This is a genomic window from Pseudoalteromonas sp. SG41-1 (assembly GCF_014164575.1).
Taxonomy (GTDB): Bacteria; Pseudomonadota; Gammaproteobacteria; order Enterobacterales; family Alteromonadaceae; genus Pseudoalteromonas; species Pseudoalteromonas rhizosphaerae.
In genome coordinates, this window is record NZ_JACJFL010000016.1 from 1 (window position 1) to 88,645 (window position 88,645).

Genomic DNA, 88,645 nt, shown 5'->3' on the forward strand with positions numbered 1-88,645 from the left:
GGTTCTAGGTTCTAGGTTCTAGGTTCTAGGTTCTAGGTTCTTCAAAAATTTATAAACAACTATCTGTGTGTCAACTATTCTTAGAACCTAGGGCCTATTTCTTCCTAGTACCTTGTCACTTTTGTATGTGACTTAGGCTAAATAAACTCATTAACGCAGCTAAAGCGAACTACACGCAGCAGATTACATTTGCTCCATGACTTCGATGCCTAGTAGATCTAAGCCTGTGCGCAGCGTATCCGCTACCAAATTACACAGCACTAAACGGCTATCGCGTACACTTGGCTCTACGCCTTCTTTAAGTACTGGGCAAGCTTCGTAGAAGGTCATGTATAGGCTGGCAAGCTCGTATAGGTAACTACATAATACGTGCGGTGTTGCCTCACTGATCATTTGATCAAGTACTTCTTCTAATTGCAGTAGTTTAAGCGCAAGGGTTTTTTCTTGCGGCTCAACAATAGCGACATCTGCGTTTAAACTTGCTGCGTCTACGCCTGATTTACGGAAAATACTGCGTACACGAGTATAAGCATATTGTAAGTAAGGTGCTGTTGCCCCCTCAAAGCTAAGCATACTGTCCCAGTTGAAAATGTAATCACTGGTTCGGTGCTTAGAAAGGTCTGCATATTTAACTGCGCCAATACCTACTTTACGGGCAATTTCACTGCGCTCTTCATCAGTTAAGTCAGACTCACGCTCAGCAAGCTTAGCAGCAGCTCGAGTGATTGACTCTTCAAGTAAATCAGCAAGTTTTACCGTGCCACCTGTACGCGTTTTAAATGGTTTGCCGTCTTCACCCATCATGGTGCCAAATGGGCAAAATTCGTAGCTAGTTTCATCGCGTAGTAAACCGGCTTTACGTGCAGTAAGCTCTACTTGATTGAAGTGTAGGCTTTGACGCGCATCAACAAAAATTAAAATGCGGGCTGCGCCTAACTTGTTTGAACGGTAATCACAGGCGGCTAAATCGGTGGTTGCGTATAAGAAACCGCCACCTGATTTTTGCACGATAAACACTGATGGCTCACCATCTTTATTTGCCAGCTCATCTAAAAACACCACCTGTGCGCCTTGTGACTCAACGGCAATATTCTTATCTTGTAATAACTTAATGATATTGTTCAGTTCACTGTTATAAGCACTTTCAGCCATGATGTCGTCTGGTGTAAGCGTTACATTTAAACGTTTGTATACTTCTTCAGAATGCTTTACCGAGGTTGCGATAAACAACTTCCATAGTTTTTCACAATGCGCGTCGCCACCTTGTAGTTTTACTACGTAATCACGCGCTTTATCTGCAAAACCTTCTTCATCATCAAAACGCTTTTTAGCGTCGCGGTAGAAGGTTTCTAGATCAGCAAGTGCCACAGAATCTAAATCAACACCTTGGCTGATTTGATCTTCCAGATGCGCAATCAGCATACCAAATTGCGTTCCCCAATCGCCCATGTGGTTTTGACGAATAACCGTGTCGCCACGAAACTCCAGTGCGCGTACTACTGCATCGCCAATGATCGTTGAACGTAAATGCCCAACGTGCATTTCTTTAGCAAGATTAGGTGATGAGTAATCAACCACTACTTTTTGCGGTTGTGCATGCTCAGCAACAGCCAGCTTTGCATCTTGGTTTGCCGCTTTTAAGCTTTGCGCTAAAAACTCAGGTTTTAGGTGAATATTGATAAAACCAGGGCCGGCAATTTCTGTTTTATCTGCGATATCACTTACATCTAAGTGATCAATAATTTGTTGTGCAAGCTCTCGCGGGTTGCTTTTCATTTTTTTAGCAGCGCCCATTGCACCATTAATTTGGTAGTCACCAAATTGTGGGCGGGTACTCTGTGTTACCGCAGGGTTAGTATCTGCTGGTAAGCCAGCGCCAGTCATGGCTGCGATGGCTCTTTCAATTAGTAGGGTACGAATATTCATGTAATTTATTACCTTTACCAGCCCGCGTTAGCGGGCTTTAAATTAAAATTTGAGTCTAATTTTCACGCGTGTGGTTAAATGTCACTTCTGGATAGCGCTCAATTGATAAGTTAAGATTTACACGACTCGGCGCTATGTAAGTTAAGTTATCGCCACCATCAAGCGCTAAGTTGCTTTCGCACTTACGTTTAAAATCTTCAAACTTTTTAACGTCAGTCGAACTTACCCAACGTGCGGTATTTACATTTACGCTTTCGTATAAAGCATCTACGTTATATTCTGCTTTCAAACGCGCTACAACCACATCAAACTGCAATATACCAACCGCGCCTACAATTAAGTCGTTATTAATAAGCGGTCTAAATACTTGTACTGCCCCTTCTTCAGATAGCTGCACCAAGCCTTTTAATAATTGCTTTTGCTTAAGTGGATCACGCAGACGAATGCGGCGGAATAATTCCGGCGCAAAGTTTGGAATACCAGTAAATTTAAGCTTTTCACCTTGTGTGAAGGTATCACCTATCTGGATCGTACCGTGGTTATGTAAACCAATAATATCACCTGCAAAAGCATCACCTGCACGCTCACGATCACCCGCCATAAAGGTTACCGCATCAGAAATACTGACTTGCTTACCTATACGCACATGGTTCATTTTCATGCCTTGGCTGTATTTACCCGACACAATACGCATAAACGCAATACGGTCACGGTGCTTAGGGTCCATATTCGCTTGAATTTTAAATACGAAGCCAGTGAAGTTCTCTTCTGTTGCAACAACAGTACGGTTTTCTGTTTCACGCGGTAATGGCGTTGGTGCCCACTCAGTTAGGCCATCAAGCACATGATCAACACCAAAGTTACCAAGCGCAGTACCAAAGTACACTGGTGATAACTCACCCGCTAAAAATAGCTCTAAATCAAATTCGTGCGATGCACCAATAACAAGTTCTAACTCTTCACGCAGTTGCCCAGCAAGCTCATCGCCGATCGCTGCATCAAGCTCAGGATTATCAAGCCCTTTAATGCTGCGTACTTCTTGAATAGTATGACCTTGGCCGGTTTTGTATAACAAGGTCTCCCCGCGGTGAATATGATAAACACCTTTAAACTCTTTACCACAGCCAATTGGCCATGTGATCGGTGCACAAGCTATATTTAGCTCTGTTTCAACTTCGTCTAACAACTCCATCGGATCACGAATATCGCGGTCACATTTATTCATAAATGTGACAATTGGCGTGGTACGTAAGCGCGTTACTTCCATTAATTTACGAGTACGATCTTCAACACCTTTAGCCGCATCGATCACCATCAAACATGAATCGACCGCAGTTAAGGTACGATAAGTATCTTCAGAGAAATCTTCATGTCCTGGGGTATCAAGTAAGTTTACTAGCGCTTTATTGTATGGGAATTGCATAACAGAGGTCGTGACCGAAATACCACGCTCTTTTTCCATTTCCATCCAGTCAGACTTGGCATGTTGGTTAGAGCCACGGCCTTTAACGGTACCCGCTTTTTGAATAGCTTGTCCGAATAACAGTACTTTTTCGGTGATGGTAGTTTTACCAGCATCCGGATGCGAGATGATCGCGAACGTGCGTCGCGTATTGATTTCGTTTAATAAATTAGACATGTAAGCCGCTTTAAGTCATAACAAGGCGCAACCAAAAACAAACCTAAGCACAGGTCTTCGCTACGCACTGTAAATATAAAATAGAATTAGTCACATTATACCTTGTTTGTCTTAGCCAAAAAAGCAACGATTGCAAGTAATTAGCCGATAACTTGGTTTAAAATCAGCTCAACCCGTTTGCTGCAGCGAACGCACTAAACTTGTGTAATTTTACGCTAACGCATACTATTGATAGATTACATGGAGGATATTTTGTTTGGGTATGAGAACAAGTAAGTTAAGTATAAGATTATTATGGTATATCACGCCTTTGGTGATTTTACCGTTATTGTTTTTAGGTGGCTTTACTCTCACCAACGTTACCAGCTCCACACAAAAACAAGCCGAGCTCATTGTTAGCCGTTTTGTTGAACAGCAACAACAAAAAATGTTCAATTACATCGATTCATTTCACTCTACTACAAAGTTACTCTCGGCCTCCCCTGTACTAAGTGACTTTTTAGCAGATGACTTACGCGATAACGGCAATTACACCCGTCGCCTAGGCGCACTAATGGATGTATTTGCAAGCTATTCAGAAGCTTACCCCGATATTGTTAGCGTAAATTTAGTCTCTCCGGATGGTCAAAGCGACGCCTATTACTCCAGTAATTTAAATACCGCTCCAACCAGCTATCCATTTTTCTCACAAGTTTTACAAAGTAACTTACGCCAACAACAGTTTATGGTGCAAAAACAAGATGGCACTACCAGCTTATATTTTATTCAACGTATTTACAGTGCTGATTACTACCTTAAACGCCCGCAACAACTAGGGTTTATTGTGTTGCATGTTGAGCCATCGATTTTAAATACCAGCATTTTAGAAGCGCCCTATAACAATACCTTAAATTTATTACTGACCAGCAATGGCAAAATATTATTTAGCTCAGACTACAATAAGCGCGGTCAATATATTAGCGAATATGAGCTGCAACAAATTCACGACTTAGCCGATCTAGGTAAGCTCTCAACCATAGAGTTATCGAGTATTGATAAAGTTGAACGGATGATTTACGCCATCCAAATGAGCGGCGGTTATTATTATGTCTCGACCATCCCCAAAGCCTTACTGTATCAATCCGGCAAAGCGATCAGTTTGATCACCGCCTTGATTGTGATTATTTCAGTGATCACCCTGCCGATGCTGATTTTTATTGTGGTACGTAATTTACTACTTAACCCAATTGAGTTACTTGGGGCAGCCAGCCATCGAGTAGGAGACGGCGATTTGTCGGTATATTTGCCTGCCCATAATAATGATGAGGTGGGGGTATTATTTAATGATTTTAATCACATGGTGAACCAAATTCGTCATTATCAAGACGAACTTGAAGAATATAAACATCACTTAGAAGATAAAGTCGAAAGCCGTACCAAAGCACTTGAAACCATGAATAGTCAACTCGAGGTGGCCATTGCCCAAGCGGAACAAGCGAACCAATTAAAAAGCCGCTTTTTAGCCAATATGAGTCATGAGATACGTACACCACTAACCGCTATCATGGGCTTTACTGAGCAGCTATTACACAGCCAAAATACAACCGGCGACGCTTGGCACCTAAATACTATATTACGTAACTCTAAACACTTACTTGAACTCATCAATAATATTTTAGACTTGTCGAAAATCGAAGCCGAAAAATTAGCAGTTGAAAAAGAACCGCTAGATATTGTGCAGTTAGTTCATGATATTGATTCGATTATTCGTCCTTTATCACAAGAGAAAAAACTTAACTGCAATATCAATTTTCACTTACCATTACCGCGCATAATTAATAGTGATAGCACTCGTTTAAAGCAAATTCTCATTAATATTGCCAGCAATGCAGTGAAGTTTACCGAGCAAGGTTTAATTGAATTAGATATTACCTATAACAGTGATTTACAACTCATAGAATTTGCCATTAAAGATAGCGGTATTGGCATGTCAGAGCGAGAAGTTGAGCGGGTATTCAAGCCTTTTGAACAAGCTGATACAACAACAACACGACGCTTTGGCGGCACTGGCTTAGGCTTATGTATTTCTAAAAATTTAGCACAATTGCTCGGTGGTGATGTTTATGTAACAAGCACGCCAGGCCAAGGAAGCTGTTTCTGCGTGCAAATTGCCTGTAACTTACCTGCTGATAAACAACAAACAGTGCCAATGCTGACTGAGTTAAGCCAATTAACTCCCGCTAAGGACTTACAGCTTTCATTCGCAGAAAATAGCTTTGATGCCAATATATTAGTCGCCGAGGATAACCCTGACAACCAAGTACTAATCAAGTTATTACTGCAAACATGGGGGCTTGAGCCTGATATAGCCAACAATGGTGCAGAAGCTGTTGAAATGGCGCTGGTGAATGACTATCAATTAATCATTATGGACATGCAAATGCCGGTAATGGGCGGCTTAGAAGCCACACAAATGCTCCGCCATGCAGCCTACGATGGGCCGATCATTGCACTTACCGCGAATGTAATGAAAGATGACGTAAACACCTATTTGCAAGCCGGTTGCGACGAAGCACTGGCTAAGCCTATCGATAAAGATGCCTTAGAAAGTGTGCTTGTTAGCTATTTAAATATTGAAAAAGACAGCCAAAATAAATGGGATAGCTTGCTAAACAGCGATAAATTTCAACAGATCAACGACAACTATCGCTTAAAACTGCCAGGTTATTTAACCGACGTTACGCAGCTATACAATAATGGTGAGTGGGAGCAGCTCAGAGCACTGGCCCATAGTTTAAAAGGCAGTGCTGGTTGTTTTGGTTTTAGTAATATTCACCATGCGGCGGCCACACTTGAAGATAATTTACGTGGCCGTGATCACAACCGCCGTGATTATTTGGCACTGAGCTTAATTGAAGCGATAAAATATACCTTGCAACAAGAACAGTCATTAACCAAAAAGTAATGTCATTCCCATTAAGATAGCATCTTCATGGCCATTTTTTGATGGGTCACTACTTGGGTAGTAATTTTTACGTACCGACATTTCACTAAAGCCTGCCTGCTCATATAAGGCGATGGCACGAGTATTGGTTTCACGTACTTCTAAAAATAAGTTTTCAGCGTGATGCTTTTCGCCGTATTCAATAAACGCTGCAAGCAATTGTTTGGCAATCCCCTGCCCCTGAAAATCAGGTGCCACGCAGATATCCATTAAAGTAAAGTCAGGCCCTGCTTTTTCACCGATATAAAAACCAATAATTTGCTGCTCATTAAACGCAGCTAAATTAAAGTAACGCCCAGCGAGACATGATTGCATAGTGTTTACTGTCCACGGATGAGTGTGACACGCGTTCTCAACACGCATCAGCGCATCAATGGATAATTCAGTAACAGATTCAAAGGTTATCAAGGTGTGTGCTCATCAGCGCCCATAGCGCGCGTTTATTATCAGCATTAAGCTGCTGGGTTGGTAAGCTCAATTGACCATCATGCCATGCAAGCTTATCGCTTTGCACTACTTGGCTAATTTTTAATGGCGCAATAGCGCGATTTAAATCAGCCAATAGCGTTGTACTTAGCTCTATATTTACCTGCGGCGCTGCACTTGGTGCATCAGAACGTTGTTCAGCGACTGGCTGTAATCGGAAATGCTGATTTAGTTCGAGGTTTTCTATACCAAAAATAGCTGCGTATCGTGGATGCATAAAAACTCAGTAGATTTAAACACTGGAACAATATAAGAAGTAATCAAGGCTATGTAAAGAAGAAGTGGCAGGGGCGGAGAGACTCGAACTCCCAACCATCGGTTTTGGAGACCGCTGTTCTACCAATTGGAACTACGCCCCTGCAATGACGACGAATTATAGAGAAGTTTCGCTAAAGGTAAAGAAAAAAATCACTCTTTTAGTTTAACTGCTTTTTAAATAAACAAAACGGCGAATTAGCCAACTAATTCGCCGTTTTTATAATTACTTACCTAAACTAGGATAAGCCTTCATATATATCCATGCTCAGCATTTTTTACTTTTTGCTACTCGTCGACGCTTTAGTTCAGCTTTGGCCCAGACTGAGGATTCGGCCATATCACAACGAAGCCCATGCTTCTTTTCAGTAGTAAGCGCGGTTAAGTTCAATTCTATTCACTTTTTATACTCAACTTGTTGTCCACTTTTAAAGCGTATCAAAACATGAGCGACCAGCTACATATCAAGTCATAGTAAGTGGTGCAGACTCTTGTTGTTAAAACACATAACTCGCTTTTGCCCCAAAGTTATTTAACGCTCGTCGATATAAAAATATCCTTACTATTTTGTTCTTATTGTTTTTTAAACGAAACTTTGTTGTTTATGCATGTACATAAAACCTTTCAGGTTGCTTAATAGCATCGGCAGTACGATCAATGCGAAGGCAATGTTAGATAAAGGGACGGCTAACCAAACACCATCGATACCTAGGTATTTCGGCAAGATGAATAGGAAAGGAAACTGTATCAACATATTGCCGACGGAAACAAACAGGGCTTGTCCGCTTTTACCAACGGCGACGAAGTAGATGGACGCCATGAATAAGAAGCCATCTAAAAACAATGCCATTAAGTGTAAACGAATACCGTTTTTGCTTGCTTCAAGTAATGCATCATTGCCTGTGGTAAAGATGCTGATAAAGATTTCTGGAAAAATGTTAAACAGTATTACCAAAGCTATACCGGACCCAACGGTAACAGAAAAGCCAGTTTTACGGTTTCGCTAATGCGTTTGTATTGCTTGGCGCCTAAGTAGTAACTCACTGGTGGCTGCAAGCCGCTGACTAAGCCTTCAGCGAAGAAGTAATAACAGCTCGCTAAGTAGCCAACAATCGCGAATGCGGCTAACTGCGTGGTGTCTCCGTAGGCCATAAATTGCATGTTATGGAACGCCATGACGAAGCTGAAGTAGATAAACATCACTAAGTTTGACGACCCTAATTGCACGATACGAGTGGCGATGGTCTTATCAAGTTGTTTAACCGATAGCTTGGTTTTAGCTTTTGACGACGTAAAGTAACGTATATCGGTAAAAAGCACCCTCTCGCTAAAGAAGATGTGTTGACTCTTTCGCAACTACAACAATATCGTCAGTTCGTACTATGTAACCGCTCAGGAGAAAACCGCGAAAATGCCCTAAGCCCAGATCATTTTGATTTAGACAGTTATTATTTGATTTGTGAATTGGTAACGCAGAATCAAGGCTGGGCCATATTTTGACTTATAGAACAAAGTGTCAGAGCATTTTTTCAGTGATATTCCGAACAAAAAAAGTCCGCAATTACGCGGACTTAATTAAGATTTAATGCCTGTTAGTGCCAGACGTTTCAGGCCTAAAAATTATTCCCACTCAATAGTCGCAGGTGGTTTTCCTGAAATATCGTAAACAACGCGTGAGATACCGTCGATTTCATTAATGATGCGGTTTGAAACCAGACCTAAGAACTCATACGGTAAATGTGACCAACGTGCAGTCATAAAGTCGATAGTTTCTACACAACGAAGTGAAACAACCCAATCGTACTTACGTGCATCACCCATAACCCCTACCGACTTAACCGGTAAGAATACCGTGAATGCTTGGCTTACTTTATGGTAAAGCTCTGCTTTGTGAAGCTCTTCAATGAAGATAGCGTCAGCACGGCGTAATAAGTCACAGTACTCTTTTTTGATTTCGCCAAGTACACGCACACCTAGACCAGGCCCAGGGAACGGGTGACGGTAAAGCATGTCATACGGTAAACCTAGCTCTAAACCAATTTTACGTACTTCATCTTTAAATAATTCACGCAGTGGCTCAACTAAGCCCATTTCCATGTCATCTGGTAAGCCGCCCACATTATGGTGAGACTTGATCACATGCGCTTTACCAGTTGCAGACGCTGCTGACTCGATAACATCTGGATAGATAGTACCTTGACCTAACCATTTTGCATTTTTAAGCTTTTTAGATTCGCTATCAAATACCTTAATAAATGTATGGCCAATCGCTTTACGCTTGTCTTCTGGGTCTGATTTACCAGCAAGATCCGCTAAGAATAATTCTTCGGCATCCACTTTGATAATGTTTAGGCCAAACTTATTGCCAAACATATCCATTACTTGCTGACCTTCGTTTAAACGCAGTAAACCGTTATCAACAAATACACAGGTTAAACGGTCGCCAATCGCGCGGTGAATAAGCATAGCCACCACTGATGAATCAACACCACCAGATAAACCTAAGATTACTTCGTCATCACCCACAGTATCTTTAATGCGCTCTATGGCGTCATCAATGATTTTTGCTGCAGTCCACAGTTTTTCACAACCACAAATATCAATCGCAAAGCGTTCTAGTAAACGTTGGCCTTGATGGGTGTGGGTTACTTCTGGGTGGAATTGTACGCCGTAAAAACGCTTTTCTTCGTTAGACATTGCCGCATGTGGGCAAGTAGATGTTTTAGCAGTAGTTTTGAAAGTATCTGGAATTTCCATTACTTTATCACCATGGCTCATCCACACGTCTAAAATGCCTTCACCGCCATCGGTAATGCTGTCTTCAATGGCATCAAATAATGCACAGTTACCGACTTTTTCAACTTGCGCGTAACCAAACTCTTTCTTATCAGAGCTATGAACGCTACCGCCAAGCTGAGTAGCCATTGTTTGCATGCCGTAACAAATACCAAGTACAGGTACGCCTGCATTGAATACATACTCAGGGGCACGCGGGCTGTTTTCTAAGGTTGTTGACTCAGGGCCACCAGATAGAATGATACCTTGTGGATTGAACTCACGGATCTGCTCTTCCGTTACGTCCCATGCCCACAGTTCACAGTAAACACCAATTTCTCGCACACGGCGGGCGATCAATTGCGTGTATTGCGAACCAAAGTCTAAAATAAGAATTCGTGAATCGTGAATGTCTTTGCTCATTGAGGGTCTCGTTAGTCAAGAACTAGCACTCAGGTTACCTGAATGACTATAATAAATAAGGGCTAGCGAAGCTAGCCCAGTAATTTTAATAGATTTGAAGCTATTAACCTAAGCGGTAGTTAGGTGCTTCTTTGGTGATTTGCACATCATGAACATGTGACTCACCCATACCTGCTGAAGTAACACGTACAAACTGAGGTTTAGTGTTTAATTCTTCAATCGTGGCACAACCGGTTAAACCCATTGCGCTGCGCAGGCCGCCAACTTGTTGGTGAATGATTGTCGCGATTGGACCTTTATAAGCCACACGACCTTCAATCCCTTCTGGCACAAGCTTGTCTGCTTGATTTGATTTTTGGAAATAGCGATCTGATGAACCTTCTTTTTGGTTCATCGCACCAAGCGAGCCCATACCACGGTATGACTTGTAGTAACGGCCTTGGTAAAGCTCGACTTCACCAGGCGCTTCTTCAGTACCCGCTAGCATTGAGCCAACCATCACACATGATGCACCAGCAACAAGTGCTTTTACAATATCACCTGAGAAACGAATACCACCATCAGCAATCACTGGAATGTCACGACCTTTTAGGCCATCAACAGCATCAGAGATAGCTGTGATTTGTGGTACACCACAACCAGTAACAATACGCGTAGTACAGATTGAACCTGGGCCAATTCCTACTTTAACTGCATCAACACCGGCGTCGGCAAGCGCAATCGCACCTTCAGCTGTTGCCACATTGCCAGCTACAATTTGTAGTTCAGGGTAAGTTTGACGAGTTTGTGCAACACGGTCGATAACACCTTGAGAATGACCATGTGAGGTATCAATTAGTAATACATCAACGCCCGCTTCGACTAATGCAGCAATACGCTCATCAGTACCTGGACCTACACTAACGGCAGCACCTACACGTAAACGACCTTGTTCATCTTTACATGCATGTGGTTTGTCTTGTGCTTTTTGATAATCTTTTACTGTGATCATGCCTTTTAATTTAAACGCATCATCAACAACAAGGATTTTTTCGATACGGTGTTCGTGCATTAATCCTAAGATTTCATCACGCGCTGCACCTTCTTTTACAGTGACTAACTTTTCTTTTTTAGTCATCACTGTTGAAACCGGTTGCTCAAGCTTGGTTTCGAAACGCATATCGCGGCTGGTAACAATACCAACAAGGCCGTTTTCAGCGTCCGTTACCGGAAAACCTGAAAAGCCTTTTTCTTCAGCAAGTACAATTGCATCTGCAATGGTTAAATCCGCTGTCACAGTAACAGGGAAAGAAACAATACCCGCTTCATACGTTTTAACTTTACGTACGTTTTTGGCTTGTTCTTCAATTGTCATGTTTTTGTGGATAAAACCTAAACCGCCCTCTTGCGCTAGCGCAATCGCTAAGCGTGCTTCGGTAACAGTATCCATAGATGCTGAAACTAGCGGCAAGTTAAGTTTGATACCACGCGTTAAGCGAGTTGAAATGTTTGCCGTGTGTGGCAAAACAGTAGAATGACCGGGTACTAAAAGTACGTCATCAAAGGTAAGAGCTTCTTTAGCAATTCTAAGCATTTTGGCAACTTCTCACATGTGGATCTTGTTTAAGGAATTGCGGCCAAATTTTATCAGCGTTGTGGGCACGAGTAAATAAGATTTCACAATTATTTATGATAAAATACCCCCATCATCGCTTTTTAGAGTCGCTTTATGGCCGTAACATCCCAGCAGCAAACGATTTATACCGTTTCTAGGTTAAATAGAGAAATAAGAACCGTACTCGAACAAGGATTCGCATCGTTAAATTTAACCGGCGAAATATCAAATTTCATTACACCAGCCTCTGGTCATTGGTATTTCACGCTCAAAGATGATCGCGCTCAAGTAAAAGCGGCGATGTGGCGAGGCAACAATCGAGGCCAACGCTATCGCCCTGAAAATGGCGCACAAGTGACAGTTCGAGCCCGAGTATCGCTGTATGAACCGCGTGGTGACTATCAGCTGATTGTTGAACACATGGAAGCTGCTGGCGAAGGGCAACTAAAGCAACAGTTTGATGAATTAAAAATGCGCTTAGCCGCCGAAGGTTTATTTAGCTCCGCCCATAAACAACCATTGCCTGGGGTTGTGCATCGTGTTGGTGTTATTACATCAGCCACAGGGGCGGCTATCAAAGATATTTTAACGGTACTTAAGCGTCGAGCGCCACAACTTGAAGTCGTGATCTACCCTGCTATGGTGCAAGGTAAAGACGCGCACCTACAATTAATTGATAAAATCAATATTGCTAATGCCCGCAATGAAGTTGATGTAATTATTTTAGGCCGCGGTGGTGGATCACTAGAAGATTTATGGTGCTTTAACCATGAGCTACTGGCACGCGCTATTTTTGCCAGTAACCTACCAATTATCAGTGCTGTCGGTCATGAAATTGATACCACCATTAGCGATTATGTTGCCGATGTGCGCGCCGCAACGCCAAGCGCGGCTGCAGAGCTTGTTAGCCCCAATAGCAGCGAACTTTATAATCAAATCCAACAACAATTAAATCGCTTAGCCAATGCGTTTAAACATCAGTTATCTGCAAAGCAAAGCGTTGCAACAGCACTTGAGCACCGTTTAACATTATGTCATCCGCGTAATCAGTTAAATCAACAAGCGCAACGTTTAGATGAATTGACAGTAGCATTACAGCAGGCGATACAAAATCGGCTCTATCAATATGAGCGCCGCTTAAATAATCTAACGCCGCGACTAATGCAGCGCTCACCAGATCGCAAAATTACTCAGGCAAGTCATCAATTACAGCAACTGCAAGGGCGTTTAACACAAACCATGCAGCAACAATTACACAGTGCCCAAAATACCCTCGCAATGCAGGCTAGCCGATTAGAATCTGTAAGTCCGCTCAATGTACTCGCTCGTGGTTATAGCATCACTAAAAATGAGCAAGGGCAAGTGATTAAGTCTATTAAGCAAGTAACTCAAGGTGATTTAATTGTAACCGAGCTTGTTGATGGCGTGATTCAAGCTCGTGTCAGCTGAGGCTCGTTATTCTGACTCAGTACTTAATAATAATGAAAAATCGCGATCGCTTGATTTTGAAGTACTGACTTTAAATTGCTGCCAAAAGTCTTGTTGTACCAACTTATCGTTGAGTTCGCGCCATTGGGTATGATCAAAATCATCTACATCCTTTGGCGCTGCAAGTTCAAATTTACATACCGAACTTTTACACTGCGCACTAACTAATTCAGGGGTTATGCCAAGATCAGCAATCTGTAAAAAGTCTTTCATAGCAGTCTCGGTACGATAAGCCCACTCTTCATTGCGACTTTGCTCAGTAAACTTGTCTAGCAAAGCTTGTTCAAAATCGGACGGTGCTTGTAATTGTTGTTCGTAAGCTTTTACTAATTTTTGCTGTTGCAGTAACTCACGCTTGAGCTGTTGCACTTGTTGCTCAAGCGTTTGTTCATCCGTTGTTTGCGCTGATGTATCTTGGGCAGACGAGGTAATATCAGTCACTTGTTGAGACTGGGATACTGTATCTAGCTCTGCAGCTACGGTACTGGCAGGCATTATTTTGACTTCTTGTTCAAGTACCTGTGTTTGTGTTGTAGTCACAGGAGCTGCTTCGTCAGAGCTCAACGCAAAATAACTCCACGTTAGAACAACACCTGTGATAAATGCTAACAACAGCGAAAATGGATCATTTTTACTCATACTTAATTCCTTTTAAGTTTTTTACTTAGAGCATTGCACTGGTGTGTGATTCGTTTTGCGGCTCATCAACCTCTAAAAAATTCTGATTCATACTTTTCGCTGGACAGGGGCAATTTGGTTTACCAACAATTTTAGCTGGTACGCCTACAACCGTGGTGTGTGGTGGTACGGCGCTCAGTACCACTGAGCCTGCGCCAATTCGGGCGCCCTCGCCGACCTCAATATTGCCGAGCACTTTAGCCCCAGCACCAATTAAAACACCGGCGCGAATTTTCGGATGACGATCGCCTTTTTCATTACCAGTACCACCTAGAGTAACTGATTGTAAAATAGAGACGTTATCTTCAATAACAGCTGTTTCACCAATCACTATACCAGTTGCATGGTCAAACATAATACCATGGCCGACTTTACAAGCAGGATGGATATCAACGCCAAATACTTCTGAGGTACGGCTTTGAATAAAGCGAGCGAGCTCTTTACGGTTTTGTAACCATAAGCAATGGGCGAGTCGATGTGCTTGAATTGCATGGAAACCTTTTAAATTTAATATCACAGTTAAATATGTATCGGCAGCGGGATCACGATCTTTAACGGCTTTTATATCATGGGCAACATGAGTAAGCATTCGATCACATTCAACAAAAGCCTGATCAAATAACTCCCGGATAGTAAATGCAGATACCACAGCATCAGATAACTTATTGGCAACGATAAAACTCAACGCAGACCCTAAACACTCATGATTTAAAATGCATGAATACACATGACTTGCTAATAGAGGTTCACGGGTAACGACTTCTTTTGCTTCGGTGCGGAGCTGTTGCCAAATTTCATGACGCATAGGACGGCCTTAGATTAATACGAAGATAAGCTTTTATGCAGTTTAACGGATTTCAAGTCAGATGTGTTAACGCTGCGGTTATTTGTTCTAGTTATTAGATATAACTAAATTTCAAAATCATTCTTTAATAATCTCATTATAGTTTTACATAATGAGTTACGACAGTAGATAAAATTAACGTGTAGCCATAAAAAATATAAAACTTTAAAATTCAATAACTAAACATCAATGACAGTTATACTGTCATATGACAAAATAACAACTGGCGTAAAGCTGACGGCGTAAAAAATAATAATAAACGCTAAATTAGCATCATCAACTTAATAAGGAATACGATGATGAACAATGACATACTCAATACAAAGAAACTAGGCTATAAATTTTACTTTCAAGATGGCGACGATCAAATAGCCTGCTTTGGCAGTTACTTCACCGGTAAGGAAGAAGTCTATATTAATGATGAGCTAGTTAGTGAAAAGCGAAGTATTAATGTCACAAGTAAACACCAATTTGAACTATCAGGTAATACTTTTAATGTTAAGTTTGAAATGCACAATATTTTAACTGGTAGGCTTGAGTGCTCACTGTTTAAAAATAAAAAGTTAGTTAAAAGCTTAGAGCAAACAACTTTATTTAGTAACCCTAAAAAATCAGCTCTTTTTATTGCTGGATGTTTTGTTGTTGGTTTTACTGTTGGGTATATTATTTCAACATTAGCTTTGGGGAAATAATCATGCAATTAAACCCCAAAACTATAAAAGCATTAAGGCAAAAGCTTGATTGGACTCAACAACAGCTTGCAGATGCCTGTGACGTAAGTTTACGAACTATTCAACGGGTAGAAAAAGAAGGCGCAGCGTCTAAAGAAACCACCATGGCCTTGTGTGCAGTGTTAGAAGTACGTCAAGGTGAGTTAATAAAACTTGAGGAAAATACAGTTTCAGTTGCTCAGACACATACTTTAAATACGCAAAGTATCACAACAATTTTAGCGCTGTCGTCCATTGCCAGCTTTGCGCTTGGCATGATCACCGTGTTTTTAATTATGAAATAAGGAGATTTAAACTATGTCAAAGGAATCGCGAGGACACATCACCTTAGTGCTTATCGTCAGTGCAATTATACTTTTTGGATTAGGTGTAAAAATTGGCGCAATGTTATAAAAATGCCCCAAATTTGGGGCATCTAAATTAAGCTTCTTAGTTATTTAAATGCTCGTTATTCAAACACCTTATCTACAGCAAGTACTTCAATATTTTTCGCTGGTATTGCCAGTTTGTAATTAGCGATTACTTTATCCTCAGCAACTAATTCAGCTGGTTTCTCTGCATTATATACCATAGGGGATGTTTGCTCTGACGCTAGGCGCTTTTGCATATCTTTTCCGTCGCCGGTGATAAACACATACTGAATATCATCCGTTTGTAAGTTCTCTTTTATGACACGATTTACATCAGCTACTGTCAGTTTTTCAAGCTTGCTCGTTACATATTTTACGAAAGTATCGGTGTTGTAAAACTCACTATCTAGCGCATACCCTAATTGACGGTTTTGGCTTGCTACCATTTGCGGCACAAAGTTAATTAAGAAGTTACGCGTTGCGTCAAAGTCTTTTTCTGTCATGCCATTTTTGATTAGCTTATCAAGTTCAAATAAAGCGGTACGCGTTGCAAAATGAGCGTCATTGTTCGAGCGCAGCGGGCGAAGCCATACTTGAAATATTTGCTCAGAGCGGCCTAAGTTTGCATCAGGCTTAGTCTGGAACATACCTCGTGGGAAATACTCAATATATGCGTAATCGCCGTAGTTCATACCGCGGGTTTGACGAATGCGCTCATAAAGATATGAGTTTGAACTGCGGTGCTCGCCAAAGTATGAGCGAACTAACCACAGTGCCGTCCAGTCTTCACTACTACGAATGGTATCAATTGGGAAGCCAAACGATACCGCAGTCGATTGCGCTGATTTTTCTACAATTGTAGCGTGATGACCTTTTAGCGCTGGTGCATCAGGAATCGATAAACGACTTTGCTGACCTTTAGGCAAAGCACTTAAATCGCTAAACATGGTTGCTTTAAGTGATTCAGGTACTGCGCCAATTAAACCGACAGTCAGTTTAGCTTGAGTAAATTCTTTCGCATAAAACGCTTTCACGTCATCAAGTGTTAATGCTTCTAAATCAGATAGATCACCGTAGTTATAGCTCTCATATGGGTGACCTTGATACAGCTTATGATAAAGCACTTCTTTACCTAGCTCTTCGTCATTTGAGGCTTTTAGGCCAGATTTTATACCGTCGATGAGCTCTTTCTTAAGGCGTTTAAAGTCATCTTCTCTAAAGCCAGGATTTAGTAACTGCTCACTAACCAGTGCATACCATTGTGCAGCGTTATCTTTATGGACACGCCCTTGTAGCGAAATCATTTCTTTATCTATCTGATAACCAAAGCTACCTGCCAATGGATAAAGTGCCTGTTTAATGTCGTTGTAGCTCTTCGCCTGTGAACCACCTTGAGCAAGCATGGCCGCAGTGAGTGCAGCTACGCCTTTTTGACCTTTAGGATCAGCCGCAGCACCGGTATGGAATAACCAGTTAATATCAATCAATGGCGAACTATTGGTTTTATCTAGCACTTTAAAATGACGCTGTTGCACAGTTTGCTTGCTAGCAACGAGAGTGTTTAAGTCCACTTCTTGTTCAAAGCCAGCCACTTTATCCAGTGCAGACATAGTCACAGTAGTACGACCGCTGTCTACAAAATACTTATTAGCAATGTCTTTAATATCTTGCGCGGTGATGCTATCTGCCGTTGCATATAACTGATTGACGACTTCTGGATCGCGCTCAAAATGCATATAACTGGCAAGGGTTGAACCTATAGCTTGTGATGAGTCTAGGCCGTTAATAAAGCTGTATTTAAGATTGGATTTTAAATCAGCTAGCTTTTGGCTATCAACCAACTCAGTGCGAGCTTTTGCGTAGGTGCTATTAATTGCATCACGAGCAACCGCTAAATCAGCCTCATTTTCAACTTTCACAAAAACATGTAATAAGCCGGGATCTTTGGTATCAGGGTTATAGCTAAACATTTGGCTAGCAATTTGTTTATCAACCACTAACTCTTGGTAAAGCTCTGAGTTGGTTGAAAAATAAAGCTGTGACAGTAAATCAAGCGCGGCTCTGTCTTTTTGTTTTGGCTGCCAGGCTGTGCCTTTATAAGATACTAATAACCAATGCCCTGGTAAGCCTTCGTTTTGCTCATGTATATATTTCGCCGCTTGCTGTTTTGGTTCGGTTGGAATATCAGCAACGAAATCGCCTTTTTGCCATTGGCCCCAGTGTTTTTTAACCATAGCCATAGTTTCAGCTGGATCAACATCGCCTACAATCACTAATGACACATATTCAGGTTTATAAAACTTAGCAAAAAACTCTTTACCGTATGCCATTTGATCCGGCATGGCTTCAATATCTTCAAAAAAGCCCATGGTGGTATGTTTATAAGTATGTTTTTCGAATGCTTCATTACGTACTGCAGAAAGTAACTTACGAACCGGGCTGGCATTATTTTTAAGGTATTCGCCTTTAACTGTTAATGCTTCGGTACGAAATTGCTCTTCTGAATAAGTCAGGTTTTGAAAAATATCCGCTTCAATTTCAAGTACTTTATCAAGATGTTGCTTTGAAAAGTTTAAGTGATAGTTAGTGTAATCATTGGTTGTATAAGCGCGATTATCAACCCCAGAATTTTTTAGAATATCAGAATACACATCTTGCGGATATTTTTCAGAGCCTTTAAACATCATGTGTTCAAAAAAGTGTGCAAAACCGGTTTTACCTGCTTCGACTTCATTACGAGAACCGACAGACACTGGAATTTGTAGTGATACCACATCAGGGTAATCAGTTTTAACCACCATAACGCGTAAACCGTTATCAAGCTCTTCTAATAAATAATCTTGTGAGAACACCCGATCATTACTACTGGCAACCGTTGACTGTTCAATCTCAACCTCTTTGACCATGTTTGAGCCGCTGTTATTTGCACAGCCGCTCAGTGCAAGCGTTACCGCAAGGCTCGTTGCTAATAATTTAAATTTCATTGCTATCCCTTGTTAGTTGAATAAATTTCTTGTTTTTAGTCATCCGATTATGCAACAAAGCAAGTCAATATAAGACCCCTGAGGTAATAAATTATGTAAACAGTTGTGTATCAGAGAACTCTTCATTCAGAGCAACATGAATAAAACTCACCTTCGTTGAAAAAGTTTCACTAAAAAAAATCTATCTAGACGTCTAAATGGCTGCTATATTATTTGCCATAGACACTAACTTAGCTGGAATGAGGATTATGGCTTTATCACTACAAGAGAAAATTGAAGACACCAATCAGGGTGTGTACTTAATTGGTACCACCCCACCACGTATTGGTACTGATAAAGCGCAGCTTGAAATTATCGCCCAAAAGCTCTTAGCTCGTTTGCATGAAATTGAATACGATGGCGTGATTATTTATGACATTCAAGATGAAAGTAGTCGCACTGAGATGCCTCGCCCTTTTCCGTTCAAGCAAACAGTAGATCCTCGAGAATACAGTAACTTACTACGTAATTTATCGCATCAAGAAGTGATCACTTATAAAAGTGTTGCACAGCGCGGTGTGGCCGAATTTAAACAGTGGTTAAGCGAAACTAAAAACCAGTTTAATTTAAAAAACCTAGTATTAGTCGGTAGTCCATCATCTGACGGGGATATTAAATTAAGCCTGCCTGATGCTTATAAAGTCTTAAGCGAACAGCCTCAAGACTTCTTTTTAGGAGGCGTTACCATTGCCGAGCGCCACGCAAGTAAACGTAATGAACATGAACGCTTACTTGAAAAAACCACGCAAGGCTGTAAATTTTTTATCTCACAAGCTGTGTATAACGCGCAAGCAACCGTGGATTTGATCACCAGTTATGCGCGCAGCTGTAAAGCTCAAGGTATCGAACCTAAACGTATTATTCTAACCTTTACACCCTGCGGCAGTGAAAAAACCTTAGAGTTTATGCAATGGTTAGGAATTTCCGTACCTGATGCAACTAAATGGCGGATGCTTGATTCGCAAAACCCACTGAGTGAATCTGTACGTATTTGCCGTGAAAACTTAGATTTAATACTAAGAAGTTGCGCGCATTTAGACGTGCCACTGGGGTTAAATATTGAAAGTTTAACCAACCGTAAAGAAGAAATTGATGCATCTATTAATCTTTACCGCTTATTAAAAGCGACGATGGAATTAAACTTAGCTGAAAAACAAATTGCGTAAGTATCCGTTTTTATAATTTATCACTCAAAGTAAGCATATCCGTTTGCTTATTTTGAGCTTGATAATAAATACTATACTATGCAATGAATTAATAAGTCACGACTGAGAACGATTATTTGCGTCTTCTGTTTGGTGTTTTTTGCCCTGTAATACGTTTTTTGTCGCGCTCTTTACGTGATTTATTGGTGTTTTTACGGTTGTCTTTTGGCTTTTTATTTGGATCAGGTTCATAGCCAGCTAACCACTGCGGCGTTAGACGAGTATCAAGCAACACTTCAATTTCTTCAAGTAACCACTGCTCGTCAAGGCTGACTAATGACATCGCTAAGCCTTGCTCGCCAGCGCGCCCTGTGCGGCCAATACGGTGGACATAATCTTCAGCTATATAAGGTAATTCAAAATTAATCACATACTTTAACGAGACTATGTCTAGACCTCGAGCTGCAACATCGGTTGCCACTAGCACACGAGTGGTACCTTCTTTAAAATCTTGCAGTGCTCTATCACGTGCACCTTGAGATTTATCACCATGAATTGACTGTGTTTTTAAGCCATCTTTACACATTTCTTTGGCGAGTTGATCGGCCATTTGCTTTGTGCGAGTAAAGATCAGTACTTGGCGCCAGTTTTTCATGCCAATCATGTGCGAGACAAGCTCACGTTTACGGTCTTCATCAACCGCGTAAATGATTTGCTCAACTTCTACAGCCGCAGAATTACGTTTATCGACTTCAACAAGTTTTGGATCTTTTAATAACTTTTTACTGAGCTCAAATACACTATCGTCAAAGGTCGCTGAAAATAGTAAGGTCTGACGATCACTGGGAACATGGCGCAATATACGTTTAATTTCGTCAATAAAGCCCATATCAAGCATGCGATCGGCTTCATCAAACACCAGTGAATCAACACTTGATAGCTTAATGCTGCCTTTGATTATATGATCAAGTAATCGCCCTGGCGTTGCCACTACAACTTGTGCATCTTTCATGGCTTTAATTTGCGGGCCAATACTGGCACCACCATAAGCGAGTGCACCTTTAATATCAGTACCTTGTGCGTATTTTTCAAAGCTAGCGAAGACTTGCTGAGCAAGCTCTCGAGTTGGTGTCAAAATAAGTACTCTAGCAGTACCCGGCTCATCTTTACTTGGTGTATTAAGTAATTTATGTAACAGAGGTAATACAAAAGCAGCTGTTTTACCTGTTCCTGTTTGTGCACTCCCCATAACATCATGACCAGCTAAAATCAGCGGAATAGTTTTTAGCTGTATCGCCGTAGGGGTATGATATTCATTTTGTTCAAGTGCATTAAGCAGTACAGGATCGAGTTTTAACTCAGAGAAAGTAGTCGCAGACATAAGTTTAGCTTTGTGTAACAAATAATGGCGCTATTGTACGCCCAAAGCGAATAACAAAAAAGGCGCTTTGCGGCGCCTTTTTAAGCTTGCTAAATGTTCAAGCTGGTTTGAGGGTTTCTTTACGTTGGTTATAGAACGTAATTAGATCATCCACCGTATCTTGGCAATACTGTTGAATACCTGATACCAACATGTGCTTTTCACCACAGCCGACTTTTACGCCATTTTCTAACAAGTTAAAACGCAAAGTGATTTTTCCACGCTTGCCTGTATATTCAAAACTCGGCTCTGCGTATTCTAACGTAGGTGCATGGATCTCTAATGTATCGAGATTAATCAACATTGACTCATAGATAACCATAGGGCGAGCAGGGTTGATCATGACATCTTGCTTGCCCATAAGTGGAATAATAACATGCGGAAAGGTTGTACCTGAAAACTCAACGTAATTTTTTATTAGACTATCTGTGAGTGTTTGGCACTGGCTAGTTTTACCTTCGCGCTTAACCTTCAGCATGACTTTATCGCCACTGGTAATATCAAACTCATCTGCCCCCTCAGGGAAGTTGAGTTTGGTATTCTCATCAACCATGCCGGCAAAGGTAAATTCCATTTTTTCACTGATGCCATAACGACTTAATACCAATGAAAATAATAAATCTCCAGGCACACAAAAACGTTTTGCATCTTTATCATGAAGTGGATTGTAATCATCAGCAACGCACTTTGCGAAACGACACCCTTGTTCACGAGAAATAGAGACATAGTCAGCATGTTGCTGATAAAAAGGACTTAACATAGTTGTTCACTGCTTAAACTGCTTATAACCTGCCTATTCTACCAGATAAAATTACAATAGAGGTCGAATCTGTTAAACTTTTGTTTCAGATACAAAAAAGCCGCGATATCGCGGCTTTTTTAATAATTTATTATAACTTATAAACCAGCACGTTCTTTAATAGCTGGTATTAATGCAGAACCGCCATGACCATTTGCTTCGGCCCATGCTATGTCAGCTCCATCTTCTAAAGAGCTTTTAGATAAGTTTTTCACAATGTATTCACCAGTATCAACTGCATTACTGGCAACCGCATGGCGTAGCAAGTTAAGACCATTACATTGTACTGCATCATAAATATTACGAATTTTCACACGTGAGCTTTTTAATTTATCACGTAGACGGTTTTTATCATCCGCAGCTATGTATTCACAGATTGAAACAGCTAACTGATCATCCGCTTTAACTGGCGCGCTAAAAGCAACAGAACCAGAAATAACAGCTGCAGCAATAACGAGTGTTGATAATTTAATCATTTTATACCCTTGTGTAATACTTTATAACTACCTTAGTTGTTTAATATTGTATCAACCTATAAGCTTAACCGCAATAATGTTACTTAACTTTATCCAATGTGACGAATTTATAACCATAAATGTTTTTATCGTCAGGTTGATTATACAGCTCTTCTACAACTTGCCAGTTTGCTGATTGTTCATAATCAGGGAACTGAGTATCCCCTGCAACATCAAGGTCAATAAACGTTAAATAAAGTGTATCGGCACTTTTTAAAAATTGTTGATATACATTCCCGCCACCAATCACCATTACTTCATCAGACTCACACAGCAATGAAATTGCGGCTTCAGGAGATGTTACTACATCAACCCCAACTGCAGTATAGTCTGTATTTCGGCTAATAACGATGTTGCGTCGACCAGGTAAAGGGCGACCAATTGACTCAAATGTTTTACGTCCCATGATCACGGGCTTATTCATTGTAACCGCTTTAAAATGCTGTAAATCAGCAGGTAAATGCCATGGCATATCATTATCTTGGCCAATCACTCTATTTTTAGCCATAGCTGCAATCATTGAAATTTTCACATTAAAACCCAATACTTTTTTATTATAAAAAGAAAAAGGAGCACCAGCTCCTTTTAAAATATTTTACTTTAGTCTAACGCTCATAGACAACTTCAACGTCATAATCGTCATCATCCCAACTATCCCAGTCGTCGTCATCATTCTTCTTAGTGGCATCTTTATGATAAGTATCCCATTTGAATTCAACTTCTTCATCTTCAACTGGTACAAACTTTTCTTTTGGCATGCTATCAAGTAGCGTCATGATGTTATGAATTAATGGCTGAGTATTTAGCTTATTAATTGCAGAAATATGATAAATATTTTCAGTCTCGCCTAACTCTTCAGCGATTTGCTCACATAGCTCCTGAGCTTCATCTTCAGGCAATAAGTCTATTTTATTAAAGACTAACCAACGTGGTTTTTCAGCCAGCTTCGGGCTGTACTGATGCAACTCATTAATGATCGCAAATGCATTATCTACTGGGTTTGAACCATCGGCAGGCATAACATCGATAATATGCAGTAATACACGGCAACGCTCTAAATGTTTCAAGAAGCGAATACCCAAGCCAGCGCCATCAGAGGCACCTTCAATTAACCCTGGGATATCTGCAATAACAAATGATTTATTTGCTTCTGGACGTACCACACCTAAATTTGGAATCAGCGTAGTAAATGGGTAATCAGCTACTTTTGGTTTCGCTGCCGATACACTACGAATAAAAGTAGACTTACCTGCATTTGGCAAACCTAATAAACCAACATCAGCTAATAATAATAGCTCTAGTTTAAGGTTACGTACTTCACCCGGTGTGCCTAATGTTTTTTGACGAGGCGCTCGGTTAGTACTTGATTTAAAACGCGCATTCCCCAAGCCGTGGAAACCGCCTTTTGCAACCAAAATTCTTTGACCATGTTGAGTTAAATCACCAAGACCTTCTTGGGTATCAACATCCATGATCCGAGTACCTACAGGCACCATCACATATAAGTCATCAGCCTTTTTACCGGTACAGTTACGACTGCGGCCATTAGTACCACGTTCAGCTCTATGAAAACGCTCAAACTGATAATCGATTAGGGTATTTAAGTTTTCATCAGCTTGTAGATAAACACTACCACCATCTCCACCGTCACCGCCGTCTGGTCCACCATCTGGGACATATTTTTCACGACGGAAAGATACGATGCCGCTGCCACCGTCTCCAGCTTCTGCGCGAATTTCTACTTCATCTACAAACTTCATGATTACTCACTTTAGGGATTGGCTTGTTAATTTCACTATTATATACCTAAGCCAAGCTGATTGCAGGCTTGGCTTAGGTATATATTTATTTTCAAAACAAAAAACCCCGCAAAGGCGGGGTTTTTTAAGAACCGATTCTGATTACTCAGATACGATGCTTACGTATTTACGGTTTAAAGGACCTTTTTGTTCAAACTGAACTTTACCATCTGCTTTTGCGAAGATAGTGTGGTCTTTACCGATACCTACGTTTGTGCCAGCATGGAATTTAGTTCCACGTTGACGAACAATGATGCTACCCGCTAGAACTGATTCGCCACCAAAACGCTTAACACCAAGGCGTTTGCTTTCTGAATCGCGACCGTTACGAGTACTACCAGCTGCTTTTTTATGTGCCATTTCTAAGTACCTCTAATTAAGCGCTAATGCCAGTGATTTTAACTTCTGTGAACCATTGACGATGGCCCATTTGCTTACGAGAATGCTTACGGCGTCTAAATTTAACAACCTTAATCTTCTCACCGCGACCATGTGAAACAACCTCAGCTGTTATTTTACCACCGTTTACGAACGGTACACCGATCTCGATTTTCTCACCATCAGCAACTAAAAGTACTGAATCAAATTCAACTGCTGCACCAGTCTCAACGTCTAATTTCTCAAGACGAATTGTTTGACCTTCAGTCACACGGTGCTGTTTACCACCACTTTGGAAAACCGCGTACATAATTAACTCCGTCTGTGCGCCCTCAAATCGACGCAACTAAAATATTATTCAATAGGGCGCGAAGTTTACGCTAATGTGCAAAAACTAGCAAGCCTGTTTTATTAATTAAATGAATAAAAAATAGCTGCATTGAAGGCGATTCAATATTTTCACCTATTTTATATTAAATTGGCATTATGCCAAGCCTTTTTAGCGTTTCATGACAAATAAATTACACCACGAACAAACACGCACTAAGAATAAAAAACAACCATGTTGAATTAACGTAAATTTTCTCAAATAAAAAAGTTATCTTTCCAAATTAAGGCTAAATTAAGCTGCTTAACCGTGTTTTTTCAGCGAATCGTCACAAACTGTCGAGCAAAGCTGTTTTTTGTTGTACAATCAGCCCCGTATACCCATTAAAATTGGCTCGGAGATCAATGGATATAAAAGCTATCCAGGCGTTAATCGAAAACGATATGAATGACGTCAATCAACTAATTTACGCGCAAATGCGCTCTGATGTAGCATTAGTCAATCAACTAGGCTTATATATAGTAAACAGCGGCGGCAAGCGTGTTCGCCCTATGTTGGCTATTTTAGCGGCTAAAGCACTTGGCTATGAAGGCAAAGATCATGTTACTTTAGCAACTATTGTTGAATTTATTCACACAGCTACATTACTGCATGATGATGTCGTTGATGAATCAAATTTACGCAGAGGAACACCGACAGCAAATGCTGAGTTTGGTAATGCAGCCAGCGTACTTGTTGGTGACTTTATCTACACCCGCTCATTTCAGCTGATGGTTGGTATTGGTAAAATGCAAGTTATGCAAATACTCGCTGATGCAACCAACGTGATTGCGGAAGGTGAAGTGCTGCAATTAATGAACTGTAACGACCCTGATACCACCGAAGATAGCTACATGCAGGTAATTTATTCTAAAACAGCTAAATTATTTGAAGCTGCAACAGGCCTTGCTGCGATTATTACCGAAAAAGACGACTCTACGCTGCAAGCGCTTAATCTTTATGGTATGCATTTAGGAACCGCTTTTCAATTGGTGGATGACGTACTTGATTACAATGCTGATGCTGAGCAGTTAGGTAAAAACATCGGTGATGATCTGGCCGAAGGCAAACCTACCCTGCCACTACTTTATGCTATGCGCCACGGTAATGCTGAGCAAGTACAGTTGATCCGTGATGCCATTGAGCACAGTAATGGTATGGACCACTTAGAAGCTATTCTAAGTGCCCTCAATGAAACCAAAGCACTTGAGTTTACGATGAATAAAGCCAACGAAGAAGCTGATAAAGCGATTGCGTGTTTATCTGTATTAGATGAATCACCGTATAAAGAAGCACTCGTTAGCTTGGCTCGTATTGCCGTTGATCGTAATCACTAATAAACACCTAATGTATAAAAATCCTTCGAGCATAAAAAAGCCTGCAAATGCAGGCTTTTTTGTATCAATCGACTTAGCAATTAAGCGTTGATGAAATCAACACCTTCTTGGATGTCTTTTTTCAGCGTATCAAGCATGTCGTTTTTAGCTTGCTCTTCAAATGCGCTTAGTTCACCGTAAGAAAGAATTTCTTCTACGCCGTTTTTACCTAAACGTACTGGGTGTGCAAAGTATGCAGCATCGCCATTTTCAACAGCAACGTAAGCGTAATCTACAACGTCTTCACCTTGTAAGCCTTTAACTAAAGACATACAAAAACGTGCAGCAGCAGCGCCCATTGATAATGTTGCAGAACCACCGCCCGCTTTTGCATTTACTACTTCAGTACCTGCATTTTGGATACGTGGAGTAAGTGCAGCAACTTCTTCATCAGTGAAAGTAACGCCTTCAACTTGAGATAGTAACGGAAGGATTGTTGTGCCTGAGTGACCACCAATTACTGGTACTTTCACAGTTGCAACGTCAACACCTTTAAGCTCAGCTACAAATGCTTCTGAACGGATCACATCAAGAGTGGTAATACCGAAAACACGTTTCGCGTCGTAAGTACCTGCTTTTTTGAATACTTCCGCAACAATTGGCACAGTGCCATTTACTGGGTTAGTGATAATACCCACTAATGCTTTTGGACAGTTAACAACAATACCTTCTGCTAATGTTTTGATAATACCAGCATTAACATTAAATAAATCAGCGCGGTCCATACCAGGCTTACGTGGCATACCAGCAGGGATAAGAACGATATCACAACCAGTTAACGCTTGATCTAGTGCATCAACACCAAAGCCTGCAACTTTAACGTCAGTTGGGATATGAGAAAGATCAACAGCAACACCAGGAACAACTGGAGCAACATCATAAAGTGATAATTCAGAACCAGCTGGTAAGCCTGTTTTTAATAATAAAGACAACGCTTGGCCGATACCGCCAGCAGCACCTAATACAGCAACTTTCATTGGAATTCTCCGTAATTTGAGGTAGGAAATATTTGTGGCTCTAAAGATAATGAAATTAACGACTAAAGACAAATTTATCCTGCTTATTTCACATATAATTTAGACCATAGTTGTAAACTTGCTGGTTTACAGCACTAAAATCCATCGCAAAAGCAAACAACTACTGCATAAGTATGCAACATTGTGTACAATTAGCGCATCACTTATGAATAAGAACCTATAATATGCAACCACAAGATAAACAAGAAGCATTAGTAAAGGCCTTTAAGGCACTTTTAAAAGAAGAAAACTTTGGTTCACAAGGTGAGATTGTTGACGCCCTAAAAGAGCAAGGCTTTGATAATATTAGTCAAAGTAAGGTGTCGCGGATGTTAAGCAAGTTTGGCGCGGTACGCACTCGTAATGCCAAACAAGAAATGGTCTATTGTTTGCCTGCTGAAATGGGCGTACCTACAGCGAAAAGCCCATTACGTCAGTTAGTGATTGATATAATGCATAACGAAATGATGATCATTATTCGAACCAGCCCAGGAGCTGCACAATTAATTGCTCGACTATTAGATTCATTAGGTAAAGCAGATGGCGTACTAGGTACCATTGCTGGTGACGATACTATTTTTATCGCTCCAGCTAAAGTATCTGAAATTGATGTAACTCTTGAACGTGTGCGTATTTTATTTGATACGGTATAAATCTACCGATTCAAACTTTTTACAGCTGCTTTAAAAAGTTAATTGATGGGGCAAAAAATGCAGAACCCATATCGGCTTGAGTAAAATCAAGCCAATGATCGTAGCAATCGGCATCACCTAATCGACTTCGTAATACTTGCTCAAATGCATTTCCCTGTGCTGCATAACTAATCGCTAATATACCCTGTTCGTAAACGTCACCATAAGGCATGTTTTGATTTAATTGCAGTGGTTGCCCTTGCTCATCTTTTAACTCAGTGCGTACAGCATGACTATTCTCAGTCGCAGGCATAATCAAGGTATTATCTAAGCGAGTGCGTCCCATTATTTGCTCTTGCTCACTCAGAGGTAAATTTTGCCACACACTTAAGTCATGCTTATAGCGCTGTATATGTACGTAACTGCCTTGATCTTCAAAATGGTTGGGTTTATTGATTAACGCTGTGATGCGCTTTTGGCGACCATGAGGAGTGTCACCACCGAGTATAAAACCATTAAAATCGCGACCATCTAAAAATCGAAAGTTTCGCACTTGCTCAACTAATTCAACATCGGGGGCAAATAACTTAAGAATTTGCAAAGCAAATAAATGGTTTACATCTTCCCTATCGGAACGAATTTGGACAAATAAATCAAAAGGCTGAGCCCCCATAATATGATCATTATGAGGAATATTAGGAAAGCTCTGTAATTCACTAGGCAGAAATTCAGGCAGAATGTGCGGCCAATACTGTGCCCCCACTGCAACTAGGCTGGAGAGCATCGATTCAGAAAACTGATCTGAAAACTCATCTTGGATAGCGCTAACGTATTTTAACTTTTTGCGTAATGACTCATCGTGGCCATCAAATACATTAAAAAACAAATGTAAACCGTGCAAGTTTGCCTCAGCACAAATTCCAGATTGCGCTTGCGCCATGGTATTTCCTTAACTCAAAATCTCATACACGGCGTTTTTAATGAAATTAAAAATACTAAAGCACTTAATCTGCGAAAAAGTTAACCGTGTGTGGTGTTATTTTTATTGTCACCTGTTCATTTGCTAAAAATGAGTGGCCCAACTGAGCAGCAACTTCAATTTCTTGTCCATCAACCATAACCTTATACACAAAATGCGAACCAACAAAACGACTGTTTAAAATAGTCACCGTATTTGCACTACAGCCTTGTGATTGAAAAGGTATTAACTCAAGATGGTGTGGGCGAACATAAAGTTTCCCAACTTGCTTAACATGACGATGCGTAACTAATGACTCAACACATCCGAAAGCAGTATGATATTCAGTTGCTGTTAATACTTCTGCGTCTAAGTATATGCCCTGACCAAGAAATTCTGCAACTACCTTTGAGCTTGGAGCACTAAATAGCTGCTCAGACGTACCTTGTTGAGCAATTTTCCCACAGTGCATTACCGCTAATGTATCAGCAAACGCAAATGCCTCTTCTTTTGAATGAGTAACAAATACAGCTGATACTTGCTGGGTTTTAATAATACGACGAATATCTGCAATTAACTCAAACCGTACTTGCGTATCAATATTGGAAAACGGTTCATCTAATAACAATAAACTAGGTTTATAAGCCAGTGCCCTAGCAATTGCCACTCGCTGCTGCTGACCCCCAGATAACTGATGCGGGAAACGTTCTGCACAATTAATTAAATGCACTAACTCAAGCATTTCAGCAACGCGCTTTAACTTATCCGCTTTTGTCATATTGGTTAAGCCAAAGGCAATATTATCAGCCACAGTTAAATGTGGAAATAGCGCATAATCTTGAAACATCATGCCAATATTTCGATACTCTGGCGCTAAAAAAGTATGCTCATCACTGACTAACTTACTATCAATAAATACTTTTCCTTGCTTTGCTTCAATCAGCCCAGCAATAGCTTTTAATGTGGTGGTTTTTCCACAGCCACTAGCACCGAGTAAACACACTATTTCATCTTGTGCGACAGTTAAATCTAAGTGCTCAATCACGGATGTGCCGTTGTATTGATACGATAAATTTTCTAATACTAAACTGCTCATTAACTGCGTTGCTCCATCGAGCGATTAATAAAGTATAAAGGAATTAACCCCACCAAAACAATTGCTAACGCTGAAATAGACGCCAGCTCTAACTGCTCATCACTGACATACTGAAACACATGAGTCGCTAAGGTTTCAAAATTAAATGGCCTTAATAACAATGCGGTAGGTAATTCTTTCATGCATTCAATGAATACCAACAATCCTGCGGTTAAAATACCACGACGTAATAACGGGATATGTACTTTGCGTAGAGTTTGGCCTTGGCTTTTCCCCATTGATTGACTCGCCATATCAAGCGATGGGCTTATCCGCATAAAACTAGCTTCAATTGCACCATGAGCTATAGCGTAAAAGCGCACCACATATGCAAATATAATTGCAAACAAAGTACCGCTCAATAATAGCCCCGGTGTAATACCTATTGGCTCTAACCAAGTATTTAATTTATCGTCTAACAAGGTCAATGGTAACAACACTGCAATAGCGAGTACTGTTCCAGGTAACGCATAACCTGTACTGGCTAATCGCCCAGGTACAAGTGGATATTGCTGCTTAGCAATGCGCTGATAAAATACCACTAACAGACTCAAAATAATGGTGATAATGCTCACGATGGCCGCGACTTTAAAGCTTTGCCATGCATAGAGAAAAAATACGCTTTTCCATGCTTGTCCGAAATATGAAATGGCATAACCCATTAACACAGCGACAGGTAATATAAAGGCAAAAAATAACACTGCAATACAAAAGATAGTTGCCAGCCATGCACTTTTGCCCGTTAAGTTATATAGCGCATCACTGTTGACGCTTGGTTGGCGCTCAAATACAGCTTGATTACGACGACTAAAACGCTCCATCGTTAACGCTAAAAACAATATAAGTAACATAATACCTGAAATTTTAGCCGCAGCTGTTAACGAATAATACCCTAACCAAGTATCATAAACCGCTGTGGTTAAAGTACTTACCGCAAAATAATTAACGGTTGCAAAGTCAGCCATTGCTTCCATACTGATCAGCGTCAGTCCAGCCACAATCGCCCCTCGAGCAAGTGGTAAACTAACTTTGAAAAAGCTCTGCTTAGGTGATAATCCCATCAACTGACTCGCCTGCACCAATTTAAATGACTGTTCGCGTAATGCAGTTTTAAAAATCAAATACAAATAAGGATAAAGCACTAAGGCAATCATAATAATCGCACCAGATAAAGTACGAATATCAAAAAACCAATAATCATTAGGTGATTGCCAACCAAACCATTCGCGTAACCCTATTTGCACCGGACCGGCATAATCAAACAGATCAGTGTAAACGTAAGCAATAATATAGGTCGGCATCGCAAGGGGCAGCATAAGCGCCCACTCAAACTGTTTACGGCCGGGAAAATCACAATAAGCGGTTAACCAGCCAAGCGGAAGGGCAATAATACAACTGACAACGCCAACACCCAAAATAAGTAACAGTGTATTGCGGGTATAATCCCATAGCACGGTATCCCAGAGGTGGCTAAATACGTCAGAATCGCCTTGTAGTGATTCGAACAATAAAAAACACAATGGGGTTATCAACACTATGCCAATAACCCACGCGAATAACTGCCATCGCGACAGTGAAAATTTTAAACTCATTAAAGGTCGAACTTCACCTCATCAATTAGCTTAAGTGCTAAAGGACGATATTTGCTAATTTCATCAAGCGCTAAGCTATCTTCCTTAAAGCTACCCCATGATGCTACTAAGCTTGATAATTCAACGCCCAGCCTTACTGGATATTCCATATTGACCGAAGCGTACATATTTTGCGCCTTATTGTCGGTCATAAACTCGATTAGTTTCAAGGCATTTTCAGGATTTTTAGCGTACTTGGTCATAACTACACCAGATACGTTAATATGTGAGCCTCTGTTATCTTGATTCGGAAAGTTAATATGTACGGCATCAGCCCATGGTTTTTGCTCGGGATCTTCCATCATCTTACCAAAGTAATAACTATTACCGATCGCTAAATCACATAAGCCTTCTTTTACTGCCTTTACTTGCCCGCGGTCATTACCTTGAGGTTTACGAACTAAATTTGCTTTCACACCTTCAAGCCATTTTTTAGTTTCTGCTTCACCATGGTGTGCAATCATTGAAGCGACCAAGCCTAAATTATATGGGTGCTTACCCGAACGGGTGCAAATTTTGCCTTTGTATTTAGGATCGGCTAATTCTTCATAGCTTAAATGCGCTAATGCACCTATGCGCTCTTTTGATGAATAAACGTTACGCACCCGCTTAGTTAATGCAACCCATTGTCCTTCAACATCACGAAACTTAGCCGGTACATTACTATTAACGGTTTCACTATTAATTGTTTGGGTTAAATCTAATTCATCTAGCTGCACTAAATCACTAAAATTAGAGGTTAAGACTAAATCAGCTTGGCTATGCTTTCCTTCACGCTTAACACGCTCTATTAATCCTTTTTTAGCAAACACCACATTTGTTTTAATGCCTGTTTGCTTAGTAAAATCATCTAATATTGGCTGAATTAAAAACGGTTGTCGAAAAGAGTAAATATTTACTGCTTCATCTGCAAACACAGGGGTTGTTAACACTAAGCCAACTAAAGCTGCTAATGTCTTTTTCATAAATCGCTTCCAACTAAATAATAACTATTATCATGTAATGATAACTTGCTCCTTGAAAAAGTGCACTTATTAAATCTTAATCAATGATGACCATGCCCATAATGGAAATCACTTGTGCGATATATCTCACGGTTATGACAGCTATTGAGTATAAAACATCATAAAAAAAGTCTAAAAACAAACTAACCACATGAAATATAATAACTATTATAAAATTTCAAAATAATGACTGTATTTTCGTTACTGTTTTTAGCCTATTTTGTTTGCAGATACTCTCTATACTTACTTCATCGGTTAAGCAGTGACGCTTAAATGAGTAAACGGACAAGGAATGATTACTCATAAACCTCGAATTAAAGGTTACGTTAGGAAAAAATGGATTCACGGACAGGCTCAGGATGAGTAGCACTAAGGATAGAAAATACACGGACAGCGTCAAGATGATGCGAAAAGGAATAACAACAGGGCTCGCAAGAGAGTTGTTAGACAGGATGTTATAAAAGCGGACAGATGGACAGGCCCTAAAGGGTATCACAATGGAACTGTTAACTAAGGGATAGCATCAGGACGATGCGTAAAGGACCGGTAATAGAGATTACCAAAAAGGATCAAAAGGAAGCACATAGGACAGAGGCACGGATAGCCTATATCACGCAGAACGAATAAGTAACAGTGTGATCACATGGATTAGTAAAGTTTAGGAGTTGATTAAGTTCAATTGCAGGATGCAGAAAATTAGAAGATTCCGCAAGCGCGACTAGCAATAGTTCGCGCTTTTCTTTTGCCCAAAAATACCCTCTGCTTAACGACTACTTGTCAATTAACTCGCTCATTAATACTCTCGCGTCTAATCTAATACTTTATTGATTGTGTATAAGCGATGACTTCTCTAAAATAGCGCGCTCATAAATCATTGAGGTCGGCCGTGTTAATTAACTACAATCCTCCATTAGATCCGTATTTAACCATTTTATTTCAAGATGATGATTTACTGATCGTCAACAAGCCCAGTGAACTTTTGACTGTGCCGGGAAAAGATCCTAAACACGCCGATTGTTTGATAGCTCGCGTTAACCGTGTTTTTCCTACGGCAAAAGTAGTTCACCGCTTAGATATGGCAACCTCTGGAATTATTTGTTTAGCAATGCATAAAGCGGCTCATCGTCATTTAAGTATGCAGTTTCAAGAACGCCAAACTGCAAAGCGCTATATTGCACGAGTGTACGGTAAATTAGAGCCATTAACGGGATCAGTCAATTTGCCACTGATCTGTGATTGGCCAAACCGCCCTAAGCAAATGGTTGATCATGACAAGGGGAAGCCCTCTTTAACTCATTACACTGTACTGGAGCATGAGTTGCACGCCACTCGTGTGGAACTTACCCCTATTACCGGACGCTCACATCAATTACGTGTGCATATGTTGTCATTGGGGCACCCTATTTTAGGCGATAGGCTCTATGCTCACCCTGATGCCCTGGCTGCTGCCCCCCGCTTGCAATTGCACGCACAAATGCTACAGCTCACTCACCCGGGAACAGCACAAATTATGACTTTTGAAGCTGAGCCAGAGTTTTAATTACGAGCTTAAAATCACACTAAACTTTTTGCTGTACACGCCGATAACAACTTATTGATTCATCGTGGTGGTTTATATGGCTATCGGCAAACAGTTTAAAGTATGGCAATTAATTAGTTTGGTTTACGCGACTTTCTTGGCCATGCAAGCCCAAGCAGCCGACTTTATTGCACCCACACCATGGTCAACAATCAGCAGTAATGATTTATCACGCCTAATGCCGCAAGATGAACTAAAACCGCTACTTGCTGGTGATACTGAGTTTTTAAGTTTATATCGCCAACACATGAGTGCCCAGCAGCGCGGTGTGGTGTTGATTATCCCTGATTGGCAACACTTACCTACCAATAACAACGGGCTCAACTTTTTACGTACGCAACTTAACGATTTAGGCTATGCCACAATTGCTATGACGGTACCCGATATTGATTGGCAAGCAGCGCCACCTGCGGATGCAAGTGAAACAACTGAACCTGCAGCGGCTAAGCAAACTACAAGTTCAGACAATGGCGAACCATCAGCTGACACAGCCACTCCTATTGTACATGTTGATGCTATCGCTCATATAAGCAATGCAATAATAGATAATTATAAACTCAACTTAATTGCACGCTTTAATGCGTTGTATCAAAGTGCATTGGATGAAGATGGGAAAATTGTTGTTATTGCACAAGGTGCCTCTGCTGGAGTATTGCTCGAACACTATGGCGAATATCCAAATACCAACATAGATGCATTTGTCAGCCTTAGCAGTTATTTACCAAACAGTAAACGTAACCAACAACTTAACGCGATTATATCGACTATTAGCCCGCCGTTATTGGATATTTACTACAACATAGATAACCCAGACTTACTGCTGAGTGTGGCGGATAGAAAACGCTGGGTTAAACGTCACAGTAAATATGATTACCGCCAACGTGAGCTGTTTGGTTTGCGCTCTGAGCCTGAGCAACATGAGCGCTTGACCAAAGAAGTAGACGGGTTTTTACGCCGCCTTTTTTAAATATTCGTAAGCGGCTTGAATATCTTGGCTTTTCTTGACTGCCAGTTCCATCATATGTTTAGGTAAACCTTGAGAAACTAATTTATCAGGATGGTGCTGCGCCATTAATTTACGGTACGCTACTTTTACTTCTCGTTCACTCGCCTCATTATTTAACCCCAGCAAAGCCAGAGCTTGAGTACGGCTCATGCCACTATTTGGCGGTACATGATGCCCTGAGCCTTCACGATAACTACTGCTTTGCCCTTGTTGACGTTGTTGCTGCTGTTGATAGCGTTGTTGTTGCTGACGAAATGAAAATTCAGCTTGGTAACGTTTAAGTACAAATGCAAAGTGAGTTTTAGAGATCCCTAATAACTTACTTACCTCTTGGAGTAGCTCCTTTTCTTGCGCAGCTAACACCCCATCAGAAAACGCCATTTGGATTTGAATTTCTAAAAACAGTTGTAATAAATCATGGCGACGAGCAAAACGCTCTTTAAAATCGAAAACAGTTTCTTTTAATGAAAAATCAGCGTCTTTTCCCGCTTTAAATGCATCTTGTGCCTCTTTGCGATCATCACCAGTGAGTCCCATTTCATCCATAAATAAACTGGCAGCACGGATGTGGGTTTCGCTTACGCGGCCATTTGACTTAGCAATGTGCCCCATTACTCCAAAACAGCTGGTAAAAAATAACGCTTGGCGCTGATTAATATCATCATCGCCTTTAAATAAGCTTGAAAAGCCGCCGGCTTTATCAAAGTTCTGCTTTAAACTCTTGTCAAACATATGGCCCAGGTATAAGCCTATAAATAAGCCTATAATACGCCCAAACATAAAGCCAAAGCAGGCACCTAAAATTTTACCCCACATGAGGCGCTCCTATTATATGTGAATTACTTAATGAGTTTTTTGTTGCTCTATCAACAACTCATTCAATTGAGCTAATCGTTCTGGAGTTCCGATATCGTCCCAGTTACCTATGTACAGCTCCGTAGAGACAACATGCTCAGCCAATTTACTTTTTAATAATGGCCCTAAGCGATGAGTACCCGCTGTAATTCCTGCAAAAAATTGCTGATGAAAGCGACTAATACCAGAAAATGTATACTTGGGGCTATCTGCGCTTAGATGACGCAACGTAAAGTCACCATTTGGGTTGTGGGCTGGATTTTCAACCAACACAATATGTGCCTCGCCCGCATCTAAGTGAATATGCAGTAATGAACTAACATCATAGTCGGTAAATATATCGCCATTAATAACAATAAATTGCTCACCAAGCAAAGGTAAGGCTTGAATAATACCACCTGCAGTTTCTAATCCCTGCTCAGGCTCTTGGCTATACTCAATATGTACACCAAGCCGGCTACCATCGCCAAAGTAAGCACGGATCTTATCTCCTTGCCAAGCAAGGTTAATAATAAAATCAGTGATCCCTGCTGTTTTTAGTCGCTCAATATGATGCTCGATTAATGGTTTTCCTTGCACCTTTAACATAGGTTTAGGTAATTCTGCGGTAAGTGGCATCATTCGCTGACCGCGACCCGCGGCTAAAATCATCGCTTTCATTATTTAGTTGGCACTTTATTAAGTGCGACTAAGGTAGCAGGAATAATCTTACTGCTGATCCATTTACCCAGCTCCACCAACGATGAATGATCTTGCGCCACATCACTAATGTAGCGCAGTGTCGGTAATACATTATCCATATAACCGAGTTTACCATCGCGTAAATTTAACCGGCAAAAAATACCCGCCGCTTTTAAATGGCGTTGAATACCGGTTAAATCAAACCATTGTTTAAAGGTTGCAAAGCTGATGTTACTGAGCAAGCCCTGTTGCTCAAACTCAGCAAATGCATGCTCAAGTAAGTATTCAAGTTCATCGTGAGGAAGTTTAAAATAACAATCACGCAGTAACGATACCAGGTCATAGCATACCGGGCCTTGCACGGCATCTTGATAGTCAATAATTGCCCATTGCTGTTCACTGTGCATAATATTACGGCTATGAAAATCACGGTGTACGGTGACGCTAGGTTGCGCGAGTATATTTTCAATTAATAACTCACAGCTCGTTTGCCATAAAGTACGTTCTGCAGCAGTAACTTCTAGCTCTAAAAATCCCTCTACCAACCATTCTAAAAAAATACTTAGTTCTAATTCTAAAAATGCCCGATCAAAATCTTTCATGTGCTCAACAGGCGGCATTTTTGCCCATTGTGCACTAAGTTTTATAAGGTGTTTATAGTGATTAATACGTTCTTTATCATCTAGCATATCAGCAAGATGTGTGTTGCCTAAATCGCTTAATAAGAAGAACCCTTGCTTTTCATCAGCATGTAATATTTTTGGTAGTTTGAAACCATGCTCAGAAAAAACTTTGTTGAGTTCTATATAAGGAGTGTTATCGAGCTTAGCTGGATCTGAGTCCATAACTATATAGCTATCTTGACCGCGATTTAGACGGAAATAACGACGAAAGCTGGCGTCTCCGGTGATCGCAGCTAGCTGGTATACTTCATCTTCGAAGTGCGGATTTAAAAACTGCTGTAAACTTTTATAACGATTCATTTTACAAGATATCTATTTTTCACTAAGTCAATTACTGTATTTGCCATTGTTTTCCTTTATTATGTCATTCTTACATCCAACGACAGCATATTAAGGTTAATAAATGAGCAAAACCTGGGGCATGATGATGCTAAGTGTGATCAGCGCACCATCGTTCGCCGAAACTGAACTGACACACAACTTTTGTGGCAATTCAATGCAAACCAGAGCTTGGCAACCGCTTGCTGGCCTTGACTTAGGCATGATCGATATCCGTTCAGATGATATTGAACTGCTTGGCACCCAAAGCGCAGAATTTACCGGTAATGTTGATATTAACACCCTTACTATGAGTTTGTCCGCACAAAGTGCGCTAATTGACAAACAGCGTGGGTTACTTAATGCAACTGGCCCTATTACTTACCGTGACACTATCAGTGAAGTAAATAGCTCAGGTCTTAATGCTGATTTAAATAGTTCTGAAATCAGCCTACTTGGTGCCGATTATAAGCTGACGGATCAACAAGCACACGGCGGAGCGGAAAAGCTCACTATTAATAAGTCTGGCTTAGATCTGCTGAACGCAAGCTTTACTACCTGTCCAAGCGATACGCCCGTGTGGGCAATTCAAGCTGAACAAATTTTATTATCCAGTGATGAAGGCTGGGGCGAAACCCATGATATGGTATTGCGTATTATGGATACGCCTGTACTTTATTTACCCTATTTCACTTTCCCAATTGATAATCGCAGAAAGTCGGGCTTATTAACACCCAATATTTCCAGTTCAGATCGCTACGGCGTAGAAACAGTTACTCCATATTATTGGAATATTGCACCAAACTTTGATGCCACGATTACACCACGCTATATGTCTAAAAAAGGCTTGCAGCTGCAAACCGAATTTCGTTATTTGAGTGATAGCAATGAAGGTCTCGTAGCACTTGAATACCTTGACAAAGACGACTCCGAACCAGAACTCAAAGAGCGCTTTCTATTTCACTGGCAACAACAAAGTTATTTTGCCGAAAATTGGCGTGCTAATGTTGATATAACCAACGTCAGCGATGATAACTATCTCACTGATTTGGGTTCTAATTACGCAACACGTACTGACACCCAACTGTACCGTACTGGCTCGTTATCACACTTAGGTGATACTTGGCGTACAGATATAAAAGTACAAAACTTTGAAGTGCTCGGTGATCATGTTGAATCGTATGCGGCGTGGCCACAAATTAGCTTTTCGCAAACAGCACCATTTAGTTTTCAGGATATTGAACTTACCCTAGACGGTGAACTGAGCCACTTTACAAATGACACTCAAGTTATTGAAAAGGCAACTCGTTTACACATCGAACCAAAAGCAAGCTACGGCTACCAAGAGCATGCATGGTCGTTTTTATCTGAATTTAGCGTATTGCACACTAACTATAAGCAAGAAGGTGATTTGGCAAATACTGATTATGCTAAATCAGTATCGCGTACTTTGCCTAAAGTGCGTTTATACAGCCAATTAAACTTTGAGCGTGAAACCACGATCTTCGCTGATGATGGTATTCAAACCTTAGAGCCACAACTGCAGTATTTGTATACACCGAATAAAGATCAATCCAATATAGGTTTATACGATACAACAAAATTACAAGATGATTTTTTTGGTTTATTCCGTGATAGTCGTTTTTCAAGTGTGGATCGTATAGCCGCAGCAAATCAATTTACATTAGGTGCAACCACGCGTTTATTTAATAATAAAAGTGAAGAGTTGTTTAATTTTAGTGCTGGTCAAATATTTTATTTAAGTGACTCAGCCAAGCCAACATCGCAAGGGTTAAACTCAGATACCAACTATAATGCCTTGTTTGCCGCACAAACCATGTTACATTGGCACCGCCGCTGGTATTTATCAGGCGGAATTCAATATGACACCGATGGTAAACAGATTATCCAGTCAAATGTGACCTTAGATTATAAAGGTGACGATAATCAACTCGTTCAATTGAACCATCGCTATGCAAATGATGTCTCAGGCAATACAATCGAACAAGTTGGCTTTTTTACTAGCATTCCGCTCAGTGATCAATGGCAGTTTGTAAGTAGCTATCACCGTGATTTAGAAAACGGTCGTAGTGTCGAGGTGTTCAGCGGATTGCAATATGAATCATGCTGTTGGGCCTTTCAAGTTACCGCCCGTCGCCAAATCGCAACTGATTTAAATCAAGCGATAGGCCAAGAACAAGCCACTTTTGATTCAAGTATTGGATTTAATATTGTCTTAAAAGGGTTAGGTAGTAAAAGCCGTTATGATGCACAAAAATTATTACAACAAGGTATTTTTGGCTATCGTAGACCGTATTTTCTTAATAACTAGTATCACCGTACTATTAGCAAGAGTATTAGAAAAAGTATGAATTTAAAAAAATTATTAGCATCAGCATTTTTGACGCTTGGTTTATGCCAAAGCGCTTTCGCAGCCCCTGTTGAAATAGATAAGGTGGTTGGTATTGTAAACCAAGGGGTTATTTTACAAAGTGAAGTAAACACTATTGTTAACCGCGTAAAAACCCAAGCCAAAGAGCAAGGACAAGAATTACCTTCGGATGATACGCTACGTATTCAAGCAATGGAGCGTTTAGTAAATCAAGCGTTGATGATGCAATTAGCTGAGCGTATGGGGTTAGAAATCTCTGATAGCCAACTGGACCAAACTTTGGTTGGTATGGCGAAAGAGCAAGGCGGAACAATCGCAGACCTACGCCGTACTATTGAATCATCAGGCGAGAGTTTCCAATCTTATCGTGAAGAAATTCGTAAAGAGATCACAACTCAACAAGTAATGCGCGCAAACGTAGACCGTCGTATTTATATTAGCCCACAAGAAGTTGATAATCTCTTAAAAATAATGGAAAGCCAAGGTCAAAATACGGAAGAGTATGACATTGGCCATATCCTCGTTGATATTCCAAATAATGCCACTGCGGATGAAATTGCTAGCGCAAAAACTCGCGCAGATAAAGTTATTGAGTTTTTACAAGACGGGAAAGAATTTAAACGTATCGCCATTTCATCATCAAGTGGTTCAAAAGCACTTGAAGGTGGTCAATTAGGCTGGATGAGCATTAATGAAATGCCATCACTCTTTGCTGAAGCAGTTAAGGGCACCAAAAAAGATGCCATTATAGGCCCGCTTCGTTCAGGCGCTGGTTTTCATATTATTAAAGTTCAAGACATTCGTGGTCGCCAGGTTGTTGAAACAACCGAAGTGCGCTCTCGCCATATCTTAATCAAGCCGTCAATCATCTTAAGCGAAGAAAAAGCCCGCAATATGCTTAATGGCTTTGCTAAAGATTTACGTGCTGGGACTGCTGACTTTGGTGAACTTGCTAAAGAGTATTCAGAAGATCCAGGCTCTGCACTTAAAGGTGGAGAGTACGATTGGACAGATCCTACGACCTATGCGCCACAGTTTAGAGATGCCCTACTATCACTTGATAAAAATGAGATCAGTGACCCGTTTAGAACCACATTTGGTTGGCATATAGTGCAGCTATTAGACAAACGTATAGCTGATAAAACCGAACTAGCTAAACGTAACCGTGCTCACGGCATGCTCTTTAATCGTAAATTTAAAGAAGAAAGCTTTAACTGGCAGCAAGAAATGCGTGAGCAAGCCCATGTTGAAATTTTCCCAATTGATGAATAACCAATGATCCTACGTATTGCAATTACTCCCGGCGAACCTGCCGGGATCGGCCCAGATTTACTGTTGCAACTTGCACAGCATGATTGGCCTGCGCAGCTGGTTGTGATTGCTGATAAGCAATTATTACAACAGCGAGCCAAACAGCTTGGTTTAACAATCAATTTAATTCCATTTGATGAAAATGCACCAGCTGTAATCGCCCCAGCAGGGAGTGTCTATCTGCACCAAGTTGATTTAGGTGCCGACGTTGAGATGGGTGTGTTAAATGATGCCAACGGTCAATACGTACTCGATACCTTGCGTATCGCGTGCGAAAAGAATATGAATGGTACGTTTGCAGCCGTTGTAACTGGTCCTGTTAATAAAGGTATTATCAATAAAGCTGGCATTTCATTTAGTGGCCATACCGAATACTTTGCCCAGCAATCAAACACCCCTGATGTGGTGATGTTATTAGCTACTGAAGGCTTAAGAGTTGCACTAGTGACCACGCACATCCCACTGGCTTATGTATCACGTGCTATTACAAGTGAGCGTTTAAGTAAAGTTGCAGGTATTTTAAACCATGATTTACAAACTAAATTTGGTATCGAAAAACCACGTATTTTAGTCTGTGGGCTTAACCCTCATGCGGGTGAAGATGGCCATTTAGGGCGTGAAGAGATTGACACCATCACCCCAACCATTGAACAGCTTAATAGTGAAGGTATGAATTTAATCGGGCCATTGCCTGCTGACACCTTGTTCCAAGACAAATATCTATCACAAGCTGATGCAGTGCTGGCAATGTATCACGATCAAGGTTTACCTGTGCTAAAATACAAAGGTTTTGGCAAATCAGTTAATATCACCCTTGGTTTGCCGTTTATACGCACCTCAGTTGATCACGGTACGGCGCTCGATTTAGCAGGTACTGGTGATGCTGATGTAGGTAGTTTTGAATTAGCGATCCGCGAAGCAATTAAGCTCGCCCATGAAAAAGCACAAAATCAATGACAGATAAAGTACATTTAGGACACCGCGCCCGCAAACGTTTTGGGCAAAACTTTTTATGTGATGAGATGATCATCGATAAAATCGTCACCGCGATTGATCCTAAACCTGAAGATAATTTAGTTGAAATCGGTCCTGGTCTAGGTGCTATCACTGAACCGGTAAGTGAGCTAAGTGGCCACTTAACGGTTGTTGAACTAGATAAAGATTTAGCCCAGCGCTTAACTGAGCACCCATTTTTAGGGCCTAAGCTTACTGTGCATCAAGGTGATGCGATGAAATTTGATTTTTCAAGTTTGATCAAAGCTGACCGCAACAAACTAAAAGTGTTTGGTAATTTACCATACAATATTTCAACACCATTGCTGTTCCATTTATTTGAGTTTGCCGACAACATTGAGCATATGCACTTTATGCTACAAAAAGAAGTGGTGAAACGCATGGTAGCAGGACCTGGTAGTAAAACATTTGGTCGCTTGAGCGTAATGACACAGTATTACTGTAATGCAATGCCTGTCATCGAAGTACCACCAGAGTGTTTTAAACCAGCACCGAAAGTTGATTCTGCCGTTATTCGTTTAATACCGAAAAAGCCAGAGCAACGTACAGCAAAAAGTACTAAAATTCTTAACACTGTGTGTTTAGAGGCCTTTAATCAGCGCCGCAAAACACTGCGCAACAGCTTAGCTAATTTACTCACCGCAGATGAATTAACTAGCATTGGTATAGATATCACGTTGCGTGCTGAAAGCCTTTCGTTACAACAATTTATTGATATAGCTAATTGGATTTATGACAACAAGCAGTAATTTGGGCTCACCCATCAAAGTATCGGTAGAAACATTTTATGTTGAGGGTCAATCACAACCTGAACTTGATAAATATGTATTTGCTTATTCCGTTACCATTAAAAATCACAGTCTATGCAGCGCAAAGTTAATTAGCCGCTATTGGTTGATCACTGATGCAAATGGTAAAGAAATCGAAGTACAAGGTGATGGCGTCGTCGGTGAAAAACCAACTATTGGTCCTGGTGAAAGCTATAAATATACCAGTGGTGCAGTGCTAGATACTCCCGTAGGAACGATGCAAGGTTATTACACCTTGAAGAATGAGTTCGGTACAGAGTTTGATGCACCTATTAATGTTTTTCGTTTATCACTGCCTAATATTTTACATTAAATAACCTGAAATCGGGTTAAGATATTTATTAACGCATTGATTTAATGATATAACTAGCCTTTAAGCTGTCCTGTCGGAGATTTTCAGAGATAACAAGGCGAATTTACGCGTCAATAGCTGGCCTATTGCAAGTAGATTCAACGCAGTTAGCGTTGAAAATAGCCACAGGAGATAGATTTATTCTCCCGAATTTAGGTTAAATAATGGCAAATTATGCGATAGGTGATCTACAAGGTTGTTATAAAGAATTTCAAGCTTTGTTGCTGCAAGTTGACTTCAACCCAAGTAAAGATCACCTTTATTTAGTGGGCGACATTGTCGCCCGCGGCCCCGACTCTCTTGCCTGCCTAGATTATTTATATACACATCAAGATAGTATCACCGTTACCTTAGGTAATCATGACTTACATCTGATTGCCAATTATATGTTAGATAAACCCGCTAATCCAAAAGACAAGCTCACCGCCCTGCTTGGTTCAGCAAAACTACCTGCTTATATAGCCATGCTAAAGCAGCAACCATTGGCTCTATGGCTTGAAACAGAACAGGTATTTATTAGCCACGCCGGCCTCAACCCCGCATGGTCCATTGAGCAGGCTCTGCAACATGCTCAATTTGCTGAATCCTGCTATCAAGGTGAGAATGCGCGCGATTTTTTCAAACATATGTATGAGCAGCACCCAGGCCTTTGGAGTGAGCAACTCAATGAGTTTGAGCGATTTCGTTATATTGTTAACTACTTTACCAGAATGCGATTTTTAACCCTTGATGAACAATTAGAGTTAAGCTATAAAGGTAGTATTACTAACGCTACTGCAATGATGCCTTGGTTTGAGCACCCAAAATTTACAACTTTTAAACAGCATATTGTATTTGGACATTGGGCTGCTCTTGAGGGCGTAACTAATCATGCAAATATCCATGCTTTGGATACAGGCTGTGTATGGGGTGGGAAGCTGAGCTTGATGGAGTTAAAAAATAAGCAATACTTTAGCGCTAATTCTACTGATTTCATCTAATTTAACTGAAAAATTAATCATCTTCTGTTAGATTTATAGTAACGAATGTTAAAAGTAATTGAATTTAATTACTTAACTTATCCGCAATAAAGCCGATAAAGTCTAATTGCTACTCTCTTTATGGAATTTTTATATGAACTTAACTGTCAGCCAACGTATTTGGGGTGGTTTTATTTGTATCACCTTATTACTTCTTTTAATTGGGGGTAATTCACTGTTCAGAATCGCAAATATTAATAATTCAGCACAGCAAGTAAATCAATTATCATTGCCGGCATTAGAACAAAGCTCAGAACTACAGGTTGAGTTTATCCTGATGAGTAAAGCCGCCCAAGCTAGTTTTTATACCTCTTCAGCAGCAGAGCTTGCGCCAATTGAAAAGTTGGTGTTCGAACAAAAACAACGCTTTGATAAAGCTTATTCACAGTTAAAACTCGTTGTACGTGACAACGATCAACTAAATCAAAATAGTCAAAACGTTGAGCGAACTTACAAAAGCTTTATTAAATTAGTAGAAGATTTATTAAAAGATAAAAAAAACCAATTAGAACTCAATAAATCATTACGAGCACAATTAGAAACGATAGAGCTTGCAGCGGAAGATGCTAATTCTGTGGTTTTGGATATTATCGATATTGATGGTTTAGAAAGCAGTGATAGCAGAGCCTATCAAGCGGCTAATAAATTAGAAAATAACTTTTTGTCTTTAGTCACCAACAGCACTGACATGCTGACAGTTAAAACCCAAAATACCTTAGATATCGTCAAAAATGAGCAGCTTTATTATTTAGAGGAGATTGAGCGTAGCTTAAAGCTACTAAAACCGGTTGTTGAAGCAGCAGAGCCTGGTTTATATAACGATCTAAACAATTACTTCGTCTCTCTTCGCGATAACATTCTCGGCAACAATAGTATTTCAGCTAACAAAAAGCGTTTAATTGATGTAATCGCAATGACTGAAAAGGAACTTACAGAGGCAGAGCAAGCTACGGCAACTGCAATAAAACAACTTAATGAATTAGTTTCTCAAGCTAGTAATGTTGCTTTTGAATTGCAAAAAGAAGTTAGGACCGACGTAGATTCAGCTAATTTATGGACCTGGGTTGGTATGATCAGCGCAACTTTGTTAGCCATAATCGTAGCTTATATAACGGTTAACCGCATTATTAAACCGCTTGCAGAAGTAAACCGCATTCTTGATATTGTTGCTAGTGGCGACATGACACAACGTCTAGACGATACAGCTAAAGATGAATTTGGTGAACTATCGCGTAGCTGTAATACACTTATAGCCAGCTTACGCAGCTTGATCCAAGGTATTATATCTCGTTCCACACAACTTGCTGCGGCCTCAGAAGAAACGTCTGCTATCACCGGTGAATCAAGTCAAGCAATTCGTAATCAACAAGCACAGGTAGAACAAGCTGCAACAGCGACAACGGAAATGAGCAGTACCTCACAAACAGTAAGCAATAGCGCACAACAGGCACTTAAAGAAATCAAAAATGCCGATAAAGAAGCTGAGCGTGTTAAGGGTATTTCTAGCCAGAATAAATCGACCATTGAGCAGCTAGCTCGTGAAGTTGAATCAGCCTCACTAGTCATTAATAAGCTTCATCAAGATAGCGCCTCAATTGGTAGTATTCTTGATGTTATTCGTGGTATCGCGGATCAAACTAACTTACTAGCACTTAATGCAGCTATTGAAGCAGCACGTGCTGGTGAACAAGGTCGTGGTTTTGCCGTTGTTGCTGATGAGGTTCGTTCATTGGCTAGTAAAACACAAGCCTCGACTCAAGAAATTCAAGCCATGATCGAATCATTGCAAACAGGCGCGGAAGCAGCCGTAACTGCAATGTCTAAAGGCAAGCAACAAGCTGATTCTTGTGTTGAACAATCAGACCTAGCCAACGCAGCACTGGATTCAATCACCTCAGCGGTTGCTTTAGCACATGATGTGAGTGAAGAAATATCGACAGCAGCACAAGAGCAACAACAAGTCTCACAAGAGATTAGCGAGCGCCTTGAGTCTATCGTAGCCATTGCTGAACAAACCGCTGAAGGAGCTAATCAGACTAATATATCAAGCTCTGAGGTCGCTAAACTTGCCGAAGAGTTACGCTTGTCTGTAGATGAGTTCAAAGTCTAGGGCAAAGCAAATTAAAACAACAAAGCCGTGTTGATTTAAAACACGGCTTTTTTTTCGAAAAATAAACCACCGATACCCCACTTTTCACTGCTGAGCTAACAAATTGCGTGAGAACAGCCAACTGTTATAATTTCATCGTCCACACACTAGCTTTGCTTGTTGGCAATACTCCATTATTTTTCCACAAAAAAGCCGAACTCCACGTTAATAAAGTTCGGCTTTTAATGATCATCAAGCTTAGCTAGATTACTTTACCTATGCAGCAGGATACTCGCGATACGCACGCTCAATATTCTTCGCTTGCTTTTTAGAGATACCTAAATGCGCAAGTGCTACACGTAAACGTGCGCGCGATAGATCTGAGCCTAATATTTCCATTGCATCAAGTACTGATGTTGAAGACGTTTTGCCAGTAATAGCGACAAATATCGGCTCTAAAAAGTCTTTAATCTTCAGCTCATGGAAAGTAGACACCGCTTTAGCTATAGCAAATATTGCTGATTTTTCCCAGCTTCGTAAGCCCTCAAGCTCCCAGATAAAGAACTGTAAAGCTTGGCGAATTACATCTTCATCGGCTTTACCAGCGGTCAGTAACGCAGGGTCGTAAGTTGGAATGCCACCGACAAAATGACCGGCTAAATCAACCATATCTGATAGGGTATTAATGCGGGCTTTCGCCTCTGGTAATACTTTAGCAAGCATTGCCCCATTAAACTTCCAATCTACAAAGCGCTGAATTAGCTCTTCGTTGCTGAAGTTTTCGCGGATCCACATGCCGTTTAACCAGCTTAGTTTATCAACGTCAAATACTGGGCCACCGAGTGATACACGCTTCATATCAAAATGTTCAATCATTTCAGCAAGCGTGAACTTTTCACGCTCATCCGGCATTGACCAGCCCATGCGTCCAAGGTAGTTAAGTACCGCTTCAGGTAAGTAACCCATTTCTTTATAGTAATTAATAGAAGTTGGATTTTTACGCTTAGATAGCTTTGACTTATCTGGATTACGTAATAGTGGTAAGTGACCAAGCACCGGCGCTTGCCAACCAAAATCTTCATATAATTTTAGCAGCTTAGGCGCAGAGTTGATCCACTCCTCACCACGGAAAATATGGCTAATTTCCATATGGTGGTCATCAACCACGTTAGCTAAAAAGTAAGTTGGGAAACCATCGGCTTTAAGTAACACTTGCATATCAACGTTTTCCCACGGGATCTCAATTTCACCACGTAAGTAATCGTTAAATTTAAAGGTACCTTCGCTTGGAATATTCATACGTATAACGTAAGGCTTACCGGCAGCTAAGTTGGCTTTAATTTCGTCATCCGTAAGGTTTAAACCACGGCCATCGTATTTAGGACGCAGGCCTTCAGCCATTTGCTCTTCACGCATTTGGTCCAGCTCTTCGCTAGTTGCAAAACAATAAAATGCTTTGCCATCATCAACTAACTGATGCGCATATTTTTTATATAAATCGCTACGCTCTGATTGACGATAAGGACCAAACTCACCACCGACATCAGGACCATGATCCCATTCAAGCCCTAACCAACGAAGACTATCCATAATCGCTTGTTCTGATTCTGAAGTGCTACGTACTTGGTCTGTGTCTTCAATACGAAGTACAAATTCGCCACCTTGCTGCTTAGCAAAACAGTAATTAAATAAGGCGATATAAGCGGTACCAAGATGCGGGTCACCGGTTGGTGACGGCGCAACACGTGTACGAATTGTCATGGTTATGTTCTCTTTCAATGGGCAATAAAATATGCGCTAAATGCTAACACAGCAAATGCGCTTGAAAAATGAATATTAAGCTGCAGCTTTATTTAAGTAAGCAATGATATCGTTTGATTCATATAACCAAGTGACTTGGTTATCTTTTTCGATACGTAGACACGGTACTTTTATTTTTCCGCCTTGTTCGAGCAATTCTTGACGATACTGTTCATTACTTTTCGCGTCGCGCGTTTCAACTTTTAACCCTTCGCGTTTAATTGCACGGCGCACTTTTACGCAGAATGGGCAAGCTTTGAATTGATATAGTTTAAATTGTGCAGTGAGTTGATCAAGCTGAGCTTGCTCTCCCGCAGGACGTTTTTTACTACGTGGTGTAAAAACAAAATCAAAAAATAAGATCAAACTACCTAATAACCAACGAACTAATTTCATCAACTGGGCCCTGTTTACAACAATTTAAGGGCACAGATTTTAGCACAGTTAAAGCAACTGCAAAAGATTCAAAAAAGCTCTATACCATCATCACTAGCAATATCATCCACTAAGTTTAGATCGCTATAAGCAGTAACTCGGTTACGCCCATTATTTTTCGATTCATACAATGCTAAATCCGCTTTATGTACTAAAGATGCAACCATATCAACATGGCTAAGTTCCAAAAAACCCGCACTGACGGTTAAATTACCTATTTGTGGAAAAGGATATTCAGCAATATTCGCTCGTAATCGATTTAACGTACCACGAGCTGCTGCTTTATCGAAGCTTTGAAATAATACGGCAAATTCCTCACCGCCATAGCGAAATACATAATCTTCCAAGCGAAAATTATTTTTCAGTAATCGCGATACTAATAAAATAACTTCATCACCAATTACATGACCAAAATTATCATTGACCCGTTTAAAGTGATCAATATCGACAATCGCTAAATACCAACTTTTACTTACTGCGAATGCCTCATCTTTGGCCAAAAAGTCTTCTTCTGAGAGTATTTCAATGACTTTTTTATCAAACGTTTGCCGATTAAGTAATTCTGTTAAAGGGTCTAATCGTGATTTATGGATCAAGGCTAATTGATTAGCATAAACATTTAAAATATGTAGTGCCAACACGCCAATGCCTTCGGGCAATTCGTCTTTCGATTTAACCATTAATAGGCCAATGACAGTGCCTAAATAAGACATCGGCACATACATTGTAACACTTTCAAATGCACTGCTTACACGCACTTTATTTTTGCTTACTTTATCTAATAAAAGCATCAGTTCATCGGATCTAAGCGAATCTATTTTGCTATCAACATTCAATAAGGTAGGATGAAGTTGCGGATTGAAATGTTTATTAATATATAGCGCAAATACTTTGAGCTTAGACAGGCCAGAAATAGCTGTAATAAGCGCGGCATCTAAAGCCTGCTCTTCGGTTTGTTGCGTTAAGAATACAATCCATTCATGTCCACAAGGGTTTGCTATCATCTAAACCAACCTAAACAAATACATAACATTTAGTTTAGGTTAGCTTTACAGTTTTACTAAATTATTAGTTTAGAACAACACCAAGTCATCTCGATGGATCACTTCACTACCGCAATCAAAAGCTAGCAACTTTGTAATTTCACTTGAATGACAACCTTTAATAGTGTCGGTTTCAGCTTTACTAAAACGTACTAACCCACGGGCCACTAATTGTTGATCACTGGTGACTAAATCAATCAAATCGCCACGTTCAAACTGCCCGCGCACACCGCGTACGCCTTTGGCTAATAAACTAGCGCCTTGTTGCTGTAAAGCATTTACTGCGCCATCATCAATCACTATTTGGCCACTACTTTTAGGTCCAGCTAACAGCCATTTTTTACGGCCATCTCTTGGCGCTGTTAGCTTTACAAAGCGTGTTCCTGGTAACTGTTCGCTCATACAATTAAGGATCACATTTTTACCAGCACCTTTGGCTATAATCACTTCCACCCCGGCTCGACGAGCGATATCAGCGGCTTGCAATTTCGTTGCCATACCACCCGTGCCTAGACTAGTTCCACTGCCACCAGCAAGCTGGCGTAACTCATCATCAATATGTGCCACTTCGTCAATTAATTGCGCATTAACATCAGTACGTGGATCACTGGTAAATAAACCTTCTTGGTCGGTTAGTAATAATAATTTGTCGGCATTAGCTAATATAGCGACCAGTGCTGAGAGGTTGTCGTTATCACCTACTTTAATTTCAGCAGTTGCGACCGCATCATTTTCATTAATGATTGGCACCACGTCATAACTTAATAATGCAGTTAAAGTATCGCGGGCATTGAGGTAGCGTTCTCGGTCATCAACGTCAGCGCGAGTCAGTAGCATTTGCCCTACATTCACGCCATATAAAGCAAATAAGCTTTGCCAAATGTGGATAAGCTGACCTTGACCAATCGCGGCAAGCATCTGTTTATCAATCAATGAACGACCGCAGGGTTTTAATAGTTGCTCTCGGCCAGCAGCCACCGCGCCACTTGATACCAGCACAACTTGATGACCTTGCTTTTTTAATTCACAACATTGGCGAACTAATTCAACCATGTGTGCTTTGTCGAGTTTATCGGTTCCACCAGTGAGTACACTCGTTCCCAGCTTAACCACTATTACCTGTGCCCTTTGCATGCTTTTTACTACACAAAAATATTGAAGGATTTATTTATACCAGTTATCGATTTTTGAACAAGTTAAAAATATTCAATCACGGTGCTGACGTGCTAGGATCGTGTTTTAATTCACTTTAAAGCGACCTTCATGCCAGCCAGTTTATGTTTAATAATCGCCACCTTTTTATGGGGTAGTTCTTTTATCGCGCTGAAATACGCGATCGCCATTTATGACCCTGCACTGGTGATTTTTTTACGCATGTTAACCACCTTAGTCATGGCATTGTGCTTATGGCGTTACGTTATTCGCTTTAAATATCATCAAGGTGACTGGAAATATCTGGTGGGGATGTCGCTGGCTGAGCCCTGTTTGTATTTTTTATTTGAAGGCCATGCGATGGAATATACTTCAGCTTCTCAAGCGGGAGTTATTGTATCGTGCTTACCGATTATCGTAGCACTTTTAGCGTTTTTTATGCTCAAAGAGTACATTAGTAAGGCCATTGTTATTGGTTTCACTTTTTGTATTGGCGGCAGTATCTTATTAACTTTAATGTCGCCAAGCTCAGAGCAGGCTCCCAATCCATTGCTGGGTAACTTTTTGGAGTTAATGGCAATGGTCTGCGCTGCATTTTATACTATTTCAGTTAAACATTTAGTTGCTCGCTACTCACCATTAACCTTAATTGCATTGCAAGGTTTTAGCGGTAGTCTGTTCTTTGCGCCATTTTTACTGTTTATTGATTTACCCAGTGAAAATCAACACGACCTTGGCGCTTTATTAAGTATTTTATATTTAGGCTCTTGCGTCACCTTAGGCGGCTATGGTTTGTATAATTACGCAATTAGTAAGGTGTCGGTGCTCACTGCCGCAGCCTATTCAAATTTAATACCGATTTTCACCCTAATATTATCAGCAATTATCTTGGGAGAAGTGCTTTCTCTTAGCCAATGGCTCAGCATTGGCGTGGTATTTGTAGGTGTAATGATAAGTCAGCGTCATCAAGAATTGGTAGTAGACATAGATAATACCGATGCAGGTGATGGCAATTTATCGGCAGAGACTAATAATCGTAATTCAGTCCCGGAGGCTAAAGAGTCAAACGGATAACAGGTTAATAAATACAAGCCTTTATGCGCTAAAAAATCGTACTGGGACTGATGAATAACCGCAATCCCACGCACTCGATAGCGATCAATTTGGCCATTTTGCGTTTGTAAGCTAAATTGCTCACCTACATTCACTTTTTGTAAGAAAGCAAAGTGAGTGTCATTATGTCCAGCAATTAACACGCCTGCTTGCTCAGAGCCTAGCTCTGCACTAGCTAAAAAGTGACTCGGGGCAAACGCTAAGTTACGGCCACTGGCTCCTGCTAATATTGTTAAGGTTTGCTTTTGGCTTGGCCAATTCAGTTGTGCAGTTACATAACTATCAGCATAGAACCAGGGTTTAACTTGTTGCTCTGGCGTTGTCAGTGCCACTTGCCAAGCCTGCTCTATAAGGTGTTGTGCCAGCCACGCTTTAGCTTGCATATAACTACCATGACCAAGCAACGCCAAGCCAACAATCAACAATATAGCGCCAATCACTGCTTTCATTTTTTCAGTCTCAACACTGCAAATCCAGCCAACAGCATGCAACCGAGTAAAATATGTAGTCTGCTTTGCCCATCAGTTTGTGGCAAACTCATTGCTAGACCCTGAGGTCGTTGATTAACCACTTGCACATTCTGCTCAGCAACAGTGCTCGATGGTGTCTGTTCAATCGCTACAAAGGCGGTAAACGGACTAAGTAATTGATGTTCAAGCGCTAGACTCTCAACCTGTGCTTTAACATGCTCTTGCTCGTTATAAAGTAATAATGATTTAATTTTTTGCCGTGCCCACAACCTTGCAATTCCATGAGCCGGTCGCCCTTGTTGTGTATTTAACTTTATCGACAACGGTCCTTGCGCCGTTTGCCCCGCTAAAGTAACGCCGGCATTATTATCAAGCTTTATAGCAACCATCACCGGCTCTGAAAAATACAGGTCGGGTAACGGCGATGGCCAATATTCAAGAGCTTGATTTGCCAAATCACTGCTAAGCGCAAGTTGAGTAATTGCAGGATGAGCTAACTTATCAAATAGTTGCTGCATTTTTGGTTGCACGTCACTACTGCTGCCAATATAAGTAAACGTTCCGCGCCCAACATCTGCAGCTCGACGCATAAAGTAGCTATTAGGCGCACTACCGATACCAATCGTAAACAAACGACTATCACCCAGTTGCGCACTAATATGTTTAAACAATGCATCTTCATTACTGACACTGCCATCGGTTAAAAATACCACTTGACGCACATACCCTAGATGCTCACGAGCATCTAGTACACCATCTAATGCCTCTTTAATATCGGTGCCGCCATCAGCTTGTAAATTATATACAAAGCGCTCAGCACGGCGTAAATTAAAATCATTAGCCGGCACAGGTTTATCGCTCATAGGCATAATTTGATCGTCAAAGCCGACAATATTAAAGCTGTCGTTACTATCAAGTAACGATAACGCATAATGAAGTGCACTTTTGGCTTGCTCCATTGACTGTCCGTGCATAGAGCCGGAAGTGTCGACTACAAAAATCATTTCTCTTGCTAGACGCTGAGTCTGCGTAAAATGATCATCCGGCGGCAGCAACATTAATAATCCATAACGTTCACCATTACTGAGCTGCTCAGTAAAAAATGCGGCTTGCGCTTGCTCTTTTTGCAGCGGTTTAAACTCCAGTAAAAAATCACGATTCACGGCACGTTGTTCATTTAAAGTAACTTGATACTGACCAAATGCCAGATTTTCGGTATTAATACGATGATATTTAGACTGAATATCCACCAGCTCTAGGCCAACATCAATATTAACCGTTAGATTAAACTCGCCTTGAACCGAGCCGGCATTTTTAGTGGCCATGTAAATCGGTGCTATCCACCCCGTGGCAGCAATACTCGCTGATGATAACTCATTACTCTGCGAGTCAATCATATCCTCTGCTGTTTCATTTAATACCCCATTAATCGGATGGTAACGCGGCGTTATCGTGGTTGGAAATCGTAGTGCAAATGTACCACTGCGATAATCAATCACTTCTTGGTATTGCAGCTCTATTTGCACTTCTTCGCCAGGGCCTATGTTTGCCACATTAGTGACAAACATGTTTGCACGCTGCTGGCGCACTAAAGCGGCTTGTTTACCCGCTTGTTGCGCCTGTTGAAAACGCAGCTCGGCTTGTGCTTTTTTATCAATTTCACCTTTGATCACTCGCTCACCAATGTGCATAGTCATAGCATGCACCGCACTTTCATCGGGCAGCGGAAAGACATAGCGTGCATTAACAGCAAACGGGTTTTCATTGCGATAATGTTGAGTTACCACGACATGGTTTATCAATCCGGTGACTGTCATGGTGGCATCACTTTTTAAGATAACGCCAGGCGCTGCCTTTGCACCATTGCTGTCGAACATAGTTAGTTCTGGCGATGTGCTGGCGTTACTCGCACAGCTAACAAACGCGATGAAGGTAAAAAGGCTTCCCCGTAACCATAAATGGCTACGGGTCAGCACTTTGCTTGGTTTACTCAACATAAAAATCACTCCCTTGGCGGCTACTTGGCAAAATGGCGATTAGTTACTCGCGGTTTGGTTATACGGCTGCGTGCTTGGACGAGTTGTTAACGTTACACGGCGGTCAAACATGTTTTCTTCATAATTATCGCTATCTGCCACAGTTTGTTGCTCACCAAATGCGGTAGTCGTTAAGCGGGTATGGCTAATACCTTGCTTTATTAAGTAGCTTTGTACATTTGCGACTCGCTGTTTTGAAAGCGCTAAGTTAGCGAGCTCATCACCACGTTGATCGGCAAAGCCATTTAAATCCAGCTGCAAGTCTGGCTGGCTTTGAAGTAAATTCACTAGTTGATCAAGTTGGCTGGCAAAGTGCGGGGCAATCTCACTTGAACCGGTTTTAAATTGAATGGTCATTGCCATTAGGTTGTGCATTTTGGCTAATGCAAGGCGTTCGTTATTACTCTCAAGCTTATCGAGCTGCTCACTCATTTGCGTATTTTGAGCAAGTACATGCTGGTAATCATCGGTTTTATCTTGCAGCACAACTAAAGCTCGTTGTTGCTCGGCAATTTTATCTTCTGCCACTTCTTGCTCGCCAATCAAGCCTCCGGCAAATGCACCAACAAAGGCACCAATTGGGCCGCCAACAATACCGCCAACAATTGCCCCCGTACTTAAACCTATCACCGTTTCTTTATGAGTTTCTTTTGCTTTAACTGCAACTGTGTCAGCGTGGGCTAAGTTAGGTGCTGCAAAAATAGTAGCGACAGTGCAGGCGATAATCATTTTTTTCATGGTGTAATCCTTTTTTGCTTAATTACTTAATAGTTGGCAACTCATGGGTTGGTAGCTGCCCGATTTGGTATAACGCCATTAAAGCAAGCTCAAGTGGCAACAAAGGGGAGCAAAAAAGGCAAACTGCTGAGCAATTGTGGCAAAAAAAAGGCAATTGCTTTTTCGCCAGTGCGAAAGCAAAAAAATTAGGTATAGTGCAACTAGAATATAAGAAGGTGCTGTAAATGAAGAAGATTGCAATTATTGAAGACGAACCCGCGATCCGCGAAAATTACATGGAAATGCTCAGCGCGCAGGGTTATCTGGTCAGCGGCTATAGCAACCGTCAAAGTGCAGAGCATGCTTTTAATGACGCACTACCAGACTTAGCGATTGTCGATATTGGTTTAGGTCATGAAATTGATGGCGGTTTCTTACTATGCCAAACTCTGCGTTCGCTTTCTAAAACCTTGCCGATTATTTTTTTAACCGCCCGTGACAGCGAAATAGATACAGTGTGTGGCCTACGCATGGGCGCTGATGACTATCTCACTAAAGATATCAGCATGGCGCATTTGGCGGCTCGTATCGGTGCACTGTTTCGACGTATGGAAGCACTCGAGCAACCCGCTGATCAAAATGCTTTACTCAATCGCGGCCCGCTCACGCTTGATACTAAACGCATGCAAGTATTTTGGCAGCAGCAAATAGTCGATTTAACCGTAACTGAATTTTGGATGCTGCATTCACTGGCACAGCGCCCTGGGCATGTAAAAAGCCGTAACGAACTAATGAGTGATGCAAAGATTTACGTTGATGACAGCACTATCACTTCTCATGTTAAACGTATTCGCAAAAAATTTATCGCTTTAGATACTGACTTTGATTGTATAGATACCGTGTACGGTATGGGTTATCGCTGGGAGCAAGTGTAATGCTGCGTTTTGGTTTGCGCAGTAAATTTATATTGCTGTCGTGTTTTTTATTTTTACTGCCTTGGCTTGGCTATGAATACGTGTGGGAAATGGAAAAATTTCTGCGCCAAGGTCAAGAAAAAACCTTAGTCGGCACTACTCGAGCACTCGCCACGGCCCTGCATGAGCGCCCAGCATTATTTGACTCGCAAACCAATTTTTTAGATCAGGTTATAAAAGGCCGTGATCTCTACGCCTATAACCTTAGTAACCCCATTCAACTTGATGGCAAACTGTCGGACTGGCAGCCTTATCAAAGTCTTTTTTGGCATTACGACGAGCGCTATTTACAAACTAATAAACCAGACCATCAGCTTGAGGACTTATCGTTTGAGCATATGGTTGGTAAATATGAAAACTTTTTATATGCAGTATTTAAAGTTACCGATGACTCGGTGGTTTATCGCGCTAAAAACACCCTAAGTTTAACCCGTAATGATCACTTACAGATCATGTTAAAAACCCCACAAGGGGAATTTAAGCACTATATTGTTGCCGCTCGCCAAGATGGCTGGATCAACGCATTTGACGCACAAAGCAAAACCCCAATAACAAAAATTCAAGGCTATTTTGTCAGTACAGAGACTGGCTACAACATAGAGTTGCGGTTTCCGCTAACTATGCTTGGCAATAAGCTCGGCTTTGCGATTGAAGATTGGGATCAAGGCAAGCCTGAGCCACAGACTATGTCGACTTCAAACTTACAAAACCCCAATGATATTGGCTCAGTGCTGGTGCCCTCCCCTGAAATAAATCGTATATTAAAAGGTATGGGTCACAGCGGCAGCCGAATTTGGGTGGTTGATAATCATCACCGCGTGTTAGCACAGTCGGGATCAATTCATCATGCCGACGGCGTTTGGGCTGATGGGCTTAACGACCAGCCAGCAAAAACCTGGTGGCAACGATTTGAGAAAAACTACTTACATCCACTTTACTATAAAGTACTTACCCGCCCTGAAAATGAATTTTTAGATACATTGCACGATGTCGCAGCAATGCAAGGCACACATATAGGTAAAGCACTCAGTGGCACACCAGCATCGTCTTGGCGACTCACTCCAGATAACAAAGCGGTTATTTTATCAGCCGCATATCCTATTTGGATCCAAGATAAGGTCATTGGTGCTGTAGTGGCCGAAGAGACTACCAATGGTGTTCGCACATTACGCAACAAATCGTTAGAGAAACTATTTAATGTGATTTTAGCAGTGATGCTAATAGGCACAGTAACGTTATTCTTTTTTGCATCAAGGATATCCAGTCGTATTCGTCGCTTAAGAGATACAGCAGAGCAAGCCATTGATGCTCAAGGGCGAGTAACTGGCACTATTAATTACAGCGATTCAAACGATGAAATTGGCGATTTATCTCGCAGTTTTGCAAATATTGTAAGTCGCTTAGGTGGTTACACTAACTATTTAGAAACCATGTCGTCACGATTATCTCACGAACTCAGAACACCCGTTGCGGTCGTACGTAGTTCCCTTGAAAACTTACAAATGCAGCCACAAAGTGAGCTGAGCCAAAAATACCTTGATCGTGCCAGTGAAGGGGTCGAGCGTTTAGGTAAAATAATCACCACCATGAGCGAAGCAACTCGCCTTGAGCAAAGTATTCAAAGCGCTGAAGCTGAACCATTTGATTTGCGAAATGTGATCAATGGTTGTATGCAAGGCTACCAGCTAACCTATGCAAAGCAACAATTTAGCCTTAATATTTGTCCGCAACCATTACTACTTAGCGGCGCGCCTGAGTTTATTGCTCAGTTGCTAGATAAACTAATCAATAATGCCTTAGAGTTTAGTGTTGAAGATAGCGCTATAAGTGTCAGCCTTGATCAACATGATAATGAAGCCCTGTTATGTGTCAGTAATCTAGGTCCACTTTTACCCGAGGGATTAACAGAGCATATTTTTGATTCAATGGTGTCGGTACGTAGTCAACAACTGCAGCAGCAACCACACTTGGGTTTAGGGCTTTATATAGTACGTTTGGTATGTGAATACCATAAAGGCACAGTTAGCGCGGCTAATAATCAACAAGCTGATGGTGTGACTTTTACCGTTCGACTGCCTATTAATAATAATTAAGGATTACATTTATACACATTTTGTACGGTTAATGTTCACTTACAATTCAGTCGCGCAGACATATGCTTACTACTTAACTAAGTTGATAAGATAGGAGGCAATATGCAAGCGATACTGAAACGTGAAGAAATTGATTTTATTTTTGATTTATACAGCTATGAAGATAGTGATGAGTTAAACAGTAGCGAACCTAACTCTGATACTGAAAAACATGACATAACACAATCAAAAGTAATTTATCAGCCTAGTTGTTTGACCTAAAAGCGGTTTGCTCATTACAATGGCGCACCTTGTAAAAGTACTGCCTAATAATGAAAACTCATTCTGCTAAAAAAGAACTTATTTTATTACCGATCTTACTAATTGTTATTTTACTGTGTATTGCTGGGCATTTTTTACTACAAGCCAGCTTCCAAGATAGCAATGTTACCGAGTATATGCTTGCTGCGTTACCTTTTGCTATGTTTGGCTTAGTGATTATCGCTTTTAAAATTGCCAGTAACAGTGAAGACAAAGAGCGTGCAGAACAAAGTGATAACGGCTAACGCTTGCACTACACACTCTCTTGATTATTTATAATATATGGTAACCAAACCAATCGGGCTTAATCGCTTGAGATTGCTCGCTCGGGGTTAGCTTGATATGTAATTGACTGTCGAGCAAGTCAATTGCAAAGCAATCATCTACATCATGTAAGTCATCTTTATGAATATGACTTAAACCAGCTAGTAAATCCTCTTTTGCTCTTTGTTTAGCTTCGTCGCTACTACTTGCTACATATAACGCAAAGTCATGCTGCTCAGCTAAGCTATCAGCACGATACGCTCCTAAATTTACAAAGTATAACTGCTGCGATTGGGCCACGGGTTCATCAACCACGGTTACTGCAAAGCCATCAATGTGATTTACCGCCATATAGCTGTCCATGTGCACGCTACTTTTATCACCGACCCACTGCGCTTTTAATTTTGAGTAAGTTTGTTCAATCGATTCCCCAACAACAAAACGAACATCATGCATTTCAATATGGCAGCCCTGAATACGCCCACCTAAATACACCATAAATAACTGCATTTTCTCTCCTAACAAATAGTATCAACGTCAATGTTGTGTTTTTTGATCAACTTATAAAAATCTGAGCGATTACGCTTAGCTAGTTTTGCCCCTTCAGCCACGTTACCGCCAGCCATCTTTAAAGCATTAATCACATAATCACGCTCAAATTCTTTTTTAGCATCGTTAAGAGAAAGCGGCTCAACATTGTTGGTATTACTATTAAGCGCACTTTCAACCAGCTGTGCTGATATTACTTCACCTGGGGTAAGTGCGACAACCTGCTCTACTACATTTTGTAACTGGCGAATATTACCCGGCCAATCGTGACGTACTAATGCATGCATTGCATCATTGGCGAAACGCTTTTCTTTTTGATCCATACGTTTAGCAATGGTAGCGCTAAAATACTGCGCTAATAAACTAACGTCTTCTCTGCGCTCACACAGTGGTGGTAATTTAAGATTCACAACATTTAAGCGATAGTATAAATCTTCGCGAAATTGCTGATTAGCAATCGCATCAGGCAAGTTTTTATGAGTTGCTGATACAATCCGCACATCAATTGGAATTTCTTCTTCAAAGCCCACAGGGCGAATAGTTTTTTCTTGTAATACGCGCAGTAACTTAACTTGTAAATTAAGTGGCATATCACCAATTTCATCTAAAAATAAAGTACCGCCTTGCGCTTGCTGAAATAACCCTTGGTGGTCTTTAATCGCGCCCGTAAAAGCCCCTTTTTTGTGACCGAATAGTTCTGATTCGAGTAATTCACCCGGTACCGCACCACAGTTTATTGCGACAAACGGACCTTCACTAACATGGCTATGTTGATGAATAGCATTAGCTAGTAACTCTTTACCTGTACCACTGGCCCCCGAGATCAACACATTGACCTGAGTCGGACCTAATAATTTAACTTGCTCAAGTAAATGCAGCATAGCACCACTGCGGGTCACGATATTGCTGTTTGATGCGCTTTCATCGGCACTGAGACCATGAATTTCAATCGCTTTTGCTAAACTATCAAATAACTCATCTTTATCTACCGGTTTAGTAATAAAGGCAAAAATACCTTGCTTCGTCGCTTCAACAGCATCAGGAATAGACCCATGAGCTGTCATCATCAACACTGGCAGCGCTGGGTAGCGATTTTGTAACTGACGGTGTAATGCCATACCATCCATTTCATCCATGCGTAAGTCTGTAACCACAGCATCAAACACATTATTTTTTAATAACTGTAGCGCAGCAATACCACTTTCGCAGGTAGTCACTTGATAGCCTTTAGATTCTATGCGAATAGCCAATAGTTTTAATAAACTTGCATCATCATCGACCAGTAAAATTCGCGCGCCTTGGTTTTGCTCTGTTGACATAATTACTGCTCCTTAGTTTCTTCGCGTAGTAATAGTTGCTGCTCGATGGCTGCCAGTGATGACAGGGTTTCTTGCATTTTATTATTCAGCGCTTGCTGCTTTTTTTTAGCGTTGATCTGCTGTTTTATTTGTTGTTTTTGCAGCCATAAATACTGTTTTATATCATCTGGCCAATAATAAGCTTGATCCAGTTTTAGCAGCTGCGTTAATACTTTTTCCGGTGCTAATACATTATTTTTGCAACTAAAATCAAAATAATTCTGAAGCTCTTTAGCACCAATATAAACCGTTTTACTCGCTGCCACTTGAAAACCACCGCACGACTTTGCATGCCAACCAATGACCGTTTCGGCAGGTGCATACATAGGATCGGTTTTCGGCCTAGGTTTCGGATTTGGTAAACTATCCCCTTGTGGTGTAGTCACCTTACCCGCTTGTTCAGCTTCAGGGTTGCTTTTATTTACTGGCTGCTCAGTTAACTCACACCCTGCGAGCCCTAAGGTTGTAATGCAAACCACTAAAATGGCATTTAAACGCACGCCCATGCTAATTAACTCCTTGGTTTTTATTGGTTGGAGGGATGATTGGGATTTGAATTATAAAACGACAGCCTTGTGGCTCATTATGCTCAACGTGTAAAGTACCCATCAATTGCTCAACAGACTCTTTTACAATGGTAAGCCCTAAGCCACTACCTTGAGCGGTTATATCTTTAGCATTCTTACCTTGATAAAAGGCACTGAATATATGTGATTTCTCTTGCTCTTTAATACCGGTGCCTTGATCGCTAACGCTCATAGTCAAAGTACGACCAGCTAATGACAGAGCAATATTGACCGCCTGTCCTGCTGGTGAAAACTTTAAGCCATTAGAGATCAACTGAATTAAGATCATTTCAACAAGCTCTGCAGCAATTTCCAGTGGTTGCTCGGGTAACTCACAATGCCAACATAAGCTTTGCTTACGCGCCACTAAACGATGTTCAAAATGGCTGTTTATCTTGGTTATTAATTGCGAGAATTCCAGCTCACTTAAGTCTTCTTTGCTGCTGCGAATCGCATTGTAACTAAGTAAACTATCGATCATAGCGCGCAAACGCACCATGCTCTGGGTAATTAACGCCAACACCGCTTGCTGCTCTTTGTTAATTGGCCCAACGATTTCATCGGCGAGTAAGTCAGTACCCTCAACCATTGACGCTAATGGAGTTTTCAATTCATGGGTAACATGGCGTAAAAAAGTATCTTTTTGTTGCTCTAATTGATGCAACTGCTCTTGCACCCATTGTAATTTATTTCCTAGTTCAACCAACTCAGCAGAGCCTTGTACAGCTATTTTTTGTTGCCAATGACCTTGCCCAAGCTTATCAATAACCGACGTTAATCCTTTTAAGCGACCACTTATACGCCATAAAAAACCACCACCTACTAGTAAAGTTAATGGGATAAGTGCTATTAACCAATTGATAAATGAGCTTTGCAAAGCTTTTAACTGTTGCTGATTTTTAGTTATTTGCAGCTCATTTTGATCTCTTAGCCACACCGTTTGACGCGCAATTAATTCACTCACAGGAATAAACAATTGCGCATCTTGTTGTCCTTCAGTAACGAGTTGAGTATGCGCTAATTGCAATACCTGTGCGAGTTGCTGCCATTGCTTAATATACTCCCCCGTAGAACTTATAAAAGTTAGTTCATCAATGCTTTGTAGTGATGATTGCCACTTATCAACAATCAATTCATCGAGTGATTCGCTTTTCAGCACCCAGTTTTGTCGCGTTGCGCGCTCTAAGCTATTGAGGTCTTGCTTAAGGTTATTAAATGACTTGGTAATTTGATAATTTTCACTGACGATTTGCTGAGTTACTGCTAGCTGTTTATTCAGCGCATTTAAAAATACAATCACTACCAGTGATAATGGCAGCAGCGATAACAAAGTACTAAACAAAAACTGGCCTATTAAATTGGGTCGCCAACTAAGTAATGCACTGTACTTTTTAGCGAATGAGGCCACTATCGCCACTCCTTTAGTTAAAAGTCTGATTATGGAAGGTGTTACTTATACACTAGCTGAATCAATAAGAATAATGAATAAGGCGAACTGTGTAGCGCTATATAAAGCGACTGACGCTAAATTGAAACAACTTAACCAACTGTTTTTTAAAAACTTAATGAATACCCGTTAAAAGTTGTTGCAAAAAAGACACACTGCTCGGTCATTTTTTCCCACTTATTATCATGCCAAAAAATTAAACCACTGATATTTATACAATAAAAAAATTGGCATCGTTCTTGTAATATCCGTATCAACGACTGTTTATAAGGAAATAATATGAAAATATTAACACCGCTGTGCTTATGCACCAGCCTACTGCTTAGCTTTAACAGCTTTGCCATTGATGTCGAGGCCACCTTCGCAGAACTTGATAAAGACAGTAATGGCACATTGAGTGAAGCAGAAGCATCTGAAGATGCGGTATTACACGAAAGTTTTGAGCAAATTGACAAAGATCAAAATGGTCAAATTTCATTTGCTGAGTTTAAACAATTTTTGCAATAAATTTCCCAAAGGAAACACTGCTATGAAACAACTTATCGCCGCTTTTTCACTGATGTTTTTAGTCATTAGCGCCACTGTTTTAGCATCACAATTAAATGTTAAGTTTGCGCAATTAGATACCGACTCTGACGGACAAATTTCATTACTTGAAGCCAAGCAAAACAACACGCTATTAAAGCAGTTTACTGATCTTGATGATAATAACGACGAGCAATTATCTGAGCAAGAGTTCGCAAAGTTTAAATTTTAAAAGGCTTTAAAGTATTTGCCATAATCCCGGAGGGAATGTGTAAACGGATTTAATGTTGGGATTTAAATTATGGCAAATGCTTTATTCTTTTTGTTGGTAGGATGTAAATAATGAAAAGCATATTAATAATATTAAGTGTGTCGCTAGCCACTAGTTTTAGCGCAATGGCACTGGATGTAAAACAACGTTTTGATCATTTAGATAGCAATAAAGATGGCTATTTAACGCATAATGAGCTTGAACCACAACCACAATTGTTGAGTAACTTTAAACGTTGGGACAAAAACCAAGACAATAAAATTTCCCTATCTGAATTTAAGCGTTTTTTAACTAATAATCTAGATTAACGAGTTTCCCCAATGAAATTTTGTACACAACTGGGACTAAGTTTGTTATTTGTCAGTAGCTGTTGCAGTTTTGCAACAACTGATAATATAGCAGAACAATTCAAAAACTTAGACCGCGATAACGACGGTCTTATCACGCGTTCAGAGTCAGCAAAAGATCCTGCCCTGTGGTATCGTTTTAAAAACTATGACCGCGATAAAGATGGTAGATTATCACTGTCTGAATTTACTCTATATGCAAATAAATGAATAGCTAATTCATCAGCATAGTTGAAATGCACAACGATAAATAATTTATTATATTTAATTTGCAGACTCAGTATTCTCTGTTACTGTTTAACTAACAAAAGCAGAAAAAGAATTCTAACAATGAAATGCTTACTCGCCTGTTTAATCACTTTATCTTTACCTGTGCTAGCTGATACCACGGTGATCTACAATGCTAATGGTTACACTCCAACTTACAGTGGCCAATTACAGCAATTTTCTACACTGGTTATTAAAGATGGCAAAGTAGTAAAAGTAGGAGACGATAAACTAAAAGCGAGTTTCCCTAATGCTGCAGTATTTGATGCCGAGCAACAAACCTTATTACCTGGTTTAATTGACGCCCACGGTCATGTGATTGGACTTGGTAATAATTTAGCGCAACTCGATTTACGTGGCAGTACGTCGATTGCAGAAATACAAAAAAAGCTTGCTGTATTTGCTAAAAATAACCGGGGCTGGATTATTGGCCGCGGTTGGAATCAAGAACTGTGGCCTAATAAGCAGTTTCCTACTGCTGCTGACTTAGATAAAGTTGTCAAAGATGTTCCGGTGGTGCTTTCTCGTGTCGATAGCCACGCGATTTGGGTTAATAGCAAAGCGATGGAGTTAGCCAAATTAACACCCACAGTACAGTCACCAGCAGGTGGTGAAATTATTCGCAACCAAGCAGGTCAACCTAGCGGTATTTTTGTCGATAAGGCCGAAAGTTTAATTACTGCACATATTCCTACGCCATCTGATCAAGACGTAAATAATGCCTTAAATCAAGCTGGTCAACATCTGCTCAGCTTAGGTATAACCTCAACCCACGATGCTGGGATTGATAAACAAACATGGCAAGTTTACAAGCAAAGAGCTGAACAAGGCACCTTACCGCTGCGCATTGTTGCAATGCTAAGTGCAACAGATCCGTCCCTTGAAGATATGCTCAGAGCCGGTCGCTATAAAGATCTTAACGATTTCATGTCTATTCGTAGTGTAAAAATATATGCTGATGGTGCGTTAGGAAGCCGTGGCGCCGCACTACTGGCCGATTATGCAGATAGAAAGAATCACCAAGGTTTAATGCTCGAAACTCAACAAAAATTAGAACAGCTGTACACATTGAGCTTTAACCATGGTTTTAGCGCCAATACCCATGCCATCGGTGATAAAGCAAATCATATTGTGTTAGATGCCTATCAAAATGTATTTAAAAAAACCGGCGGGATTTTACTACGTAACCGTATAGAGCACGCACAGATAGTTGATCCAGCAGATATTCCTCGCTTCAAAGCACTTAAAATCATTCCATCAATGCAACCGGTGCATGCAACTTCTGATATGCATATGGCAGAGCAGCGCCTTAGCGATACACAATTACAAGGTGCATATGCATGGCAAACGTTTTTAAAGCAAGGCTCAGTAGTAGCTGCAGGCTCAGATTATCCAGTTGAACTGGCCAACCCCTTTGACGGTTTGTATTCAGCAATTACTCGCCAAGATCACAATCAATTACCCGCTAATGGCTGGCGAGTCACTGAAGCACTGAGCAGAGAAGATGCACTCAGAGCATTCACGTTAGGTGCTGCGTATGCCGCACATCAAGAATTTAAATTAGGTAGTTTAGAGCAAGGAAAGTGGGCTGACTTTATTTTAATCGACAAAGACTATTTTAAAGTGCCAGTACAAGAAATTTTTACCATTGTCGTAAATCAAACATGGATTGGCGGTGAATTACGCTACCAAAAAGCGCAAATTGATAACCAGAGTAAGGCGCAATAAACCACGCTATTATTGCGGTTTTTGTTGTTGACGTTTGAGCTTAATTAAATGATAAATATTTACGAAGGTTAGCAAACCATTAGTGATAGCCACAGGCCATGCAGCAATCGCAATACCGTAGGCTGTGAAAGCAATACAACCGGCAAGGTTAAACCAACGAAGTTTGCTCACATCACTCATAGTTAAAGAGGCAATAAGTAAAGCTGAGGCAAAATACCCCAAATATTCCCAACTCATTTGTTCTCTCCGGTACTTTAGGTTAGCATTGCAAATGTTGTAGTTTAGGCAAAGTTATTCCACAATATAGCAATAGTATAAAAAAGCTAACTTACTAAAAACCCAAAGCTGCTAAAAGCACACTTTAATAATCATTACACGGGATATCAGGTATTAAGCTTAATTAACCGAGTTAACTAAGCTAGTAAGTTAGCGTAAATTCTTAGAATCTTAATGCTAACGTCATTAAGATGTAATAAATAGGACAATTGTCCGAAGGGCATTGTTGATGTTTCAATATCATTTTTCTAGTTATCTCGTCGACCAGCTACTAACCTTTGCTGGCAGCCGTTATCAACAATCTAAAAAAGAAGTACTGATCCACCAAGATCAACCTCTTACAAAATTAGTGTTAGTCAGAAGCGGCACCGTATCGTTTAGTTATGATGTCGGTAATGGCCGCCGCTTACTGCTGGGCCAACTTGATTGCAACAACACCTTAATTGGTGAAATTGAAGCGCTAAACAATAACCCCTGCATTTATACAGTTACCTGCTTCAGTGACGTTAGCTACAACCTAATAGAACTAAAGCACTGGCGTGCCCTGTTACTTGAAAAGCCAGAGCTGAGTTTATACACAGCACAAACTATTGCCGCTAAGTTTCAAGAAAACCAAAAAATTAATTTAGATAAACTATTGTTGCCATTGGGTTACAATATCGCCAAAGACTGTTTATTACGTGCCGAAAATAATAACCCAACCCTGCTGCGCGCATACCCAACGGTAAATGCTGAAGCTGAGCGTTTTGCCACCACAGAGCGAGCCTATCGCCGCGTAGTATCGGAACTGGTAGAAAGAGGTTTAGTTGCACGCTCAAATGATGGACTCAAAGCGGTTGATTTAGATAAACTTAGCGATTACGTGGATAGTTTTTCGCAGCTATAGTTGCTAATTTAAGTAATTTAGCATTACTGCAATATCTTCTGATTATAAAAGATAAAAAGGCCTAGGGGCGATTAACTCTTTGTTACTTACATGGATGTAAGTAAGGGGCGTGAGCAAAACGCGGAAGCTTTGCTCGATTTTTACTTAGCCCACTAGGTTACAAATCTCGCGCCGCGATTAAATCGCCCCTAGATTGAACAAATTTCAATCCACAAAGGTCAACAGACCCTAATTAAGGCCTTTTTTATTTTTACTCAATAGATTTATTTTGCTAATAAAATATCGTGTATTTTTACTAAATCTGTTTTACCAGCGATGATCTCATCAGGTGTTAAACCCGATAGTTCATGCGGGAATACTAACCACTCTTCTGATTCATGAATGTAGTAGTCAGGCTTCATATCAACTTTAGAATTTTTTGGTTTGTAATACGGGCATGCAATGCGGATATCTTTAGGTAAGTTTAAACGCATCAATTCCGAAAGCTTTTCTTTCAGCGCAAAAATACTACGCCCTGAATCAAATACATCATCAACAATCAATAACGAGTCACCTGCGTTAGCATTTTCAATAATGTAGTGTAGGCCATGTACTTTAATTTCTTTAGATTGCTTATTAATACCGTAATACGATGAAGTTCGCACCGCGATATGATCTGTCTCTATGCCCTTATAATCATAATACTCTTGCACTGCAATCCCAATTGGGGCACCCCCACGCCAAATACCAATAATAAAATCAGGACGAAAACCATCTTGGTATACTTGCGCCGCAACGCGAAATGAATCTTCAAGCAATTGTTGCGCTGTGATGTAGCACTTATCTGACATAATTAGAATTCCCAGTGTGAGTTGATCATTCAAGTATAGTTTATGAATACGACTTAAATAAAAGCAGCGCTTTTAATATAAGAAATATAACTTCAAACCTTAATCACTTGAAATGCAAAAGTGGGGCGAGATTTTAGCGCAAATAAACTAAAAAAGCTTGTTTCTGTTTGTAATTACATTTTTATAGCCAACAAAAAAGCGCCTAAAACGGCGCTTTTTTAAACATATTTAAGATTACGCTTTTTCTAGTAAAGTACGTGCAACCGTGCGCATCCCGACTGTTGTCGCACCCGCAGCCCATTGACTCGTGCTACCCATATTAAACGCTGCCGCTAAATCCATATGCACCCAGCCTTTGCCGTCGTTTGGTACAAAACGTGACAAGAAACCAGCAGCATTTGATGCGCCACCATAACCACCGCCTTTTTGGGCACGGCTGTTAGCTGTATCAGCGTATGGTGAAGGACAGTTTTGTTGATGCCACTTTTCAAGTGGAAGTGGCCACGCGCCTTCCATTTCTTGCCCAGCAAAGCCTTCAACTTCACGTACAAACTCTTTATCAAGTCCAAATAAGGCATTGTACTCTTGACCAACAGCAACTAGCGCAGCGCCTGTTAGTGTCGCCGCATCAATAATTAAAGGTGCACCGGTTTCAGCTGCAGCCATTAAGCCATCAGCAAGTACTAAGCGTCCTTCAGCGTCAGTGTTAACAATCTCAACTGTCGTGCCGTTTTTATAGGTAAGGATATCACCCAGCTTATATGCATGGCCTGAAATAAGGTTCTCAGCACAGCATAAAAACAGTTTAATACGTTTATTAATACCGCGACTAATAGCCAATGCCAAACCTGCGGTAACCGTTGCAGCACCGCCCATGTCGCACTTCATACCTAACATACCTTCGCTGGCTTTAATTGAATAACCGCCAGAGTCAAAAGTAATCCCCTTACCAACAAGCGCTGCATCTACAGGCGCATTTTCATCGCCAGTTGGATTGTAATCAAGTGCAAGTAATACAGGCGGGCGCTCACTACCGCGACCAACAGCATGGATACCAATCCACTGCTGCTCAAGTAGCGCATCACCTTTGATGATTTGATAGCTCACGTGTTCAGGAGCTAGTGATTGAATAAATTCAGCAGCTTTACCAGCTAAACTTTCAGGGAAGATATCATCCGCCGTGCCATTGATCATTTCACGCGCCCAAGTAGCAGAACGAAGTAATGAAGCAAGCTCTTGGCTATCTGTTTTAGCATTTTCAGCAAATTCAACACCGTGTAATGACTTAGGCGATACAAACCCTTGATAAAAAGCCCACTGTGTTTCTGTACACCAGCAATCACCAGCTAGCACGACATTTTTAACGCCTTGATTGGCAATACTGCGCGCGGCTTTTTGTACATTTACTAATGTTTCTTGTTCAGATAAATGAACCGTTGCACCGTGCTCATTAAAAGATAACGTGGCGGTTTCGCCCCAATGCGATGCAGCACCCTGCTCGCTTAATTGAACAACAAATTTTTCAGACATGTTAGAATACTCTTTGCGCTAAAATAGTGACAATGAGTTTACTATAGCCACAACAACTTCCCAACTGCTTGAGACCAAATAACTAAAATAATGAAATATACAACGCCACTCCAACACGCTACTTTAATCAAACGCTACAAACGTTTTTTAGCCGATTTACGCCTTAGCGATGGCTCAGAGTTTACCGCCCATTGTGCCAACACAGGTAAAATGACTGGTTGCGCGGAGCCTGACTTTGCAGCCTTTTATTCCACCAGTAGCAATCAAAAAAGAAAATATCCTCACTCATTAGAATTGACGCAAAACCAGTTTGGCCATCTGATCTGTGTAAATACGGCAATCGCGAATAAAATCGTTGCAGAAGCACTTCATGCAGCGCTAATCAGCGAGCTTAACGGCTACACTAAAATACAGCCAGAGGTTAAATATGGTGATGAAAATAGCCGTATCGATTTTTTACTTACAGCTCCCCAACGCCCAGACTGCTATGTAGAAGTAAAATCTGTCACTTTACTCAGTCAAAATGCCCCACAAAGTGGCCAAGGTTACTTCCCTGATGCCGAAACTCTTCGCGGTCAAAAGCATATTCGTGAATTAATTGAAATGGTTGCACAAGGCCATCGTGCAGTGCTGCTGTTTGCAGTATTACATCAAGGGATTAAGCAAGTTAGTGCGGCGCGCCATATTGACGAAAAGTACGCCCAACTAGTTGATTTGGCAATTACTAAAGGTGTAGAAGTAGTTGCTTATAAAGCAGATATTTCGAGCGCTGAAATTACACTAATAGAAAAGCTCACTTTTAATTAAAAGCGACTTGTTTTTAAGGTTTTCGCCCATATAACAAGGCAAGTTTTTAAGCACTTATCTATAAGTAATGGGTGTAAAAACCACTTATCGTACCTTTTTTAATTTTATTGATGCGGTTTAAGTAGGACTAATTAATGAAAAATAAATTTGCCTAGGCCATAGGATTCTGTTATTTATAGCCGCCGGCTCATGCTGGGCATTATATTAAGGATTTAGGAGAAAGTTATGCCAGACCAAAAAAAATTAGGGTTATTGGCTCAGGCCGGATTAGAACCATACCAGGAAAAGCCGGGCGAAGAGTATATGAATGATGCACAACGCACTCATTTCAAAACTATTTTGGAAGCATGGCGCAACGATTTACGCAATGAAGTTGACCGAACTAAATCGCATATGCAAGACGAAGCTGCTAACTTCCCTGATCCAGTTGACCGCGCAGCACAAGAAGAAGAGTTCTCTTTAGAACTTCGTACTCGTGACCGTGAACGTAAACTGATCAAAAAAATTGAAAAAACGATCCAATTAATCAAAGAAGATGATTTTGGTTTTTGCGATTCGTGCGGGATTGAAATTGGTATCCGCCGTTTAGAAGCACGTCCTACAGCTGACTTGTGTGTAGACTGTAAAACGCTTGCGGAAATCAAAGAAAAACAATCTGGACGTGGTTAATTACTAGTAATTAATCAATGTCTACCACAGCCGTTACTGCGCCTATGCGCAACTATCGCGGTCGCTTTGCGCCGTCACCTTCTGGACCACTTCATTTTGGTTCTCTTGTGGCGGCTGTGGGCAGCTACCTTGACGCGAAAAGCAACCAAGGCACTTGGTTAGTCCGTATTGAAGATATCGACACCACACGTGTTGTAGACGGCGCCGCTAAAGATATTCTCAATACCTTAGAAGCCTATGGTTTGTACTGGGATGAAGACGTAGTCTATCAAACTCAACGCCATGACTTGTATGCGCATACCATTAATAATCTAAATAACCAGCACCTAATTTATGCTTGCCACTGCTCGCGCAAAGAAATTAAAGCGCTTGGCGGTATTTATCAAGGCCATTGTCGTCATTTAAAGCATAGTCAGAACAGCAGCGCACTGCGGTTAATTCAGCAACATGCTACATGCCAATACCATGATCTCATTCAAGGTGAGATAAATGTAGCTCATGATCTCGCCCACGAAGATTACTTAATAAAGCGCAGTGATGGGCTATTTGCTTATCAACTAGTGGTGGTCGCAGACGATATTGCCCAAGGTATCACTCATGTCGTACGCGGCGCAGACTTGCTTGAACCAACCGCACGCCAATTGAGTTTATTTAAACAATTAGCTGCCACGGCCCCCTATTACGCACATTTACCATTAGCAGTCGCTAAACCTGGGTTTAAATTATCAAAACAAAACTATGCCCCAGCTATTAGCAAAAGTAACCCCAAACCGGCTTTGCTGAGTGCATTCGAATTTTTAGGGTTGGCGCCAAAAGATGAATTACTTGAACTAAATATCGAGCAAATGCTAGCTTGGGCAGTCGACAATTACAGCTTGCAAAACGTCCCTAAAATGACACAAATTCAAATTTCGCAAAACCCGCACAGTCATACAACCGCCTTTACGCATTTAAACAAATAAAAATTCACTAAAAAGGGCTAATTTTAAGGCCTTCAACTTAATTTTTAAGCTGTGCTGGTATATGATAGCCCACCTTAAATGTGCAATTCATTTAATTAATACCAATTGCGTTAAGGTTGTACACTATTATAGCAACAGTCAAGTAGCTCAATAACAGGATAATAATTTCCAGCATCGTTATGCTAGAAAATTTTAACCCTAGCAATGACTGTTTAACTGACTAGAATGAACAAGACTCTAATACCATAGGTATTACCAAGTAAACGCAACACATGTGCAGTTAATAGCAAAGTGAAGCTATACTTGGTTTGATTTTGATGGCGTCCATCAAATAACCGAATTCTGTAGGAGACAGATTATTATTTCCAAGCTTTTTCAATTTTGTCGGCAAATTATTGGCCCAACCGCCTCTGTAACAGCCGAACATACCCAAGTCTCTGCGCAGCCTTTAATAGTTGGACGCAATGAGCATGGTATTTCTCGCAAACAATTTAGCCCAAATGCAATCAAGGTATTATATCGCCTGAAAGACGGAGGCTTTGATGCCTACCTTGTTGGTGGTTGCATTCGTGATATTTTGTTAGGTCAACAACCAAAAGATTTTGATGTGGTCACCAATGCCACTCCTGATCAGGTTAAAAAGCTATTTCGTAATTGCCGCTTAATTGGCCGTCGCTTTCGTTTAGCACACATTGTTTTTGGTCGTGAAATAATCGAAGTGGCCACCATGCGTGGTCATCACGAAGCGCCTGAAGATAAAAACCAAATTAGCCAATCGAGTGACCAAGGACAACTGCTGCGCGATAATGTTTTTGGTAGTATTGAAGAAGATGCTGAACGCCGCGATTTTTCAATCAATGCGTTATATTATTCAATTAATGATTTTTCAATCCATGATTATGCTAATGGCTTAGCAGCTATTAACGCTCGACAAATCGAGATGATTGGTGATCCAGCAACCCGTTACCGCGAAGATCCTGTACGTATGCTGCGCGCAGTTCGCTTTGCAACCAAACTCGATATGTCGATTGCACCGGCAACCGAGCAACCATTAAATGAATTAGCAAGCCTGTTAGATAATATACCTGCAGCGCGGTTATTTGAAGAAACACTGAAACTGTTTTTAAATGGCAAGGCCGAAGCAAACTTTTTAATGCTACGTAAATATGGCCTTTTCAAATCATTATTTCCAGCCCTTGATAGTATTTTAGATAGTAATCCTGATGGCTTAGAATTCGCTTTAATTCAACAGATGTTCCGTAATACAGATGAGCGTATTAATGCGGAGAAAAAAGTAACTCCAGCATTTATTTTTGCTGCATTGTTATGGTTCCCATTATTGCAGATCACTAAAGCACTGCAAGAACAAGAGCAACTATCTGAATACGATGCTTTCGCTCAAGGTATGAACAAAGTACTCAGTGATAATGCCCAACATATCGCCGTACCAAAACGCTTTACCCTTGGCGCTCGTGATATCTGGCATATTCAACACCGCTTAGATAAACGCTCAGGACAACGTGCATATCGCCTGACACAGCAACCACGCTTTAAAGCTGCGTATGACTTTTTACTTTTGCGCGTACAGGCCGGTGAAAAACAGCATCAGCAATTAGTTAACTGGTGGACTGACTATTTAAAACAAGACATCAATGGTCAAAAAGAGCTAGTTAAAGCGTTAGGTACGCAAGGCGCAACAAAAGGCCGTCGTCGTACTCGCCGCCGCAGCCCAAAACCAGCGGCTGAATGATCATGGAAACCGTCTACCTTGGTTTAGGGGCTAATTTAAACGCCCCTCGTACTCAGCTAGATCATGCTGTTGCAGCACTGCGTGCATTGGCTGATTGCGAGTTTATTGGTGTATCGCATTATTACGCGAGTAAACCGATGGGCCCGCAAGATCAACCTGACTACGTTAACGCTGTTGCGGCGCTAAAAACCACGCTATTACCTGAGCAGTTGCTTGATTTAACACAACAGATAGAACTTGAACACGGTCGAGTACGAAAAGCACAGCGCTGGGGGCCGCGCACCTTAGATATTGATATTTTATTATTTGGTGATCAAGTCATTAATAGCGAGCGTTTAATTGTGCCACATTATGGTCTAACTGAACGCGAGTTTGTGGTTTACCCGCTACTTGAAATAGCCCCAAATATTACGCTGCCAAATGGTATATTACTTCACAGTATTAGCACTAATTTGGCACTAAACGAATTACAACAATTACCTCTGTAATTAATTTCAGGCCGTTGCCTACGAGGATACTATGTCTAAAATAACCGTTTCTACGCTTAATAAAATGAAAGCAGACCAACAAAAAATCACGGCATTAACGGCCTACGATGCCAGCTTTGCAAAGTTATTTCATGATAACGGCGTAGACGTTATTTTAGTCGGTGATTCGTTAGGCATGGTGTTACAAGGTGGCGACGATACACTGGCTGTCACCAATCAAGATATTGCATATCATACTCGCAGCGTACGCGCCGGGAGCCGTGATTTATTCGTCATTGCAGATATGCCATTTATGACCTACTCAAACCCAGCCGAGAGCTGTAAAAATGCAGCAGAATTAATGCGAGCTGGCGCTAACATGGTCAAACTTGAGGGGGGCGAATGGCTGTATGACTCAGTTGTTGCGCTGACTCAACAAGGTATACCGGTATGTGGACATTTAGGCTTAACACCGCAATCAGTACATGTGTTTGGTGGTTTTAAAATCCAAGGCCGTAGTGAACAACAAGCACAAAAAATGATTAGCGATGCTCAGGCGCTTGCCGCGGCAGGCGCACAAATGCTGGTTCTTGAATGTATTCCATCTGAACTTGCCAAATTAATTACTGACGCGGTTAATATTCCTACCATTGGTATTGGTGCAGGTAATCAAACTGATGGCCAAATTCTAGTCATGCATGACTTAGTTGGCATTTCAGCAGGTTACATCCCTAAATTTTCTAAAAACTTTTTACTCGAAACAGGCAATATGCCGGATGCGGTAAAAAAATATTGTAGCGACGTTAAAAGTGGTGCTTTTCCAAGCACGGAACATGAGTTTAAATAATGCAGTCGATCACTGAAATAAAATCATTACGTAGTCAAATTAAAGCATGGCGCCAAGCAGGGCTTAGTGTAGCACTAGTGCCAACTATGGGTAATCTACATCAAGGGCATTTTTCACTCGTTGAGAAAGCCAAAAACATGGCTGATAAAGTCGTGGTTAGTATTTTTGTAAACCCAATGCAATTTGGTGTCAACGAAGATCTTGATAACTACCCGCGCACCCTCATTGCGGATAAACAAGGACTGGCAGAGCTTGGTACTGATATTGTATTTACCCCAAGTGTGGAAGCCATTTACCCTAACGGTTTAGATGCGCAAAGCTTTGTCGATGTGCCAAATATATCAATGGGTTATTGCGGCGGATCACGTCCAGGTCATTTTCGCGGTGTAGCAACGGTGGTTACTAAATTATTTAACTTAGTACAACCTGACTATGCGTGCTTTGGTGAAAAAGACTATCAACAGTTGCAAGTGATTAAAACCATGGCTCATGACCTGTCAATTCCAGTAGAAATTATTGGCGTTGCAACCAGCCGTGAAGTGTCTGGGTTAGCTATGAGCTCTCGCAATGGCTACTTATCAGAAGCTCAAAAAGAAACAGCGACAGTGCTATTTAAAACCCTTAATTGGAGCGCAGAACAGTTAAACTCGGGGCAGCGTGATTTTGACGACATATGCCGACAAGCAAAGCAGCAACTAGAGCAAGCAGGGCTCAAAATTGACTACTTTGAAATAGCTCAGCGCGATACCTTAAAAAAAGCTACACTCAATGATAGTCAACTAGTGATTTTGGCGGCAGCCTTCTTAGGGCCAGTAAGGCTAATAGACAATCTGCTCGTTGATATTACATAAAAATAATTGGGATAAGCATGAATTCATTATTAAAATTATCAAGCATTTCGCTGTGTATAGGCATATTAGCTGGGTGTCAAAACCAAATAGAAAATCCAGAAATGCAGCAATGCGCACAACAGAATTATCAATGTGAAGTGAACTGCGAACAGCAAAGCACCGGCGAAGGCATGGTATATAAAGTATGTAATACTAAATGTATTGAAGCCTATAACCAATGCAAAGCAAATGCCCAAGCATTAGGTAATGTGCAATAACTAATGTTAACTTGCCAATTATCATGATTGGCAAGTTTCCTCCCTCCCAGCGCCTACTTTAGGCAAACTTTCTACATCCAACCATCGTGATTTTTCTGCCATTCACCTTATAGCAAGGTTTACTCTAGTAATATCTACTGACATTAGTAATAAGTAGTCATACATTGCGTGTAATTATTTTCAGTTTATACAAAGAAAGTACACCCTCTACGATACTAATAAATATAAAGTCATTGAAATATATAAGTTTATTTTAGGTTCGTTTTTTGCAAACTTGAATTCAACTAACTAAAGCATTTTAAAATTAACCAGATAACGGCTAAAGGAAAAAACCTCATGGAAACGATAACGCGGGCAGCTCTGTATCCATCATTTAAAACGAGGGTATTATTAGGTGCATTATTAGCCTTGTGTGCATGTAATGTCAGTGCGGCAGAACAACCAATAACAAAATCTGATGCGGATACTGCTGATGCTGTACCAACTACACAGCCAACTTTGCTTACAATCCCTTCTGAAAAATTATTTGCGGTGGTAACAGCTAGAGCCAAACAACTGGCTGCCAAAGACTACGTAGCAGCTCCCGTAATTGCTGTTGATGCGTTAAATAATATTAATTATCAGGACTATCGAGCGATTCGTTTTCGTCAAGATCATGCGATCTGGAAAGATGAAAGTTTATATGAGGTACAGTTATTCCATCCAGGTTTTCTCTATAAAAACCCTATCGCGATTAACACAGTTGATGCTGATGCAAAGGTAAAAAATCTACCATTTAAAACTGATTACTACCGCTATGATGGCACCGCAGCACCACTTGAGCAGGAAATTACCGCGGCTTTAGGCACCACTCAGTTGGGGCATGCCGGTTTTAGATTACACTTTCCTCTAAACAATAACGACTACAAAGATGAAGTTGCTGTATTTCAAGGCGCTTCATATTTTCGCATAGTGGGCCCTGATCAAGTGTATGGTATTTCAGCACGTGGCCTAGCGATTGATACAGCACTCAGCTCTGGTGAAGAGTTTCCAGTATTTAAAGAGTTTTGGTTAGTTAAGCCAAAACCTGAAGACACACATATTGTGCTATATGCATTACTTGATAGTCCTTCTGTTACTGGCGCATATCGTTTTGAGATCAGTCCATCAACAGCAACTGAAGTAACAACTAAAATGCAAATATTCGCCCGCAAAGATATCAAAAAACTAGGTATAGCACCGCTTACAAGCATGTTTTACCACGGCGAAAATAGCACTAAATTCTTTGATGATTACCGACCAGAAGTACATGACTCTGATGGTTTACTAATGCAATCACAAGACAATAAATGGGTGTGGCGTCCGCTAAATAACCCTAAACAGCTTAGTGTAACGTCATTTGGTTATGACAATCCAAAAGGTTTTGGACTAGCACAGCGCGACCGTGAGTTTAATAACTATCTCGATACTGAGGCACATTATCATGCCCGCCCAAGCCTGTGGATTGAACCACAAGGACAATGGGGAAATGGTCGAGTTGAGTTAGTAGAAATACCGACTGATACCGAGACCAATGACAATATCGTTAGCTATTGGGTACCAGAGCAACCACTTAAAGCAGGTGAAACACTTAGTTTTAGTTATAAATTGTCAACATTTAACGCGGCGCTTGCAAGCCAAGATAAAGCCCGAGTTTTACGCACTCGCATTGGCAGTGCTGCATTACCCGGTGAAGAAAATCCACCACCAAATAGTCATCGCCAATTTACGGTTGACTTCACTGGTGACAATATTAACAACTTGTCAGCCAAACTAAAATTGCTTGCTAATTTGACCCTAAATTCAGGTGAAATAAGCGATAAAACAGTTCAACAATTACCAAATAATGAAGGATGGCGTGTTGCTTTTAAAGTCGCGCCAGAGGGCGGTAAGCCTGTAGACATGCGCTTATCATTAACACTACGTGACAAAGAAGTTAGCGAGGTATGGAGTTATGTCTGGTATCCAAATGACGTCGAGTAACAGTACAATGCCTTTTAAAAAGACTCGTGTATGGCTTTTTTCACTGTTAGTGTTAGCCATCTCAGCTTATGGTATGTGGATCATGTTTGATATTTTAAATTCAAATGGCATGACCCCGCTTGAGTATGCATTACTTGCGCTGTTTTCAATTACCTTCACTTGGATTGTGACCGCATTTTGCAGTGGCTGTATGGGATTTATTTTACAATTATTTAGAATTGACCCGCTGACACTGACGCGCCAAAAAGCAATCGAAATTGATCAGCAAGCATTGAGTAAAACCAGAACTGCTGTCGTTATGCCTATCTACAATGAAGATACGCAGCGAGTTATCGCAGGTTTTGAAGTGAGCTTACGTTCACTGATAAAAACAGGCCAATTTGCGCATTTTGATTTCTACTTATTAAGTGATACACAAGATAAAGAAATAGCTAACAATGAGCTAAAAGCGTGGCATGCCTTGACCGAACGCCTAGGTGATTTTGCCAAACAAACTTTTTACCGCCGCCGTGAAGATAACAAACACCGTAAAGTAGGTAACTTAACTGACTTTTGCGAGCGTTGGGGCAGTAAATACGAGCACATGATTGTACTTGATGCAGATAGCATCATGACGGGTCAGTGTATGCTTGAGCTCACCAGCAGCATGATCAACAATCCACAAGCTGGGCTTATTCAAACGATTCCGATCCCTGTTAGGCAAGATACCTTCTTTGGTCGCTTTCTACAGTTTGCGTCAGTACTTTATAGTCCAATGCTAGCAACCGGTTCAGCTTTTTGGCAGACTAATCACGCTAATTACTGGGGCCACAATGCCGTCATTCGGGTTAAAGCGTTTATTGATTGCTGCGGTTTACCGGTGCTCAAAGGTAATGCCCCTTTCGGCGGCGAAATTTTAAGTCATGACTTTGTCGAAGCATCATTACTGCATCGTTCTGGCTGGGATGTATTATTACTCAGTGATATACAAGGTAGCTACGAAGAAGTACCGAGTAATATTTTAGATTACGCTATTCGCGACAGGCGTTGGGTGCAAGGCAACATTCAACATTTAGGTTTGTTACCTGCGTCGGGTTTAAAAATAATCAGCAAGCTGCACTTTTTATTAGGTGCAACGGCATATATTTCATCATTAATTTGGTTATCAATGTTAGTGCTAAGTACCATAGATGCGGTCACCCGTGCACTAAACAGTAATGTCTATTTTAATCAGGCGTATCAATTATTTCCGACTTGGCAAATAGCAAAAACAGAATTAATTAACTCGTTGCTTTTTGTCACAATTGTGTTGTTATTATTACCGAAATTAATGGGGATTATTGTCACACTGATCCATCGTAATAAACAATTTGGCGGCTCATTTAAATTAATTTTAGGCTCAATCATTGAAACCGTGTTTGCTATTATTATCGCCCCGCTGATGATGGTTTTTCATAGCTACTTTGTGGTGTGTGTATTTTTAGGTAAAAAAGTAACGTGGGACGCCCAGCCTCGATCAGGCCGCATGGTTCCGTGGCAAGAAGCGATAGGTTACACATTACTATCAACCTTAATCGCCTTAGCTTGGGGCGGTATTGCTTATTACTTTACGCCTGTATTCTTTTGGTGGTTATCGCCGATTTTAGTTGGATTGATCTTAGCAGCCCCAATTGTACGATATTCAAGTAGCATAGGCTTAGGGGTTAAATTACGTAAAATGGGCATATTTATTTGCCCGAGTGAAGTTGATAATAACGACACCCTTGCAGCCTTACGTGTACATGAGCAAGAAATAGCATTACCGAATGATGATGTTGCTAACTTTACAATCCCTACATTGGGGCAAGAGCAATCTAGCGTAATGCCAATTCAGAGCTTTAAGCGCCAAGGTTTAAGTAAACGTAAACGCGTTTTAAATGCCCATCAACAGCTCAAAAAGAAACTATTTAACTAACCTGAACTTAGTTGATATAAAAAAACCGCGCAATTTACATTGCGCGGTTTTTTATTAATTCATAGTTGGCGTTAAGTTTAAAGAAGACCTAGCTTCTTAAGTTCGCCCATTGCCATCTTGCCAGAAAGTGGTACATAACCATCTTTCTCTACAATTTTTTGGCCATCTTGTGATAACACCATTTTTAAGAACTCTGCTTCAATAGGTGCAAGCGGTTTATTCGGGTGTTTATTCACATAAACATATAAAAAGCGCGACAGTGGGTATTTACCTGTTGCTACATTTTCAAGTGTTGCATCAACAAAGTTATCGCCTTTTTTCGCCAGTGGTACAGTACGTACGCCTGATGTTTTATAACCGATACCTGAGTAACCAATTGCATTCACTGATGAAGAAATTGATTGCACTACCGATGCTGAACCTGGTTGCTCGTTCACGTTGTTACGGAAGTCACCTTTACATAGCGCTTTGTTTTTAAAGTATCCGTAAGTACCAGATACAGAATTACGGCCATAAAGCTGAATGTCTTTTGCAGCCCAATTCCCCGTTAAACCTACATCACTCCAACGAGTCACATCTGCATCAGCACCACATTTACGAGTTGAAGAGAAAATCGCATCGATTTGGTCGATACGTAAACCTTCAATTGGATTGTCTTTATGAACAAATACTGCCAATGCATCAATCGCTACACGTACTTCAGTAGGTTTATAACCGTAACGTTTTTCAAACGCTTCGATTTCTTTTGATTTCATTCTGCGGCTCATCGGGCCAAAGTTTGCTGTGCCTTCTGTCAATGCCGGTGGCGCAGTAGATGAACCAGCCGCTTGAATTTGGATGTTCACATTTGGGTAAATACGTTTATATTCTTCAGCCCAAAAGGTCATCATGTTGGCTAAAGTATCAGAGCCCACAGATGAAAAATTACCTGAAATACCACTGGTTTTTTGATACTCAGGAATAACTGTATCTACTGCCATTGCTTGTGCAGATACAAATGTTGTTACTGCCACACCCATTGCGGCTACTAGGTTTTTAAATCTCATTAGGTTGCTCCGATTTTGTTCGTCTATTTCTTAACTGTCGTCTACTCTAAAGAGAATAGATGACAGTTAGATTACTCTAAAATGACACTTTTATGACTTTGGGCTTTTTGGCTCAATTATTTAATAGCACTGTTTTTTCACGACTAAAAGCAAACGAAAAACATGATCCTTCGCCTAATTTACTTTTAATTATCAATTGGCTATCGTGACGAGTTAATACATGTTTGGTGATGGCTAAACCCAGCCCTGAGCCACCGGTTGTACGACTACGCGCTTTATCAACCCGATAAAAACGCTCAGTTAAACGATTAATATGCTCTGGTGCAATACCATCGCCATTATCAACCACTGAAAAGTACGCTTGATTATCTTTTAGCTGCCAGCTTACGGTTATTTTACCGCCCGCCTTGGTGTAATGAATGGCATTAAACACTAAATTAGAGAAGGCACTGCGCAGCTCCTCTTCAGCGCCTTTTATATCGACGTTAGCATCAATATCAAATATCAACTCATGCCCTTTGTCTTGATTCAATGATTGTGCTTCAGTCCTAATATAGCTAAGTAACTGCGGTACATTGATCGCTTTATCATTATCTTGACGTCGAGCGCCTTCAATACGTGATAACGACAATAGCTGATTTACCAAGCTATCCATGCGTTTACACTGTTCAAGCATAGTACCTTGTGCTTTATTCCACATTGCCGGTGGTGGCACCATATCGCCATCAAACATTTCTAAGTAACCTGTAACAACGGTTAATGGCGTACGTAGCTCATGAGATACATTGGCCACAAAGTCTTTGCGCATTTGCTCAAGTTGCTTCAGTCGCGTGACATCACGCACAACAACCATTAATTGTGAGCTGGCATATGGCATTACCCGAAACTCTAAAACTTGCTCAACACTGTGACCACTTTCAAGTTCTAATGCTTCATCAAACAATTCCGTTTGCATATATTTCGCAAATTTAGGATCGCGAATAAGGTTGTCAAGCCGTTGACCATGATCCGCTGGCCACTGTAATCCAAGCACTTTTAAAGCTAGTTGATTACACCAAACAATACTTAAATCACGTTGTAGAACAATAACCGCATCAGGCACTGCTTCTGCGCCATCGCGAAAACGACGGATCAAATCAGCTAATTCATTACGTTTTTTACGGTTGCGATGTTGTAAATGGTAGATCCCTTCAAATACTTGCTCCCATGCCCCCTCGCCTTCAGGTGGATTAAAACTACGTTGATTCAATAGCCAATCACTGAGCCGATAGAGTTGATGATAATGCCAAACAAGCAGTGAAAAAGATCCTAAAAATAAAAGCAAAAATGGCGCACCAATAAGCACGCCAATTAATAATAAAGGTAGGAAATAGATAAACAGACGCTTTGCTAACGCCTGCTTATTAACAACTCGATACATACACTCACTTTACCTTAGAGTAAGTAAATTTAAGCCAAAATTAGTTATTGGCTTGGTCATCTCCATGACTCTTATAATTTACTGGAAAAACGATAGCCTGCACCACGTACAGTTTGTACTAAACGGTCATGACCAAGCGGTGCAATCGCTTTGCGTAAGCGACGAATATGCACGTCTACGGTTCTATCTTCAACATAGACATTAGTCCCCCATACGTTATCTAGTAGCTGTTCACGGCTATAAACACGTTCAGGATGAGTCATAAAGAAATGCAATAAGCGAAATTCTGTCGGTCCCATATCCAACTCGCTACCTTCAGAGGTAACACGGTGTGAAATAGGATCAAGACGTAAACCATGTACATCAATCGCTTCTTCCAATGAAGTAGGCGACACACGACGAATAACGGCTTTAATACGCGCCATTAATTCTTTTGGTGAAAATGGTTTAGTAACATAATCATCAGCACCGACTTCAAGACCGCGAACTTTATCTTCTTCTTCGCCGCGAGCAGTCAGCATAATAATAGGAATTTGGCGAGTATATTCACTTTGCTTAAACTTTTTAGCAATTTGAATTCCACTACCACCTGGTAGCATCCAATCTAATAACACCATATCTGGATAAGGCTCTACCATCGCTGCAATGGCTGAATCGTAATCTTCCGCTTCAATTGCTTGAAAACCATTTTGCTCTAATACAAAAACCAGCATCTCTCTGATCGGTGCTTCGTCATCGACGACAAGTACTTTACGTGACATTCCAATTTATCTCTTTCGTTATCGAACTAGTTTTCATTATTATGACTAAGTATGACATTTTTATGAAAGTGTAACGTGTAAATCGAAATGCGGGGTAAAAAATGCAAAATAAACCCGTTTAAGGTACAAAATTAGCATACATTATCAAATTTCACATTTAAAAATCATACTTTATAATTGCTACATTACTACTTTGTATTAAATTCCCCTTTCAATAATCAACTATACAGTATCACGATGTAAGCCACGAAAGCATCTTCACACTCTAACTCAATTAAAACGCCTATTAACATCGGCGATCATTAACAGAGATCAAAATCCTACCAAGTTTCATTTCAGGGATCATTCGTTTACCAACCGAGTTAGATCTGGGATCAGTGTTTTACCTAGCCAAAGCCATAAGTTGTTGATCATTTATACAACAAAGCTTTGAAATGGCTATTTTTATAACAAAACCTCTGCCAATCAAGCTGATCCTTAGTAAAAATCTGATCCCAACAAAGCACAGTTAGTAAAGCAATGATCCCAAAGCCCCTGCTTGGTAAAATAATGATCTTTTACGATCAGGCATAAAAAAGCCAGTAGCTTTAACACTACTGGCTGTTTTATAACTTAATAAATTAAATTATTTAATTTTCGGATCTAATTCACCCGTTAAATATTTAAGGTGCATCTCATCAAGTGAGATTGGTTTGATCTTACCTGCTTGACCCGCTGTACCAAATGACTCATAACGTGCAACACAGATCTCAGTCATTGCTTTTGTCGCTTCAGCTAAATACTTACGTGGATCAAAGTTTGCTGGATTAAGCGCAAGATGGCGACGAATAGCCCCTGTAGATGCTAATCGTAAGTCTGTATCGATATTTACTTTACGCACACCAAACTTAATTCCCTCAACGATCTGCTCAACTGGCACACCATAGGTTTCTGGGATCTCACCACCATATTGGTTGATGATCTCAAGCCATTCTTGCGGCACTGATGACGAACCGTGCATAACTAAGTGAGTGTTAGGAATACGTGCGTGGATCGCTTTAATACGATCAATCGCCAAAATATCATCCGTTGGCGGACGTGTAAATTTATACGCGCCGTGTGAAGTACCACACGCAATCGCTAAGGCATCAACATGGGTTTTACTTACAAAATCGGCCGCTTCTTCTGGATCGGTTAGCATTTGGTCTGTGGTTAGTTTACCTTCAGCACCAACGCCATCTTCTTCGCCAGCTTCGCCAGTTTCAAGTGAGCCTAGCACACCTAACTCGCCTTCAACAGACACACCACAAGAGTGTGCAAGTTCAACAGTTTTACGCGTTACATCAACGTTATACTCATATGATGATGGTGTTTTACCATCGCTCATTAACGAGCCATCCATCATCACTGATGAAAAACCTAATTGAATTGAACGTTGGCAAACGCCAGGTGAGGTACCGTGATCTTGATGCATTACCACTGGAATATGTGGCCACTCTTCAATCGCAGCTAAAATCATATGACGTATAAATGGGGCACCAGCATAGGCACGAGCGCCAGCTGAACCTTGTACAATTACTGGGCTGTTAGTTTTGTCAGCCGCCATCATAATAGCGCGGATCTGCTCTTGGTTATTAACGTTAAATGCTGGTACGCCATAACCATGTTCAGCTGCATGATCAAGAAGTTGTCGCATACTGATTAAAGCCATTTGGTATTCTCCAAATTGTCGATAGCTGCGCACGCGCAAAACTACCTAGTTCGAACGGAATAGTTGAGTTCGGTGCAATCACTGCACCTCGATAGTATTGGCTCTTGCCAAATTTACCGTCATACAAAACCAGCTATTAAATAAGGGTGAGAGGTATTTAATATCTGATCATACTCAGTGTAGTTAGCAGCCTAAACTAACAATTGCTAACTACATTGAGTAAACGCTAATTACTTAGCGCGTTGTTCAAGCATAGCAACTGCTGGTAATTTTTTCCCTTCTAAAAACTCAAGGAAAGCACCACCGCCAGTTGAAATATACGAAATTTTATCGGCAATGCCGTATTTATCAATCGCTGCTAACGTATCACCGCCACCAGCTATTGAGAACGCATTTGAATTAGCGATTGCTTGAGCAATAGCACGGGTGCCATTACCAAACTGGTCAAATTCAAATACACCTACTGGACCATTCCATACAACAGTACCTGCATTAGCAATAATTTTTGCAAGTTTGCTCGCTGTATCTGGGCCAATATCAAAAATCATATCTGTGTCTGTTACTTCGCTAACATCTTTTAATGTTGCAACGGCTGATTCTGAAAACTCATTGCCAACAACCACATCAGTAGGTACTGGTATTTCACCATTATTACTTTTAGCAGCCGCACTTAGCTTATTTGCTTCATCAATTAGGTCAGCTTCGTATAATGACTTACCAACCGGGTAGCCTGCCGCAGCAATAAAGGTATTTGCAATACCGCCACCAGTGACTAATTGATCAACAATCGTTGAAAGTGAATCAAGTACTGTTAGTTTAGTTGATACTTTAGAGCCGCCCACAATCGCCACTAATGGACGAGCGGGGTTATCAAGTGCTTTACCTAATGCCTCTAATTCAGCCGCCAATAGTGGGCCTGCACAAGCAACATCTGCAAATAAACCAACGCCATGGGTAGACGCTTGAGCACGATGGGCGGTACCAAATGCATCCATTACATACACATCACATAATGCAGCAAGCTTTTTAGATAACGCTTCGTCATCTTTGCTTTCGCCAACATTAAAGCGTACGTTTTCAAAAACGACCACTTCATTATCAGCAATTTCAACGCCATTTAAGTAATCTTTTTCAAGACGTACATTTTGCTCAAGTGCTTCATTAAGGTAATCAACAACTGGCGCTAAAGAAAACGCTTCATCATATTCCCCTTCCGTAGGGCGGCCTAGGTGTGACATAACCATTACTTTAGCGCCTTTTTCAAGGGCTAATTTAATACTCGGTAATGCAGCACGAATACGTGCATCTGAGGTCACTTTACCTGCTTTTACTGGTACATTTAAATCTTCACGAATTAACACGCGTTTGCCGTTTAAATCTAAATCCGCCATATTTATGACCGACATGGACTTCTCCTTAGTTAACGATACTGACTTGAAATATATAGGTTTTATTTTTAGGTTTGAACTTTTATATTAATTACTTGCTGCCATCATCACTCGTGCTGTATCGAGCATTCTATTAGCAAACCCCCACTCATTATCACACCACACTAACAACTTTATCAGTCGTTTATGACTGACTCGTGTCTGTGTGCCATCTATAATACAAGAATGTGGGTCATGATTAAAATCAACCGAGACCAATGGCTCTTCGGTATAACTTAAAATACCTTCTAGGCGATCTCTCGCTGCTGCTTTTAATACCTTATTTACCGCTTTTAAATCAACATCGGCGTTGACAGTCACACTCAAATCCATCGCAGTAACATTGATAGTAGGTACTCGCACCGAAATAGCTTCAAAGCGGCCATGGAACTTTGGTAAAATACGCTCAATACCGCGAGCTAATTTAGTATCAACGGGAATAATCGACTGACTCGCAGCGCGGGTACGACGTAAATCATGATGATAAGCATCAATTACTTGCTGATCATTCATCGACGCATGAATAGTCGTAATCGCCCCTGATTCTATACCAAAGGCATCATCAAGTACTTTAATCACCGGTACTATACAGTTTGTGGTACATGATCCATTAGAGACAATCGTATGCTCAGCGAGTAGTTCATCATCATTGATACCATAGACAATCGTTGCATCAACATCCGCATCTGCGGGCTGAGAAAATAAGACTTTCTTTGCGCCAGCATCAAGATGTAATTGCGCATGTTCACGAGAGTGATACACACCAGTACATTCTAAAACCACATCAACATCAAGTAACTGCCAAGGTAATTCACGCGGGTTTTGTTCTGCAAATAAAGCAATTGTATCGCCCGCTACCGATAAGGTGTCTTCACCTAAAGTAACTGGAAACGCAAAACGGCCATGAGACGTATCATATTTAAGAAGATGAGCGATCCCTTGAGGATCAGCAAGTTCATTAATCGCAACAATTTTGATCTCGTCGCTTAAGCCCGATTCATAAAGAGCGCGAACAATATTTCGACCAATTCGACCAAAACCATTGATTGCAAGTTTGATTGCCATGAAGAAGAAAATCCACTCTAGTTGCTTGCAGATAAAGGCAACCTGCCTTTTAGATGCGCGTATTGTAATCGACCTTTGTCTTGATTATAAGAGGGAAAGTTAAATAAATGTTTTAAGCCCGCTTTTGATGCTGCAATTTTGGTAATCGACCTTTGTCTTGATTATAAGAGGGAAAGTTAAATAAATGTGTTAAGCCCGCTTTTGATGCTGCAATTTTGGTAATCGACCTTTGTCTTG

At 40.8% G+C, this 88,645-nt stretch carries 81 protein-coding genes, 1 tRNA gene and 1 pseudogene; 37 read left to right on the forward strand and 46 right to left on the reverse strand.

What is annotated here, in order from left to right; translation table 11 throughout:
- Nucleotides 1-183: 183 nt before the first annotated feature.
- Both argS and prfC read right to left on the reverse strand, forming a co-directional pair.
- Nucleotides 184-1,926, reverse strand: coding sequence for an arginine--tRNA ligase (gene argS / locus H5203_RS10965; RefSeq protein WP_149982070.1), 1,743 nt, complete (start codon nt 1,924-1,926; stop codon nt 184-186).
- A 55-nt stretch (nt 1,927-1,981) separates the two neighbouring features.
- On the reverse strand, nt 1,982-3,565 hold the full coding sequence (gene prfC, locus H5203_RS10970; RefSeq protein ID WP_182819722.1) for a peptide chain release factor 3: 1,584 nt from the start codon (nt 3,563-3,565) through the stop codon (nt 1,982-1,984).
- 262 nt (nt 3,566-3,827) lie between these two features.
- Between prfC and H5203_RS10975 the strand changes: the two genes are divergently transcribed.
- A complete protein-coding gene (locus tag H5203_RS10975) occupies nt 3,828-6,509 on the forward strand; it encodes a hybrid sensor histidine kinase/response regulator (protein WP_182739807.1) in 2,682 nt (893 codons plus the stop codon).
- Here H5203_RS10975 and rimI read toward each other — a convergent pair.
- The 6 genes and pseudogenes from rimI to guaB form a co-directional block, all read right to left on the reverse strand.
- On the reverse strand, nt 6,495-6,956 hold the full coding sequence (rimI, locus tag H5203_RS10980) for a ribosomal protein S18-alanine N-acetyltransferase (protein ID WP_182717138.1): 462 nt from the start codon (nt 6,954-6,956) through the stop codon (nt 6,495-6,497). The two genes, H5203_RS10975 and rimI, sit on opposite strands and share 15 nt — an antisense overlap.
- The gene (locus H5203_RS10985) at nt 6,943-7,251 is read right to left on the reverse strand and encodes a hypothetical protein (protein WP_145235500.1); all 309 of its coding nucleotides are present in this window, start codon (nt 7,249-7,251) and stop codon (nt 6,943-6,945) included. The genes rimI and H5203_RS10985 overlap by 14 nt, the downstream gene beginning before the upstream one ends.
- Nucleotides 7,252-7,316: 65 nt before the next feature.
- A tRNA-Trp gene (locus H5203_RS10990) sits at nt 7,317-7,393 on the reverse strand.
- A 479-nt stretch (nt 7,394-7,872) separates the two neighbouring features.
- Nucleotides 7,873-8,489, reverse strand: a pseudogene (locus tag H5203_RS23195) (MATE family efflux transporter).
- Nucleotides 8,490-8,909: 420 nt separating this feature from the next.
- On the reverse strand, nt 8,910-10,487 hold the full coding sequence (gene guaA / locus H5203_RS11000; RefSeq protein WP_145235498.1) for a glutamine-hydrolyzing GMP synthase: 1,578 nt from the start codon (nt 10,485-10,487) through the stop codon (nt 8,910-8,912).
- A 103-nt stretch (nt 10,488-10,590) separates the two neighbouring features.
- On the reverse strand, nt 10,591-12,060 hold the full coding sequence (guaB, locus tag H5203_RS11005; RefSeq protein WP_182819723.1) for an IMP dehydrogenase: 1,470 nt from the start codon (nt 12,058-12,060) through the stop codon (nt 10,591-10,593).
- Between the two features lie 135 nt (nt 12,061-12,195).
- Here guaB and xseA point away from each other — a divergent pair, with 135 nt between their 5' ends.
- Nucleotides 12,196-13,530, forward strand: coding sequence for an exodeoxyribonuclease VII large subunit (gene xseA, locus H5203_RS11010; protein WP_182819724.1), 1,335 nt, complete (start codon nt 12,196-12,198; stop codon nt 13,528-13,530).
- Nucleotides 13,531-13,536: 6 nt separating this feature from the next.
- On the opposite strand, the gene H5203_RS11015 is transcribed toward xseA, so the two are convergent.
- Together H5203_RS11015 and cysE are read right to left on the reverse strand one after the other, a co-directional pair.
- Nucleotides 13,537-14,208: a hypothetical protein gene (locus tag H5203_RS11015; protein ID WP_182734706.1), complete on the reverse strand. Its 672-nt coding sequence runs from the start codon at nt 14,206-14,208 to the stop codon at nt 13,537-13,539.
- 25 nt (nt 14,209-14,233) lie between these two features.
- Entirely contained in the window at nt 14,234-15,052 is an 819-nt protein-coding gene (gene cysE / locus H5203_RS11020; RefSeq protein WP_145235490.1) for a serine O-acetyltransferase, read from the reverse strand.
- Between the two features lie 338 nt (nt 15,053-15,390).
- On the opposite strand from cysE, the gene H5203_RS11025 reads away from it, so the two are divergent.
- Nucleotides 15,391-15,783 carry a hypothetical protein gene (locus H5203_RS11025; protein WP_182717228.1) on the forward strand — a complete coding sequence of 131 codons (393 nt, stop codon included), beginning with the start codon at nt 15,391-15,393 and terminating at the stop codon, nt 15,781-15,783.
- A gap of 2 nt (nt 15,784-15,785) precedes the next feature.
- Complete coding sequence (locus H5203_RS11030; protein ID WP_016708636.1) at nt 15,786-16,106, forward strand: helix-turn-helix domain-containing protein; 321 nt, start codon at nt 15,786-15,788, stop codon at nt 16,104-16,106.
- Between the two features lie 164 nt (nt 16,107-16,270).
- On the opposite strand, the gene H5203_RS11035 is transcribed toward H5203_RS11030, so the two are convergent.
- Entirely contained in the window at nt 16,271-19,156 is a 2,886-nt protein-coding gene (locus H5203_RS11035; RefSeq protein WP_145235488.1) for a pitrilysin family protein, read from the reverse strand.
- Between the two features lie 248 nt (nt 19,157-19,404).
- Here H5203_RS11035 and H5203_RS11040 point away from each other — a divergent pair, with 248 nt between their 5' ends.
- On the forward strand, nt 19,405-20,361 hold the full coding sequence (locus H5203_RS11040; protein ID WP_145235486.1) for a methylenetetrahydrofolate reductase: 957 nt from the start codon (nt 19,405-19,407) through the stop codon (nt 20,359-20,361).
- A 112-nt stretch (nt 20,362-20,473) separates the two neighbouring features.
- Here H5203_RS11040 and H5203_RS11045 read toward each other — a convergent pair whose 3' ends face one another.
- The 7 genes from H5203_RS11045 to rplU all read right to left on the reverse strand — a co-directional run bounded on the left by H5203_RS11045 (nt 20,474) and on the right by rplU (nt 25,561).
- Nucleotides 20,474-21,721, reverse strand: a complete 1,248-nt coding sequence (locus H5203_RS11045; protein WP_182819725.1) for a DEAD/DEAH box helicase — start codon at nt 21,719-21,721, stop codon at nt 20,474-20,476.
- Between the two features lie 97 nt (nt 21,722-21,818).
- On the reverse strand, nt 21,819-22,520 hold the full coding sequence (locus tag H5203_RS11050) for a DUF3581 domain-containing protein (protein WP_145235481.1): 702 nt from the start codon (nt 22,518-22,520) through the stop codon (nt 21,819-21,821).
- Nucleotides 22,521-22,657: 137 nt separating this feature from the next.
- The gene (locus H5203_RS11055) at nt 22,658-23,035 is read right to left on the reverse strand and encodes a DUF3718 domain-containing protein (protein ID WP_145235479.1); all 378 of its coding nucleotides are present in this window, start codon (nt 23,033-23,035) and stop codon (nt 22,658-22,660) included.
- A gap of 79 nt (nt 23,036-23,114) precedes the next feature.
- The gene (gene folA / locus H5203_RS11060) at nt 23,115-23,606 is read right to left on the reverse strand and encodes a type 3 dihydrofolate reductase (RefSeq protein WP_182819726.1); all 492 of its coding nucleotides are present in this window, start codon (nt 23,604-23,606) and stop codon (nt 23,115-23,117) included.
- Between the two features lie 73 nt (nt 23,607-23,679).
- Nucleotides 23,680-24,834 carry an Obg family GTPase CgtA gene (gene cgtA / locus H5203_RS11065; RefSeq protein ID WP_145235477.1) on the reverse strand — a complete coding sequence of 385 codons (1,155 nt, stop codon included), beginning with the start codon at nt 24,832-24,834 and terminating at the stop codon, nt 23,680-23,682.
- Between the two features lie 141 nt (nt 24,835-24,975).
- The gene (gene rpmA, locus H5203_RS11070) at nt 24,976-25,233 is read right to left on the reverse strand and encodes a 50S ribosomal protein L27 (protein WP_064665557.1); all 258 of its coding nucleotides are present in this window, start codon (nt 25,231-25,233) and stop codon (nt 24,976-24,978) included.
- Nucleotides 25,234-25,249: 16 nt separating this feature from the next.
- On the reverse strand, nt 25,250-25,561 hold the full coding sequence (gene rplU, locus H5203_RS11075) for a 50S ribosomal protein L21 (RefSeq protein WP_006794538.1): 312 nt from the start codon (nt 25,559-25,561) through the stop codon (nt 25,250-25,252).
- A gap of 422 nt (nt 25,562-25,983) precedes the next feature.
- Between rplU and ispB the strand changes: the two genes are divergently transcribed.
- Nucleotides 25,984-26,955, forward strand: coding sequence for an octaprenyl diphosphate synthase (gene ispB / locus H5203_RS11080; protein WP_145235474.1), 972 nt, complete (start codon nt 25,984-25,986; stop codon nt 26,953-26,955).
- Nucleotides 26,956-27,035: 80 nt separating this feature from the next.
- Here the strand turns inward: ispB and mdh are convergent, their stop codons facing one another.
- Nucleotides 27,036-27,971 carry a malate dehydrogenase gene (gene mdh / locus H5203_RS11085; protein WP_182819727.1) on the reverse strand — a complete coding sequence of 312 codons (936 nt, stop codon included), beginning with the start codon at nt 27,969-27,971 and terminating at the stop codon, nt 27,036-27,038.
- A 224-nt stretch (nt 27,972-28,195) separates the two neighbouring features.
- Here mdh and argR point away from each other — a divergent pair, with 224 nt between their 5' ends.
- Complete coding sequence (argR, locus tag H5203_RS11090; RefSeq protein WP_145235470.1) at nt 28,196-28,663, forward strand: transcriptional regulator ArgR; 468 nt, start codon at nt 28,196-28,198, stop codon at nt 28,661-28,663.
- 19 nt (nt 28,664-28,682) lie between these two features.
- Here argR and H5203_RS11095 read toward each other — a convergent pair whose 3' ends face one another.
- The 4 genes from H5203_RS11095 to H5203_RS11110 all read right to left on the reverse strand — a co-directional run bounded on the left by H5203_RS11095 (nt 28,683) and on the right by H5203_RS11110 (nt 33,331).
- Complete coding sequence (locus H5203_RS11095) at nt 28,683-29,582, reverse strand: Dyp-type peroxidase (RefSeq protein WP_145235468.1); 900 nt, start codon at nt 29,580-29,582, stop codon at nt 28,683-28,685.
- 64 nt (nt 29,583-29,646) lie between these two features.
- The gene (locus H5203_RS11100) at nt 29,647-30,696 is read right to left on the reverse strand and encodes an ABC transporter ATP-binding protein (protein ID WP_182819728.1); all 1,050 of its coding nucleotides are present in this window, start codon (nt 30,694-30,696) and stop codon (nt 29,647-29,649) included.
- Nucleotides 30,696-32,327 carry an iron ABC transporter permease gene (locus tag H5203_RS11105; protein WP_182819729.1) on the reverse strand — a complete coding sequence of 544 codons (1,632 nt, stop codon included), beginning with the start codon at nt 32,325-32,327 and terminating at the stop codon, nt 30,696-30,698. The genes H5203_RS11100 and H5203_RS11105 overlap by 1 nt, the downstream gene beginning before the upstream one ends.
- A complete protein-coding gene (locus tag H5203_RS11110) occupies nt 32,327-33,331 on the reverse strand; it encodes a Fe(3+) ABC transporter substrate-binding protein (protein WP_145235462.1) in 1,005 nt (334 codons plus the stop codon). Before H5203_RS11110 ends, H5203_RS11105 begins: the two co-directional genes overlap by 1 nt.
- Nucleotides 33,332-34,256: 925 nt before the next feature.
- Here H5203_RS11110 and rluA point away from each other — a divergent pair.
- Both rluA and H5203_RS11120 read left to right on the forward strand, forming a co-directional pair.
- Entirely contained in the window at nt 34,257-34,910 is a 654-nt protein-coding gene (rluA, locus tag H5203_RS11115) for a bifunctional tRNA pseudouridine(32) synthase/23S rRNA pseudouridine(746) synthase RluA (RefSeq protein WP_182819730.1), read from the forward strand.
- Nucleotides 34,911-34,986: 76 nt separating this feature from the next.
- Nucleotides 34,987-35,916 carry a DUF3530 family protein gene (locus H5203_RS11120; protein WP_182819731.1) on the forward strand — a complete coding sequence of 310 codons (930 nt, stop codon included), beginning with the start codon at nt 34,987-34,989 and terminating at the stop codon, nt 35,914-35,916.
- Here H5203_RS11120 and djlA read toward each other — a convergent pair.
- From djlA to H5203_RS11135, 3 genes are read right to left on the reverse strand one after another with little or no spacing between them, the layout of a single operon-like run.
- Nucleotides 35,899-36,771 (reverse strand): co-chaperone DjlA, encoded by an 873-nt coding sequence (gene djlA, locus H5203_RS11125; RefSeq protein WP_149982088.1) that lies wholly within the window; start codon nt 36,769-36,771, stop codon nt 35,899-35,901. The two genes, H5203_RS11120 and djlA, sit on opposite strands and share 18 nt — an antisense overlap.
- 27 nt (nt 36,772-36,798) lie before the next feature.
- Complete coding sequence (gene murU, locus H5203_RS11130) at nt 36,799-37,470, reverse strand: N-acetylmuramate alpha-1-phosphate uridylyltransferase MurU (RefSeq protein WP_145235454.1); 672 nt, start codon at nt 37,468-37,470, stop codon at nt 36,799-36,801.
- On the reverse strand, nt 37,470-38,474 hold the full coding sequence (locus H5203_RS11135) for an aminoglycoside phosphotransferase family protein (RefSeq protein WP_182731787.1): 1,005 nt from the start codon (nt 38,472-38,474) through the stop codon (nt 37,470-37,472). The genes murU and H5203_RS11135 overlap by 1 nt, the downstream gene beginning before the upstream one ends.
- 103 nt (nt 38,475-38,577) lie before the next feature.
- Between H5203_RS11135 and lptD the strand changes: the two genes are divergently transcribed.
- The 7 genes from lptD to H5203_RS11170 all read left to right on the forward strand — a co-directional run bounded on the left by lptD (nt 38,578) and on the right by H5203_RS11170 (nt 47,499).
- On the forward strand, nt 38,578-40,824 hold the full coding sequence (gene lptD, locus H5203_RS11140; protein WP_145235450.1) for an LPS assembly protein LptD: 2,247 nt from the start codon (nt 38,578-38,580) through the stop codon (nt 40,822-40,824).
- Between the two features lie 36 nt (nt 40,825-40,860).
- Complete coding sequence (surA, locus tag H5203_RS11145; protein ID WP_145235448.1) at nt 40,861-42,156, forward strand: peptidylprolyl isomerase SurA; 1,296 nt, start codon at nt 40,861-40,863, stop codon at nt 42,154-42,156.
- A 3-nt stretch (nt 42,157-42,159) separates the two neighbouring features.
- On the forward strand, nt 42,160-43,152 hold the full coding sequence (gene pdxA, locus H5203_RS11150; protein ID WP_145235446.1) for a 4-hydroxythreonine-4-phosphate dehydrogenase PdxA: 993 nt from the start codon (nt 42,160-42,162) through the stop codon (nt 43,150-43,152).
- Entirely contained in the window at nt 43,149-43,958 is an 810-nt protein-coding gene (rsmA, locus tag H5203_RS11155) for a 16S rRNA (adenine(1518)-N(6)/adenine(1519)-N(6))-dimethyltransferase RsmA (RefSeq protein WP_145235444.1), read from the forward strand. Before pdxA ends, rsmA begins: the two co-directional genes overlap by 4 nt.
- Nucleotides 43,942-44,331 (forward strand): Co2+/Mg2+ efflux protein ApaG, encoded by a 390-nt coding sequence (gene apaG, locus H5203_RS11160; RefSeq protein ID WP_182819732.1) that lies wholly within the window; start codon nt 43,942-43,944, stop codon nt 44,329-44,331. The genes rsmA and apaG overlap by 17 nt, the downstream gene beginning before the upstream one ends.
- A gap of 203 nt (nt 44,332-44,534) precedes the next feature.
- The gene (locus H5203_RS11165; RefSeq protein ID WP_145235439.1) at nt 44,535-45,350 is read left to right on the forward strand and encodes a symmetrical bis(5'-nucleosyl)-tetraphosphatase; all 816 of its coding nucleotides are present in this window, start codon (nt 44,535-44,537) and stop codon (nt 45,348-45,350) included.
- Between the two features lie 133 nt (nt 45,351-45,483).
- Nucleotides 45,484-47,499: a methyl-accepting chemotaxis protein gene (locus H5203_RS11170; protein WP_182819733.1), complete on the forward strand. Its 2,016-nt coding sequence runs from the start codon at nt 45,484-45,486 to the stop codon at nt 47,497-47,499.
- Nucleotides 47,500-47,754: 255 nt separating this feature from the next.
- Here the strand turns inward: H5203_RS11170 and gltX are convergent, their stop codons facing one another.
- The 4 genes from gltX to proB all read right to left on the reverse strand — a co-directional run bounded on the left by gltX (nt 47,755) and on the right by proB (nt 51,890).
- Entirely contained in the window at nt 47,755-49,239 is a 1,485-nt protein-coding gene (gene gltX, locus H5203_RS11175) for a glutamate--tRNA ligase (RefSeq protein ID WP_182717159.1), read from the reverse strand.
- A 75-nt stretch (nt 49,240-49,314) separates the two neighbouring features.
- A complete protein-coding gene (locus H5203_RS11180; RefSeq protein WP_145235432.1) occupies nt 49,315-49,674 on the reverse strand; it encodes a glutathione S-transferase N-terminal domain-containing protein in 360 nt (119 codons plus the stop codon).
- Between the two features lie 68 nt (nt 49,675-49,742).
- On the reverse strand, nt 49,743-50,717 hold the full coding sequence (locus H5203_RS11185; RefSeq protein ID WP_182819734.1) for a GGDEF domain-containing protein: 975 nt from the start codon (nt 50,715-50,717) through the stop codon (nt 49,743-49,745).
- A gap of 69 nt (nt 50,718-50,786) precedes the next feature.
- Nucleotides 50,787-51,890 (reverse strand): glutamate 5-kinase, encoded by a 1,104-nt coding sequence (gene proB / locus H5203_RS11190; protein ID WP_145235430.1) that lies wholly within the window; start codon nt 51,888-51,890, stop codon nt 50,787-50,789.
- Between the two features lie 129 nt (nt 51,891-52,019).
- On the opposite strand from proB, the gene H5203_RS11195 reads away from it, so the two are divergent.
- Nucleotides 52,020-52,982: a DMT family transporter gene (locus H5203_RS11195; protein ID WP_145235428.1), complete on the forward strand. Its 963-nt coding sequence runs from the start codon at nt 52,020-52,022 to the stop codon at nt 52,980-52,982.
- On the opposite strand, the gene H5203_RS11200 is transcribed toward H5203_RS11195, so the two are convergent.
- The 3 genes from H5203_RS11200 to pdsO are packed head-to-tail and all read right to left on the reverse strand — an operon-like array spanning nt 52,874 to nt 56,265.
- Nucleotides 52,874-53,470 carry a class GN sortase gene (locus H5203_RS11200; RefSeq protein ID WP_145235426.1) on the reverse strand — a complete coding sequence of 199 codons (597 nt, stop codon included), beginning with the start codon at nt 53,468-53,470 and terminating at the stop codon, nt 52,874-52,876. The genes H5203_RS11195 and H5203_RS11200 overlap by 109 nt on opposite strands.
- Complete coding sequence (locus H5203_RS11205; RefSeq protein ID WP_182819735.1) at nt 53,467-55,488, reverse strand: marine proteobacterial sortase target protein; 2,022 nt, start codon at nt 55,486-55,488, stop codon at nt 53,467-53,469. Before H5203_RS11205 ends, H5203_RS11200 begins: the two co-directional genes overlap by 4 nt.
- Before the next feature lie 39 nt (nt 55,489-55,527).
- Nucleotides 55,528-56,265, reverse strand: a complete 738-nt coding sequence (gene pdsO / locus H5203_RS11210; RefSeq protein WP_145235421.1) for a sortase-associated OmpA-like protein PdsO — start codon at nt 56,263-56,265, stop codon at nt 55,528-55,530.
- A gap of 224 nt (nt 56,266-56,489) precedes the next feature.
- Here pdsO and pdsR point away from each other — a divergent pair, with 224 nt between their 5' ends.
- The 4 genes from pdsR (at nt 56,490) to H5203_RS11230 (ending at nt 59,856) form a co-directional block, all read left to right on the forward strand.
- Complete coding sequence (gene pdsR / locus H5203_RS11215; protein WP_145235419.1) at nt 56,490-57,179, forward strand: proteobacterial dedicated sortase system response regulator; 690 nt, start codon at nt 56,490-56,492, stop codon at nt 57,177-57,179.
- A complete protein-coding gene (pdsS, locus tag H5203_RS11220) occupies nt 57,179-59,311 on the forward strand; it encodes a proteobacterial dedicated sortase system histidine kinase (protein ID WP_145235417.1) in 2,133 nt (710 codons plus the stop codon). The genes pdsR and pdsS overlap by 1 nt, the downstream gene beginning before the upstream one ends.
- Nucleotides 59,312-59,413: 102 nt before the next feature.
- Nucleotides 59,414-59,572 (forward strand): hypothetical protein, encoded by a 159-nt coding sequence (locus H5203_RS11225; protein ID WP_179959192.1) that lies wholly within the window; start codon nt 59,414-59,416, stop codon nt 59,570-59,572.
- A 50-nt stretch (nt 59,573-59,622) separates the two neighbouring features.
- Nucleotides 59,623-59,856, forward strand: coding sequence for a hypothetical protein (locus H5203_RS11230; RefSeq protein ID WP_145235415.1), 234 nt, complete (start codon nt 59,623-59,625; stop codon nt 59,854-59,856).
- A gap of 28 nt (nt 59,857-59,884) precedes the next feature.
- On the opposite strand, the gene H5203_RS11235 is transcribed toward H5203_RS11230, so the two are convergent.
- From H5203_RS11235 to H5203_RS11250, 4 genes are read right to left on the reverse strand one after another with little or no spacing between them, the layout of a single operon-like run.
- Complete coding sequence (locus H5203_RS11235; protein WP_145235413.1) at nt 59,885-60,385, reverse strand: DUF1543 domain-containing protein; 501 nt, start codon at nt 60,383-60,385, stop codon at nt 59,885-59,887.
- 8 nt (nt 60,386-60,393) lie between these two features.
- The gene (locus H5203_RS11240) at nt 60,394-61,743 is read right to left on the reverse strand and encodes a sigma 54-interacting transcriptional regulator (RefSeq protein ID WP_145235410.1); all 1,350 of its coding nucleotides are present in this window, start codon (nt 61,741-61,743) and stop codon (nt 60,394-60,396) included.
- A 2-nt stretch (nt 61,744-61,745) separates the two neighbouring features.
- Nucleotides 61,746-62,288 (reverse strand): hypothetical protein, encoded by a 543-nt coding sequence (locus H5203_RS11245; protein WP_182819736.1) that lies wholly within the window; start codon nt 62,286-62,288, stop codon nt 61,746-61,748.
- A 1-nt stretch (nt 62,289) separates the two neighbouring features.
- Nucleotides 62,290-63,759: a HAMP domain-containing sensor histidine kinase gene (locus H5203_RS11250; RefSeq protein WP_182731803.1), complete on the reverse strand. Its 1,470-nt coding sequence runs from the start codon at nt 63,757-63,759 to the stop codon at nt 62,290-62,292.
- A gap of 315 nt (nt 63,760-64,074) precedes the next feature.
- Here H5203_RS11250 and H5203_RS11255 point away from each other — a divergent pair, with 315 nt between their 5' ends.
- From H5203_RS11255 to H5203_RS11275, 5 genes are all read left to right on the forward strand, one after another.
- Nucleotides 64,075-64,302 carry an EF-hand domain-containing protein gene (locus H5203_RS11255; protein ID WP_182758179.1) on the forward strand — a complete coding sequence of 76 codons (228 nt, stop codon included), beginning with the start codon at nt 64,075-64,077 and terminating at the stop codon, nt 64,300-64,302.
- 22 nt (nt 64,303-64,324) lie between these two features.
- Nucleotides 64,325-64,552, forward strand: a complete 228-nt coding sequence (locus H5203_RS11260) for a hypothetical protein (protein ID WP_145235404.1) — start codon at nt 64,325-64,327, stop codon at nt 64,550-64,552.
- 110 nt (nt 64,553-64,662) lie between these two features.
- Entirely contained in the window at nt 64,663-64,899 is a 237-nt protein-coding gene (locus tag H5203_RS11265; RefSeq protein ID WP_149982106.1) for an EF-hand domain-containing protein, read from the forward strand.
- 12 nt (nt 64,900-64,911) lie between these two features.
- Nucleotides 64,912-65,148 (forward strand): EF-hand domain-containing protein, encoded by a 237-nt coding sequence (locus H5203_RS11270; RefSeq protein ID WP_182819737.1) that lies wholly within the window; start codon nt 64,912-64,914, stop codon nt 65,146-65,148.
- A gap of 120 nt (nt 65,149-65,268) precedes the next feature.
- Complete coding sequence (locus tag H5203_RS11275) at nt 65,269-66,933, forward strand: amidohydrolase (RefSeq protein WP_182731800.1); 1,665 nt, start codon at nt 65,269-65,271, stop codon at nt 66,931-66,933.
- A 9-nt stretch (nt 66,934-66,942) separates the two neighbouring features.
- Here the strand turns inward: H5203_RS11275 and H5203_RS11280 are convergent, their stop codons facing one another.
- The gene (locus H5203_RS11280) at nt 66,943-67,170 is read right to left on the reverse strand and encodes a YgjV family protein (RefSeq protein WP_145235395.1); all 228 of its coding nucleotides are present in this window, start codon (nt 67,168-67,170) and stop codon (nt 66,943-66,945) included.
- A 268-nt stretch (nt 67,171-67,438) separates the two neighbouring features.
- Between H5203_RS11280 and H5203_RS11285 the strand changes: the two genes are divergently transcribed.
- Nucleotides 67,439-68,095: a Crp/Fnr family transcriptional regulator gene (locus H5203_RS11285; RefSeq protein ID WP_145235393.1), complete on the forward strand. Its 657-nt coding sequence runs from the start codon at nt 67,439-67,441 to the stop codon at nt 68,093-68,095.
- Nucleotides 68,096-68,358: 263 nt separating this feature from the next.
- On the opposite strand, the gene H5203_RS11290 is transcribed toward H5203_RS11285, so the two are convergent.
- Both H5203_RS11290 and pepB read right to left on the reverse strand, forming a co-directional pair.
- A complete protein-coding gene (locus H5203_RS11290; RefSeq protein WP_145235390.1) occupies nt 68,359-68,925 on the reverse strand; it encodes a phosphoribosyltransferase in 567 nt (188 codons plus the stop codon).
- A 234-nt stretch (nt 68,926-69,159) separates the two neighbouring features.
- Nucleotides 69,160-70,455, reverse strand: coding sequence for an aminopeptidase PepB (gene pepB, locus H5203_RS11295; RefSeq protein ID WP_145235388.1), 1,296 nt, complete (start codon nt 70,453-70,455; stop codon nt 69,160-69,162).
- A 90-nt stretch (nt 70,456-70,545) separates the two neighbouring features.
- On the opposite strand from pepB, the gene sfsA reads away from it, so the two are divergent.
- The 10 genes from sfsA to mdoH all read left to right on the forward strand — a co-directional run bounded on the left by sfsA (nt 70,546) and on the right by mdoH (nt 80,999).
- Nucleotides 70,546-71,262, forward strand: a complete 717-nt coding sequence (gene sfsA, locus H5203_RS11300) for a DNA/RNA nuclease SfsA (RefSeq protein WP_182717171.1) — start codon at nt 70,546-70,548, stop codon at nt 71,260-71,262.
- A gap of 225 nt (nt 71,263-71,487) precedes the next feature.
- On the forward strand, nt 71,488-71,931 hold the full coding sequence (gene dksA, locus H5203_RS11305; RefSeq protein WP_145235383.1) for an RNA polymerase-binding protein DksA: 444 nt from the start codon (nt 71,488-71,490) through the stop codon (nt 71,929-71,931).
- A 17-nt stretch (nt 71,932-71,948) separates the two neighbouring features.
- Nucleotides 71,949-72,893 carry a tRNA glutamyl-Q(34) synthetase GluQRS gene (gene gluQRS, locus H5203_RS11310; protein ID WP_182819738.1) on the forward strand — a complete coding sequence of 315 codons (945 nt, stop codon included), beginning with the start codon at nt 71,949-71,951 and terminating at the stop codon, nt 72,891-72,893.
- A 391-nt stretch (nt 72,894-73,284) separates the two neighbouring features.
- Complete coding sequence (gene pcnB / locus H5203_RS11315; RefSeq protein ID WP_246175570.1) at nt 73,285-74,643, forward strand: polynucleotide adenylyltransferase PcnB; 1,359 nt, start codon at nt 73,285-73,287, stop codon at nt 74,641-74,643.
- Between the two features lie 2 nt (nt 74,644-74,645).
- Entirely contained in the window at nt 74,646-75,131 is a 486-nt protein-coding gene (folK, locus tag H5203_RS11320; protein ID WP_145235378.1) for a 2-amino-4-hydroxy-6-hydroxymethyldihydropteridine diphosphokinase, read from the forward strand.
- 31 nt (nt 75,132-75,162) lie between these two features.
- Entirely contained in the window at nt 75,163-75,957 is a 795-nt protein-coding gene (panB, locus tag H5203_RS11325; protein WP_145235375.1) for a 3-methyl-2-oxobutanoate hydroxymethyltransferase, read from the forward strand.
- Nucleotides 75,957-76,808: a pantoate--beta-alanine ligase gene (gene panC / locus H5203_RS11330; protein ID WP_182739831.1), complete on the forward strand. Its 852-nt coding sequence runs from the start codon at nt 75,957-75,959 to the stop codon at nt 76,806-76,808. The genes panB and panC overlap by 1 nt, the downstream gene beginning before the upstream one ends.
- Before the next feature lie 17 nt (nt 76,809-76,825).
- Entirely contained in the window at nt 76,826-77,065 is a 240-nt protein-coding gene (locus H5203_RS11335; protein ID WP_145235371.1) for a hypothetical protein, read from the forward strand.
- A gap of 336 nt (nt 77,066-77,401) precedes the next feature.
- Nucleotides 77,402-79,066 (forward strand): glucan biosynthesis protein, encoded by a 1,665-nt coding sequence (locus H5203_RS11340; RefSeq protein WP_259401940.1) that lies wholly within the window; start codon nt 77,402-77,404, stop codon nt 79,064-79,066.
- Nucleotides 79,038-80,999 (forward strand): glucans biosynthesis glucosyltransferase MdoH, encoded by a 1,962-nt coding sequence (gene mdoH / locus H5203_RS11345; RefSeq protein ID WP_182731802.1) that lies wholly within the window; start codon nt 79,038-79,040, stop codon nt 80,997-80,999. The genes H5203_RS11340 and mdoH overlap by 29 nt, the downstream gene beginning before the upstream one ends.
- A 77-nt stretch (nt 81,000-81,076) precedes the next feature.
- On the opposite strand, the gene H5203_RS11350 is transcribed toward mdoH, so the two are convergent.
- From H5203_RS11350 to epd, 6 genes are all read right to left on the reverse strand, one after another.
- Nucleotides 81,077-82,045: a PstS family phosphate ABC transporter substrate-binding protein gene (locus H5203_RS11350; protein WP_145235368.1), complete on the reverse strand. Its 969-nt coding sequence runs from the start codon at nt 82,043-82,045 to the stop codon at nt 81,077-81,079.
- 112 nt (nt 82,046-82,157) lie between these two features.
- The gene (phoR, locus tag H5203_RS11355) at nt 82,158-83,465 is read right to left on the reverse strand and encodes a phosphate regulon sensor histidine kinase PhoR (RefSeq protein ID WP_149982118.1); all 1,308 of its coding nucleotides are present in this window, start codon (nt 83,463-83,465) and stop codon (nt 82,158-82,160) included.
- Nucleotides 83,466-83,536: 71 nt separating this feature from the next.
- Nucleotides 83,537-84,226 carry a phosphate regulon transcriptional regulator PhoB gene (gene phoB, locus H5203_RS11360; protein WP_145235364.1) on the reverse strand — a complete coding sequence of 230 codons (690 nt, stop codon included), beginning with the start codon at nt 84,224-84,226 and terminating at the stop codon, nt 83,537-83,539.
- A gap of 625 nt (nt 84,227-84,851) precedes the next feature.
- Nucleotides 84,852-85,916 (reverse strand): class II fructose-bisphosphate aldolase, encoded by a 1,065-nt coding sequence (gene fba / locus H5203_RS11365; protein WP_145235361.1) that lies wholly within the window; start codon nt 85,914-85,916, stop codon nt 84,852-84,854.
- 230 nt (nt 85,917-86,146) lie between these two features.
- Nucleotides 86,147-87,322 (reverse strand): phosphoglycerate kinase, encoded by a 1,176-nt coding sequence (locus tag H5203_RS11370; protein WP_145235359.1) that lies wholly within the window; start codon nt 87,320-87,322, stop codon nt 86,147-86,149.
- Between the two features lie 69 nt (nt 87,323-87,391).
- Nucleotides 87,392-88,408, reverse strand: coding sequence for an erythrose-4-phosphate dehydrogenase (gene epd, locus H5203_RS11375; protein ID WP_145235357.1), 1,017 nt, complete (start codon nt 88,406-88,408; stop codon nt 87,392-87,394).
- Nucleotides 88,409-88,645 lie beyond the last annotated feature (237 nt).

Bases quoted from the DNA above. Each gene is read 5' to 3' on its own strand.
- H5203_RS11205 (WP_182819735.1), bottom strand. From the start codon at position 55,488: ATGTTGAGTAAACCAAGCAAAGTGCTGACCCGTAGCCATTTATGGTTA.
- H5203_RS11025 (WP_182717228.1), top strand. From the start codon at position 15,391: ATGAACAATGACATACTCAATACAAAGAAACTAGGCTATAAATTTTAC.
- H5203_RS11350 (WP_145235368.1), bottom strand. From the start codon at position 82,045: ATGAGATTTAAAAACCTAGTAGCCGCAATGGGTGTGGCAGTAACAACA.
- dksA (WP_145235383.1), top strand. From the start codon at position 71,488: ATGCCAGACCAAAAAAAATTAGGGTTATTGGCTCAGGCCGGATTAGAA.
- H5203_RS11260 (WP_145235404.1), top strand. From the start codon at position 64,325: ATGAAACAACTTATCGCCGCTTTTTCACTGATGTTTTTAGTCATTAGC.
- H5203_RS11105 (WP_182819729.1), bottom strand. From the start codon at position 32,327: ATGAGTTTAAAATTTTCACTGTCGCGATGGCAGTTATTCGCGTGGGTT.
- pdsR (WP_145235419.1), top strand. From the start codon at position 56,490: ATGAAGAAGATTGCAATTATTGAAGACGAACCCGCGATCCGCGAAAAT.
- fba (WP_145235361.1), bottom strand. From the start codon at position 85,916: ATGGCTTTAATCAGTATGCGACAACTTCTTGATCATGCAGCTGAACAT.
- argS (WP_149982070.1), bottom strand. From the start codon at position 1,926: ATGAATATTCGTACCCTACTAATTGAAAGAGCCATCGCAGCCATGACT.
- H5203_RS11255 (WP_182758179.1), top strand. From the start codon at position 64,075: ATGAAAATATTAACACCGCTGTGCTTATGCACCAGCCTACTGCTTAGC.
- sfsA (WP_182717171.1), top strand. From the start codon at position 70,546: ATGAAATATACAACGCCACTCCAACACGCTACTTTAATCAAACGCTAC.
- H5203_RS11165 (WP_145235439.1), top strand. From the start codon at position 44,535: ATGGCAAATTATGCGATAGGTGATCTACAAGGTTGTTATAAAGAATTT.
- mdh (WP_182819727.1), bottom strand. From the start codon at position 27,971: ATGAAAGTTGCTGTATTAGGTGCTGCTGGCGGTATCGGCCAAGCGTTG.
- guaB (WP_182819723.1), bottom strand. From the start codon at position 12,060: ATGCTTAGAATTGCTAAAGAAGCTCTTACCTTTGATGACGTACTTTTA.
- cgtA (WP_145235477.1), bottom strand. From the start codon at position 24,834: ATGAAGTTTGTAGATGAAGTAGAAATTCGCGCAGAAGCTGGAGACGGT.
- H5203_RS11120 (WP_182819731.1), top strand. From the start codon at position 34,987: ATGGCTATCGGCAAACAGTTTAAAGTATGGCAATTAATTAGTTTGGTT.
- epd (WP_145235357.1), bottom strand. From the start codon at position 88,408: ATGGCAATCAAACTTGCAATCAATGGTTTTGGTCGAATTGGTCGAAAT.
- surA (WP_145235448.1), top strand. From the start codon at position 40,861: ATGAATTTAAAAAAATTATTAGCATCAGCATTTTTGACGCTTGGTTTA.
- H5203_RS11135 (WP_182731787.1), bottom strand. From the start codon at position 38,474: ATGAATCGTTATAAAAGTTTACAGCAGTTTTTAAATCCGCACTTCGAA.
- pdsO (WP_145235421.1), bottom strand. From the start codon at position 56,265: ATGAAAAAAATGATTATCGCCTGCACTGTCGCTACTATTTTTGCAGCA.
- H5203_RS11045 (WP_182819725.1), bottom strand. From the start codon at position 21,721: ATGTCTGCGACTACTTTCTCTGAGTTAAAACTCGATCCTGTACTGCTT.
- H5203_RS11195 (WP_145235428.1), top strand. From the start codon at position 52,020: ATGCCAGCCAGTTTATGTTTAATAATCGCCACCTTTTTATGGGGTAGT.
- gltX (WP_182717159.1), bottom strand. From the start codon at position 49,239: ATGACAATTCGTACACGTGTTGCGCCGTCACCAACCGGTGACCCGCAT.
- H5203_RS11290 (WP_145235390.1), bottom strand. From the start codon at position 68,925: ATGTCAGATAAGTGCTACATCACAGCGCAACAATTGCTTGAAGATTCA.
- H5203_RS11050 (WP_145235481.1), bottom strand. From the start codon at position 22,520: ATGTTAAGTCCTTTTTATCAGCAACATGCTGACTATGTCTCTATTTCT.
- H5203_RS11240 (WP_145235410.1), bottom strand. From the start codon at position 61,743: ATGTCAACAGAGCAAAACCAAGGCGCGCGAATTTTACTGGTCGATGAT.
- H5203_RS11265 (WP_149982106.1), top strand. From the start codon at position 64,663: ATGAAAAGCATATTAATAATATTAAGTGTGTCGCTAGCCACTAGTTTT.
- mdoH (WP_182731802.1), top strand. From the start codon at position 79,038: ATGTCTGGTATCCAAATGACGTCGAGTAACAGTACAATGCCTTTTAAA.
- H5203_RS11055 (WP_145235479.1), bottom strand. From the start codon at position 23,035: ATGATTAAATTATCAACACTCGTTATTGCTGCAGCTGTTATTTCTGGT.
- phoB (WP_145235364.1), bottom strand. From the start codon at position 84,226: ATGTCACGTAAAGTACTTGTCGTCGATGACGAAGCACCGATCAGAGAG.
- pdxA (WP_145235446.1), top strand. From the start codon at position 42,160: ATGATCCTACGTATTGCAATTACTCCCGGCGAACCTGCCGGGATCGGC.
- pdsS (WP_145235417.1), top strand. From the start codon at position 57,179: ATGCTGCGTTTTGGTTTGCGCAGTAAATTTATATTGCTGTCGTGTTTT.
- H5203_RS11200 (WP_145235426.1), bottom strand. From the start codon at position 53,470: ATGAAAGCAGTGATTGGCGCTATATTGTTGATTGTTGGCTTGGCGTTG.
- murU (WP_145235454.1), bottom strand. From the start codon at position 37,470: ATGAAAGCGATGATTTTAGCCGCGGGTCGCGGTCAGCGAATGATGCCA.
- H5203_RS11030 (WP_016708636.1), top strand. From the start codon at position 15,786: ATGCAATTAAACCCCAAAACTATAAAAGCATTAAGGCAAAAGCTTGAT.
- H5203_RS11285 (WP_145235393.1), top strand. From the start codon at position 67,439: ATGTTTCAATATCATTTTTCTAGTTATCTCGTCGACCAGCTACTAACC.
- guaA (WP_145235498.1), bottom strand. From the start codon at position 10,487: ATGAGCAAAGACATTCACGATTCACGAATTCTTATTTTAGACTTTGGT.
- H5203_RS11095 (WP_145235468.1), bottom strand. From the start codon at position 29,582: ATGGCGCAAGCGCAATCTGGAATTTGTGCTGAGGCAAACTTGCACGGT.
- pepB (WP_145235388.1), bottom strand. From the start codon at position 70,455: ATGTCTGAAAAATTTGTTGTTCAATTAAGCGAGCAGGGTGCTGCATCG.
- H5203_RS11225 (WP_179959192.1), top strand. From the start codon at position 59,414: ATGCAAGCGATACTGAAACGTGAAGAAATTGATTTTATTTTTGATTTA.
- argR (WP_145235470.1), top strand. From the start codon at position 28,196: ATGCAACCACAAGATAAACAAGAAGCATTAGTAAAGGCCTTTAAGGCA.
- H5203_RS11180 (WP_145235432.1), bottom strand. From the start codon at position 49,674: ATGAAATTAGTTCGTTGGTTATTAGGTAGTTTGATCTTATTTTTTGAT.
- H5203_RS11015 (WP_182734706.1), bottom strand. From the start codon at position 14,208: ATGAGTAAAAATGATCCATTTTCGCTGTTGTTAGCATTTATCACAGGT.
- H5203_RS11235 (WP_145235413.1), bottom strand. From the start codon at position 60,385: ATGCAGTTATTTATGGTGTATTTAGGTGGGCGTATTCAGGGCTGCCAT.
- H5203_RS10975 (WP_182739807.1), top strand. From the start codon at position 3,828: ATGAGAACAAGTAAGTTAAGTATAAGATTATTATGGTATATCACGCCT.
- prfC (WP_182819722.1), bottom strand. From the start codon at position 3,565: ATGTCTAATTTATTAAACGAAATCAATACGCGACGCACGTTCGCGATC.
- folK (WP_145235378.1), top strand. From the start codon at position 74,646: ATGGAAACCGTCTACCTTGGTTTAGGGGCTAATTTAAACGCCCCTCGT.
- apaG (WP_182819732.1), top strand. From the start codon at position 43,942: ATGACAACAAGCAGTAATTTGGGCTCACCCATCAAAGTATCGGTAGAA.
- H5203_RS10985 (WP_145235500.1), bottom strand. From the start codon at position 7,251: ATGCATCCACGATACGCAGCTATTTTTGGTATAGAAAACCTCGAACTA.
- H5203_RS11270 (WP_182819737.1), top strand. From the start codon at position 64,912: ATGAAATTTTGTACACAACTGGGACTAAGTTTGTTATTTGTCAGTAGC.
- gluQRS (WP_182819738.1), top strand. From the start codon at position 71,949: ATGTCTACCACAGCCGTTACTGCGCCTATGCGCAACTATCGCGGTCGC.
- djlA (WP_149982088.1), bottom strand. From the start codon at position 36,771: ATGTGGGGTAAAATTTTAGGTGCCTGCTTTGGCTTTATGTTTGGGCGT.
- H5203_RS11230 (WP_145235415.1), top strand. From the start codon at position 59,623: ATGAAAACTCATTCTGCTAAAAAAGAACTTATTTTATTACCGATCTTA.
- proB (WP_145235430.1), bottom strand. From the start codon at position 51,890: ATGCAAAGGGCACAGGTAATAGTGGTTAAGCTGGGAACGAGTGTACTC.
- H5203_RS11035 (WP_145235488.1), bottom strand. From the start codon at position 19,156: ATGAAATTTAAATTATTAGCAACGAGCCTTGCGGTAACGCTTGCACTG.
- H5203_RS11100 (WP_182819728.1), bottom strand. From the start codon at position 30,696: ATGAGCAGTTTAGTATTAGAAAATTTATCGTATCAATACAACGGCACA.
- H5203_RS11185 (WP_182819734.1), bottom strand. From the start codon at position 50,717: ATGATAGCAAACCCTTGTGGACATGAATGGATTGTATTCTTAACGCAA.
- H5203_RS11370 (WP_145235359.1), bottom strand. From the start codon at position 87,322: ATGTCGGTCATAAATATGGCGGATTTAGATTTAAACGGCAAACGCGTG.
- cysE (WP_145235490.1), bottom strand. From the start codon at position 15,052: ATGCGTCATGAAATTTGGCAACAGCTCCGCACCGAAGCAAAAGAAGTC.
- H5203_RS11340 (WP_259401940.1), top strand. From the start codon at position 77,402: ATGGAAACGATAACGCGGGCAGCTCTGTATCCATCATTTAAAACGAGG.
- rplU (WP_006794538.1), bottom strand. From the start codon at position 25,561: ATGTACGCGGTTTTCCAAAGTGGTGGTAAACAGCACCGTGTGACTGAA.
- H5203_RS11040 (WP_145235486.1), top strand. From the start codon at position 19,405: ATGGCTTTATCACTACAAGAGAAAATTGAAGACACCAATCAGGGTGTG.
- rpmA (WP_064665557.1), bottom strand. From the start codon at position 25,233: ATGGCACATAAAAAAGCAGCTGGTAGTACTCGTAACGGTCGCGATTCA.
- H5203_RS11170 (WP_182819733.1), top strand. From the start codon at position 45,484: ATGAACTTAACTGTCAGCCAACGTATTTGGGGTGGTTTTATTTGTATC.
- xseA (WP_182819724.1), top strand. From the start codon at position 12,196: ATGGCCGTAACATCCCAGCAGCAAACGATTTATACCGTTTCTAGGTTA.
- H5203_RS11245 (WP_182819736.1), bottom strand. From the start codon at position 62,288: ATGGGCGTGCGTTTAAATGCCATTTTAGTGGTTTGCATTACAACCTTA.
- panC (WP_182739831.1), top strand. From the start codon at position 75,957: ATGCAGTCGATCACTGAAATAAAATCATTACGTAGTCAAATTAAAGCA.
- panB (WP_145235375.1), top strand. From the start codon at position 75,163: ATGTCTAAAATAACCGTTTCTACGCTTAATAAAATGAAAGCAGACCAA.
- H5203_RS11335 (WP_145235371.1), top strand. From the start codon at position 76,826: ATGAATTCATTATTAAAATTATCAAGCATTTCGCTGTGTATAGGCATA.
- phoR (WP_149982118.1), bottom strand. From the start codon at position 83,465: ATGTATCGAGTTGTTAATAAGCAGGCGTTAGCAAAGCGTCTGTTTATC.
- rsmA (WP_145235444.1), top strand. From the start codon at position 43,149: ATGACAGATAAAGTACATTTAGGACACCGCGCCCGCAAACGTTTTGGG.
- H5203_RS11110 (WP_145235462.1), bottom strand. From the start codon at position 33,331: ATGAAAAAGACATTAGCAGCTTTAGTTGGCTTAGTGTTAACAACCCCT.
- lptD (WP_145235450.1), top strand. From the start codon at position 38,578: ATGAGCAAAACCTGGGGCATGATGATGCTAAGTGTGATCAGCGCACCA.
- ispB (WP_145235474.1), top strand. From the start codon at position 25,984: ATGGATATAAAAGCTATCCAGGCGTTAATCGAAAACGATATGAATGAC.
- H5203_RS11280 (WP_145235395.1), bottom strand. From the start codon at position 67,170: ATGAGTTGGGAATATTTGGGGTATTTTGCCTCAGCTTTACTTATTGCC.
- H5203_RS11275 (WP_182731800.1), top strand. From the start codon at position 65,269: ATGAAATGCTTACTCGCCTGTTTAATCACTTTATCTTTACCTGTGCTA.